This window comes from Bacteroidota bacterium (genome assembly GCA_025059945.1).
GTDB lineage: Bacteria > Bacteroidota > Rhodothermia > JANXDC01 > JANXDC01 > JANXDC01.
The window spans coordinates 1-114,569 of sequence record JANXDC010000011.1 but is presented as its reverse complement, the minus strand read 5'-3'; the positions used below and the strand labels follow the sequence as shown (position 1 = coordinate 114,569).

Genomic DNA, 114,569 nt, shown 5'->3' with positions numbered 1-114,569 from the left:
CCTATCGGGTCCTACGTTCGGACGACGAGGCCGTGCTCTCCGGAACGGTGCTAGCGGCCCCGGAACAACCCGTGGAGCTTTGGCTCTTTGCGGCCGGGATTCCGGAGCCCGTTCGGCGAATACGCTTGGTGGGCTCGGCCGTGTTCCATTTTGCGGGTTTGCGGCCGGACCGATACCGGATCTTCGCCTTTGCGGACCGAAACGGCAACGGGCGCTGGGACGGGGGCCAACCGTGGGATAACCTCCCTGAGCCCGCCTGGTGGAGCGAACCCATTCGGCTGCGCCCCCGCTGGGAGGTCGCCGGGATACGCGTAGAGCTGCGTTAGCCGAAGCGCAGCGCCTCAACAGGGTGCAGCCGGGCCGCTATGCGGGCCGGAAACCACGTGCTGGCCCAGCAGAGCAGCAAGGCTACAGCGGAAACGAGCACCAAGTCCGTAGCGGCCATGTACACAGGCGCCCGCTCTACGTAGTACACCTCTACCGGAAGCGGTAAAATCCCATAACGCAGCTGCAAGAAGCCCAACAGCAGGGCCAGCGCATTTCCGAGCCCCACCCCGATCGTCCCCAGCAACAGCCCTTCGCATACAAACAACCGGGCGATGGATCGATCCGTGGCCCCAAGCGTCTTGAGGATCCCGATGTGCGCGGTTTTCTCTAGCACCATCATAAGCAGGGTGCCCACCAGGTTAAAGGCCGCCACGATGACCAGGATGCCCAACACAAGCGGGATCGTGCTCTGCTGAAGTTCGATCCAGGCGAAGAGGTTTCGATAAAGGCGGAAAATCGAGCGGGCCATCACGGGAAACCCGAGCCGGGCTTCGATTTCGTCCGCCACGCGTTCGGCCTGATGGGGGTCGCTCAGTTGTACGTCGATGCGGCTCACCGCATCTGGGGCGTAGCCCAGCAGGCTACGGGCCTGGTCGATGTGCACGAACACGAAAGCCTCGTCGAAGTCGACTAACCCCGTCTCGTACAGACCGGCCACGCGCAGCCTAGTTGCGCGCGGTAGGATAAGGGAGGAGGGGTCCCCGTTCGCCCAGTAGAGCCAAAATTCCCCCCCTAGCCCGACCCCCAGACGGCGGGCCAAGGTCCGAGAAAGCATCGCCGTGGGCCTCTCGGAGGCCTCTAGCCCGTAGCGGCCCTCCACAAGACGGGTGCGGATAAAGGAAACGTCCCGCTCGGGGTCCACCCCCTGCACGATCACCCCGTCCACGTCCCGAGGCCCCTGGGCGATGACTTGTCCGTATACAACGGGGGCGGCGCGTAGGATCTGCGGGTCCAGCTGTTCTAGTACATGCAGGAGGCTATCGGCCCCATACAGGGGTCCCTCGGTGTAGCGCATCACCTGCACGTGCGCACCGAAACCCATGATTTTGGTTGTGATCTCTCGACTAAACCCTCGAGACAGGAAAAGCGCCAGTTCCAGGGCGGCCACGCCCACAGCCACCCCCGCTATGGCGAGAAGGGTGATAAAGCGCAAAAAGGTGCGTCCGCCTTGTCTGCGCAAAAGGGCCCAGGCCAGCCAGCGTTCCCAAAGTCGCCTCATGAACCTTCCCTTTTGGGCCTGGACTCTAGCTCCGCTTTCTGGCGCTGAAATTCCTCCTCCGAAAGCAGCCCCTGAGCCCAAAGCCCGACCAGGGTCTGCAGTCGGTCGCCCACGTCGGTGCCGCGGTAGGGGTATAACGCCTGCTCGGATTCTAGGGGGGCGGCCGACTCGGGCTCCGGAAGCAGCACCTGGCGCAGGCGCTCGGCCCACCGCTCCGGATCGCGCAGATCCCGCAGCCGCAGGCTTCGGCCGTCGCGCAATTCCAAGACCAGATCCGCTAAGCCCAGCCGGCGCTGCCCTGAGGTGCGCTCCAGACGCAGGTGCGCCAACTCGCCGCGCCGTACCTCTACGGAAGCAGCCCACAGCCAACTCGGACGCACACGCAGCCGATCTTTTTCCAGTTCATAGAGCGCTCCCCAGCGGGCCACCCACCCGCCAAGCCCCAGCAGAAGGCCTAGCAAGCTGAAGAACCCGAACAGGGGCGGTGCGAGCACAGCCAGGATGACGCAAGCTCCCACGGCCGTCCACAGCCACAGTTGCCCCAGAGGATCAGGCCGAAAACGCATTCGGAAAATCCTCCTCCGCCGTACAGGCGGCAAGCCATACGGTGCTGAGCAGAAGTCGAGGAGGCTTGGCCCGCTCCAGCGCTGGATCGGCGCTAAGCAGGCTGAGCCGCTGCCCCTGGGTGTCCACGATTAGGTGATAAAACGGATGTCCGGTGACGGGGTTGTGCAACAGGCGGAGGCTGCGCAGGTATCCCCCCACCAGGGCGATGGGCTGCGGGGTGGCTTCTCCCTCTACTTCCGGAAACAGCCCCACGGGGAGAAAGCTTTTAGGGGCTATGTCTAAGAGGGCCGCTCCGAGCCCTTGGGTGTAGCTACGCAGATCCTCAAGCCGATCAAAGAACGCCAGATCTCCGCAGAAGCCGACGACCTGAAGCCGCAAGAGTCTAGAGCGCTCCAAAGCCTCCAGAGCGCACTGGAAATCCACCGCCTGCACGCAGATGGGGTAATCACCGGTGTGCACCCCTTCTACGTCAAGAAGGGCGTTCGCATCTCCGATCAAAAAGCCACACAAGGGGTATTCGGGGTCTTCGACGACCTGCGTAACGCGTACCCGTAGCGACGCCCCCGGGGATCGGAAAAACGGGATCACAGCGCCAGTAAAGGTGTGATCATGTAAGAACCCATACCAAAGTTCTATGCCCGCCTCCGACCAGCGGACGTAAAATCCTTTCTGGCATGGCACGCGCCGGCCCCCCTCCAAGAGTTCCCCTAGGGTGTCGACGAAGTCGTCCTCGCCAGTGAAGTGAAACCCCAGGGCTTCGAACGGCACCATGAGGTAGCCTCCTTCAGGGACGCGTCCCGATCTCAGCGCGCACCATGAAGCGGCCTTCAAAGACGGTGACGGCCTGTCCGCCGATCCAAAGGCGAGCCAACTCACCGTTTGGATAGGACTCTAGGCGCACGGCTACGCGCCCCCTCCGGGCCATCAGATCACCCTGCTCGCCCCTGTAGAAAAGTTTAGGTCTTTGCCCTTGCTCCTGGGCCACTCGGTACCAATACGCGCCCAAAGGGCCCTGCGCGGTGCCCGTTACGGGGTCCTCTAGGACCCCCCAACCGGGAGCGAAAAAGCGCAAGAACCAGTCGTCTTCTTCGTGAAAGACCTCCTGGGTGAACACGGCGAAGCCATGCACGTCAAAACGCCGCCCCAGCCTCTCCAGAAGCAGGGCATTCGGCTGCATGGTGCGCAGGCTCTCCAGGCGCACAACCGGCACGTAAACGTATCCATGCTGGGTGATCCAGATCGGCCGCTGCCAGTCAACCTCCACCTCAGCCAGGCCCAGGGCCCCACACAGATCTTCATAGTCCCCCGGATACGGAAAGAAACTCGGCAGCGGCAGCTCCATCCATACCAGAGGCTGATCTTCGACCCACTGGACCTCCACCTCCAGCTGACCCACTAGCGTCTGCACCCGGAACCGGGCTGTTGAACCCCGCTTCAGATCCATGCGGCCTTCCTCGGCCATGGCGTGAAAGGCCGCAATGGTGGCATGTCCGCACAGAGGGACCTCGGTGGTGGGGGTAAACCAACGCAGCCGAAGATCCGCTCCGGGCTCCGTAGGCGATAGCACGAAAACGGTCTCTGAGGCGTTTACCTCGCGCGCGATAAGTTGCAAAGCCCGATCCGGTAGCCCGTCTGCGTCCAATACGACGCCGGCCGGATTTCCGGCAAAGGGCATGCGCGTAAAGGCGTCGACTTGCTTGAAGGCGACCGCCATAGACCCTTTTGCTTTTCGATGAAAGTAGGGTCCCTCAGCGCTCCCGAGCAAGCCGGCATCCGGCTGTTACAGGCGCGGATCGGCGCGCTCCCCGAATAGGCAGAGCAGCTCGGCCACAAGGTACGTGGAACCACACGCCAGGATAAGGTCTTCGCTTTCCGCTTGATCCCGAAGGGCCGCCCAGGCTTCCTGGACCGTCTTATGGCATGCCGTAGGTCTTCCCAGAGCCTCGAAAGCCTCCCTTAAGCGCTCCGCAGCAAGGGCCCGCTTGCTTGGCGGTTCGGTCACGATCACGGCATCGGCCCAGGCGGCCAGGGCCGGAACCATGCGGGCGTAATCCTTGTCGGCCAGCACGCCAAATAGCAGCCAGCGGCGCCCGACGACCGGAAGCCGCCGGATTGTCTGCAGTAGTGCCCTCACCCCCTCCGGGTTGTGCGCCACGTCCAAGATCAGACGGGGGCGCTCAAGCAAGCGCTCCATGCGAGCCCGAAGGCCGCTGAGCTGCCGCACGCGCGCTAAACCCGTTCGTATAGCCTCCGGATTGAGGCGGCTGAAGCGCTCAGAAAGCCGCTCCGCCGCCCGCACGGCCAAGGCGGCGTTCTCCAGTTGATGCAGGCCGAGCAGACCCAGCTCCAACTCCGGATACGAGCCCGCGGGCGTGTAGAGGTCCCCTGAGAGCGCCTCCCAGCTCAGGCGCAGCCGCTCCCAGCGCACGCGCCCCGGAACGTACTCCAGCGAGCATCCCACCTCGCGCGCCACTTGCTCCAGCACACAACGGGCCTCTTTATGACGAGCCGCCGTAAGGGCGGGCCGTCCGGGTTTGAAAATGCCAGCCTTCTCGCGCGCGATCTCCACCGGAGTCGGCCCCAGGATCTCCGCATGGTCTGTGCCCACGTTGGTGACTATGGCGAGCTCAGGCAGCAAAACGTTCGTCGCATCCCATCGGCCTCCGAGCCCCACTTCAACTACGGCTAGGTCCACCTCCTGGTGGGCGAAATAGGCCAGACTCATGGCCACGGTGAACTCGAAGTAGCTGGGCTCAATACGGGCGATCCAGGGGCGTGCGCGGCCGACGAAGTCCGCGATCCATTCCCGCGAAGCGGGCTTCCCGTTTACGCGCATGCGCTCTCCGAGCTCAAGCAGGTGCGGCGAAGTGTGCAGACCAACCCGATAGCCGGCCGCCTGCCAGATGGCGGCCAGGAAAGCGCAGGTGGAGCCCTTCCCGTTTGTACCCCCCACGTGTATGACGGGGTAGGCCCGCTCCGGATGCCCTAAAGCCTCCAGAAGCGCCGCGATGCGCTCTAGCCCCCGTTTTAGCCCCCGCGCGGCCTGCCGCTCAAAGCTCGGCAGGCGCGCCAGCTCAGCCAACGCCGCTTCGTAAGTCATGACCTTTCTCCGGATCAGGCGAGCTATCGAACCCCGCCAGCCCCAAAACACCCCCAGGTTCAGGGGTCTTACGTGAGGATTTCCGGATTTAGACGATTCATGTTATATTCCGTCGAAGTTGCCCCCAAACCGGAAATATTCCGAGCGGATATGGACCAGCTGCCCTTGGATGCGATCGATCGCCGCATTCTAAACCTGCTTCAGGAAAACGGTCGGCTTACGAACGCCGATCTGGCCGAACGCGTGGGCCTCAGTCCGCCTCCTACGCTTCGGCGCGTGCGCAAGCTCGAACAAGAGGGCTATATCCGCAAGTATGTAGCGCTGCTAGATCCATATAAAATCGGTCGGGGCACGCTGGCCTTCGTCTTCGTGTCGCTGCGCGAGCACACGCTGGAGGCCATTGCGCAGCTGCGCCAGGCCGTAGAGCATATGCCCGAAGTCCTGGAGTGCTACCATATCGCCGGACAGACGGATTTCCTGCTCAAGGTCGCCGTGCGGGATATAGCGGAATACGAAGACTTCGTGCTGCACAAGCTCACTCCGGCCGCCCCGATCCGGCAAATCGAAACCCGCTTTGTCCTGCGCGCGCTCAAGCAGGAGACCAAGCTGCCGCTCTCGGAGGACCCCCCGCTTAAGTCGAAAAGATAAGAGGAGGACGGACCATGTCGCACGAGATCCTCTCCACGCCCAGCCAGCAGGCCCCTGAGGTGGACTTTCTCCCCATTAACGGCACAGACTACATCGAATTCTATGTGGGCAACGCCAAGCAGGCGGCTTACTTTTATCAGACCGCCTTCGGCTTTGAGCTCATCGCGTACCGGGGTCTAGAGACGGGCTCTCGCGAGATCACCTCTTACTGCCTGCAGCAGGGCAAGGTGCGCCTGGTGCTCAGCTCGGCTTACCATCCGGATCACCCCATCTGGGATCATGTGCGCAAGCACGGTGATGGGGTTCGGGATATCGCCTTGTGGGTTGACGACGCCGCAAGCGCTTTCGAGGAGACTGTGCGGCGCGGAGCCGAGCCCGTGCGCCCGCCCGAGGTGCTGGAGGATGAATTCGGCCAGGTGCGGCTTGCCTCGATTCGCACCTACGGAGACACGATCCACACCTTCGTGGAGCGCAAAGCCTATCACGGCCCCTTTCTGCCCGGCTACAAGCCCGTATCGACATCCTACCGTCCGGCGCCGGTGGGAATCGAATATGTCGATCACTGCGTGGGCAACGTGGAGCTGGGCAAGATGCTGCACTGGGTGGCCTTTTACCGAGACGTAATGGGCTTCCGGCAGCTGATTTCCTTTGACGACAAGGACATCTCCACCGAGTACTCCGCCCTCATGTCCAAGGTTATGGCAAACGGCAACGGCCGCATCAAGTTCCCCATCAACGAGCCGGCCTCAGGCAAGCGCAAATCCCAGATCGAGGAGTACTTGGAGTACTATCACGGTCCGGGCGTGCAGCATGTGGCGCTACACACCTCAAACATTTTGGAGACCGTGCGCGCGCTGCGAGAGCGCGGCGTCGCATTCCTATACGTCCCTACGACATACTACGACGATTTGCAGGCGCGGGTGGGCAAGATCGACGAACCCCTAGAGGAGTTGCGCGAGCTGGGCATTCTGGTCGACCGAGACGACGAGGGCTACCTGCTGCAGATCTTCACCAAGCCCGTACAAGATCGGCCGACCCTCTTTTACGAGATCATCCAGCGCAAGGGAGCTAAATCCTTCGGCAAGGGCAACTTTAAGGCGCTCTTTGAGGCCATAGAACGCGAGCAGGCCCTGCGGGGCAACCTATAGCCGGATGCGCTTGGTCAGCTTCCTGCATCCCCGATACGGGGAACAGGCCGGGCTTTGGGTTTCGGAGGAGCACGTGCTGAGCCTCTGCGTCCCGGCTTGGGCCGCGTATCGAAACGGCCAGATCAGCCGCAGCCGCTGGCACGCTCAGCTTAGGCGAAACCGTATGAGCTGTTGGCTGCAGGATGCGGATCGGCTTCTGGAGGCCGCCCATCAGAGCCTAGCGCTGTGGGGGGTTGACCCGGAGCTTGTGGCTCCGTTCCTTTTTCCCATGAGCGCCATCCGGATGCTCGCCCCGGTTCCGAGGCCGAGCGCGTTTCGGGACTTCTACGCCTTCCCCGAACACGTTCGGCGAAGCCGGGCCCGCAGAGGGCTGGAGGTGCCGCCGGAGTGGTATGAGATGCCCGTGTTCTATTTTTCCAACCCCGAAACCATCAAAGGCCCGGATGAGCCCATTCGGCGGCCTCCCTACACGCGGGCCCTGGACTACGAGCTGGAGCTCGGGGCCGTGTTGGGCTGGCCCGTTGAGGATGCCTCGCCTGAGGAGGCCGAACAGGCCATCTTGGGCTTTGTGATCCTGAACGACTGGAGCGCGCGCGACCTACAACGCCGGGAGATGGCTGTGGGCTTGGGGCCGGCCAAAAGCAAGGACTTCGCCACGAGCATAGGGCCTTGCCTGCTCACCGCGGACGAAGTTCGGGATCGCCGCTTGGACGGGGGCCGCTACGAGCTGACCATGCGGGCTTACGTCAACGGCCGTCTGATGAGCCAGGGCAACGCGCGCGACATGCACTATGGCTTTGGCGCCCTGCTAGCCTGGGCCAGTCAGGCCGTGCGCCTCAGCCCCGGAACGCTCATCGGCTCCGGAACCGTGGGCTCGGGCTGTCTGCTGGAGCTGGGCGCGCCCGAGGCGGTGCCCTGGCTTGAGCCCGGAGACGAAGTGGTGCTAGAAATCGAGCGTATCGGCCGCCTGCGCAATCGAATCGTCGACAGTACGACCCCCGTATAAGGAGAACCGGTCATGCCGTACTACGTACGTTTGGGCCAGCTGCCGCACAAGCGGCATACGCAATTTCGCAAGCCGGACGGATCCCTGTACGCTGAGGAGGTCTTCGGCACGGAGGGCTTTTCGGGCGTCTCGGCCATCTTGTACCATCTCTATCCGCCCACACGCATTGCGCGCATCCTTGAGCCCATTCCCTGGCAGCCGGAGGTGGTGCCCACGGATCTGCGTCCCCGCCATCTGCGCACCTGGCCTGCGCCCGAAGGCGGAGACTTTTTGTCTGCGCGCATACCGCTTCTGACCAACCCCGACGTCACGATTTCGATCGCCCGGCCCACGGAGGCCCACACGGGGTTTTTCTACAAAAACGCCGAGGGCGATGAGCTCATCTTCGTCCATCAAGGCCAAGGTGTGCTGGAGACGATCTTCGGCGATGTGCCCTTCGGCCCCGGAGATTACCTCATTATCCCGCGCGGCACAATACATCGGTATCGTTTCGAGGATTTCCCGGTGCGCCTGTTCATCGCCGACATGCGCGGGGCCATCCAGATCCCCAAAAAATACCGCAACGCTTATGGGCAGATGGAGGAACACGCCCCGTATTGTGAACGCGACATGCGCCCGCCTGTGGAGCTGCGCACCTACGACGAGACGGGCGACTTTGAGGTGCGGGTCAAAAAGCAAGGTTTTCTGTACCGCTTTATATATCCGCATCACCCGTTTGACGTGGTAGGCTGGGACGGCTACAACTACCCTTGGGCTATTTCTATACACGATTTTGAGCCCATCACGGGCCGCATACATCAGCCTCCGCCGGTGCATCAGATGTTCGCTGGGCCCAACTTGGTCGTATGCTCCTTTGTGCCGCGGCTCTTCGACTATCACCCCTTGGCCATCCCGGCCCCCTACAACCACTCCAACATCGACTCCGATGAGGTCCTCTACTACGTAGACGGCAACTTCATGAGCCGAAGGGGAATCGAGGTGGGCTCCCTTACGTTACATCCAGGCGGCATCCCCCATGGGCCGCATCCCGGAACCGTAGAGGCGAGCATCGGGGCCAAGGAGACCCGCGAGCTGGCCGTGATGCTCGATACGTTCCGTCCCCTTTCGCTCACCCGTCAAGCGTTGGCGCTTGAAGATCCGCAGTACGCCTACTCCTGGTTAGAGAAACCCGTAACGGCATAAGCTATGCGCGAAACTGCATACCGGTATCTAGATCTGGCCGTGCTGGGGCCCCAAGAGCGTTATAAGCTGCTCATCGGCGCCATTGTGCCTCGGCCGATCGCTTTTGTTTCGAGCGTAAACGCCAAGGGCCAGGCCAACCTGGCCCCCTTTAGCTTCTTTATGGGCGTCGGAGCCGATCCCCCCGCCCTGGCCATCTCTCCGATGCGGCGGGGGGATGGCTCCCCCAAAGACACCCTGCGCAACCTGGAGGAGACGGGGGAGTTCGTGGTGAACTTCGTTTCTTACGCGCTGCGAGAGGCCATGAACTGGGCTTCGGCCGATTGGCCTCCGGACGTGGACGAATTCGCCGTCTCGGGCCTTACCCCCCTGCCGAGTGTGCGCGTGCGGCCGCCTCGTGTGGCCGAATCCCCCCTGCACTTTGAATGCCGCGTCCTGCACATCCTGCCCATCGGCAAGGGCCCGCTAAGCGGCACGCTCGTAGTCGGCGAGGTGCTTGCGGCCCACGTGCATCCGGCCCTCTACGAAGAAGGTCGAATTCGTCTAGAGGCCTACGACCCGATTGGACGTCTAGGCGGATCGGCCTATGTGCGGGTCCGAACGGACGTCTTCGAACTGCCGCGACCGGATCCGGAGGCGATCGCGACCTATTTGCAGAGGAATCGCTAGCAAGGAGGCCCTATGCCAGGGAGGAGACGCTATCAGGTGCCCAGCCAGCTTATTCACGGCAAGTTCCATTCGAAGGCCTGGGACTATAGTCACCACGTCGTGCCCCCGATATCGACCTCCACTACTTTTCGGCTCGACTCCACTTATCGGGGGGCCGAGGGCTTCCAGCACTTCGCCCGAGAGGAATACTTAAGGGAAAAGCCCATCTACATCTACGATCGGCTCGGCGAACCCAACAAGGAGCTGCTGGAAGAACACCTGGCCATCGCCGAGGGCGGCGAGACGGCCATCACCTTTGCTACGGGTATGGCGGCCATATCGGCCATCCTGGGCGTGCTTTTGCGCCAGGGCCAACACATCGTAGCCCACAAGACGCTCTACGGCTGCACGCACAGCCTGCTTTACAACTGGCTGCCCCGCTACGGGATCCATACGACGCCCGTAGATCTTACCCACCCGGAGGCCTTGGAGCCGAATCTGCGCCCGGAGACGCGCGTGGTGTACTTCGAAACCCCCGTAAACCCCACGCTGGAGCTTATCGACATCCAGGCTGTGGCCAAGATCGTAAGCCACTCGAACGCCCACCGGAGCCCCCAAGAGCGCATCTACGTCGTGGTAGACAATACCTTCGCCACTCCTTATTGTCAGCGGCCCTTGGAGCTGGGAGCCGACTTCGTCGTGCACAGCCTGACGAAAAACATCGGGGGCTTCGGCACGGACATGGGCGGGGCTGTGATATGTCCGTGGTCGTTTCGGGACGATTTGCTCTTGTACCGCAAGGATTTCGGCGGCGCGCTCTCGCCACGCTCAGCCTGGAGCATCCTGGCCTACGGGCTGCCGAGCCTGGCCGTGCGCGTGGAGCGGGAACAGCAGACGGCCCAGATCGTGGCCGAATACCTGAGCCAACATCCCCGGGTGGCGCGGGTCGTCTATCCCGGCCTGCCCTCTTTTCCCCAGTACGAGTTGGCCCAGCGGCAAATGCGCGATTACCGGGGCCGTTTTGCGCCCGGCACGATCTTGTTTTTCGAACTGGCCGGGGCCACGGCGGCGGAACGGCAGCTGTTGGCGAGCGCCTTCATGAACTACATCGCCAAGCACGCCTACACGATCACGCTAGCCGTGAGCCTGGGCAACGTGCGCACGCTCATCGAGCACCCCAGCTCGATGACGCACGCCGCAATCCCCCCTGAGGTGCAGGAATCGATCGGCATTCCCGCTGGCGGCATTCGGCTTTCCATCGGACTGGAGGAGCCCGAGGATTTGATTCGTGATCTGGAAGCGGCCCTGAGCGCGATCCCGGAGACCGTCCCCTCTTAAATGACGCCCTCTATGCCCCCTTGAAGCGGATTACGGGCCGGTGCCGTAACTTTGCGCCGTGAAAACGGTTCTGCGCAAAGTCCATCCCGAAAAACCCGAGCGGCGCATTATCGCCGAGGCCGCTCAGGTGATTCGACGCGGGGGGTTGGTGGCGTTTCCCACGGAGACCGTCTACGGATTAGGGGCCAACGCGCTTGACGAGGCGGCGGTGCGGCGCGTCTTCGAAGTCAAAGGTCGCCCTCCTGAGGATCCCCTCATCGTGCATGTTCCCAATCTGGCCATGGTCTCCTACGTAGCCGCCTACGTGCCAGATGCCGTCTATCAGCTAGCCCAGCGCTTTTGGCCCGGCCCCTTGACGGTAGTGCTGCCACGTCTGCATTTGCTCTCCCCCCTGGTGACGGGCGGTGGAGATACGGTGGCGGTGCGGATCCCCGCTCATCCGGTGGCATTGGGCCTGCTGCGGGCCGCTGATACCCCCCTGGTGGCCCCCAGCGCGAACCTGTTTGGCCACACCAGCCCCACGACGGCAGAGCACGTGCTGGCGGATCTGGAGGGACGCATCGAGATGATCTTGGATGCGGGCCCCACGCCGATCGGAGTCGAATCCACGGTACTGGACTTAACCCGCACACCGCCCGTCATTTTGCGACCCGGCGGGATCACGCCCGAGGCGCTTCAGGCCGTCCTGGGAACGGTGGAGCTGCTGGAGCGATCGCCCAAAGGGCCCCTGCGCTCTCCGGGCTTGCTGGAGCGCCACTACGCCCCCCGCAAACCCCTGGAGCTGCTCATCGGATCCCAGGAGCGCATCCTTGAACACTTAAGGCAGCAGCTTCGCACCAGCCCTCTTCGACTGGGTCTGCTATTGGCCTCCGAGGACGTAGCCCACTTGCCCCAATGGGAGCCACATGTTGTAGAGGTGGTGGGATCTGTGAGCGATCTGTCCGAGGTGGCGCGCAACCTGTATGCCGCTCTGCGACGCCTGGATCGATCTCCGGCGGAGCGCCTCATTGCGCGGGATTTCGGATGCAAGGGGCTTGGTTTGGCTATCCGAGATCGGCTGCGTCGAGCGGCCGATCGGGTGATCCGGCTTGACTGAGCCTAAGTTCGCACCGAACTCGGCAGTGCGCTATAGGCTTGTTCTTGATAGGCCAGAAGCATCCGGTGTGTGTTAAAAACCGGAAGCAGGCTCTTCCAGGCCTCCCGAATCCGGGCCAGCCACCGACGAGGCAAACCCAGGGCGTCGCGTTCAAAGAAAGCGGGAATGATCTCGGTTTCCAGAAGCTCATAGAGCGCCTCGGCGTCGCGCTCGTCCTGCTGCTGCGGATCCCGCTCCTCGGGCCCGTCTCCGATCGCCCATCCGTTTCGGCCGTTGAAACCCTCGCACCACCAACCATCCAGCACGCTGGCTTGAAGACCGGCATGCAGAACGACCTTCATGCCGCTGGTGCCGCTGGCCTCAAAAGGGCGGCGCGGGGTGTTCAGCCACAGATCGCAGCCTGAAACGAGCATGCGCGCCACATACAGGTCGTAGTTCTCCAGGAGCACGATTTTGCCCGCAAACTCCGGGCGCTGGGCCATGTGGTAGATCTCCTGCAGGAGCCGCTTGCCCCAATCGTCCCGGGGATGCGCTTTTCCGGCAAACAGAATCTGAACGGGCCGATCCGGATCGCCCAGCAGACGGGCCAGACGATCCGGATAACGGAACAAAAGCGTGGCGCGTTTATACGGAGCAAACCGACGGGCAAAGCCGATCGTGAGCGCCTCAGCATTGAGCAGGAGCGGCGGAAACGGCAAAGACTGCGCCCGCACGTATTCGCGCACGAAGGCCAGAAGCCGCAAACGCAACCGGTTGCGATACGCCCAAAGGGCCTCATCGGAGATCTCGTCGATCCGAGACCAGAAGGCCGGATCAACCTGATGGGCCTCCCAGTCGGGGCCCAAGTGCCGAGATAGAAACGCCTGCGCCTCCGACGCAGCCCATGTGGCCAAGTGCACGCCGTTGGTGATGTATCCGATGGGCACCTCCTGCACCGGACGCCCAGGATAGAGCGATTGCCACATGTGGCGCGAAACCTCCCCATGCAGACGGCTTACGCCGTTGGCCCATCGAGAGCCCTTAAGAGCAAGCACGGTCATGCAGAGGGGCTCGTGCGAATCCCCGGTGTTGACGCGGCCCAGCGCCAGAAGCTGATCTTGGCTCAGGCCCAGTTCGATGCGATACCCACCCAGTACGCGTTCCACCAGTTCTGCCGGGAACCGGTCATGACCGGCGTCCACAGGCGTGTGGGTAGTGAAGACGCATCGGGCTCGCACCTGGTCCCAGGCTTCCTCCAGCTCCAGCCCCTGGGCCCGAGCTTCACGCAAAAGCTCCAACGTGAGGAAAGCGCAGTGCCCCTCGTTGAGATGAAACACCTCAGGCTTTAGGCCCAGCGCCCGCAGCAGCCGCACCCCGCCAATCCCTAGCAGGGCCTCCTGGCGGATGCGCAGCTCCGGTCCGTCGGCGTACAGCCGGCGCGTGAGGGCTCGGTCGGATTCTGCGTTGCTGTCGAAATCCGCATCGAGCAAGTACAAAGGCACCCGCCCCACTTGCACCTTCCAGGCCCTCAGCCACACCCGGCGGCCGTCAAGCGGCACCGAAACGATTACGGGGGGGCCATCGGGATGCGTAAGCGGCACAAGAGGCCCCCGATAGGGGTCGATCCGCTCGTAGAACTCCTGCTGCCATCCGTCAGGGGAGAAGCGCTGCGTAAAATACCCCTCCCGCCAGAAGATCCCCACCCCCACCAGGGGAAGGCCTAGGTCGCTAGCTGACTTTAGGTGATCTCCGGCCAACACCCCCAGACCGCCCGCGTATTGTGGCAAACTCTCATGCAGGGCGAATTCCATGCAGAAGTAGGCTACAAGACCCTGATTGTGACCGTTACGGGACGGCTCCTCCATGTAGGAACGAAAGCGCTCGTAGACGGTCCGCAAATGCTCCCGAAAGGCCTCGCTTGCCAAGCGTTCTCGCAGGAGCGACTCATCTAAGGCCCGCCATACGGCCACCGGGTTGTGGCCGCTGGACTCCCACAGGACAGGATGCAGGGCTTCAAAGAGGGCCTGGGCCTCTGGATGCCAACTCCACCAGAGGTTGTAGGCTAGCTCGCGCAACCGGGCGCGCGTTTGCTCTACCGTCCAGCTCATGCCAGGCCTCGCTATCCCCAGTGTGGACCGCTTGCCGCTTCACCACAGCGGGACGGGCTCAAAGACCCGTCTTTCCCCATGGTGCGGGCAACTCTTGTACCGCCTTATCCAGAATGGAACCCGGCTTAATCCGATAGCCGCGCAGGAAAGCCTCCGCCGAAAGGCGTTTCCGATTGGGACGTTGCAGTTCCAAAATCTCCACAGCCCCCTCCCCGCAGGCGATGATGAGCCTTCGATCGGCCGCGATCACCTCTCCTGGCCGGCCACTTCCTTGCGCAAGCCGAGAGCGATACAAGGTCAGCTCCACTGCGCCATGGCGCGTCCAGGCCCCGGGGTGAGGAGAAAGCCCCCGGATCCAGTTGTGCACAACCTGGGCCGGCTCATGCCAGGGGACCTGCGCCATCTGACGGTTCACTTTCGGTGCGTAGCTCGCCTCCTCCTGGGGCTGCGGCCGGGGACGCAGGGTGCCGGCCTCCAGGCCCTCGATCGTCTCCAAAACGAGCCGAGCCCCCAGGTGCATGAGCCGCTCCTGCAGCTCACCGGCCGTCTCCTCTGGGCCAATCGGACAGCGCCTCTGCAGCAGAATCGGCCCCGTATCAACGCCCTCTTCAAGCAGAAACGTCGTCACCCCTGTCTCGACCTCCCCGCGCAGAATGGCCCAGTGAACCGGAGCTGGACCCCGGTAGCGAGGCAGTAGGGAGGCGTGCAGGTTAATGCTGCCATAACGGGGAAGGCGAAACACCTCGGGGGGCAGGATGCGAAAACCCACGACCACGGCCAGATCAGGACGCCAGGCCCGTAGGGTGGCCAAGAAGACCGGGTCTTTCAGAGATTCGGGCTCCAGCACGGCTATTCCGGCCTGCAGAGCAACCTGCTTTACGGGCGTAGGCAGCGGCCTCTGGCCCCGGCCTCGAGGCTTATCTGGGCTTGTGACCACGCCTACGAGCTCATGGGCTGAGGCGAGTAAGACTTCCAGCGTGGGAACGGCGAACTCCGGCGTCCCCAGAAATACGATGCGCAAGGCCATCAGCGGACCGCCTCACGAGGCAAAAAAGGGGGAGCTAACAGGTAATCGACCTGCACCTGACCCTGGGCGATCTCGTTTAGACGCCGGCGCAACAGGCGGCGTCGAAAGGCGCTGATGCGGTCGATGAGCAGAATGCCCTCCAGATGGTCGTGCTCGTGCTGAAAGACGCGCGCCCGAAGCCCCGTGATCTCCTCCTCGTGCCAGCGAAAATAACGGTCTTGATAGCGCACCCGGATGGTCTCCGGCCGCCAAATCGGCTCCCGGACCTCTGGTATGCTCAGACACCCCTCCTCATATTCAACCTCTACTTCGGAACTGGCGATAAGCTGCGGGTTGAGCAGCACTTCGGGCCTGCCGGGACGGCGGATCCGGCCACCTTCTTCTTCTTCCTCCTGGGGTTGCGCCAGATCCATTACGAAGAGCCGTAAGCTGTGGCCCACCTGGGGCGCAGCAAGCCCGATGCCGGAGGCCTGGTACATGGTCTCCAGCATATCGTCGATGAGCCGCTGTAGCTCGGGGCTATCCTCTTCTACGGGCCGTGCGGGCGCTCGCAGCACCGGATGTCCATACAGATAAATCGGCAGGATGGCCATCTGGCAACACCTTGTGGACCCGTCTTCAAACGACCGTCCAGGTTTCGCCGGAAAACAGGAGCGCGCGCAGATCGCCCGGACCCTTGGCTTCGATGGTGCGCTCCACCTGTTCGCGGAGGACCTCCTCGAAGGTAGGCCGACGCACGGCGTAGAGAACCCCGAAAGGCCGCGGCAGCTCCAAATGCTTGGGGTCGTCGAACATGCGCGTCAGAATAAACGCGATCGTCTCATCCGTCTCATCATGCACCAACAGATCATCGACGGACCATTGGCCGGTGCTCAGATCGACCACCACAGGCTTAAGGCCGTCGAGCCGGATCCCCTTATCTCGGTTGGCGCCGAAAACCATCGGCTTACCGTGCTCCACGAACAGGGCGGCCTGGGGCTTGGTGTCCTTTTCCGTAAACACGAAAAAGGCCCCGTCGTTGAAGACGTTGCAGTTCTGGTAGATCTCTACAAAAGCCGCACCCCGATGTTCGTAGGCCCGTCGGATGACGCCCACCAGATGATTGGGATCCCGATCCATGCCCCGCGCGATAAAGCTCGCCCCGGCGCCCAGGGCGAAAGCAGCCGGATTCACGGGCCAGTCGGCCGAACCATAGGGGCTTGATTTGGTGATCTTGCCGAACTCCGAGGTCGGGGAAAACTGCCCTTTGGTGAGCCCGTAGATCTGATTGTTGAAAAGCAGAATCTGCACGTCTACGTTGCGGCGCAGGATGTGCAGCATGTGGTTGCCGCCAATCGAAAGCCCATCGCCATCGCCCGTGATGACCCAGACGGCCAGCTCAGGCCGCATCACCTTTAGCCCCGTGGCCACGGCCGTGGCCCGGCCGTGGATGGTGTGCAGGCCGTAGGTGCTCACGTAATAGGGAAAACGGCTTGAGCATCCGATGCCGGATACGAAAACGTGCTCATGTGGCGGGCGGCCGATCTCAGCCAGCGCGCGCTGCACGGCCTTCAGAATGGCGTAATCCCCGCAACCGGGGCACCAGCGCACGTCTTGGTCGCTTTGGAAGTCCTTCCACGTATAGCTCGGGCTCGCCTGCTCCGGTTTAGCAGTCGGCGGGGTGACGGCCTTAGATAAAGCCGGCTTAAAGGAGGGCCGTGTGGCCTTTAGTTCCTCAGCCATGGATGTTCCTTCCTCCTGGGCTTCCGTTGCCCTGTGTGAGCGCCTCTAGCAATTTCGCCTCCAGCTCAGAGGCCGTAAAGGGCAGCCCGCGCACCCGGTTGTAGCCCTCAGCGGGCACTAGATAACGATCCCGGATCAAGCGCACAAGCTGCCCTAGGTTGATTTCGGGCACGATGATGCGCCCGAAGCGCTGCAGAATCTCCCCGAGGTTTTGAGGGAAGGGGTTGAGGTAGCGCAGATGCACCTGGGCGAGCTTATAGCCCCGCTGGCGCAACCGCTCCACAGCCGTTTTGATGGCCCCATATGTGGAGCCCCATCCCAGTACGAGGAGCGACGCATCGGGATCTCCCTCCAGCTCCGCGGGCGGAATGCTCTCGGCGATGCGTTCGATCTTCTCGGCCCGCAACCGGACCATGAAGTCATGGTTGTCCGGGTCGTAGGAGACATTGCCCGTCTCGTGTTGCTTCTCCAGCCCGCCAATCCGGTGCATCAGGCCCGGCGTGCCAGGAAGCGCCCAGGGACGGGCCAGGGTCTTCGGATCTCGCACATACGGCAAAAAGCGGCCGTCTCGGTTGGGCTCCTGGGCGAAGCGCGGGCGCAGATCCGGCAGCTCCTCCGGCTCAGGTATGCGCCATGGCTCGGACCCATTGGCCAGGTAACCGTCGGAGAGATACAACACCGGCGTCATGTACGTGAGCGCGATCCGGCAGGCCTCTAGGACCATCCAGAAGCACTCCCCCGGCGTGGCGGGAGCCACGATGGGGACTGGCGCCTCACCGTTGCGGCCGAACATGGCTTGCAGCAGGTCGGCCTGTTCGGTCTTGGTGGGCATGCCCGTTGAGGGCCCGGCTCGCTGGATATCCAAGACCACAAAGGGCAGCTCCAGCATTACACCTAGCCCAATGGCCTCGGTTTTGAGCGCTAAGCCCGGACCCGAGGTGCCCGTAACGGCTAGCTTACCCCCGTAAGCGGCACCGATTACGGCCGTAACCGCCGCGATTTCGTCTTCGGCTTGGAAGGTGAAGATTCGGAAGTTTTTGTATCGGGCCAGCTCGTGCAGAATGTCCGAGGCCGGTGTGATGGGATAGCTGCCGTAAAAGAGCTCCAATCCCGCCCGGTAGGAGGCGGCTACCAACCCGAGGGCTGTGGCCTGATTGCCCGTGATGTTCCGGTATGTACCCGGAGGAAGTTTGGCGGGGCCTATGCGAAAGCGCGTGGTGAAGGCCTCCACCGTATCCCCATAGTGATAGCCGGCGCGCAAAGCCCGGAGATTGGCCTCCAGCACGTCGGGCTGCTTGGCGAAGCGCTGCTCCAGCCAGCGCACCGTGTGGTCCATAGGCCGATCATAAAGCCACAGCAGCAGCCCGAGGGCGAACATGTTCTTAGAGCGCTCTACGATCTTAAAGGGCAGGTTGAGCTCCTTTAGGGCCTCCTCCGTGAGCCGGGTCACGGGCACGCGGTAGAGCTCGTACTCCGCTAGGCTACCGTCCTCCAGGGGGTTGGACCGGTAGCCGGCCAGCTGCAGATCGCGCTCGGAGAAGGCATCCTCGTTTACGATCAGAATCCCGCCCTTGCGCAACCGAGCTAGATTCGTCTTCAGCGCGGCGGGGTTCATGGCGACGAGAGCGTCGCTTTCGTCTCCGGGCGTCAGGATATCGGAGCTGGCAAACCGAATCTGGAAGGCCGATACGCCGTAGGTCGTGCCGGCTGGGGCGCGGATCTCGGCTGGGAAGTCCGGCAGCGTCGAAAGATCGTTGCCCACCAGAGCGGTGGTAGAGGTAAATTGGCTGCCCGTCAGCTGCATGCCGTCTCCAGAATCCCCGGCGATACGCACCGTGACCTCGGGCAGCTCTACGATGCGAATGTCGCGTTTGCTCATGGTTGTCGGTTCCGCGTTTTACCCAAAGATAAACACAACGGCGAGCTATTCTACGCGGGCGATCCCGCCGTTATCGGATCTGCCCCCCTCGGAGAGCTGACGGGCCAAGTTCAAGCCGCGATCCAAGAAGGCGACGAACTCCTCCACGGAGGCCATCCCGCTGTGCACGGCTAGCACGCGCCGGTCCGCGGTCATCACCACGTATGTGGGCAAGGCCACGGTGCCGGTAAGCTCAAATTGCAGGCGCTGCCATTCCGGGCCGCGCGTGACCTCATCGGTGTAGAGGCGCAACAACACGAAATCGCGCCCCATGCGCTCGGCCACCGGCGCTTTGGGGAACACGTTGGCCTCCATGTCCCGGCAGTTGGTGCACGTATAACCCGTGAAGTCAATAAAGATAGGCTTGCCCGTGCGCCGAGCCTCGGCTATGGCCGATTCGGGCTCATGATGCCACTCGAAGGGATCCAAGTTTGTCCGTTGGCCTGAGCTACCAGCCGGAGACGAGGCGGCTAGTAGGCCCACGTCCGTGCCCTGCCGCGGGGGTAGCCAGGCGTCCAGCCTGCCCAAGGGGGCGCCCAGCAGCCCGGGGATCAGGTACAGGGAGAAGGCGATGGCGCCTACCCCGAAGAGCAAGCGCAGCGGCCCCACATGCGCCAACGGCTCCTCCTGCGGCAGGCGGATCTTGCCCAGCAAGTACAAACCCGTGACCGCAAAAAGAGCGATCCACAGGGCAATGGCTAGCGGCCGGGAGATCAAACCCCATCCCCAGACGAGATCCGCGTTGGAGAGAAACTTGATGGCCGCGGCCAACTCCACAAATCCCAGCACCACCTTGAGCGTGTTCATCCACTGCCCGCTGCGGGGTAGGCGCTGCAGGGCGTGCGGAAAGAGGGCGAAAAGCACAAAGGGGGCCGCAAAGGTGGCGCTAAAGGCGAGCATGCCCAGAATAGGCCAGAACCACTGCCCAAGAGCCGTGGCGGCCAGTAGCGCCCCCACAAAAGGCACCGTGCAGCTAAAGGAGACCAGCGTAAGCGTAAGGCCCATAAACCAGATGCCGATCCAGTCCGTGCGCGTCGAGCCCAGGCGGTTGACAGCGTTTAGCAGTCGGACCGGAACGCGGAACTCATACAGGCCTAGCAGGCTCAGCCCAAAGGCGACGAAGACAAGCCCGATGAACAGGTTCACCCACGGGTTTGCGGCCACGCGCGCCGCACCGGCCGCCCCGAGCAAAAGAGCCATGAGCACCCCCAGCCCCGTAAAGGTGGCCACGATCGCAAGCCCATAATGCAAGGCCATGGCCACAGACCGGCTGCGATGACCCCCACTCTGCTTGGAGAAGAAGCTCACCGTAAGCGGGATCATGGGGAACACGCAGGGCGTAAGCAGCGCGGCCAGCCCGGCTAGAACAGCTAGCCATAGGAAAGCCCAAAAGCCCGCTCCCAGCGGGCCATCCGGGACGATCTGGGGGGACGCAACGGAGGCGCCGGCGGAAACGACCTGCTTAAGCGGTGGCACCACGCGAAACACAACGGGCACGGTTGTCTGCGCCGGAGGCAGGCACATCCGGTCGTTGCAGACCATAAAGCGCAGCCCCAGGGTGAGCGTCTGCTCCCCGGCCGTGAGATCGTTTGGAATCCGCACACGCCCCCACAGTTCGGCGCGATCCGAAAAAAGACGAACGCGCGCCTGGAAGTTAGAATCGTATGCCTCCACAGCCCCCTGCTCCTGCCAAGTTCCCAGGAGCGCGTAAGAGGCGGGCAGGGTAATTTCAAGCGGAAGCCCCGCCCCCCGGGGGCTACTTGCCGCGTACAGGCGCCAGCCCGGTTCGATGGTGGCCCGCAAGCGCAACCGGACCTCTTGTCCCGGAAGGACCGAGTCAGACTCCAACTGAGCGCTCCAGCGCACCTTGGCCAGGGATCCGTAGAGGGGTTGGGCCTCCTCCTCTGCAATCGGCGCCGTAACCTGCGTACCGGCTAAAGTGCGCGCATCCAGGACCGGTTCCTTTTGCACCGGCCGCACCGCAAGTGGGGCCTCTAGCGTCTCGGTGGTAGGCGGCAAGCACTGCCGATCGCTACAGACCATGTAGCGCACGCGCACGCGCAGCGTGTAGACTCCCGCCTTCAGGTCCGCGCGCACCCGAAGCGGAATGCGAAAGGCGACCGTGCCGGTATGCCAGCCCACCTCCATCTTGAAATTCGGATCGTAGACCCGTTTCGGAGGCGGTTCCTCTACAGGTCCGGCGGGCTCCAGGCCTCCCCCTTCCACAGTAAAGCTAGTGGGCACTGGCCCCCCAGGGGGTAGCTGAGTGCTGTACAGATGCCAGGGCGCCGAGACACGAGCCGTGGCTATGGCCTGCAGCGCTTGGCCCGGTTGGGCCTGCGCAGGCTCCAAGCGCAGACTCCACTGCACCGGGCTCGTAAAACCAGGGCGGGACTGAGCCCAGAGCGTGGGGAGCAACCCCATACAAAACAGGGATGCCGCGCTCCATGCGCGCACCCCCATGCGGTATCGCGTGCCCGCGCGATTCATGGCGCCCCCATCCTGCCGCTTTTGTCGACAGGTAAACGCCGGGCAGGGGGTTTGGTTTCAGAGACTAGGAGGCCTCCTCCTCAGCCCGCACCACCCACACGGTGACCGTGGCCGTGATATCCTGATAAAGCCGAATGACGGCCTGATACTGCCCCAGAGCGCGAATGTCGTCCGGCAGCTCGATCTTGCGCCGATCGATTTGAAAGCCCCTTTCGGCCAAAGCTTCGGCCACTTGTTGATTGGTAACGGTGCCGAAGATGCGATTCTCCTCCCCCACCTTGGCCGGGATCGTGACGGCCACTTCGGCCAGCCGAGCGGCTAGCTCCAAAGCCTCCTGGCGGCTACGCGCCTCGCGCCGGAGCTGCCGCTGCCGAATCTGTTCGGCCCGCCTCAGGTTGCCCGGCGTAGCCACTAGCGCTAAGCCTCGCGGAATGAGGTAATTGCGCCCGTAGCCACCTCGAACCTCCACGACGTCCCCGGCCCGACCCAGCTTCTCGACGTCCTGCGTTAGGATCACACGCATCATGCCCATGTGCTTCGGCCTCCCCCTTATTTGATCACCTCTGCTACGAAGGGCAGGAGCGCCACGTGCCGGGCGCGCTTGATCGCGCGCGTCAGCTGGCGCTGATGCAGGGCGCAAGTGCCTGTGATCCGACGTGGGATGATCTTACCCTGCTCGTTGATAAAGCGCTGCAATAGCCGCACATCGCGGTAGTCGATGTATTCCAGTCCCGTCTCACAGAACTTGCAGGTGCGAATGCGCTTAGGTTTGCGGGTTGCCATCACCCCTTCCCCTTCCCCTATGCGTTGCCGTTGTCCAGGTTTTCCTCACCGCGGAGCAAGCGAGCTTCCTCCTCGGACAAAAACCGCTCCTCGAAGGAGGCCTCCTCGTGCGCCTCATCGAGGCTGAGCGCGGGAGCGGCTGCGCGCCCGTTTGGGGAGCGAAGTTTATTCAAGAACTGAATGCGATGCGCCTTGATCTCCACGATCGTGCGCAGGGAACCATCCTCCATGCGCAATGTGCGGCTCTGCAGCTCTCCATCGACCAGTACCGCGCTGCCCTTGCGCAGGTTGTTGCGACAATCGTCGGCTAACCGATTCCAGGCCACCACGCCGACATAGCAGACATCCTCCTGCCATTGACCCTGGGCGTCCCGATAGCGGCGGTTGGAGGCGATATAAAAGTTCACCACGGGCGTCCCATTGCTCGTGGTCCGATAAATAGGATCCTTGGTTAGGTTGCCCGCAATCAAGACCGTGTTGATTTCGGGCATCTTCAGGTCGGCCATACCCTATCCTCCTAAACGATTTAAGCCGCGGTGCTGCCGGACTCGGCCTGCTTCTGGGCCTTGGCTTTTTCTCGGTGCCGCAAGGCCTTGGCGTCCAGCTTCATGAGCAGAAACCGCATGACGTTGTCGGTCAGCAGGAACTGCCGCTCTAGTTTGGGCACCAGCGTGCTGGGGGCCTTGAAGAAGAAGTTCACGTAAAATCCGCTGCGTTTCTTCTGAATCGGATAAGCCAGCCGCCGAACCCCCCATTCATCCCATTCCTCGATCTCGGCGCCGTTTTCCAGAAGAAAAACCCGGATTCTGTCGATTTCCTCCCGAAGAGGCTTCTCCTCAAGCATGGGATTGAGAATGAAAAGACCTTCGTAAGTGAAGACGCGCGCTGTCATGGTAAATCCCCTTTGGTTGTGTTGGGCGAGATCCCAAACAGCCCTTCCCAGTCCAGGAAGAGCAGGGCGTAGGTATGCAGTGCGCGCAAAGATACGGCTCAAGCGCCCGAAGCACAACGGGGCGCACATACTTGCACGGTGCGGGGGAGCGTTTTAGTTTAGTTTGCGAAGCCGTCTGTCGCACCGAGGAAGGAGCGCCTATGGAGGCGGGCCTGATCGCGATGGCCCTCCTGTACGCTTTTGCCCTGGCCGTGCTGGGCATAGGGCTGCACCGCATACCCCGATCCGGCCGCTGCAATGGAGCAGAGCTGCCCACCGTGTCGGTGCTTGTGGCGGCGCGCAACGAGGAACGGCGCCTTGGCCCCTTGCTGCGCTCTATCGTGCGGCTGGATTACCCTACGGAGCGCTTGGACATATGGCTGATTGACGACCGCTCCACGGATCGAACCCCAGAGCTATGCCAGGAATTAGCTCGCCGTCATGGGCATGTGCATTATCTTCGGATCACCGAGATCTGGGCCGGACTAAAGGGGAAGGTCAACGCCTTGGCCCAGGCCGCTCATCGGGCCCGAGGCGAATGGCTGTTCTTTACGGACGCCGACTGCGAAGTGCCTCCTAACTGGATTCGGGGGGCGCTCAGCCACGTCCGAGAAAGAACGGGCTTGTTATGTGGCCTAACCGTGATCGCCCCGGAAACTGCGGTAGGACGCTTGGAACGCGTCGTCTGGGCCTTCCTGGCTCCCTTCACGGCCGGCCTAGCAGGCTGGGGGTTTCGCTTCACCGCCCTCGGCAACAACCTGGCTGTGCGACGCACGGCCTACTGGGAAACGGGCGGGTATGAACGCATCCCGTTTAGCGTGACCGAGGATTATGCGCTTTTGCGCGCGGTGCGCGACCGGGGCTGGGAGATCGCCTGGTTCGTGGATCCGGAGACCACCGTATCGGCCCGTCCCGTTGAGTCCCTGCGAGCCCTGCTCGATCAGCTCCGACGCTGGCAAAAAGGAGGCCTAGAGGCCCCCCGGCCGGAGCGCATGCGCTTGTTGCTGGTGCTGGCCTTGGGCTGGATGTTGCATCTGGGGCTGGTTGTGGGTTGGTTTTGGAGCCCCTCGGCGACCACCGTGGCCTGGGGCCTGAAACTTGGGGCCGACGCGCAGCTGCTCTGGCAGCTGCGGCGACGGCTGCGGCTGCGGAGGGTGATGCGCTATTTGCCCCTGCTAGAGCTCTTTATGCTTCCCACCCTACTCCTGTTGCCCTTCAGTTGGCTCATCTCCAAACGGGTGCACTGGAAAGGGCAGCGCTTTTAAACTTTCCCTTCACACCCTGTATCTTTGTTTAGACCGGCTTTGGGCGCAAAGCGCATGGACCGCCCCCAAGAACACTGCGGCATCTTTGGTGTTTTTCACCATCCCGACGCGGCCCGCTTGACTTACTACGGGCTGCACGCTCTGCAGCACCGGGGTCAGGAGTCAGCCGGCATCGTAACGCTGGCCTACGACGAACGAAAAGGCCGTAAGGTCCTGCTCCAGCACAAGGGCCTAGGCCTGGTTACGGACGTCTTCCCAAGCCCGGAGCTTTTCGAGACCGTCCTGCACGGCGATGTGGCTATCGGCCATAACCGTTACTCCACTGCGGGGGCTTCGGCCAATCCGGCCAACGTACAACCTTTCGCCGTGCACTATCGAAACGGCAACCTGGCTTTGGCGCACAACGGCAACCTCTCGAACGCCCGGCAGCTGCGCCAACGGCTCACCCAAGAGGGGGTGCTTTTCATGAGCACCTCAGACTCCGAGCTCATCCTGCATCTGATCGCCCGCAGCCCTCAAGCGAGCACGCTTGAGCAGGTCCTGGATGCGCTGCGGCGGGTGCAAGGCGCCTACTCTTTGCTCATCCTGACGGACGAAGCCCTGCTGGCCGTGCGCGATCCGCATGGGTTCCGACCCTTGGTCTTGGGCCGCATCGGAGAAGGCTACTGCGTGGCAAGCGAAACGTGCGCCTTTGATCTGATCGGGGCCGAGTTCATTCGGGACATCGAGCCGGGCGAAGTGCTTGTGATCGATCGAGAGGCCTGTCGCACGGGCAAACTTCGAAGCTACAGCCTGCGGACCGAACCGGATGAGCCGATCGCGCAGTGTATCTTTGAGTTCATCTACTTCGCGCGCCCCGACAGTCGGATCTTCGGCGAACAGGTCGACAAGGTGCGTCGGCGCCTGGGCAAGGCCCTGGCGCACGAACACCCTGTGCCCCGCGTACCCCCCGGCGAACGGGTGCCGCTCGTGATCAGCGTGCCGGACTCCTCAAACACGGCCACGATCGGCTACGCCTCCGAATGCAACAAGCTGGGCTATCCCTGTAAGCTCGACATCGGGCTCATCCGCAACCATTACGTGGGGCGCACCTTCATCCAGCCGGGTCAGGGGGCGCGAGAGCTTAAGGTGAAGCTCAAGTTCAACCCGGTCCGCGGCTTGCTCAAAGACCGCATCGTGGTCCTGGTGGACGACTCCATCGTGCGGGGTACCACGTCGCGCTATCTGGTGCAGATGATCCGCGAGGCCGGGGCCCGAGAGGTGCACTTTCGCGTAAGTTCCCCTCCGATCATCGCCCCTTGCTTTTACGGTATGGATTTTCCGAGCTGGCAAGAGCTCGTGGCCAACCGCTGCGACCGGGACGTGGAGCGCATCCGGGAGTTTTTGGAGGTCGATAGCCTCGGATACCTGTCTGTGGAGGGCTTGATGCGCGCCGTGCGCTCGGCCACGAACGGCCCAGATGGCTTCTGCAACGCCTGCTTTACGGAGCGCTATCCGGTTCCGATCGAGCTGGGCGTCCTGAAAGAGGAAAACGACTAGCCATGCCCTTGGGCCGGTTTTGGACCCCTTCGAACGCGCTCAGCCTGCTTCGGCTCATCTTGGCCCTCCCGATCGGGATCGCGCTCTGGCATCGGGCGCCCGTGATCGGAACGGTTACCCTCATGCTGGCCGCGGCCGTAACAGACGCCTTCGACGGGCATCTGGCGCGGCGCCGGGGGGAGACCACAGAATGGGGCAAGATCTTAGATCCCTTGGCCGACAAGGTCTGCATAGGGGTTGCGGCCGTGATCTTAACCTGGCAGGGGCATCTACCCATCTGGTTTGCGACCGTGATCTTGGGCCGGGATGTGCTTATTGTGCTGGGGGCATTGGGCCTACGGGGCCGCCTGGGGCGCATACCGAGTTCCGAACTGCCGGGCAAAATCGCGGCTGCGGCCGCAGCCGGCGTGCTCATCTTAGCCACCCTAGAAACGGAACCCTCCTGGGCCCACTTGCACCTTAGCAAGACCCTCCTTCCCTTCGTGGCCCTCCTACTCGGGGCAGCGTTTCTGGACTATTTGCGTCGAGCCTGGACCCTCCTGAAACACGGCATTACGGCAGGATGAAGTGGTTTCGTCGTCATCTACCTGAGAGCACCTCGCCCTCAGAGCTTCATAGCGGGCTGGAGAAAACGCGGCTTAACCTCTGGGCCCGCGTCGAGCGGCTGCTGCGCAGCCGGGACCGCGTCGATGAGGCGGTGCTCGATGAGCTGGAGGAGACGCTCATCGAAAGCGACGTGGGCGTTGCGACCACGCTTGCGCTTATCGATCGACTGCAGGCGCGTGCGCGGCGTGACCGCTACGCAAGCCCAGAGGAGCTCTGGCGCCTTCTGCGCGAGGAGACCCTGGCCCTGCTCGGGGCCGAGGGACAGCAAGCGGCGCCTCGGCGCTTCGAGGAACCGCTTCCTCACCGGCCGTACGTGATCATGGTCGTTGGGGTCAACGGCGTGGGCAAGACGACCACCATCGGCAAGCTGGCCTGGGCGTATCGCAAGGCCGGACGGTCCGTGCTCTTGGGGGCGGCCGATACATTCCGAGCGGCCGCCATAGAGCAGTTGGAGGTTTGGGCCCAACGGGCCGGCGTGCCGGTCATCAAACACCATCCCGGCGCCGATCCCGGTGCTGTGGCCTTTGATGCGGTCTCCGCCGCTCGGGCCCGCGGCGCGGAGGTGGCCATCATCGATACGGCCGGCCGCCTGCACACAAAAGGTGGACTCATGGAGGAGCTGGCCAAGGTCCGGCGCGCCATGGCCAAGGCCCTTCCCACGGCCCCCAATGAGGTGCTGCTCGTATTGGACGCCACCACGGGGCAGAACGGGCTCCGGCAGGCCGAGGAGTTCGCGCGCGCCGTACAGGTCACAGGACTGGTATTGACCAAACTTGACGGCACCGCTAAGGGCGGCGTGGTGCTGGGCATCGCACACAGCTTCGGCATACCGGTCCGGTACCTAGGCGTAGGGGAGCGACTCGATGACCTGCTGGTCTTCGATCCCCAGGCCTTTGTGGAGGCGCTGTTCGCAGACCTATCCCTAAGAAGCGCTCAGTAAGAAAATGCACACGAAACGCTTCCGCCCTCCCACGGTGAGCGTCGTCAGCTTAGGATGCGCCAAAAACCTTGTGGACTCGGAGGTGTTGCTCGGCCAGCTGGCCGGAAACCAATACCGCATCAGCTCTGATCCGGAGCGGGCCGACGTCTTAATCATCAACACCTGCGGCTTTATCGAGGCGGCCAAGACCGAGTCCATTCAGGCCATCCTGGAGGCGCTGGAGCTCAAAGCAGCCGGACGGGTGCAGCGCGTCTATGTGGCCGGATGCCTAACGGAGCGCTACCGGCAGGAGCTGCATCAGGAGCTGCCCGAGGTGGACGGCTTTTTCGGCACCTCGGAATTACGGGAACTTCTGGCCGCCCTGGGGGCCGACTACAAAGCGAACCTGCTCGGGGAACGCCTGCTGCTAAGCCCTCCCCACTACGCCTACCTCAAGATCTCCGAGGGCTGCAATCACCCCTGTTCTTTTTGCGCCATCCCCCTTATGCGGGGTCGGCATCGGTCCCGACCTATGGAGGAGATCATCCACGAGGCCCAGCGACTGACGCAGCGGGGCGTGCGGGAGCTTATTTTGATCGCCCAGGATCTTACGTACTACGGACTGGACCTGTACGGCAGACGGCAACTGGCCCCGCTTCTGCGCCGCCTCTCCGAGATCGATGACCTGCAGTGGATCCGGCTCATGTACGCCTATCCGGCCAAGTTCCCGTATGAAGTGCTCGACGTCATGGCCGAGCGGCCTAATATCTGCAAATACCTGGACATCCCCGTCCAACACCTATCCGATCCCGTGCTGGCCTCCATGCGACGCGGCATCACGGGGGCCGAGATCGAGGAGCTTGTGCAAAGCATTCGGGACCGCGTGCCCGGCGTAGCCCTGCGCACCACGCTTATCGTGGGTTATCCCACAGAAACGGAGGACGACTTTGCCCGTCTGCTAGAGGGAATGGCGCGGATTCGCTTCGATCGACTCGGCGTCTTCACGTACTCCCAGGAGGAAAACACAGCCGCCTACGCGCTGGGCGACCCCATAGCGCCAGAAGAGAAAGAGGCGCGCGCCCTTGCGGTCATGAACCTGCAACAGAGGATCAGCCTAGAGCGCAACCAGGCTCTCGTAGGCAAGCGGCTTAAGGTGCTCATCGACCGCATCGAGGGACGCTTTGCGGTCGGCCGAACGGAGTACGACGCGCCTGAGGTGGATAACGAGGTCTACGTGTCCGACCCCAACCTGCGCGTAGGGCATTTTTACTGGGTTGACATTCGCGACGCCGAGGCGTATGATCTTTTTGGAGACGCAGAAGCCCCCGCTTAAGGTGAGGCATGGGCTGCAGGAGCGCACCCTTCCGGAGTTGCCTATTGCTGTGGGCTCTGGCATGTATCGGTCTTGATCTGCCGGCTCGCGCACAAGACGGAGAGCTGGAGGCAGAGACCCTCGTGGTGCGACACACGGACGGCCGCCCCCGGCTGGACGTTTTTTTGCGTCTGTCGTACTCCAAACTAACCTTCTTCCGGCAGGGAACGGGCTTTCAGGCCCGTTACGAGGCCACAGTGGAGCTATACCGGCTTAACGGGCGCGGCCAACCGCAAGGGCTTGCCGAGAGCCGCACCCAGGAGCGGCTGGTTTCGGCCTTCTCGTATGCGCAAACCCAACAAGAAAACGCCTACGATTACCTGCAGCTTGTGCTCTTTCCGGCCCCCGGCCGGTACCTGGTGCAAGCGCGTGTAGAGGACCGCCATACAGGTCGACAGTATGCCCGGCGCGTCGAGGTCTTGGTGCGGGACTTCGGCGCCGAGGCTTTCGCGATGAGCGATCTGCTAATCCTGGATCGCTTCGACGAAGCCCGACAGGTGCTGTATCCCAACGTAGCCAATGAGGTCGGCCAGGACCAGAGCGAATGCCTGCTTTTCTTTGAACTCTACACGCGCTGGCCCCGGCGGGTGCAGGTCTCCTACGAGGTCCATCGGCCTCGGCCGCTCCTTCGACCCACGGTGCGCAGCTTTCTGGGCCGCTCCCCTTCGACCGGCCCCGAAGTGGTCTTTCAGAGCTCGGAGAGCCGCCTTCTTGGCCCGATCCGCAACCAGTTCGTGGTGCGCATTCCCCTGGACGCCCTGAAGCCGGAGCGCTACACGGTTCGCCTGCTCGTGCGGGATGAAGAGGGCCGGGAGCTGGGCCGGGCGGAAAAGACGCTTCGGGTGCGCTGGACCGGTCTTGAGGCCTTCATCGCCGACCTGGACCAGGCCATCGCGCAGTTGGTTTATCTGGCCAAACCGGCTGAGATCCGGGCTATTCAAGAAGCGCCCACGCGCGCTGAGCGCTACGAGCGCTTTCGCGCCTTCTGGAAAAAGCGCGACCCCACGCCGGGCACGGAGCGCAACGAGCTCATGGAGGAATACTACCAGCGCGTCTGGTATGCCAACCGGCAGTTCTCGGGCCTGGAGCCAGGCTGGAAGACCGACCGCGGCATGGTCTTCATCCTCTTCGGAGAGCCGGACGCGATCGATCATCACCCCTTCGCCTACAACGCCAAGCCCTATCAGATTTGGTACTACTACAGCCTAGGACGCCGATTTATCTTCGTCGATCAGAGCGGCTTTGGAGACTATAGGCTCCTGATCCCGATTTGGGATGAGCGAAACCGCATGTAAGGGGCTCGCCTGCAGGGCTGGAACCCGACGCTCCAGCCAGGCCCATCCGCCGAAGAGCAAGGCGACGAAAAACAGATCCCCCGCTATTGTGTTGCCGAAAAACGGAATAGCCGCTACGTAGCAGGCCAGAAGCCCTTCAAGCGTCTTCGGATACCAAGAGCCCAGGGCCCAGACGCCGAAGTTCGTAATCAGGTAAAAAAGCGTCGAAGCCAACAGGGCCGCCCCACCCAGGCGCCAAGGACTGCGCCGCGTGCGCAGCACGGCCCAACCCAGCACGGTGATCAGGGCGAAGCTCCCGTAGACGACGGGCATAAGCATATGCAGGCCTATCAAGAGGTCGCTTACCAACATAGCCAACAAGGGAACGGCGAAGGCCGCGGGCCGCAGCCCCATGTGCGCGCCCGTAAAGAGGGCCATAGCGCCTATGGGGGTGAAATTCGGCGGATGGGGAAGAAGGCGGCTAAAGGCCGCCAGCACGACGAGCAACGCCCAAGCCGCCCAGCGAGTCCCGTTGGGCTTCATGATCTCTCCTCCTGGCTAGGATCCATAACCGGAAAACGGGTTTGGCCGGTCTGTAGCATCCGCACCACATACGGATGGCAGAGCCGGCACCGGTAGCCAAAAGCCACATGCCGCTGCAGCTCCGCAATCGATCGGGCCCCATAAGTTTGGACGATCTGCCAGAGCTCGGCAAACGTGCGATCATGGCAGACGCAACGGTCGACTTCCGGTGCCGGCATGGATGTTACTCCCGCACCACGTCCACCACCACAGCTCCCGGGATGATACCGGCTTGAAAGCTTGTGCGACGCACCCCGGCGGAGGTGTAGACGGCCACCTCACCGGCCTGCACAAAGTCTTTTACGTCCGTAAGATAGAGCTCGTCCCGGACCGGATCGTATCCCACAGCCCCGAAGCGGCCCTGGATGAGGGATGCGTTCTCCAGGGTGTTCGTGCGCGTATTTAGGCGCATCAGCCCAGCCCCGTGCAACACGAAGGCCACTCCGCGGCCCACGGCCACGTCCCCTCCAAAGGCCGCCCCACCCAGCCGGGTGTTGGCCGGAATGCGCTCTAGGATCGCGTCGGTCTGCGGATCAATCACGACAAAGCCCCCATTGGTGCTGTTGGCCGGGTTTTGATAATCGGTGCGGCCGGAGCAAACGACCCAGACCTGACCGTCGTCGTCGACAAAGACGTGGCTAGGTCCGTCAAAGGGCATCTCCAGAGTGCGCACGACCTGGTCTGTGCTCACGTCGATGACGCTGACCGTGCGACTTGCTCCGAAGCCCGAGTTGGCCACGTAGGCCTTGTTGCGGGCCACGGCGATCCCGTTTGGGTTGCGGCCCACGGGGATGGTCTTGATCTCGCGGTTTTGGTTCAGGTCGATCACGGAGACGCTGTTGCCGAACATGTTCGTGACGTAGGCTCGCGTAGGACCAACCTGGACCAGATAGCGGGGGCTAGCGTTGTTGGCGATCGCGATCGTAGCCAGGGCGCGCAGCCCATCCCGCAGGTCGACTACCTCGATCTTGTGCGAGTTGTTGACGACGATATAGCCCTTGTCCTCGATGATGCTCATGCTTTGGGCGATGTCGCCTAGGGGTCGGCCGTTTCGGACCTGAAAGACGTTCTGCTGAACGGAACCGGTTTTCGGATCGTAGACGGTGATCTCGGCGTTGCCGCGCTGAAAGTTGCCCTGATTGAGCACGTATACGCCGCGCGTAACCAGGGTCGCCTCTTGCTCTTTGGGCGCGCATGCAAGCCCAAGAAACAGAAGCGCCGCCCAGAGGGCGAGATAACGGATGCGATCCCGCATCATACCGCGGATCCTCCTGCTTTAGGGTTTTAGGAACCAGCTCAAGGTGAGCCCGAAGGTCAAGCTTCGGCCCGGCATCGGGTAGTAGGGGATCACCTGATAGCCCGCATTGAGCAAGTTTTCTATAGCGAGCCGAGCGTGCAGGGCCGCGGCGCGCCATCGGGCTCGGTAGCCCAGAGTCAGATCCAGTTGGCCGTAACTGGGCAGCCAGCTGGAGTTATCGGCGCTCGTATACCGCCAGCTCGAATACAGCCCGCGTAGCTCCGCTTCCAGCGCGCCCCTGCGCAGGCGCCCCCCGACGCGGGCCAGATGCGGCGGAAGGTAGATGAGGAACTTCCGATACGTTTGATCGGCTGGACCGCTGCGATCCAGCTTGCGCGCCTCCAGGCCCGTATAGGCGGCCCAAAATAGCAAGGAGGTCGAAGGATGCCAGTGGGCCGATACCTCAAGGCCGCCGATCCTTACGTGTCCCTGGTTCTGCGCCCGCCAGCGGCCATCTGGGTCCGGAAGCCAGGTGATGCGCTGCCGGATGTCGTAGCCCGAAAGCGTAAGCTCGGCCTGCAGGGTCTGCCCCTCATAGCGGACCCCCCAATCCAAGCCCCAGCTGCGCTCCGGCTTAAGCTCCGGATTGCCCCCGCCGATCCAGTACAGGTCGTTGAACGTGGGCACGCGATAGCTGTGGCCCAACTGGGCCTTTAGAGCCCAACCGGGAGCTAAGGCTACGTTTAAACCCAGACGGGGGCTTACGACGTCCTGCGCGTCGCTGTAGAGATCGGCTCGCAGGGCGGGATACACCAGCCATCCGGGGCGCGGGCGGATCGCGCCGGAAACGTACAGGGAACCCGCGCGTCGGTCGCCGGACGTCTGCAGGTTGGCGCTCCGCACCCCTTGCTGCCGGTACAAAAGCCCCCAAGCAAAATGAGCCCCCGCTCCCAGCAGGCGGGCTCCCTCATACCAGGCCGTCCATCCCGTGTTGCGATGCCGGGAGGTGATGCCGACATCCGGATCCGTGTACCGGAGCACATCCTCCTGATGCGCCAGAAGCAGCCGATGCTGCAGGCCAGGGTGTTCGTAAAGCAGCTCCCCCCAGCCGTAGGCGAGGTGGTCCCTCTGACGAGCGCGCCCCGTTCCGGCCACAATAGGACCCGGAACGCCCCGATCGCTTCCGGCGGACCAATGGGCTAGCTGCAGCCGCCAGCGGCCCCGGCCGTATCCGGCGCGCATCCACAGACCGGCGCGCTCGTAATCGGCGTTTTGCCGACGGCGCCAGACAGGGGGATAGACGGTGTTATCTTGATAGGGAAAGCGATTCGGATTCTGCACCCCATAGCCGGCCAACTCCCCCCAAAGGCCCCTGTAGCGACCGCCCAGGCGCAGCGCCCCCTCGCGAAGCCCATAACTATTGAGGCGGCTCTGCAGATGCACTTCACCGGAGCCCTCTGGCGGCATAGGCGGCTGCAGGCGCAAGACGCCTCCCAGAGCAGCAGAACCGTATACGGCCGAGCCGGGACCGGCGGCTAGCTCGACGGCCTGCCACAGAAAAGCCGGGAGCAGCTCCAAATCCACGGTCGCATTCTGGCCGTTTCCGAGCGGCAGCCCGTCTAACAAGACGAGCGTATGCGCCCCGTCGGTGCCGCGCCAACCCAACGTAGCCAAGGCGCCCGGCCCATAGGTGCGCACATGAAGCGTCGTATAGGCCCGCAGAAGCTCCCCGACAGAGCCCGTAGGAGCCCAGAGTGAATCCCGCCGCAGCCGCTCCAGCCGACCTGGCGCCGTCTGGGGCTCTACGGGCGTGCGGGTGGCGAGGACCGTGAGCTCCGGAAGCCGAAACCGCAGCGTATCCCGCTCCCAAGCAGATGAGTCCCTAGAAGGCTCCTGAAGAGCAAGCGGGATCAACACGAAAAGCAGCATAAAAAAACCCCGAACCTTAGAACGCCACGTTCCGAGGTCCGGGGTCGACGAAAGGCCTATACGAGGTATGTACTACCCCTACGTGAAAGGCATCCGCGTCGCCACCGGACCTCAACCCCCGAAGGTCGGCAGCTAACGCGCGGCCGGCAGGTCTCCTGGCTCGCCACAGCGCCTGCTAGCGGAAAGCCTTCCCAGTTCGACAGCCCCGAGGACCCATCCAACCAGTGACTTTCCGGCGCGTCGATCTCGGGCCTTGGATCCCGAGCGTGGCTCACAGTTGCGGGGACAGCTCCGGATTTTCACCGGATTCCCTTTTCATCCGCCCCAAGGCGGAACCGGCCGCGCAAGGCCGTACAAAGAACGCAGACCTAAGATACAACGTCGGGAAGTCGGCATGCAAAGGGCAGGTTTTAGCCTTCGGGCTCCCTTTTGTCAAGCGGGCATCGGCTTCTATCTTTGTAGGACCCGTCCCTCAGGGGGCGTCGGTCACCTCCCCAACCTAAACCCCATATGGATCTCTACCGATGGCGGCCAAGTACGTATTTGTGACCGGAGGCGTGAGCTCCTCGCTTGGCAAGGGCATTATCTGCGCCTCCTTAGGCAAACTGCTCGCCTCTCGGGGCCTTCGCGTCACCATCCAGAAGTTCGACCCTTACATCAACGTCGATCCTGGCACGATGAACCCCTACGAGCACGGGGAGGTTTACGTGACCGACGACGGGGCGGAGACCGACCTGGACTTGGGGCATTACGAACGCTTTCTGGGCGTTCCCACCTCGCAAGCCAACAATGTCACGACAGGTCGGATTTACTACTCCGTGATCATGAAGGAGCGAGCTGGCGAGTATTTGGGCAAAACCGTTCAGGTCGTACCCCATATCACAGACGAAATCAAATCCTGGACGCGCCGGCTGGGCGATACGGGACAATACGACGTGGTGATCACGGAGATCGGAGGTACGGTTGGCGACATCGAAAGCCAACCTTTTCTGGAGGCCATCCGACAGCTGCGCCTGGAGCTCGGACCGCAGCAGACGGTCTTCATCCACCTTACGCTCATCCCCTACCTGCGCGCGGCCGGAGAGCTCAAGACCAAGCCCACGCAGCATTCGGTGAAGATGCTGCTGGAAAACGGCATCCAGCCAGACATCCTGGTCTGCCGCACCGAGGTGCCTTTGGATAGCGCCATCCGACGCAAAATCGCGCTTTTCTGCAACGTAGAGGAGCGGGCCGTCATCGCGGCCCTGGATGCGCCCTCGATCTACGAAGTGCCCCTCATGATGCAGGCTGAGGGCCTAGATCAGATCGTGCTCGAGAAGCTTGGGGTGCCGATCCGAGAATCGAACCTAACGCAATGGGTCGCCTTTCTGGAGCGCCTGCAGCATCCGCAAGGGCGCATTCCGATTGCGCTCGTGGGCAAATACGTCGAGCACCGGGATGCTTATAAGAGCATCACGGAGGCTTTCGTACACGCCGGTGTAGTGCACGGGGTAGAGGTGCACATTCGTTGGGTGCAATCGGAGTACCTGAACGCGGATAACGCAGAAGAGCTCTTAGAAGGCGTGGCCGGTATGCTGATCGCCCCTGGCTTCGGGCAACGGGGTATCGAGGGCAAAATCACCGCCATCCAGCTGGCCAGGGAAAGGCGCATCCCCCTTTTCGGGATCTGCCTGGGCATGCAATGCGCCGTAATCGAGTTCGCCCGAAACGTCTGCGGCCTAAAGGGGGCCAACAGCACGGAGTTCGACCGGCATACCCCACATCCGGTCATCGACCTGCTGCCTGAGCAGCGGCGGGTGCGTCAAAAAGGGGGCACGATGCGGCTTGGGGCTTACTTGTGCGAACTCAAAGCCGGCACGCTGGCCCATCGGGCTTACGACGGGCAAGATCGCATCTACGAACGCCATCGACATCGATATGAATTCAACAACGCTTACCGGGAACTCCTCGAGGCTCATGGGCTTGTCTTTAGCGGAATCCATCCGGGCCGAGACCTGGTCGAGATCATAGAGTTGCCCGATCATCCCTGGTTTTTAGGCTGTCAATTTCACCCTGAGCTCAAGAGCACTGTCGAAAGGCCTCATCCGCTTTTCGTCTCTTTCGTGGAAGCGGCGCTGCGTTACGCGCAGGCTAATGGGCTTCTGGAACCGACTCAAGAGGCCGTGGGGCGGCCGTGAGTGCGTCTTTTTGGGCCTCGGCCTATCAGGCCTACGCGGGGCGCACGCGGGTGCGCGTCAACGCCCTGATCCTGCAGGAGGAAATGGTGCTGCTCGTAGAGCACCGCAGCTTCCGGGATCCCGGCTCCACGTACTGGATTCCGCCCGGCGGAGGGGTGCAGTTCGGCGAGACCCTGCCGGAGGCCCTTCAGCGCGAGGTGCGCGAGGAGACGGGCCTTGAGGTGGCGATGGGGCCTTTGGTGTACGTATCGGATTTCGTGCGCGAGGCGCTGCACGCCGTGGAGCTGTATTTTTTGGCCAAAGTCACCGGGGGTGTTCTGCGCACGGGAACGGATCCGGAGCTGGGCTCAGAGCAGATGATCCGTCAAGTGGCCTGGGTGCCGCTGCGGGAGCTCAGTACCCGCACGGTGTATCCGGTTTTTCTGGCCGAGGTCCTGCCCCAAGACGCCCTAGAAGGGTTTCGCCGCGGGGCGCGCTATATCGGTCCGATTCGATAAAATGCGGATTCTTTTCATCTCCCATATCCATCCTCCGGCAGGCGATCTTATGCGGAGCACAGGAGGCATGCAGCGGGTGAGCTGGGAGCTGCTTGAGGCGCTGCGCAGGGAGCCGGATGTGGCGACCTTCCCGGTGCTCTTACAGGTGCCCTGGCGATTCATCGGACCCGCCACAGCGGCCTTTCTGCTCTGGCTCCGCGGGAACTTGCCCCGCCTTCTAAGGCGCCTGCAGCCGGATCTGGTGCTTTTCACCTCCATGGTCACGGCCGTGCTCGTGCCCCTGTTGCGAGATCGCATCGCGGTGCCTTGTGTGGCGATCGCACACGGCCTAGACGTGATCGCGCCTTTCGGGCCCTATCAGCGCTGGCTCAGGCGGGTGCTGAAGGAACTGGATGCCGTCTGCACCCCCAGCCGGGCCACGCTTGCGGCATGCCAAGCCCGGGGGCTCACCCCGGAAAAAGGCTTCGTGGTGCCCAACGGAATCGATCCGGCGCGCCTCCGTACGGTCCCGGATCGGACCCAAGCCCGGGCCCTGTTGCGCGCGCATGGCTGGGAGGCACTCGACCCGGAAGCCCCGCTTCTGGTGAGCGTGGGCCGGTGGGTGCGGCGAAAGGGCTTCGGCTGGTTTTTGCGCGAAGTCATGCCCGCGCTGCCCGTTGAAACGCAATACGCCCTTATCGGCGACGGACCGGAGCGGGGAACGATTCGAGAAGCCATTCGGATGCTTGAACGTCCGGAGCGCATCTGGACCCCCGGAAGAGTGCCCGAGGAGCTTTTGCACACCGTGTATGCGGCCGCCGATCTGTTCGTAATGCCCAACGTGCCCGTGCCTGGGGACATAGAGGGATTTGGCGTGGTGATCCTGGAGGCTGCCTTGTGCGGCACACCGGTGCTGGCGGCGCATCTAGAGGGCATCCAAGATGCCGTGCGCCAGCCCGAAATGGGGTGGCTTTTGCCCGCCCAAGACGCCCCGCGCTGGCGCGCGCACCTGCAAACCATCCTAAGCACACGAACGGCCCTACACGAACTGGGCCGGCAAGCTAGGCTGGCGGTGCAGGAGCATTACAGCTGGCGCAGCCTCCTCCGCCAACACCTCAGCATCTGGAATCGGCTACTGGAGAAAAGCGCGGCTACGGGTGCGAAAGAAAACGCTCCAGCACGCTAAGCAGCTCATGACGGTATATGGGCTTGTTCATGTAATAAGAGCAGCCAGCGGCAAGCACCTGCTGTTCATCGAAAAGCGCGGCATAGGCCGTCTGGGCGATAATGGGCACATGCGCCATGCCAGGCAGAGCCCGGATGGCGCGCGCCGCATCCAGCCCGCTCCAATCCCCGGGCAGATTGATGTCCATAAGGATCGCATCCACCGGCCGCTCTTGGACGATCCGAAAGGCCTCCTCGCCCGTTGCGGCTTCGACCACCTCGTAACGGCCGCGCAAATACAAAACGAGCAGCCGCCGTACGTCGGGGTTATCCTCCACGACGAGCACGACCGGCAGACGTGCCGGCTCCCGCCAGGATGCTCGCCGCGAGCGGACTCCTTCTCCCCCCTCATCTGCGATCTCGGAAAGGTCAAAAAAAACACAGGAGAACGTGCAAAGAAATGATTCTCCCTGCTGCACACCTAGGTCTCCTTCCCTGGGTAAGTCGCCTGTACGTGAGGCCCTGCGCTCCAGGGCCCCCTGATGAGCCTCGCGAAAGTAAACATAGGTAGGCCAAAAAGCAATCGAAAAAAGCGATCTTTCATTAGAAAAGCTTATACGATGAAGACGCGCCTTCTGCTGTTGCTGCCCCTGGCCATGATAGCCTTTGCCGCAAGCCCTATTCTGGTGCGGCTGGCCATGGCGGAGGCGCCGCAGGCTCCACCGCTTGCGATCGCCTTCTGGCGGGCGCTTTGGGCGATCGCTCTGCTCGCGCTTCCCGTGGGGATATGGCGGAGAGAGGAACTGAAGCGGATTCGAGCCCGGGATGGGCTTTGGATCGCCCTGGCCGGCGCGTTTTTGGCGTTGCACTTTGCCCTATGGGTCTATGCCCTGCGGTATACTTCCGTGGCCAGCGCCTCGGTGCTCGTCTCGATTCATCCGATCTTTATTGCCATTTTGGGCTATTGGTGGCTCCGGGAGCGGCTGAGCTTTGCCGGCGGGCTTGGCGTTGCGCTGGCCACCCTGGGCGGAGCCCTTATCGGCTGGGGAGATGCGCGACAGGCTTCCGCATCCTTCCCCCAAGCCCCTCTGGGCAATGCTTTGGCGGTGAGCTCAGCGCTTTGCTTTGCGGGTTATTTGCTCGTGGGGCGCCTTATGCGCCAGCGCATATCTTGGCTTCTCTACGTGGGACTTCTATACGGCGTGGTGGCCCTTCTGCTGGGTGTGCTCCTGCTCGCAATGGGGCTTGCTGCAACAGGCTATACGCGAACCTTCTATGGCCTGTGCGCCTTTATGGCGCTCGGTCCGCAGCTCATCGGACACGGAACGCTCAACTACCTCGTGCGCTTTCTTACGCCCGCTCTAGTGGCGCTTGTGGTATTCTCCGAGCCCCTCTTGGCTTCGCTTATGGCCTACGCGCTTTGGGGTGAGGTTCCAGGTCTTGTGAGCGGCCTGGGTATGGTGCTCACGTTAGGCGGGCTGCTGCTAGCTTGGTGGCCGCGTCCTAGCGCAGCAGCGAGGCCAAGAGCAGAATAAGGCCCTTTGTGGCGGTAAAGGCGCTGGGGATGTGGGCCGCCTCCTGCAGGGTGTGCTGATCGCGACCGAAGCAGCGCCCATAGGCGATGGCCGGGATGCCTCGGACAACGGCCATGTTGGCGTCCGTAGAACCCGTCGCTACAGGTCGCACAGGACGCCCCAGTTGCCTGCCCACTTCGAGGTAATTCAGCACGTGCACAGCCGTCTGCACTAGCGGGTGTTCGCGCCGGTCGGCTAGCTCCGCCTCCGTGCCGCCAGCTGGGGCGTCGTTGAGCACCTCAAGCTCAAAGCGCACCCGCTCTTGCTCAGCCGCCCGGCGGGCGCGCGCCAAGATGGAGTCGGCGTACTCCTGCAACAAGCGCGCACTCGGAGAGCGCAGGTCCACGGTGAAGTAGGAGTGCTGGGAGACGGCGTTGGGCACCGTGCCCCCGCCGATCAGGCCGACGTTGTAGATCACAAACGCGCCCGAGGGATGCGGCAAGGGCAGCCGGTAAATGTCCTGAATCGCCCGCGCCACGGCTCGGTTGGGGTTGGGCTGACCCAGGCTCTGCATGGTGTGCGCCCCATAGGCGCGATAGTGAAACCGAAACCACTTGATGCCAAGCGCTCCATAGGGCACATCCCCCAGGTTGCCGTCCACGGCGATGACCATGTCGGCCCGTCGAGGGTTTTGGTTGAGCCAATACTCCATGCCCTTTAGCCCCACCTCCTCCTGCACCGTGGCGATCAAGATCACATCCCCGCTTAAAGGGACCCGGCTGGCCCGAAGCGCCCGAGCCGTCTGGAGCATCACCACAAGCCCGGCCGTATCGTCCAGCACCCCCGGCGCATAGAGGGTGTCCCCCTCTCGGCGCACCCGGATCTCCTCCAGCGGATGCACCGTGTCCATGTGCGCGGCCACGGCAATAGCCGGATGGCGGGATCGGCCGCGCAAAATACCCACGACGTTGCCCTTGGCGTCGATGTGCACGGAGTCCAGCCCCATGCGCTCCATCTCCGCTCGAATATAGGCCGCTCGGCGCGCCTCGCGCCCAGAGGGCGCCGGGATCTCCGTAAGCCGGATCCACTCCTGCACGTGCGCCTCCCGATGCGCCTCAACCCACTGAAGCGCCGCTTGAATGGCGCGCTCTTGCAGCATGCGGGGATCGAACCGAGAACCGCTCGGGCGATCGGGCTGTGCCCCCAGAGTCGGCACCCAAAAGAACAGCAATAGGCCTGAGGCTACCCAACGCATCTTCACCTCCTTGCTTACGCCGCGCAATCTCGCGCTACCCGACAGGGAGGCGCAAGAACTGCGGGCACTTGTAACAAAATCGTTTCGGCCTCTTGACATTCCCCCGCGCATTCCGTACACTTGCACCCGCCTATGGCGAAGCACACCGCCCACATCGCCCGCGTCCGACGATCCCGACGAGGGGGAGCCCCCCGACGGGTGAACGGGCGTTGCGTGGCACGGAAAGCTGTATAAAATCATCCTAGCTCGTATACGCAGACGCCGGTTCACTCGAACCGGCGTTTTTGTTTTCAGCACTAAACCGGAGGCACGGCCACAAGATGGCAATTGTGTTGGCCTTTAGCGGAGGGCTGGATACGTCCTTCTGCGTGCTCTACCTCAGAGAGCACTACGGAGATCCCGTCTACACGGTAACCGTCAACACAGGGGGTATCGACGAAGCCGAGGCCGAACGGCTAGCCGGGTGGGCGAAGGCCTTGGGTTCAGCCGGGCATTGGACCGTAGACGGCCGCCGTGAGCTGTTTGTCGCGCACCTAAGCTACCTCATCAAGGGCAATGTGCTGCGAGGCGGGGTCTATCCGCTCTGCGTGGGCCCGGAACGGGTGGTGCAGGCCCGCAAGGTCGTGGAGATGGCCCGCCAGCTGGGGGCGTGGGCCGTCGCGCACGGCTCTACGGGGGCGGGCAACGACCAGATCCGCTTTGATGTGGCCCTGCGGGTGCTGGCCGACGATCTAGCCATCCTGACCCCGATTCGGGATCTGGGCTGGACGCGCGAGCAGACGGCCGCTTATTTGCGGGCGCGCGGTTTTCCCATCTCGGAGGCCAAGGCCAGCTACTCGATTAACCGCGGCCTGTGGGGCACGACGATCGGCGGTCGGGAGACGCTCACCCCCTCTGAGCCTCTGCCCCCGGAGGCCTGGGTGGAGACGCAGGACCCTGCGCTCGCCTCCCAGGAGGGGGTGGAGCTGCGCATCGATTTCGAAAAGGGCTTGCCCACCGCTCTAGACGGGGAGCCCATGGACCCCGTCGCGCTTATTGAGGCCCTGAACCGCATCGGGGCCGCCCACGGGGTAGGGCGCGGCACGCACGTCGGGGATACAATCTTGGGCATCAAGGGCCGGATAGGCTTTGAGGCCCCCGCCGCGCTTGTGCTCATTACCGCGCACCGGGAGCTGGAGAAGCTCGTGCTCACCAAGTGGCAGCGTTTCCAGAAGGATCATCTGGCCGACTTCTACGGCATGCTGCTGCACGAGGGCCAGTACTTTGACCCCGTGATGCGGGATATCGAGGCGTTTTTGGACTCTTCCCAACAGTTCGTAACGGGCACCGTGCGCCTCCGGCTTCAGCAGGGCCGAATCGAGGTGCTGGGGGCCGAGAGCCCGTATGCGCTCTTCGCCCCGGATCTGGCCACCTACGGGGAGGTCAACAAGCTCTGGAGCGGCCGCGACGCCGAAGGCTTCGCCCGCATCTGGGGCGTGCCCGCCTTGCTTGCGCACCGCGTGCGGTCTGCGTTCGCCACCCAGCCTCAGAAGGAGTAGCCATGCGCCTGCGCGTCGATCTGATCGCCTCCAGCACGGCCCCCTGCAACCTGGGCCCCGAGTTGGAAATCAGCCCCTACATCGTAGCCGAAGAGGGCTACTGTGTGGCCGTGCGGGTGCTTGAAGAAAAAGATCGCTACAACCAAGTGGAGACCTGCGACGGGAGCTTTCAGGTCCTGCGCCGCGGGCAGATCCTGGTCGGGGCCCTGGGCGAACGACAGGCCTTGAAGGGTTATAGCGGCCGCATCCCGCGCCGGATTCAAGTCGGCGACGTGCTGCACGTGCTCAACATGGGCGGGATTCTGGGGCAGTGCACCTCAGACCATCCCGAGCTGGGTCCGGCGCTGCGGGTCGAGGTGCTGGGGGCCGTGGTCTACGAGCTAAACGGGATCAAACGGCACGCCCGCATCCAAGATCACGCCCTGGAACCTGTCTATAGCCTGCCCCAGGCGGCCCCTCTGATCATGGTCAGCGGCACAGCCATGAATACGGGCAAAACGTATGCGGCGGCGCAGATCGTACGGGGCCTGCGCGCGCACGGGCTGCGCGTAGCGGCGGCAAAACTGACAGGCGCGGCCCTATTGCGTGACGTGCGGGCCATGCGCGAGGCCGGCGCCGTAGCGTGTCTGACGTTCGTCGACGCCGGCGTGGTCTCCTCCGTGAACAAAAACATGGTGCCCATCGCCAAAGGCCTTATTGCGGCCTTGAACGCTTATCGCCCCGATGTACTGGTGCTGGAGCTTGGCGATGGGTTTATCGGCTACTATGGGGTCGATGAGCTGCTGATGGACAAAGAGCTCGAGGCCCTTACGGCCGCCCACGTGGTGGCGGCCGCGGACCTGGCCGGCGCATGGGCCGCCGATTATCTCTTCAGGACCCGTTACCGGAGCCCGATTACGGTCATGGTCGGACCTGTAACGGACAACGCCGTGGGCAAACAGTACATCCAAAACGCCCTGGGCATCCCGGCCCTCAACGCGCAACGCGAACCCGAGGCGCTAGCCGAACGCGTGCTGGAGGCGCTCGCTGTGCGCGAGCGATGGGGCGCAAACGGACGCGCTCACGTAGGGGTGGTGGGATGAAGCGCGTCGCCCTGCTGCACGGATCTGGCTACGCGGGCCGGGAGCTCATCCGGCTTTTGCTCGGCCATCCCCGCGTTCAACTGGTCGCGGTCACCAGCCGGCATCACGCCGGATCTCCCCTTTGGGCCGCGCATCCGGAACTGCGGGGGCTTTCGGAGCTGCGCTTCGTCGAGCGGCTGGACTTGAACGGCTCTCCGGATGCGGTCTTTGTGGCGGCCGAGCACGGAAAGGGAGCGGAAACGGTCCGCGAGCTCCTGCAACGGGGCTACGGCGGCGCGATCATAGATCTGAGCGCCGACTTCCGCCTGCCCCGGGCTGAGCTTTATCCCCACTGGTTCGGGTTCACCCATCCGGCCCCGGAACTTGTGGGGCGTTTTCAATATGGGCTTCCCGAGCTCGGTCCGTATCCGGAGGATGTCCGCTGGATCGCCAATCCGGGCTGTTTCGCCACGGGGATCCTGCTCGCGCTCTGGCCCTTGGACCGAGCCGGAGTTCGGGGACATGCCCACGTAACGGCGCTCACGGGAGCCTCCGGATCCGGTGTGCGACCCTCGGAGACGACGCACTTCCCCACGCGCCAGGGCAACGTGCGGGCCTACAAGGTCTTGGCTCATCAGCACCTGCCGGAAATCGAGGCCCGGCTGCAAGGCGACTGGCAGCTGGCCTTCGTGCCCGCCTCCGGGCCGTGGACGCGCGGCATCTGGGGGGTGATCCACCTACTGCCGCAAAGGCCTCTTTCAGCCTCTTTCGTGGAGGCCTGTTTTCAGGAGGCCTACCTCGAGGGCGGCTGCGTGCGGCTCTGGCCCGGCTTGCTTCCTGAGCTGCGCTGGAGCGTGGGCACGCCTTATGCCGACATCGGTTGGGTTCTGCGCGATGGGCGGCTCGTCATCGGCTTTGCCCTGGATAACCTGCTCAAAGGCGCGGCCAGCCAGGCGGTGCAGAACCTCAACCGGCTCTTCACTTGGCCCGAGACCCTGGGCCTGATTCCCGGTTCCGTTGCGGAGGACGTAACCCATGAGCTTTGAGCACACTCGCCTTCTGGAGGAGACCTACGAACTGCCCACCTACCAGAAATGGCCCTTGGCGCTGGTGCGGGGCGAAGGCGCCTACGTGTGGGACGTGGAGGGCCGGCGTTATCTGGATCTTTACGGAGGCCACTGCGTCACCTTGCTGGGGCATAATCCGCCGCCCGTGGTGGAGGCTATCTGCCGACAGACGCAGCATCTTGTGTTTTACTCCAACGTGGTCTACAGCCCTGTGCGCGCCGAGGCCGCCCGCGAACTGGCCGAACTGGCTCCGGAGGGGCTCAAGAAAGTTTTCTTCTGCAACTCCGGCACAGAGGCCGTGGAGACGGCCCTTAAGCTGGCGCGGGCCTACACGGGCCGCAGCGGCGTGGTGGCCATGCGAGGGGATTTTCACGGCCGCACGCTGGGCAGCCTGGCCGTGACCTGGGGGCAGGCCTATCGAAGGCCCTACAGGGCCGTGTTGCCCGAGACGTACTTTGTGCCCTTCGGCGAACTGGTCCCTCTTAAAGAACTTCTGCGGCGGCGCCGCGACATAGCGGCCGTTATCCTGGAGCCCATCCAAAGCATGGCGGGGGTCTACGAGGCCCCCTCGGGGTACTATCGGGAGCTGCGCAGGCTATGCGATGCGCACGAAGTGCTGCTCATCTTCGATGAAGTGCAGACCGGCGTGGGCCGAACCGGCACGTTCTCCGTCTCGGAGGCCTACGGCATGCGGCCCGATCTGATCGCGCTCGCCAAAAGCCTGGGCTCGGGCGTGCCCGTGGGAGCCGTGCTCGTCTCCGAGCGCATAGCCGAGACCGTGCGACCTGGCGATCAGGGCACGACCTTCGGGGGCGGGATGCTCGCCATGGCCGCGGTTGCGGCTACGCTCCGGATGCTGCGACAGGGCAACTGGATGGCCCGCGCCCCCGAGATCTTCACCCGCATCCGCGATGGGCTTGCTGGGCGCGTGCGCGCCGTGCGCGGCCGAGGCTGCTTGATCGGCGTCGAGCTTCCGGGCCCCGCCGGGCCCGTGATCGCTGCCCTGCGGCAGGAGGGGGTGCTCGTGGGCGGCTCGGAACATCCCAACACCATCCGCCTGCTTCCCCCGCTTGTGCTTTCGGAAGCGGACATCGAGCTGTTCCTGGAGGCTTTCGAGCGGGCCTTAGCCCGGATCGCCCGAACGGAGCCAGCCTATGCCTCCTGAGAGCTTGCGCCACCTTATCGATTGGCACCTGCTCGATGAGGCCCTCTGGTGGGACCGCCTGGAGGCGGCGCGCCGCTTCGCGCGCGAGCGGCGCTGGACGGACCGAGCCCGAGGCCGCGCGATCGCTCTGCTTTTCTTCAACCCTTCCCTGCGCACGCGCACCTCTATGGAGTTAGCGGCCGCGCAACTGGGCGCGCACGTCTCGGTGCTCGTGCCCGGTCAAGGAACCTGGGGCTTTGAGTGGCGCGATGGGGTCGTGATGGAGGGCCCGGAGGCGGAGCACATCCAGGAGGCCATCGGGGTTCTATCGCGCTACTACGACGCCATAGGCGTGCGCGCCTTCGCCTCCTTGCGGGATTACGAACAGGACCGCTCTGAGGCCTTCTTGCGCCGGATCGTGCGCGCCGCGAGCGTGCCCATCATCAACCTCGAGTCCGCCTTCTGGCACCCGTGTCAGGCCCTGGGGGATGCGGCCACCTTGATGGACCTGTTTCGAGAACGCCTTGCGGGCCGTTCTTTTCTGCTCACCTGGGCCTACCATCCCAAGGCGCTTCCCATGGCGGTGCCCAACTCGGCCCTGCTTATGGCCACTCGCCTGAGCATGCGCGTCACCATAGCCCGCCCCGCCGGCTACGAGCTGGACCCCGAGGTGATGGCCCTAGCGCGCCAATACGCGGCCCAACATGGGCTAGAGGTGCGCGAAACCGACGCGTTGGATGAGGCTTTTGAGGGCGCCGAGGTGGTCTACGCCAAGGCGTGGGGCGGCAGGCTCGCCTACACCGACCCAGAGGCCGAGTCCCAGCTTCGGCTTTCGCTGCGGGACTGGCGCGTAACAGAGGCCCGCATGCGCCGGACTCGAGAGGCCGTTTTCATGCACTGCTTGCCCGTGCGGCGCAATGTCGTGGTAGACGACGCCGTGCTCGATGGGCCCTGGGCGCGCCATCTGGTGCAGGCCGAATACCGCCTGCATGCGCAGAAGGCTATCTTGGAGTGGGTATGGAACCTGTCGTGATCAAAGTCGGCGGCGAGGTGCTGGAGGCCGAAGAGCGGCTTCAGGCCCTGTGGAAGGGCGTTGGCTTCTGGTGGGCTCGCGCCCCGGTCGTGCTCGTGCACGGAGGCGGCAAACAAGCCACGGACCTGGCGCACGCCATCGGCCACGGGCCGCGCTTCGTCGAGGGCCGCCGCCTGACCACCGACCTGGACCTGCGCATTCTGTTGTGGACCGTATGCGGTGAGCTCAATCGACGGCTTGTGGCCCAGGCTCAGTCCGTCGGGCTGCCCGCCGTCGGGCTTTCCGGAGCCGATGGCGGCCTGTTGCAGGTCAGGCGCCGACCGCCCCAACAGACGGCAAGCGGCTTAGTGGACTTCGGCTACGTGGGCGACGTATGGGGCGTTCGTCCGGGGCTTCTGTACACCCTGCTTCGGGCCGGCTATCTGCCCGTGGTTGCGCCGCTCGGAATAGACGCCGAAGGCCAGCTATACAACGTCAACGCCGACACCGTGGCCGTGGAGGTGGCTCTTGCGCTGAGGTCCCAAGCCTTGCTCTGGCTTGCGGCCTCTGAGGGCGTATGGGACGAAGTAGGACGTCCGATCCAGAGGCTCTCGACCCACAGAGCCCAAGAGGGGCTTAAGGCGGGCTGGATCCGCGACGGCATGCGCCCCAAGATCGAAGCCGCCCTGCGGGCGGCAACAGAGGGCCTGCGGGTCTGGATCGGACCCGTGGAGGCCCTAGCCTCCCTGGAAAAGGGCACCCGGCTTGAAAGCCCCGACTCAAAGGGGCCACAAGGCCCAGAGGGCGTCGCAGCCCCGCCGTTTAGGCGATCAGAGGCGCGATAACAAGAGAGATAACGGAGATAAGCTTGATCAGGATGTTCAGCGAGGGCCCGGAGGTGTCCTTGAGCGGATCCCCCACGGTGTCCCCCACAACCGTGGCCTTGTGCGTCTCCGTGCCCTTTTTGTAGAGGACCCCCTCTAGTTCGATGCCTTCCTCGACGCGTTTTTTGGCGTTGTCCCAGGCCCCGCCGGCGTTGGCCTGAAAGATGGCCAGCAGCACCCCGCTTACCACCACGCCCGCCAGCAGGCCAGCGAGCATGTTCTTGTCGATGAACCCGATCGCAGTGGGCACCAGGATAGCCATGAGGCCGGGCGGAATCATCTCTTTGATGGCCGCGCGCGTGGAGATGTCCACGCACCGGGCGTATTCGGGGCGCGCCTTGCCCTCGCGCAGGCCCGGGATCTCCCGAAACTGCCGGCCCACCTCGAGGATCATCTGTTTGGCTGCGCGGCCCACGGCTCCTATCGCAAAGGAGCTAAACAGAAACGGCAGGACGGCGCCGATAAAAAGCCCGGCCATCACATGGGCCTCGGTAAGGTTGATCACAGGGATCTGCGCCTGCTGTTGGAAGGCAGCAAACAGGGCCAAGGCCGTGAGCGCAGCCGATCCGATGGCGAAACCCTTTCCAATAGCGGCCGTCGTGTTGCCCACCGCGTCGAGCTTATCTGTGCGGCCGCGCACCTCCGGGGGTTGGTGGCTCATCTCCGCAATCCCCCCCGCGTTGTCCGCTATAGGTCCGTATGCGTCTGTGGCGAGCTGAATGCCCGTAACGGAAAGCATTCCCAGGGCGGCTAAGGCGATGCCGTATAACCCCGCCAGCGTGTAGGCGCCCAAGATCCCGAAGCCGATCAGCACCAGGGGAATGGCTGTCGACTCCATCCCCACGCCCAGACCGGCGATGATGTTGGTGGCTGGACCCGTAACGCTCTGGCGCACGATCGAAAGCACAGGCCGTCGGTATGGTGAGCAGTAGTACTCCGTCGAAAGACCGATCAGGACGCCCACGGCGAGCCCGATCAGCGTGGCCCCGAAGACTCCGTTGGCCGTGTACAGGCGGTCTTCAAAGTACCATTCAGCGGGCAGCAGGGCCCAGACGATCGCGTAGGTGGTCGGCACCATAAGGACGGCGGCCCCGAAAATGCCCCAGTTGAGGCCCTTTTGGGGGTTATCGCCCTCGCGGACGCGAACAAAGGCCGTGCCCAGGAGTGAAATCACGATTCCGGCCCCGGCTAGCACCAAGGGCAGCAGCACAGCGTTAAGCTGGCTAGCCCCGCTGAATTCGGGCAGCCCCACAAAAAGTGCCCCCAACACCATAGCGCTTACGATCGACCCCACGTAGGATTCGAACAGGTCCGCCCCCATGCCCGCCACGTCTCCGACGTTGTCGCCCACGTTGTCCGCGATCACGGCCGGATTTCGGGGGTCATCCTCGGGAATGCCCTCGTAAACCTTTCCGGCTAGGTCCGCGCCCACATCAGCGGCCTTCGTGTAGATGCCCCCGCCAACGCGGGCGAAGAGCGCAATCGAGGAGGCGCCGAGCGAAAAGCCCGAAATCACGTTGATGACCCGCTCGATCGACCAATCCAGGCGGGTGTAGAACAAAAAAAGCAGGCCCAGGCCCAGCACACCCAGACCCACTACGCTCATGCCCATAACGGATCCGCCGGAGAAGGCCATGCGCAGGGCCTGATTTAAACTGGTACGCGCAGCCTGTGTGGTGCGCACGTTCGCCAGCGTGGCCACGCGCATACCTAGGAACCCCGCCAAGCCCGAACAGAAGGCCCCCGTTACGAAGGAGAGCGCGATAAGTGGAGAGGTGCCGGGGTTGTCTCGGTTGGCCAACACCAGAAGCACAGCTAGAACGAGCACAAACCAGAAAAGCACCCGATATTCGCGCCTCAAGAAAGCGCGTGCACCCTCTGCGATGGCCCCGGCAATAGCCTGCATCTCCGGCGTGCCTGCATCTTGTCGGGCTACCCACGCGGAGCGCCATAAGGCATAACCCAGGGCGATAAGCCCCGTCAGCGGGATCAGGTAATGGATCCACTCCATGGAACGCAGACTCCCTTCTGTGCGCGATCTTCGCTCAGCGCGCCACCGATCCGTTGTATCGGTTCATGGCCGCCTGCAGCCCCTCGGTGGCCCAACACCGTACGGCGTCGGCCGCCACCTGAATCATGCGTTCAGCCAGCGGAACCTCGGCTGGGTCAAATGGAGAGAGCACGAAAGCCGCTTGCTGGCCTTCGAGGGGAGGCGCCCCGATACCCAACCGCAGCCGCGGAAAGGCCTCTGTGCGAAGGTGTGCGATGATGTCGGCCAGGCCGTTGTGGCCGCCGGCGGAGCCCTTGGGGCGCATCCGCAGCGTGCCCAAAGGCAAGTGCAGATCGTCCACAACGACCAGCAGCCGCTCTAGCGGCTCCGAATAGCGACCGAGAGCCTGGACGACGGCCCGGCCGCTTCGGTTCATGTACGTGGTGGGCTTGATGAGCCAGACAGGCTGATCACCAAGCCTGACCTTTGCTTCCCAATAATCCCCGGCTCCAGCCCGAAAGCGTGCCCCTTCTTGGCGGGCGAGCTCATCGAGGACCCGAAAGCCCACGTTATGTCGCGTCGCCGCATAGGCAGATCCGGGATTGCCCAATCCGACCACCAACGCCATGCGTTAAGCGAGGGATTGCTCGGATTGGGATTCGGTCTCTTCAGATGCCTTGCCCTGTACGGTGACCACGACGGCCTCGGGGTCAGCCTCAACCTCGATGTAGGCGGGCAGATCTAGCTCCCGCACGTGCAGCGCCTGGCCGATCCGAAGCCCGGAGACGTCCACGTCGATATGATCGGGGATTTGGCTGGGCAGCACCCGGATGCGCAGCGTGTGCATCGGCTGTACGAGCTTACCCCCCTCCAAGACCCCGCGGGCTGAGCCCACAAGCCGCACGGGCACCTCCAGGCTGACCTTTTCATCCGGGTGCAGCACCTGAAAGTCCACGTGCATGGGCTCATCGGTGACCGGATGAAACTGGATCGCCTTGGAGACGCACAGCAGCGCCGGGGCATCGGGAAGCTGCAGCCGAACCAAATAGGCCGCGCGGCCGCGCATTAAAGGCCGAAGAGCCAGAGGCCGAACGGCTATGTGACGCGTAGGTTCGCCGTGCCCGTAGACCACGGCGGGTACCCATCCTTGTTTGCGCAACCGACGAGCCTCGTTTTTGCGCACTTGACGCGGCCTGGCCTCTACTTGCAAAACCTCCATCGGATCGTGCTCCTGCGACTATTCCTCAACGGCGAAGAGCGTACTGACGGACTCATGTAGGTAAATTCGCCGGATGGCGTCGGCGAAAACCTCGGCCACGCTGAGGACTTCGATCTTGGGTGAAGGCCGACGTAAGGGCACCGTATCCGTGACCGTTACGGAGAGCAGCTCCTCGGTCTCCTCGATGCGCTCGTAAGCCCGGCCCGAAAAAATCGGATGCGTGGCCGCAGCCCGGATCGCCAGGGCCCCCGCCGCCTTTAGGGCCCGGGCGGCGTTAACCAGCGTGCCAGCGGTGTCGATGAGATCATCAACGATCAAGACGTTGCGCCCTTTGACCTGGCCGATAATGTTAAGCACTTCGGCCTCATTGGGTTGTGGCCGGCGCTTGTCGATAAAGGCCAACTCCGCATTGAGCCTTTTGGCATAAGAACGGGCCATCTTCAGGCTGCCCACATCCGGGGCTACCACGGTTAGATCGGGGATCGCCATGCGGCGAAAATGCTCCACAAGCACCGCGCTTCCATAAAGGTGATCGACGGGGATGTTGAAGAAGCCCTGGATCTGGGGTGCGTGCAGATCCATGGTCAACACCCGGTTCACCCCGGCTGTGGTCAGCAGATCCGCCATGAGCTTGCTGGCGATCGATACCCGCGGTTGATCCTTGCGGTCCTGACGGGCATAGCCAAAGTAGGGGATCACGGCCGTGATGCGATCGGCCGAGGCCCGCCGGGCCGCGTCGATCATGAGCAGCAATTCCAGCCAGTTCTCCGCCCCCGGATGGGTGGACTGAATCAAATAGATGTCCATACCGCGGATGGACTCCTCAAAGCGCACGTAGATCTCCCCATCCGAGAAGTTGCGGATCGTGATCTGCCCCAGAGGTTGCCCGAAACAGGCGGCAATGCGCTCAGCTAGGGCTACATTAGAACGTCCGGCGAAAATCCCTATGGGGCGCTCCACAACGGTGGATATCATGGCGGTCGGGACGCTATAGGGAAACACGCGAAAAAACTGGAACGCGGTGGGCCTTTAGCGCGCCCTCCGCCCCAGGCTCGGCTGCCCGGGGAGGACTCGAACCTCCACATACGGCTCCAAAGGCCGCTGTCCTGCCATTAGACGACCGGGCAAGCTGTGGAAAAACAAAGTTAGAAGACCTGGCCAGCCGAGTCAACCGAGTCTGCGCGCACCTCAAGCACACGCCGGGCTATCCAGTAACGTTTGGCCCAGTAGGGCTCGCTTAGGCGGGATACGATAACCCCCTGGGAGCGCGAGGCATGGGCGAATTCGTCCTGACCCAGGTAGATGCCGACGTGCCGGGTGCGCCGGCCGATATGGAAGAACACCAGATCTCCAGGACGCAGGGCATCCCGCTGCACGGTACGCCCGAAACGGGCTTGTTGGGCCGTATTGCGCGGCAGATACAGGCCAAAGAGCCCAACGAAGACGTTCTGCACGAACGCCGAGCAGTCCACCCCCTGCATATGCAACCCCCCCAACCGATAGGGCACGCCCTGCCATTGGGCTACCTCCTGTCGCAAGCGGGCCTCTAGGTTGGCGTAGATGAGCGCGGGCTTAGGAGTATCTGATGGGGTGGCCCCGGATCGGCGCACCGAGGAGATGTAACATCCCGTTATAAGGACGCCAAGGCCGATCCAGCGCAGCACCCGGCGGGCGGCACAAGCCTCCATGCGACCGACCTCCGATTGGGTGCGAGTTTTTTCGGGATCGGCCCCCGCTGGCGGACGCATCCGCCTGCGGGAACCGAAGCGCGCCGAAAATACAGCGCAGCGGCCTTGGAAAGCAAGCTATCAACGGAATCGGGGGAGGTCGCGATTATTCCTCGTGCAGAAGGCGCAATCGGAAATTGACCAGGCGGGGCGTGAGGCGCGTGGGCACGCGCTGCCAGGCCCCTTGCGCGTCCACGTACCAGGCGTAGGCTATCGTGTTGACCATGTCGAAGAGGTTCAAAACCTCCGCCGACGCGTACGCCCGCCACCCGGGCGCAAGCGCGACCTGGCGCGTTAAGCCCACGTCCACGCGCTTATATTCCGGAAAACGCGCGGCGTTGCGAGGCCCTGGCCTGGGTTGGCCGGAGAGCACGTCGGGGTTGGGAGGCGTATAAGGCACGCCCGTGCCGAAGAGCAGCTTCACGTGCACCTGCCAGCGGACGTCCCCGGGCACGTAATCCTGAAACAGCACGGCCACTGTGTGGCGCTGGTCCGTGGGCCGGGGAACCCAGACCGCCTCCCCTTGCAGGCGCTCCCGGGTTACCAGGTAACTATAGCTTACGTAGCTCTCCAGCCCCGGCACCCACTCACCCCGCAGGTGCACATCCAGCCCGTAGGCGTATCCATGGGCGCTATTGGACCCCTCGTAAAGCAGGCGCAGGTTGCGCACCTGAAAGGGGATCAACTCGCGCAGAACCTTGTAGTAAGCCTCCACCTGAAGCGACCAGCGGTTGCGCTCAAAAAAACGCTGCAAGCCGATCACGTAGTGCCAGGCGCGCTGCGCCCGGAGCTCCGAAGCGGGCCGCCCCTCCAGGTCGCGCCACTCCGCGTACAATGGGGGTTGAGCGTATAGCCCCCAAGCCGCGTATGCGCTGGTGCGTTCATCGTGTCGGTAGGTCGCCCGTATTCGGGGCGACCAAACGCCCTCGGCCGTGCGGCCGTCCCAGGTGTAGCGCAGACCAAGCTGCAGCACGGCCAAGGCCCGCGACCACAGGAGGTTTCCGTATAGCTCCCATCGAGGCCAGGTGGCGCTAAGCGCCCCCTCGATGCGTTGCAGCGTATACAGGGAATCGGCCCGCCGCACCTGCACGATCTCTTGCAGGTGATCGGCCGCATGGAGCATCCGGTAGGTGGCCTTGGCCTCCCCAAGCCAAGAGCGGGTGCTGTAGCGCGCGCCCAGGGCCCAACGCCCTTCGCGGAGGCGCACCCAGCTATTGGCCGTCTCCCGCTGCCAGGCGTAGCCGATGGGCACGTGCTCCGCCCTGGAGGGATCGTCCTGCTCCGGTCTGAGGATGCGATACAAGGTGGCCTGCCCGTTTAAGAGGTAGCGTTCTTGTTCGCGGGTCGCGTACCCGGCTGCCTCCAGCTCCGCATCCCAGCGCGAGCCCAACCGATAGCGCAGCCTTAGCCCAAGCAGGCCGCTTTGGTAGCTATCCGATTCCCGGCCGTCATAGGAAAGCCACAGGCTGCGCAGGTCTCGATACGTGCCGTAATAGGTGCGGCGCTGTGAGGGGACAAGCTCGAATCGGTTTTGCGCCCACAGCCCCAAAAACTCCACCCTCAGGGGCCCGCGCTCTAAGCCGGACCAAAGCTGCAGGTCCCAGAAGCGGGGGTTATAGCGGCCTTTAAGCTCCTGGCTTCCGAACAGGTATCCGGCCTGCGCGTAGCGCGTTCCCGCAAGCACGAAGGCCCCCCTGTGGCCCGCGCCCACGTAGCCGCCGGCCTCCAACAGCCCGGCGTAGGCGCCCAGTTCGAGCCGCTCCGGGCGTCGATAGCGCACCTCCAAGGCGGAGCTCATCCGATCCCCGTAGGCGGCCGAAAAGCCTCCGCTATAGAAACGCATGCTTTCCAGTAGGTTCGGGTTCGGCAGGGCTAGCCCCTCCTGCTCCCCTTGGCGGATGCGCAGGGGCTTGTAGACTTCGAAGCCCTCGATGTAGACGAGGTTCTCGTCGAAGTTCCCCCCTCGGACCCGGTATTGATAGGACAGCTCGTTGTTCGTGGCCACCCCAGGCAGGATCTGAAGGGCCCGCAGCGGATCCTGAAAGGGGCCCGGTAGGACCTCCAGCGTCCGCTTGGGTAAGGACCAGCTTCCGGCCTCTTGTTCGCTCCGAGGCCGTTCGATCGTGACGGGCCCTAGCTCGTAGGATTGTAGTAGAAGCCCCACCTCTAGTGTCGTCACCCGGCCGGCGCGCACCCAGAGGGAGTCCTCCCAGGGTCGGTATCCTAGGGCCTGCACGCGCACCCGGTAGCGGCCCTCCGGAACCGGCAGACGAAAACGCCCCTCGGCATCGGCCGCCGTGCCGTAGTTTGTGCCCACGATCAAGACGGTCGCGGCCGGAATGGGCCGGCCGGCGGCGCGGTCGTAAATGCGCCCTTCCACTACTCCCCAGGTCTGCGCCCAGGCCTGAACGGCCCAGGCGATCCAGCAAACCCCCATAAACCCGATTCGGCTCATAGCAAGGCAGGCTCCGCCTCCAATAGAACCCCTGAGCGGACCAGCTCCAGCGCCTGGGCGATGCTTGGGCTCAGAAGGTGATCGGCCTCGGCGTGCGGTATATGCTGTCGTACGATCTCATGCGCCAGGCGCACGCCCCGACCCGGCATCAAGGGGAGCCGATAATCAAGCGCCTGCGCGGCGGCCAGCAGCTCCAACGCTAGCACGGTCTCCGTGTTCTCCAGGACCTGCAGCAGCTTTAGGGCCGCTATGCTGCCCATGCTCACGTGATCTTCTTGGCCCAAAGAGGTGGGAATGGAATCGACCGAGGCGGGATGGCAGAGGACCTTGTTTTCGGAGACCAGGGCGGCGGCCGTATACTGAAGCAGCATGAGCCCAGAGTTAAGCCCCGTGTTGCGCACAAGCAACCTGGGCAGCCCGTCGCGCCCCTCCAGCAATAGATACAATCGCCGCTCCGAAATGCTGGCCAGCTCGGCCAAGGCGATCGCGGCCAGATCTAGAGCCAGAGCCAAGGGCTGGCCGTGGAAGTTGCCTCCGCTTAAGATCGTGCCGTCCTCAAATACAAGCGGGTTGTCCGTGGCCGCGTTGATTTCCGTCTCCACCACACGCTCCAGATACGCCAGCGCGTCGCGGCTGGCCCCGTGCACCTGGGGCGCGCAGCGCAGCGAGTAAGGGTCCTGGACCTTGTCGCAGAGCCGGTGAGATGCCAGAATTTCGCTTTCCTGCAGAAGCCGACGCACGTTTTCGGCCACGATGGCCGCACCCGGATGAGGCCGCACCGCATGCAGGCGGGCGTCAAACGGCCTGAGGCTTCCCTGCAGGGCCTCCAAGGACATGCTCAAGATCAGGTCCGCTGTGGGCAGGAGCCGACGCGCCCGCAGAAGCACCCAGGTCCCGCAAGCGCTCATCAGTTGCGTGCCGTTGATTAGGGCCAACCCCTCCTTGGGGCCCAACTCCAGGGGTGCCCAGCCGCGCTCCAGCAGCACTGCGCGCGCCGGACGCAAGCGCCCCCCCTCTTTGAGCTCCCCCTCGCCGATAAGGGGCAACACAAGATGAGCCAGGGGGGCCAGATCCCCGCTCGCCCCCAGCGAACCCCGAGACGGGACCCAGGGTAGTAGGTCCGCATTGTAGAGTGCAATCAGCCGCTCCAGCGTCTGGGGCCGCACCCCGGAGTATCCCAGGGCCAGGGAGTTGATCTTCAGCAGCAGCATAAGCCGAACCACCTCATCCGGAAGCGGCTCCCCTACGCCCACGGCGTGCGAAAGGAGTAGGTTGCGCTGCAGTTGGCTTCGCGCTTGCACCGGGATGCGCTCCTGCGCCAGGGCGCCAAAGCCGGTGTTTACGCCATAGACGGGAACCTCCTCCTGGGCGGCAAGCTCGATCCAGCGCCAGGCGCGATGGACCCGCTCCCAGGCCACCGGAGATAGCCCGATAGGCTCCCGGCGCGCCAGCAGCTCGGCTATGCGCGCTATCGTAAGATCTCCGCCCTCTAGGATCACCATGCGCTTCGGCGTCTTTCGATTTGGAAGCTCTCAAGGGGGCATTCGGCCTACCCCGAGACTGCGTTCCGGTTTCGGCAAACGCCCTAGACGGCCGGAGCGGTCCGGGTGTAGGCGTACCCTTGCCGGGCTATTTCCGCTGCCTCCTCCAACCAAGCCCCCAGATCGCCCCCTCGGTCAAGAAGCCGCACCGGAGCGATGCCCAGAGCCGGGGCCTCGAAGTACGTGTCGGCCTCCGTGGAGCCGACGTAAAGCCACACGTAGCCGGAGGAAGGCTCTGAGCGCCGCCACTCGATCTCCAGGCCCACCTTCCACTCCGATGGGCGCAGCAGCTGTCGACCCCGCAAGCGCCCCTCCCCGCGCAACCGGCGCAGCAGGCGCAGTAGCTGCATCCAGCGCGTTTGGCGGTCCATGTTACCTTGGGATCACCTCTCCGATTACCCAGGCCTGTTCACCGACTTGATCAAGCCAAAGCAGGGCTTGCTGGGCGTGCTCCGGCGGGACAACGGCCACAAGCCCGATGCCGAGGTTGAATACGCGGCGCATCTCCTCTTCCGAGACGGGGCCCAGTCGTTGCATCAGGGTGAACAAGGCCGGACGAGGCCATGCGTTCCAGTCGATCCGCAGCCCCAAGTTGGGCGCAAGCAGGCGGCGCGTGTTGCCCTCTATACCCCCACCGGTGATGTGGCTAAAAGCCCGAACCGGAACGGCCTGCCGCAGCCCGCGGATCAAACCCAGATACGATCGATGCACGGCCAGGAGGGCTTCGGCGAGCGTAGCGCCCAACTCCTCGACATAGCTCTCCAGCCTATAGTGAGCCAAAAGCACGCGACGCGCCAAGCTGTAGCCGTTTGTGTGCAGGCCCGTGGAGGGAAGCCCGATCAAGACGTCTCCGGCCTGAATTGCGGACCCATCCAAAATCCGCTCGCGCTCGACGATGCCCACAATGGCACCGGCCAGATCATAATCACCGGGCGCGTATAGATCGGGCATCTCGGCCGTCTCGCCGCCGATGAGGGCGCATCCGTTCTCGCGGCAGGCTTCGGCTATTCCCTTAATGACGTGCTCGGCCACCTCCGGCTCAAGTTTTCCCGTAGCGAAATAGTCCAGAAAGAAAAGGGGCTCGGCGCCGCATACGGCGATATCGTTTACGCAATGATTGACGAGATCGCGGCCGATCGTGTCATGCCGCGCGGCCGCGATGGCGATCTTGAGCTTGGTACCTACCCCGTCGATGCTGGACACGAGCACGGGATCTCGGTAGCCCAGCTCCGCGATTCGAAATAGACCCCCAAAGCCGCCGATATCGCCCAGCACCCCAGTCCGAAAGGTGTGACGGGCCCAGGTCCGGATGCGCGCCACCAGACGCTCGCCGGCCTCGATGTCCACTCCGGCCTCTTGATAGGTGATGGGCTTCATAGAACCTGCCTCGATCCGGCACAAAGGTAGGCAAAACGGGACCATCGGCGCACCTCTTCCTAAAGCCGCTTGGTCGCTTGCGGCGAGCGGACCTAAATTCGGGCGCGCAGAGCAGGTTCTGGCGCCCATGAGCGCTCTGTCCGCCCCCCGACTGCGGTGGATCCCTTTACTGTGGGGCCTTCTACTGAGCTCACCCGTTGTGAGCCCGGCGCAGCCGGACTGGGGGGTGACGTATTGGCCCCCTGAGGACACGCTTACGGCGATTCGGGACCTGCACGCCATCCGAGAGGCCGGTTTCAGGTGGGTGGAACTGTTGCGCCCGGTTGAGCCCACTCTGCTGCGTTGGTGCGAACGGTTGGGTTTGCGGGTCCTTTATCGGCTTGTGGAAACAGACCGGCCGGGCCCCCAACTAAGGCGCGCGCTAGAACGCTTAAGGACCGAGCTGATTCAAAACCTAGAGCGCGCCCGCCCGTACTCCTGCATAGCCGCCTGGGGCTTGGGGGGACCGGATGCGGTCTGGGATCCGGATGCGCGCTGGGTGCAGACAGCGCTAGCCGAGGAGGTGACGCGACGCGACAGCAGGCCCATCTACCGTCTGGCCGACCCCAGCCTCGGCGCCCTGCCCGGCGGATGGGTGATCTGGGACCTTACGGACTCCGGCCTCGGCGATCTGAAGGAGCCTCCTAGCCCGGCAGGCATGGTGCGCATTGGGCGTCCAGCCCAGGGGCTAGAGCGCTGGCCTCATGTTCGGGCAACCCCCGAGAGAGCCTGGATGGGCCTGTGGACCGATCTTCGGGGTATCGATTCCCTGCAACGACCTCCGCAGATCGTCTGGATTCATACCTGGCGGGACTATCGAGATCTTCGCCCCCGAGTGCGCCTTACTGGGGTCGATCCTTGGTGGCGCCCCTATGGGCTTGTGGCCGCCAACGGAACGCCCCGACCCGCTCTAGAGGGGGTTTTGGCGCGCCTTCGAGGCGAACCGCTCCCGGATCCCTCACCGGACGATTCGCCTCCGCTTAACCCCTGGCTTCCGGTTCTGTGGGGGGTTCTTGTGGCCCTGGGTCTGTACTACCACTACAGCCCGCGTTTTCGGCGCATGCTGGGGCGCTACGTGCGGGCACACCGTTTTTTTATAGAAGACCTGGTGCGCCTTAGAGAGCGCCCAGAATACTGGGCTTGGAGGGGCATGCCGGTGCTGGCCATAAGTGCGGGCCTTTTCGCGCTTCTGGGATATACCCAACTACAAGAGCAAACGGCCTTGCACCGGCTGCTAGGGTTTCTGGAGGAGGCCCCTCTGGGCCATGCCCTGTTATCGGCTATCGGCCGGCGCCCTGAGCTAGTGGCCGCAGCGGGATCGGTCGTATACCTACTTGATCACGGCCTCTGGCTTGCGCTGCTGCGTTGGGGACTACAACGGGAATGGCGCCCTCCGGTGCAAGTGCTTGGGGCTTTGCTTGCGCTGGCACACTGGCCGCTTGCGGCGCTGGCCCTGTTGGGTCTGTTAGCCGCCACTCTTGGATGGCATGCGGAGACTCTATGGGCCGGACTTGGGGGGCTGTGGATGCTGCTGTTCGCTGCCGGACGCATGCAGGCCGTCGTTGATGCTGCGCTGCCCACCCGGCTGCCTTTGCCAATCGTGCTGCTGGCGAGTTTGGGGCTTCCCCTGGCCTTATACGGGCTGCTGGGCGGGCTGCTGTGGAACGTGTTTGATCTGGGCTCGCATCTGGTCTATTTTTGGCGCTCCTTGTAGACGATCGGCCCATGTATCTGGCCCGACTTGAGCTGCACGGCTTCAAAAGCTTCGCCCAACGAACCGTTCTTACGTTCAACAGCGGGCTAACGGCCCTCGTGGGCCCCAACGGATGCGGCAAATCGAATATCGTCGACGCGATCCGCTGGGTGTTGGGCGAGCAAAGGGCGCGCCTGCTGCGGGCCGACCGCATGGAGCAGGTCATCTTTAACGGCTCCAAAACACGCAAACCCCTCGGCATGGCCGAGGTCAGCCTGACCTTTCACAACGACCGAGGTCTGCTACCGGCTCCCTATACGGAGATCCGCATCACCCGGCGCTTGTACCGAGACGGCTATAGCGAATACCTGCTTAACGGGGTCCTGTGCCGGCTGCGGGATATACAAGAGCTGCTATGGGATACCGGCATGGGAACGGACGCCTACTCGGTGATCGAACTTGGCATGGTCGAGGGCCTTCTGAGCGAGGGCGCCGAGGGGCGACGCCGGCTTCTGGAGGAAGCGGCGGGGATAACGCGTTTTCGCCAGCACCGCCAGCTGGCTTTGCGCAAGCTCGACAATACGGCGGCCGATCTGGCTCGCGTCTATGACCTTATAGCCGAAGTCGAGCGCCAAGTGCGCGCCCTGGAGCGTCAAGCCCGCAAGGCGCAGGAGCGGCAACGTTTGGAGGCGCGCATCTGGGCCTTGGAGCGACGTCTGCTGGAACATGAACAGGAGACGCTAAACCGGAAGTGGGAGGAACTCCAAGAGCGCCTGCGCGCCGTGGAGGCCGAATCCAGTCTGGCGCAAACCGAGCGGGCACAACGAGCAGCCGAGCTGGGCAGCTTGGAGGAGCGGCTCTCGGCTCTGGAAGAGCACCTGGGCCAAGATCAAGCCGAGCGCGACCGCCAGGCGGAGGCGCTCCAAAGGCTGCAGGCGGAGCGCCTGCGTAAGGAGCTCTCACTTAAACACATCGAGGAGCGCACGCGACAGCTTGCCGAGCGCATCGAGGCGCTCGAAACCCGAGAAGGCGCCCTCACGGAACGGCAAAGGCAGATCGCAGCGGAGCTAGCGCAGCTGCAAGGGGAGCTTGGCGAGCTACAAACAGCCTGGCAAGAAGCCGAAACCGCGCTCCTGGAGCGCAAATCCGCCCTGGAGGCCGCGCGAAAGAGCTGGGAACAAGTGCGAGCCGAACGCGACAGGCTAACTCGGCAGCTTTACGAGATACGCCTGGAAATCGAACGCCGCTCCAGCGACCGGGCTCAGCGCGCCGCGCGTCTTGAGACGCTCGAAGGGGCGCGCGCAACCCTGCAGACCGAGCTGCTTAGACGTCAAGAGCGCCTGCAGACCTTGGCCGAGCAGAATGAGCGCTTGCAGGCCGCATGGGAGGTGCACGTCCGCAAACAGACCGAGCTTGAGGCCGAACAGGCACATCGGGAAAGGAGGCTTCAGAGCCTGAAGACGGAACAGGAGGCCACGCAAGCCCGCCTGGCGCACCTAGAGGCCGAGGAGCGTTGGCTGGAGGAGTTCCTGTCGGCCCACGAGGGCTTTGGAGCCCCTGTGCGGTTTCTTTTAAGCCGGCCCAATGCGGGGATTCGTCCATGGCCGGTCTTGGATCTTCTGGAGGTCGATCCGGCTGATGAGGCGGCGCTCTCGGCCGCGCTCGGTCCGCTAGCGGAGGCCTTAGTGGTGGAAACCTGGCAAGAAGCGCTGGAGGGCGCGCGCTTGCTGCGGGAGTCCGGACAAGGCAAAGCCCTCTTCATCGTGCTTGAGGGCCTACCCGAGTCTGCTCCCTGGCCCGAAATTCCTCCGGGCGCGGTTCGGCTGGCTGAGCGCGTTCGCCCTCGGGATCCGCGGTGGAAGGGCTTGCGCGATCAGCTTCTGGGCGCCGTGGCATGGGTGCCAGACTGGGAAAACATAAGTAGCCTGACGGCCCGATATCCGGATTTGCTCTGGGTTAGTCCCAACGGGGACCGCCTGGAAGGACCTGCGTATTGGCGCACCGGAGGCGATGAGGCCTCTTTTGTATTGAATGTGTTCAGCGCGCGCAGGCGCCTAAAGGAACTAAAACGACTCCGCCGGGCGCTCATGGCCCGATCCGCGGAGCTGGAGACAAGCCTCTCCGAAGAGGCCCGCGCCCTTGAGGTCCTCAAGGAGGCCCTCAAGGAGCACGCCAGAGCGCTTCGGGATCTGGAGCGCGGCCGCGAACGCATAAGCCAAGAGCAGGCGCGCCTAGAAGCCGAACACCGCCTGCTCAAAAAGGAAGATGAAGCCTTAGAGCGCGAGCGGCAGGCCTTAGAGCAAAGTCGCCCGGAGTGGGAGACGAAGCAACTGGAGCAATCTGCATCCGAGATCAGCTATGCGCTGGCCCGCCAAGAGGCGCTTTATACGCATTGGGAAGGCCGAGTTCGGGAACTAGAGACAGCCTGGACGGAGGCACTCACCGCTGAACAGGCGGCGCGCCTGGCGTATGCCGAGGCGCACAACCGGATCGAGGCCCTCAGCCGAGAGGCCGAACCCCTCGCCCGAGAGTTGCTTCAGCTGGAGCGGGAACGCGACGAGGCGTATAGGAGGCGGATGAGCGCGCTAGAGGAACTCGAAAACCTGCGTACGGAGCTCAGAGGCCTTGAGGCCGAGCTACAAGGCCATCAAGTCGCCTTGAAGGCGCTTCAGAGGCGCTGCCTCGAACGCGAAGCCATGATCCGGGAGCTTCGGGCGCAGCTTCGACGACATGAGGCCTCGTTGCGCGACACGGAGCGCCGGCTCTCGGTCTTGGGGGAGCTTCGCCAAGAGCTTTTGGTCGCCTGCGCCCGACTTGAGACGGAGCGCGCACACCTGGAAGCGCGTCGGGCTGAGCTAGAAGCTAGGCCCAGCACCGAAGAGATACAGGCGGATCTATTCGACCCACAAGCGGCGGCTGCGGAGCTAGAGCATGCCCGGACGCGCCTAGCCGAAATCGGCCCCACGAACGCGCTCGCTCTAGAGGCCTATCAAGAGGAGCGGGAGCGCTTGAGGTTCTTGTATGCCCAGCGCGACGATATCGAGGCCGCCATGCGGGATGTGCGCCGCACCCTAGAAGAGGCTACAGAGGAGGCCCACCGGCGTTTTCGACAAACTTTCGAGGCGATCCGAGAACACTTTCGGACCGTCCTTGGGCTTCTTTTCGAGGAGGTCGAAGAGGCGGATCTGCGCTTAAGCGATCCCTCCAATCCGCTGGAGTCCGACGTGCTGCCCTACCTTCGGCCTCGCGGAAAACGCCCCAGCTCGATCCAACAGCTGTCCGGCGGGGAGAAGGCGCTAACGGCCCTCGCGCTGCTGTTTGCGCTCTACCTGGTCAAGCCCTCCCCGTTCTGCATTCTGGACGAGGTTGATGCCCCCCTGGATGATGCCAACACGATGCGCTTTCTGCGCCTGCTGGAAGGCTTCCGCGACCGCACGCAATTCATCGTCGTTACACACAACAAGCGCACGATGGAAGCGGCCGAGACCCTATACGGGATCACCATGGAGGAGCCTGGGGTCTCCAAAGTCGTGGCCGCGCGCCTGCTCGAGGTGCCGAGCTAGCCTACATGTTGCGCCGGTACTGCCCGCCGACCTCAAAGAAGGCCCGCGTGATCTGCCCTAACGAGCAGACCGTAACCGTATGCATGAGCTCTTCGAAAAGATTCCCCCCGGCCCGGGCCACGGCCTTTAGGCGCTCCAAGGCCTGAGGGGCGCGGTCGGCGTGGCGCCGCCAAAAGGCGCGCAGGTTGCGCAGCTGCTGTTGCTTCTCCTGCTCCGTGGAGCGAACCAGTTCGATTTCGTACTCGTGCTCGCTGGCCCCGGCCCGTACAAAGGTGTTCACCCCCACAATAGGGAGCTGACCGGAGTGCTTGAGCTGCTCGTAGTAGAGGGACTCCTCTTGAATCTTGTTGCGCTGGTACATGGTCTCCATGGCCCCTAGGACCCCCCCGCGCTCGGAGAGCCGGTCGAATTCCAGCAACACGGCCTCCTCAACCAGATCCGTGAGCTCCTCTATGAGAAAGGAGCCCTGCCAGGGGTTTTCGTTCTTGGCCACCCCGAACTCCTTGTTGATGATGAGCTGGATGGCCATCGCGCGGCGCACGGACTCCTCTGTGGGCGTCGTGATCGCCTCATCGTAGGCGTTGGTGTGCAGGGAATTGCAGTTGTCGAAGATCGCCAGCAGAGCCTGCAGCGTGGTGCGGATGTCGTTGAAGGCGATCTCCATAGCGTGTAGGCTGCGCCCTGAGGTCTGGATGTGATACTTGAGCATTTGGCTGCGCTCCGAGGCCCCGTAACGATCCCGCATCGCGATGGCCCAAATGCGCCGGGCCACGCGGCCGATAACCGTGTACTCCGGATCCATGCCGTTGGAGAAGAAAAACGATAAGTTCGGGGCGAACTCGTCGATCTTCATACCCCGGGCCAGGTAGTATTCCACGTACGTGAAGGCGTTGGCCAGCGTGAAGGCTAGCTGCGTGATCGGATTGGCACCCGCCTCGGCGATGTGATAGCCGGAGATGGAGACCGAATAGAAGTTGCGAACCTTATTGCGGATGAAGAATTCTTGTATGTCGCCCATCAAGCGCAGGGCGAACTCGGTGGAGAAAATGCAGGTGTTTTGCGCTTGATCCTCCTTAAGAATATCCGCTTGCACGGTGCCGCGCACCACCTGCAGGGCGTGGGCGCGCAAGCGCTCATAGACTTCAGGCGGAACCACCCCCCACTCGACCAGTTCCCAGCCCGTAACCCCTAGCAGAGCCAATCCGAAGCCATCATGGCCCTCGGGCAGCGGCCCCTCGTAGCGCGGACGGGGCAGACCCAACTGGGCGTAGTGGGCCTCGATGGCCCGCTCGGCCTCCTCAAGCTTGCCCTCCTGATGCAGCCAGCGCTCAAGCTGCTGATCAATGGCCGTGTTCAAGAACATGGCCAAGATCATGGGGGCCGGGCCGTTGATCGTCATCGAGACGGACGTTTTCGGATCGCATAGATCAAAGCCCGAGTAGAGCTTTTTCATGTCATCCAGGGTGCAGATCGAAACGCCCGAATTGCCCACCTTGCCGTAGATATCGGGGCGCTCATCCGGATCGTGACCGTATAACGTAACGGAGTCGAAGGCGGTCGAAAGACGCTTGGCGGGCTGATCGTAGGAGAGATAGTGAAAGCGCCGGTTAGTCCGCTCCGGCGTGCCCTCGCCGGCGAACATGCGCGTGGGGTCCTCTTCTTCGCGCTTAAAAGGATAGACCCCGGCCGTGTAAGGAAAGTAGCCCGGCAAGTTCTCCTTGAGCGCAAAGCGCAGGCGCTCACCCCAGTCTTCGTACTTGGGCAGGGCCACGCGCGGGACCCGCAGGCCGCTTAAGGTCTCGCGATAAAGCTTCGTGCGCACCTGGCGGTCGCGAACCGTGTAGATGAACTCCTCCTGTCGGTAGCGCTCAGCCCACGCATCCCATTGCTCCAAGATGGCCTTGCAGCGGGCGTCGAGCCGGTCGGCCCAATGCTGCTCCATCCTCTGCAAGCGCTCCAGAAGCAGCTCTCGGTCCTCAGGGTTCCAACGCTGCACCTGCTGGATCACCCCGCGCACTTGGCCCCATTTGCGGGCGATCTGGATTTGCTCTTCGGCCCACCGGTGATAACGCCGCACCGTGTCGGCGATCTCCGACAGATATCGCTCCCGCTGGGGGGGGATCAGAGGTCGTTTCTCGGGTATAACGGCGCCAGCCTCCTCGCCATAAGTACGGGAACGCCAATCCAGGCCAAAACGCTCCCGGATGCGCTCCAAGAGGGCTACGTAGAGCCGGTTAGTGCCCGGATCATCGAAGCGGCTGGCGATCGTCGCGTAGACGGGCAACTGCTCATCGGGCACGTTGAACAACCCCCGATTGCGGCGCACTTGCTTGCGCACGTCGCGCAGCGCGTCCAGGCCTCCCCGTTTCTCGAATTTGTTCAGCACAACTAGGTCGGCCAAGTCGAGCATGTTGATTTTCTCTAACTGCGTCGGGGCCCCGTATTCGGGGGTCATCACGTAGAGCGTGATGTCGGCTATGTCCACGATTTCCGTGTCGGCTTGGCCGATGCCGCTGGTCTCCAAAATGAGGAGATCAAAAGCGGCCAGCTTGAGGATCTCGATCGCCTCCCGGGCGGCCTGGCTGACGGCGCGCTCCGAGGCGCGCGTGGCCAAGGAACGCATATACACGCGGGAATTGCTGGCCGAGTTCATCCGGATGCGATCACCCAGAAGCGCCCCCCCAGTGCGGCGCTGAGAGGGGTCAACCGAGACGATGCCGATCGTGAGCTCGGGGAAATCGTTCAAAAACCGGCGCACCAGCTCATCGACCAAGCTCGACTTACCCGAGCCGCCGGTTCCCGTTATCCCTACGACAGGGATGGGCTTGTCGATGGAGGACGCCCACATCCCCTCCTCGGAGTCGGCCCCCACGGCCACGGGCAACCGCTTGCGGGCCTCTGCGGGATGCAGCTCGGCGTACGTGATGAGCTCCGCGATGGCCTTCGTGTCGCGTCTTCGCAGCGCCTCCCATTGGCCGTTTAGCTGGCGAACCGTGGGAAAGTCGCATTGTCGGAGCATGTAATTGATCATACCCTGCAGCCCCATGGACCGACCGTCTTCGGGGGAGAAGATCTTACAGACTCCATAGGCCTCTAACTCCTGGATTTCCTGAGGCACGATCACCCCGCCCCCTCCTCCGAAGACCCGAACGTGCGAGGCCCCTCGCTGGCGCAGCAGGTCAATCATGTACTTGAAGAACTCCATATGCCCGCCTTGATAGCTCGAGACGGCGATCCCCTGCACGTCCTCCTGAATGGCCGCCTCGACAATCTCCTGCACGCTGCGATTATGACCCAGATGAATGACCTCGGCTCCGCTGGCTTGCAGCAGACGGCGGATGATGTTGATGGCCGCATCGTGGCCGTCAAACAGGCTTGCGGCCGTAACAAAGCGGATCTTGTGCTTGGGTCGGTACACGTCGGTCTGCATCGCCTACTCCCGCGATCGCGTGATGTCTTTGTGTAGGGGCTGTTTACATTTATGACCTAGCCTTAACTCAGAATCAGGTGCAAAATACGTTTTTTCTTCGCACTGAGCTACCATGGGCAGCTTCAGGGGTTTTAACGCCATGAAGGGGGTTTTGCTTCTGTGCGGGCTGTTGTTTGGCGCATCCAGCTACGGGCAAAAGCCCGGCCCGGACGGGCGGCCGTTGCGGGGTGACCCCGCAGAGCATGTCCCCCTATACCGTCCGGGTGCGCTGCAGATCCCATCGGCCACCTTTGTCAGTCCGTCGCTCTTTGAGCTGGGCTTGCCCGTAGGGCGCGCCGAGCTTGATCCTCTCCCGGCCCGGTTTTGGGGCTCACTGGGCGCTTCCGTGGCAAGCCCCGGTCGCGCAGGGCGCACCATACAGCTAGCCGCCCCCGCAAGCCCGGGGATCACGCTGTATCGGGCCGAAAACGGCGTGCCTTACTGGATCTCCCTTTCCACCCCGCTTTTTGTAGGCAGTGTCCAGAGCGTAACGCAGGCGGCCGATCGGGCCCAGCAGGCCCTCATGGAGCTGCGCGCGCTGCTCGGGGTGGAGAATCCGGATCAAGAATTCGAGCTGGAGTCCGTACAAGAGGACCCAAGCGGCCGCTGGCATGTGCGCTTTCGCCAAGTGTACCAACGGGTGCCCGTGTGGGGCCGAGACCTGTATGTGCACATAGGGCCGGACGGGGTCTACGCGATAAACGGCCGCTATGAACCCACCCCAAGGGGCGTCTCCACATCCCCCACGCTGCGGCCGGAGGACGCCCTGGAGCTGGCTATAAGGGACCTGCGCCAACGCGGGCAGTGGGCGCCGCCGGATGCGGCCACGATGCGGTGGTTGGGTCTGGAGCCTCCGCAGGTGCAGCTTGTGCTCTATCCGGATCCGCTTCGGGTGCGCTTGGCCTACTCGGTGCGCCTGCACGCGCATTTGATCGGGTATTACGAGTACATCATCAGCGCTCACACGGGGGGAATACTTAACCGCATCGAGCGGCACTGCAGCTTCACAGGCGCCCCCACGCCCACGGTGCGCGCCCGATGGGCGGCGACAGATCGGGGGGACGGAGATCGGCATCCGGCTACGCAGTTTGCCGACGCCCGGGCCATAGACCTAAACGGACGCGAACGAGCCCTGCGCACCTATCGCCACAGCAACGGCGTCTACTACATGATTTGGGATCTTCCCAACCTCAACCCACAAGCTTCCCAGCTGCCGGACAATCCCCGAGGCGGAGCCCTAACGATCGATGCTCGCAACCAGGACCTCAAAGAAGGCGTGCAGCTTTATCACGTCACCTCGCCTAACAACACCTGGACGGACGCCTCGGCGGTTTCAGCCCACTCCAACATGAAGGTTTGCTACGACTACTACCGCAACACCTTCAACCGCCGCGCGATCGACGACAAAGACCAGACCATGATCTCGATCATCCACATCACCCAAAACGGCCAGCCCATGGACAACGCCTTCTGGAACGGTCGGATAATGGGCTACGGGGATGGGGCGCAGGTCTTTAAGCCCTTAGCCGGTGGTCTAGATGTCGCGGGACACGAGATGACGCACGGCGTCATCCAACACACGGCCGATCTGGTCTATCAGTTTCAGCCTGGGGCCCTGAATGAATCTTTTGCCGACGTCTTCGGCGTCATGATCGACCGGGATGATTTCCTGCTGGGTGAGGACATCATGCGACCCGGCCGAGGCCCGGCGCTTCGCGATTTCGCTAATCCCAGCAACCCGGCTCTTCTCAAACCGCAGCCCAGCCACATGAGCCAATACGTGCAGCTGCCCATTGAACAAGATAACGGCGGCGTGCACATCAACAGCGGCATTCCCAACCGGGCGGCCTACCTGGTCATACAAGCCATCGGTCGCGAAAAGGCCGAGCGCATTTACTACCAGGCGCTTAGCCGGTATCTGACCCGAAACAGCCAATTCGTGGACTGCAGGCTGGCCTTAGAGCGCGCCGCACAGGATCTGTACGGGTCGGGGGCTGAGCTCAACGCCGTCCGACAAGCCTTCGATGCCGTGGGTATTGCGGCCTCCGCTGGCGGCGGTGGGGGAAGTCCGACTGTGCCGCCTATATCCGGAGGACGGCAGCTTATTCTCTTTATGGTGGAGGATGGCCGCATCGGATACTGGGACCTAGCCCAAAACCGCGGGGCTGTTTTCAACCATCCGCAGGCCCGAGCCCGGGTCTCGCAAGGCGGCGCGGACCGGGCCCAGCTCAGCGCGGCCGTACATCCTCAGACGGGGCGGCTGTATGTGTTTTACATCACCCCAGAACGACAGCTGGCCGCCATAGAGGTGGCAACGGGTCAGGTACAGGTGTTCCCGCTACAGCTACGCCAACCCGGTGACCTGTGGAACGCCTCCGTAGCTCCGGATGGAAGCCTTGTGGCGCTCATCTCGGCCTACGAAAAAGACCCTAACCTGTACCTAACCGACGGACGCCAGGTTGTGCGCGTCCCCCTTAGGCCTGAGAGCACCGTTGAGGGCCTACAGGACGCCTCGATCCAATACGCGGACGTAGTGGCCTGGTCTCCGGACAAGCGCAAGATCGGCTTTGATGCCTACCACGAATACAAACTGGGCCTAAGCCGAGTCGCCTATTGGGGTATGTACGAGCTCGACTTGAGCAGCGGCAAAATCTATAACCTCGTCCCTGGCCAGTCGGCCGACGTGAACATCGGCAACATCACCTACGGCAACACGAACCCAAACTTGATCGCCTTTAACTACGTGGACGAATTCGGAGATTGGGACATCGTCATAGCCGATCTGGCCCAGCGTCGAGGGGGTTTGCTGAACATCCCCAACCGAAACATCGGAGGCTTTTTCCTGGAAGACGCCATGCGGCCCACGTTCGCCCCAGATGACCGGGCCCTGGCCTTTGTAAGCCCATCGAATAGGCTGCTGCTGTTTTATGAGCTCCCAACCGATCGCTTTGGCGGCCTGCAGCTGGACGTGCCCGTCTACAATCCTAAATGGGCCGTAGACGGCGGGCGCGTAAGAACCGCGCAAGAGCCTGTCGAAGCTCCGCATCTTGAAGCCCTGGAGGTCTATCCCAACCCCGCCTCTGCGGTGGTGCGCATCCGCTTTAGCGGAACGGGGCTTGAGCCGATCCAGTTGGCCGTATACGACCTCTTAGGGCGCCGCGTGCGCCTGTTGTATGAGGGCCTATCGGCGGGGGTATCGGAGTATTGCTGGGACGGTCGCGATGAGGCGGGTCGGCCCGTTGCCTCGGGCTTGTACCTGATACGCCTGCAGCGATCGGCAGCACCCGAAGAGATCCAACAACGATGGGTGTTGTTTAAACGTTAAACCTGGCCTTACGCCTTGGAGGGGTGAGGCCTTTTGCCTAATTTTCGGACAACCGAACCGTCCTAAACAAGGAGGTGCCATATGCATCGCGCGTCTTCTCTCATGCTAGTGCTTCTTGTGTTCCTTACCGCCAGCGGCTGCTACACCATGCAATACGTCATCCCGCCGGAACGCGACCCAGCCGAGTACGAAATTGTGCGCTCGTTTCAGTATCAGCGCAAAGCGCACTTTTTAGTCTTTGGGCTAGTCCCCATCGGCCCGCCGCAAGCAGAGACCATCATCCGGGATGAAGTGCGCCGCTACAACGGCGTAGCCGCGACCAATATCATGATTATGTCTCAGCTTTCGGTTGTGGACTGGTTGATCAGCGCCATAACAGGGGGCTTGTACTTTCCCTGGACCTATGAGGTCCGCGGAGACGTGGTGCGCTTTCGGGCTGCTGCGCCTCAGCGCCGAGACGACGATGCGGCCTCAGCCGGGCCTGAACTCATCGGACCGGTGCGCTATACGGTGCCTAAGCGCTAAGCCGCCACTTGGCTGGCCGCCTCTGTAGGGAAAGAGCCGGGCTCAGGAGGAGGGAGCCCGGCTTTTTTATAGCCAACCCCAGCGCTCATAAGCGCGCAGCGCAAGCGCCAGGGCGCTTATCTGGGGATGCCGAACGGGTACATAGGCCCCTTCGATCCATACGAGAGATCCGGCGCGCAGGGGGCGCAGGTCCGCGTTCTCTACGATACCTATGCCGGCTTCAAGCAAAATCCGATGCACAGGCAACTCCCTCGAATCGGCCACATCAACGGAGAGCACATCCACCACTACGGTCTTGATGCGCAACCGAAGAAGACGCTCGGCCGCCTGCGGGGTCAGGGTGGGGAAATCGGAAACCGGCTTGCGCGCAGGGCCCCCGCGCGGGGTGCGCACCAGCAGCAACGCCGCCTCCGGAGGGATCTCCGCGATCCGCTCCGGCCCCACAGGCTGTCCGGCTTCCAGCACATAGCCCGCCCCGACGTAGTGGGTCTGCGGGATGATCCAGGCTGCTAGCTCCGAGTATAAATGGTAGGGTAAGTCCGCATGGGTGCCCGCATGATCGCTGTGCGCGATGCGGGATACGTTAACGGAAGAGCCCGCCTCCAAGGTCCAGACCCGCTCAAGACCGAAGGGCGGATCTCCCGGAAAAAGCGCTCCCGGCTCATCGAGCGCCCGGCTAAGCGGGATGACCGAGAGGGGATCAAGCCAGATGCGCCGCCCCAGTCCCCAGCGCGTGCGCGCCCGAAAGCGCCTGCGCATTTGCCCGGCATGCGCCGGAGGCGCTACTCGAGCTCCTTCCATCCCTCTGTCTTTAGGCGCTGCTTCGTCTGCACGGCTTCACTCAGGGTGTGCTTAACCAGCAGACGGTTAAGCCCGATCAGGGCGAGCGCGACGATCAGCCACTGGAACACGCAAGTGCCCACCGTGTAGGGGCTTAAGGGGTTCCACCAATTCGGATCCACGCGCCAGGTGCGCACGTCCAGGCTGCTGGGAAAGCCAAAGACGGCCATCAGAATCCACCAGCTGATTAGCACAAGAGCCTGCAGGGGCACCGCATAACGCATGACGAAAGTCCACCACCGGCCCAAGGGCAGGTCATAAGCCCGGCTGGCCTCGAGCAGCTCAGACCGAAAGCGCTCGGTTCCGTACCGGTTAACGGCCAGGGCTATCAGGAGACCGGAAAGCATGAGCGCAACACCCCAGACGAAGTCCTGGTTTCCCAGGAACTCAGGGCTGCGCGCCGAGGGCAGCCCGGCGATAAAACCCAACAGGGCGATCGAGGAGATCGCCCGCGGACGCGGCAACCCCATATCGACCAGCACGCGCGTTGCGAGCTCGATCATGGAGATCAAGGAGGTGAAGGCGGCAAACGAAAGGCCCAGGAAAAAGAGCACGGCCATGAGCTCACCCAAGGGCATGCGCGCAAACAGCTGGGGCATCCAGATGAAGGTAAGCCCCGTCGAAGCCGGGCCCGAGTCGCGCATAATGGCTAGGATTTGGGCTTGATCGTACTGTGTGTGCAGCACGCCGAATACCGTGCCAAAAACGGCTATCGCGGCCAGCAGCGAGACGGAGTTGTTCCCGAACCCCGTAAGGAAGGCGTTAAGCGTTACCCCGTGCCGGGCCCGCATGTATGTGGCGTACACCAGGATCAACCCCCAGCCGGCTCCCGTGTCCCAGGCGTTCTGGGTAAGCGCCTCCAACCACACCTGGGGATCGGCCAGTTTCGGCCAGTCGGGTGTAAAGAGGAACCGGATCCCCTCCAGACTCCCCGGCAGCGTTACGGCCCGCACAGCGGCCAAAAGCACGATCCCGAGCAAAGTGGGCACAAGCACCATGCTGACGCGCTCAATCGAGGCCACGCCGCGGGCGATCACCCAGGCCCCAACCCCCATCATGAGGGCATGAAAAACAACAGGCCAGGGACCGGACTGAAAGCCGTTCCACATGCCCCAAGCCGACTCCACGGAAAGCGGCAGGGGGCGTACGAGCATCTGCACGAAGTAATACAGACACCAGCCGGCCACTACGGAGTAGTAAAACATAATCGCCGTAGCCACAAAGGCGATAAAGGCCCCCATCCAACCGTAGCGGGGGCCCATGAGCAGGGCCATGGAGCCGACCGGATTGAGGCGCGTGCGCCGCCCGATAGCGTATTCCGCTATGATGAGCGGAACGGACCAAAGGAGCAAAAACACGACCCAGGCGAGCAAGAAGGCGCCGGCGCCTTCATCTCCGGCCGTTTTGGCCGCGATTCTCGGGAAACGCCAAATATTGCCCGTACCCACGGCGATACCGAGGACACTGAGGATCAACCCCCAGCGGGAGGAGAAAAAGCGATCCGATTCGCGCATAACGGGATATCCTCCTCTATCGGGGCCTTTTCCGGGGGCTTAGGAGCTTTCCACGATCCAGATCCCCTCTTGGCCGTCGACCTCCTCCAAGCGCACCTGTACGCGCTCGCGGGCCTTGGTGGGCAAAACACGGCCGACAAAATCCGGCTGAATAGGGAACTCGCGCAATCCGCGGTCGATGAGCACAGCCAGACGCACGGTCCGGGGTCTACCGTAGCGAATGAGTCCGTCTAGGGCGGCGCGAATCGTGCGTCCGGTCATCAGCACATCGTCGACGAGCACCACGTCGCGCCCGTCGATCCGCTCGGGCAGCAGAGAAGCATCCGCCACCTCCCCCTTAGCGCCCCTCCGATCATCCCGGTACGGCCGGGGATCGAGTATTCCGGTCGGCACCGGCCTGTTGCAGATGCGCTCCAGCTCCTGGGCCACTCGGCGTGCTAGCACAACCCCGCGCGTTGGGATGCCCACTAGCAGTAGATTGGCGACCTCAGGGTGGTGCTCGTGGATCTGAAAGGCCATTCGCCGCAGCATGCGCCGAAGCGCCTGCGCGGGGAACAGAGGCCACCGCTGTGAGACGTCACCGGACATGAACGGGGGAGGCGGCCCTACTGGAACATGGCCTTGATGCTGCCCCAGGTGCGACGCACGGCTGTGGTGGTGTAGTTGGCGTCGATTTGTTTTAGGAGGAGCCGGCCCTCAGCCCCCTCTACCAGCAGCTGATATTTGACTAGGCCGTCGAGGCCGGATCGCGCCAGGCTTTCGTCGACGAACTCGTAAGTCCCTGTCGGGTTAGGGGGAGTCTGAAAGATTTCTCGAAACTGCTCTTCACCGGCCGCCTTACGTTCCAAAATAAACCGACGCACGCCGGCCTGCTCCGTCACGCGCCAGGTAACGCGCATCTTCCCGGATACGGTGGCAGCTCTGAACTCGGCCAGTTTGACTACCAGGCCCCCAACGTCAGCTAGCACGGCGCTGGCTGCAAGCAGAAGTGCTCCGGTGATCGTCCACAGCCTCCGCACGGCACAGAAAGTATAGACCCAAAGCGCACAAAGTCAAGCCGCGGAAACGGATCTTGCAGCCGTCTCCCCGTTACGGAAAACCTCCAGGCCCTCAGCGGCAGCCCTCTGTAAGGAGCCGCCCGTTGATGATCACGCCGCAGACGCGCGTTGTGTACTCAAACGGATCCCCGTCGAAGAGCACCATATCCGCGTCCTTTCCGGGCTCAAGCGAACCCACCCGTCGGTCGATCCCCAAAATGCGGGCGGCTTGGATCGTAATCGCCCCCAGGGCAGCCTCAAAAGGCAGCCCGTGGGCTGCGGCTACGGCGGCTTCAAAGAGCACGACGCGGGTTTTAGGTACGTAGGATTCGTATCCGCTCTGCAGGGCGAACGGGATCCCCGCCCGATGCAGCAAGGCGGCCGTCTCCATAGAGGCGTTGCGCGTCTCTCCGGCGGTGCGCACCATAGTCGGGTGCAGGATTACGGGCACGCCCGCTTGCTTGATCTCCTCCAGCACCAGATAAGCCTCCGCCGCGCCATCGAGCACAAGCTTAAAGCCAAACTCCCGTTGCAGCCGCAGCGCGGCCAAAATATCAGGCGCCGTTTGGGCTGTTATGAGCAAGGGGATCTTGCCCTCCAGCACGTCGGCTAGGACTTCGAGCCTTAAGTCTCGTGCAGGACGCTTGCTGGGATCCGGATCGCGGCGTTTGCGGCCGTATTCCTGGGCCTTGAGCAGCTCAGCCCGCAGCATGGCCACGGCCTTGGCGCGCGTTCCAGGGGAGCTGAAATTCTGCCCCACGCTGCGGCCCAAAGTGGCCGCCACCGCGGCCACAGAGTCTACGAGGGCCTCCTCCACGGTACGGCCAGCGGACTTTACGATCATAGTTTGCCCGCTGATGAGCGCTCCGGGTCCGTGGCCCGTATGCAGCGTAGTCACACCCAGGTTGCGCACCCACTCCACCAGGGCTTCCTCCGGATTGTAGGCGTCGATGGCGCGGAGCTCAGGCTGGATAGGTGCGGATCGCTCCAGCTGCATCTGATCGTGCGGCACGTTGTAGATACCCGATAGCCCCACGACCGTGCGCGCGTCGATCAGCCCCGGCGTTACGACCTTGGCCTCCAAGACCCGATATCCCGAGGGGATGCGCACGCTGGTGGCTGGGCCCACGCGCTCGATCCGTCCGTCCCGAATCAACACCACCCCGCCTCGAATCGGGGGGCCAGCCATCGTATAAAGCAGCTCCGCACGCACAGCAAGCTGCGCCCGGCTTAGGCCGCTAAAGACAAGCACGAAAAGACAAGCCCCCAAACCCACACGGTAGCTGGCGCGCATGGCTATTCCTCTCCCTCATCGTGTCCGTATGCGTCCCCCCGATAGGCCCCGTAGCCGCCCACGGCGTACTTGCGGTGCTCGGGGTTAGAGCGATCGAAAACCTTCTGGCCGTCGATCCAGGTCTGCTCCACATGCGTGTACACGCTAAAGGGATCACCCGAGAGCACCACGAAATCGGCGTCCTTGCCCGGATCAAGCGAGCCGATGCGTTGCTCCAGTCCCAGCATGCGGGCCCCGGCCAAGGTAAGCGCCTCCAAGGCCTTCTGGCGGCTCATACCGGCCCGAACCCCCATAGCGGCGGAGCGCAAAAACAGGCGAGAATCCGTAACGGCATCGTCGGTATGAAAGGCCACCTCGGCGCCGGCCTTCTCAAGGGCCGCCCCGTTCTCCCATCGGATGTCGACGGCCTCGTGCTTGCCCCCCGGAGAGTCGAGCACGATGATCGAGCAGGGCACCCGAGCCCGGGCGATCTCGTCGGCCACCTTCCAAGCCTCGCTTACGTGATGCAACACGGGCCGAAAGCCGAATTCCTGCCCCAAGCGGATGGCCGTTAGGATGTCGTCGTGCCGGTGGGTGTGAAAGTGCACGATGCGTTTGCCCTCCAGGATTTCCACCAGGGCCTCCATCTGCAGGTCTCGAGATGGCATCTTGGCCGGATCGCCCTGGGCCTGCCGGATTTTTTCGCGGTACTCGACGGCCTTTAGGAAAAGCTGTCGCACCAGAGCTGCCGACTTGGCGCGCGTACCGGGCGCAGGGGGATTACCCAGGGAGTTCGTACCATTGGCCATCTTCATGCCCCCGCACACTTCTCGCAGAGGATCTTGGCAGAAGAGCATCTCCTGGATCGTGCGGGCTGGCCGGGGCTTAACGTATACGGTCTGGCCGCTCATGAGATGACCGGATCCGGGCATGATGTTCATCGTCGTGATCCCCCCCGCACGGGCCTTCCAAAAGGTGTCATGCTGCGGATCGATCGCATCTAAAATCCGCACCTCGGGGTGCAGGGTGGCGGATCGATCCCCGCCGTCCCCCCCACCGATGTGCGAATGCGTATCGACCATGCCCGGGATGATGACCTTGCCTCGCAGGTCGAACTCCACCGCGCCGCCGGGGATCGCAACGCGCCCAGCCGGCCCCACGGCGAGAATCTTGCCGCCCTGGATCACCAGCACACCGTTCTCTATGGGCGGCCCCGAGACGGGGTAGATCGTGGCGCCCCGGAAGACGTGTGGCCGCTCTTGGGCTTGCACGGCGCCAGCCCCCCACAAAAGCACCACCAGGATCACCGCTTGCGCCCCTATTCGCATTCCCCTGCCTCCTTGGCTGTGAGTGCACGCGCGGGAATTTACGAATCCCGCCTATTCCCGGAAGGCTGTTTCAAGATTGTTACGTTTGGGGTTTGCTCACGGCCGCAAGGAGGGTTATCGTTCGGGAAACGCAGAAGGAGGACCCAACATGCGAACGCTAGGGTATCTGCCCTGGATATTGGGCTTGGGGGTCGCAGCGCAGGCTCAGACGCTTTCTGTAGCCGATTTTCTGCGCTTTCCGTTTACAAGCAATCTCACGGCCTCGCCCCGAAACGATCGGATCGCCTGGGTAAGCTACGAAGAGGGTCGGCGGGCGATCTGGACGGCCTCGGCGCCCGATTTTCGGCCCGTTCGCCTGCTGGCCTACGAACGAGACGACGGCCAGGAACTCGGGGGGCTCACCTTTAGCCCCGACGGGGAGATCCTGCTTTTCGTGCGGGGCGGCGGACCCAACCGCGCTGGAGAATATCCTAACCCCACAAGCGACCCCGAAGGAGCCGAACAGGCCGTGTGGGCTGTGCCCGTCCGGGGCGGAGAGCCCTGGAAGCTAGGCCTCGGGTCTGGTCCCGTAGTGGCCCCCCACGGCCGCGAGGCGCTCCTGGTGCGGGGAGGCCAGATCTACCGAGTGCGCCTAGACTCCCTGGACCGACAGCCGCGAGCCGAGCTCCTGTTTCGGGCGCGAGGCAACAACGGCTCCCCGCGTTACGCCCCAGACGGCCGGCGCATCGCGTTTGTGAGCAACCGCAACACGCACAGCTTCATCGGCATCTTCGACCCAGCTCAGCGCGTGATCCGCTGGATCGCCCCTGACGTGCACCGGGACACGGACCCCGTTTGGTCGCCCGATGGCCGGCAGATCGCCTTCATCCGTCGGCCGGGCGCGCTGCGGGGCGAGCGGCCCAATCTATTGGGCGGCACGCCGTTTTCCCTCTGGGTCGCAGACGTGGAAACCGGACGCGCTCGTATGCTCTGGCGCTCGCCCGCCGACGACGGGGGCTTCGCGCAAAGCTATCCGGCCGAACCCCTGCGCTGGGCAGGCGATCGCATCCTGTTTACCTCTGAACACGAGGGATGGCTGCACCTGTACAGCCTGCCGGCTTCAGGCGGGGAGCCCGTCTGCCTCACTCCTGGCAAAGCGGAGGCGGAATGGACGAGCCTAAGCCCGGATGGCCGCCTGGTTGTCTTCTCCGGCAACCACGAGGACCCCGATCGCCGCCACCTGTGGCGGGTTCCCACCAGCGGCGGCCAGGCTGAGGCGCTTACGCGCGGCTCCGGCATCGAGACCGACCCCGTGTTCCTGGCCAGCGGGCGCTATGTGGCCTTCCGACAGGCCGACGCCCGGCGCCCCCCCGCGATCGCGGTGCTGGATCTCTACACGCGGCAGAGCCGCCTTATCTGGCCCACCGCCTTGCCTGCGGCCTTTCCGATCCAGGCCCTCGTCGAACCCGAACCCGTGGTGCTGCTGACCCCGGACTCGTTTCGCATCCACGCTCAGCTGTTTCGCCCCCGAAACCTGCGGCCCGGCGAGCGCCGAGCCGCGGTGATATATCTGCATGGCGGCCCCATCCGGCAGATGCTTCTAGGCTGGCATTACTCGAGCTACTACGCCTTCTGCTACGCCTTCAACCAATACTTGGCCAGTCGCGGCTACCTGGTGCTCTCCGTTAACTTCCGGGCCGGTATCGGCTATGGGCGGGACTTCCGCCGGGCGCCTCGAACCGGACCCCGAGGGGCCTCGGAGTACCAGGACGTTCGCGCCGCCGCGCTTTATCTGCGCACGCGGCCCGACGTGGACCCCGAGCGCATCGGCCTCTGGGGAGGCTCCTACGGCGGGTATCTGACGGCCCTGGGGCTTGCGCGCAACTCCGATCTATTCCGGGCCGGCGTGGACCTGCACGGGGTGCACGACTGGGTCCTGCGCGCCACGGAATTCTCCCCCGGGGGCGGATGGGGGCTGCAGCCCGAAGAATTCGACCTGGCATACCGCTCCTCGCCCGTGGCTGAGCTGGACAGCTGGCGCTCACCCGTGCTGCTGGTGCACGGCGACGACGACCGAAACGTGCTTTTCCTGGAGACCACCGATCTGGCGCGTCGGCTCCTGGAGCGCGGCGTGCACGTGGAAACGCTCATCCTGCCCGATGAGGTGCATAGCTTTCTGCTGCATGCGAGCTGGCGGCGCGTTTTTGAGGCCGCATCCGATTTCCTGGATCGCTTCCTGGGGCGGGCGTCCGCGTCCTCGGATGGCCGCTAAAGGCGCGGGGGCGGTGCGCTTTGCAGCTCGCACCGACTCGGTCGTAATTTGCTCGAAAAAAGAATCCGGCCCATGAAGGTGTTCTTGGAAGACGTCCCCGTGGCCACAGGCACGATCTTCTGCATCGGCCGCAACTACGCCGAACACGCCCGGGAGATGCGGGCCGAAGTGCCCGAGGCGCCGATCGTGTTCCTGAAGCCCGTTACGGCCCTGTGTACAGATGGCCAGGTCTGGTATCCCCCCCAGACGCAGGAGCTGCATCACGAGGTGGAGCTCGTGGTTTTACTTGGCCGATCCGGTCAGGACATCCCGGAGCAGGAGGCGCTCGCCTACGTGGCCGGATACGGCGTGGGCATCGACTTTACGGCCCGCGATCTGCAAGAAAAAGCCAAAAGCAAAGGCCATCCCTGGGCCCTCGCTAAGGGCTTCGATAGCTTCGCCCCGGTCTCTCGATTCGTACGCGCCGAGCGGGTGCCTGACCCGCATGCGCTGCGGCTGCAGCTGTGGGTAAACGGCGAGCTGCGGCAGTCCGGTTATACGGGGGATATGCTTTACTCCATCCCCCGGCTGATCGCGTATCTGTCGAGCATCTTCACCCTGCAGGCGGGGGATTTGCTTTTCACGGGGACGCCGGCCGGAGTGGGGCCTGTGCGGCCAGGCGATGAACTGTGGGCCGTTCTGGAGGGGCTTGCCGAGCTTCGGGTGCAGGTGGGGCGCAAACGACCCGCCGTGCCGTTATGAGGACTTTTGCGGGCTTTGGGGGGATCGTACTCTTAGGTTGGGCTCTTAAGGCGCCGGCGCAGCCTCCTTTGGAGGCCGTTTTGCGCTTTGAGCAGCGACAGCCCGTCTGGTGTCAGGGCCGGTTTTCGGAGCGCCTGCTGCGACTTGAGGCCCGCTATCGGCTCGAACCCCCTAATGCCGAGGCGCCCTTCGTCTGGCTGCGCGCCACGGGCTCCGGACGGGTCAGCCTGGACTGGGCGGAGCCCAACAGCCCCTGCGCCCCGCTTTGGCACCTGGAACAAGCGACCTTCGAGGCCGAATCCCTGCCTTTGCTGCTACTGGCCCCCGAGGCAGAGCCGGATACAGTGTACTTGTACCTGTACGCCTCCCCTGAGCCGGAGCTGGGCCGCGTGCCCCTGCTGCGTCCGCAACAAGGGCCCCCTATTTTAGCCTTGCGCGAGATCCTAGAGGCCTATCGGGGGCGGGACTATCGGAGCCATCCCGGCACGGCGCGCATTTACGGGCTACCCCTTGCGCGAAGGGCGCTTCTGGAGGGCCCGGTGTGGCTGGAGCTGCGCGATTCGATTCCGGAATCCGGCTCACGCGTGCGGTTGCGCTTGGGCATCGGCCCCCCGGGCCGGCTGGAGGGCCCAATGGTGCGCCTGCTCGAAGCACCACGCTTTCTTACGGTCGGCCAGCTTGGGCGCATCCGGGTGCAGACGGATCCCCCAGGCGGGGAGCTGCGCTTTTGGGCCTCGGATACGCTCCGTACGGAGCTAATCGGCGCAGCCGACGGCCTGCAGATCATGGTCTGGGAGCCTGGCCCGGTGCGGGTGCGGATCCTGTACACGGCCCCCGACGGAGCCCGAGCCGAAACGGAGTACGCGCTCGTCGCCTATCGCACAACACTCCGATCCCCGGATGCGAGGCCTCCTTCTCTGATACTGGGCGCGCAATATCCGGATCTGCCGCCCGCACAATGGGCCTTATCGTTTCGGATCGAGCCGGAGTCGCTCCTTCCTCTGCTGCGGGTCAGTAGCTCCGAGCCCCATTCGCTGCGGGCGCGCCTGCAAAACGGCGCGCTCTGGCTTGAGGGGCTCCGGCCAGGGCGCAGTCAAGTCACCCTGCAACTGGCCGAAGGGCCCGTGCTGTGGCAAGACAGCGTGCGCGTGGGCCCGATCACGGTCCGCCCCCCCAACTGGGCCGAGCCTGTGCTAAGTCGCCCCAGCGGGGTCACGGTTCAGCTTCAGACCGGCAACCGACTCTCCTGGGAGATGCCCGTTGCCCGAGCGCCGACGACTGTCCTCTTTAGCCTGAGCGGAGAGACCGCGCTGAAGGCCCCCGGAAGGGATTCGTTGGACGTCTTCGGCCGACTGCGTTGGCCCGTCTCTGTTGTTGTACGGGCACGGTTGCCCAACTGGGCGTTGCGGGTTGATGGGCTCTTGGAGGGACGGCGGGCGCAACTAGGCCAGGTCTTAGAGGCGTACTGGCGTTACGCCGCCGGGCGTAAAACCGGCACCGCGCTCGATAGCCTCGGCCGGTGGCTTTCGGTGCGCGCCCTGCGGGATCGGTTGTGGGCCGAGCTGCGCCCCGTTGTGCGTGCCCACGCCCGCCTAGAGGGGGAACTGGTGGCCCTCTGGCGCGGAGTTTCGTCTACAGCGGCAGACACCTTGCGCCTGCTCCTAGAGGCTCCGGAGCAAACGGCCTCGTACCGCGGCTCGCTTCAGGTTCTTGAGGCCACTGCCCTTAGCCGCGACACCCTCTGGACCCCTGCCTATACGGGGCCTACTCCGACGGAAGCCCCCGTTTCCCTGATCCTGCAAGGACGGGTGCGCCTTGTTTACGCCGAGCAGGTGGAAACGGCTCGGCTGCGCACACGCCTGCCCCCGGATTTAGAACGGTCTGTGCTGGATCAGTTCTCCCCTGCCATGCTGGAGCGCGATCTAGCCCCCTATCGGGAGGCGCTGGGGGCGCTCCTGCGCACAGGCTTTGCGCGTCTGGAGGTGAACCTATCGCCTCCGAGCCTGGAGCCCGCCGAGGGGGCCCGCTGGCTGCTGCTCTTTCCGCAAAACCCGCAAAACGCCCCGAAGTAGCCTAAGCAAGGAACTTCACCCATGAAGCGCAAAACGTATGAGTTCAAGCTCATCCGGTACAAGGAGGCCGGCCCCCTGCTGGAGGCGGAGCTCAACCGCCTGGGCCAAGAGGGATGGAAGCTGCACACCGTGACGTTCAACCAGGAGGGGCGTCCGGATTACTTCATCTTCGAGCGCAAGCAGCAGGCCGAAGACGAGGACTAACGGCGCGCTCTACGGCGTAAACTCGTGCAGCCGCTCCAGGGTTCGGGCTAGCAGGCGGATGCTGGCCTGTATATCGGCTACGTGCGCCATCTCCGTTACGCTGTGCACGTAGCGCGTCGGCGTGGACAGACAACCCGCGATCACCCCGTCGCCGCTCAAGTACTGGATCCCCGCCGTGTCCGTGCCGCCGGCCGGGGAGACGTCGAGCTGATACGGAATCTGGTGTACTTCGGCCACCGCGATCAAGAACTCGATCAGCCGGGCGTCGGCGATGGCGCTGGCGTCCATGACCTTGATCGCCGTCCCTTTGCCGAGCCGGCACTGCTGTTCAGGCTCCGCAATGCCTGGGATGTCGTTGGCCAGCGTAATATCGAGCGCGATGCCCACGTGAGGCTGCACTTGACGTACCACCACGCGAGAGCCGCGCAATCCGACCTCCTCCTGCACGGTGAAGACCGCGTAAATGTCCACCTCGTGCTCTCCAAGTTCTCGAAGGGCTTCGAGAAGCACGAAAACGCTCAGCCGGTTGTCCAGGGATTTGCCCGTGATCGTATCGCCTACGCGTACGAGCTCGCGCTCCCGCGTGATCACGTCGCCTACCCGAACCAGCTCGCGCACACGCTCAGCCGGTAACCCCAGGTCGACGAAAAACTCCTTGAGCTCCGGCACCTTCTTGCGCTCTTCCTGCGTCATCACGTGCACGGGCTTGGTGCCCAAAACCCCTAATAGCGTCTGACGGCCATGCACGAGCACGCGCTGCGCCACGAGTGTCTTGGGATCAAACCCCCCCAGGGGCACAAACCGGATGAAGCCGCGGTCGTCGATATGGTTTACCATGAAGGCGATCTCATCCATGTGCGCGGCCAAGAGCACGCGCCGGTCCCGGCGGCCCCGCTTGCGCGCGATCACGTTGCCCAAGGCATCTACGCGGACCTCATCAACCAGGGGCTGCACGGTTTCCAAAACGACCTCCCGGATCGGCGCCTCGCGGCCGGGGGCGCCGGGGGTCTCCACAATGCGTTTGAGCAGCGCAAAGCGCTCCATTTTCGGCCTCCTCAACTACAAGAGCGGCCAAACCTACGTTCGGGCCCTCGCAAAGTGCAATACAAAAAAAGAACGGAGCGCCAAGGAGCGCTCCGTCGCGAATCGTTATGATAGGGGGTATTTAACTCTTCAACCGGAAGCGCACAGGCAAGGTCATCTGCACGCGCACGGGCCGACCCCGCTGCTTGCCTGGCTTGAATTTGGACTCCTGCACAGCGCGCAGGGCTTCCTCATCGCAGCCCGCCCCGATGCCTTTGATTACCTGAGCATTCGTGACGTTGCCGTTTTCGTCCACCACAAACTGCACCATCACCGTCCCCTCCACGCCGGCCTTGCGGGCGATCTCCGGATAGCGGATCCGCCGCTGCAGTCCCTCTAGGCCCCCGATCAGCTCGGGCATCTCCTCGACGATCACGAACACCTCGGGCTCCGGCTCCGGCTCCTTCTGCTGCGGGGCCGCGGGCGGAGGTGGCGGGGGAGGCGGTAAGTTCGCGGCCTGCTGGTTGAGCTCGGATTCAAAGCGCACGTCCTCCTCTTCCAGCAGCTTATCGTCCGGCACCTCTACCGGCACCGGCGGAGGCGGCGGTGGAGGCGGCCGATCGACCTGTTTGGTCTGCTCGATCTCCTCCATCTTTACGGTCTCTTGCGGCTTCTCCACGATCACAAACTCAGATCTGGGCCGCAGGTCCAGCCGGAACGCCACCACCAGCAACAGCAGCGCCACCACCAAACCGATCTCCATGAACAGCGTATACCGCCGCCGGAGATCAGCCTCGGGCGCCTTGCGACGTAACCGCATGATGCCTCGCTCCTCTATTATCGATTCGGCATGATGGTTTTCGACCGCTTACCCATTCGGGAGGCTCTTAAACCTACGCACAGCCCCAGCGAAAGTCAACTCCATCGCTCCGTTTCGACGCCCTTACGATCGTTCGTTTCTTACGTTTTAGACTCTCCCGGCCACAAAGAGTTTCCCCAGAAGAGCCCGCAAGCATTCGAAGCGGTGATAGCTCCACAGCCCCAGTCCAAAACCCACCAGATCGGCCAGGACATCGGCCCACTCGGCCTCACGGCCCGGGACGTAGACGGCCTGCAGCGCTTCGGTGCCAGAGGCCCAGAGCGCGGCCAGAGCTATGGTCACACCATAGCGGGCTTTGCTCATGGGCTCCCAGGCCCAGGCCCACAGCCAGGCCCAGATCAGAAACAGCCCCAAATGCCCAATTTTGTCAAGCGAAAACCACGACAAATCCGGAAGCCGACCGCCCGGAATGGCCAGCAAGACGGTGATAAGAGCCCCCCAAAGCAGGGCCGGAAGCCAACGCGGCAGACGCATCAGGGGATCCCCGCCTCGAGATTGGCTAGGATGTCCCCGGCGAGCAGATTTCGGGGACCCGCCTCCGCCGCTAAGCCCCCCACGAACAGGGCGGCCACCGCGGCCCGCTCCGGATCCAGACCCTGGGCAAGCAGGCCGGCGATCAGGCCGGCCAGAACATCCCCTGAGCCAGCCGTAGCCAGCCGTTCATCCCCGGTTGGGTTGATCCAGAGCCGGCCTTCGGGCGTGCCCACCACAGAGGGCATACCCTTGAGCACGAGCACCACGCCCCAGGAGCGAGCCCAGTGGCGGGCGAGCTCCGCTCGGGCGCGTCGGACCTGTTCGGGGTCCACGCCTGCAAGCCGAGCAAACTCTCCCGCGTGCGGAGTAAGCACCCAGGGTTTGGGGGAACCGTCGAGCAGCTCGCGTCGCTCGGACAGCGCAAACAGCCCGTCGGCGTCGACCACAATCGGCAGGCTTCGGTGTTCGGAAAGCAATTGGGCTACCAGGGCTGTGGTCTGGGGGTGCCGGCCTAGGCCTGGCCCGATGAGCCCCGCTCGGCTCCGGGCGAGCTCCTGACGCGCAGAGGCGAGCGCGGCCATGGACAGGGTTCCGGTCTCCGTCTCGGACAGCGCGCGCGTCATGACCTCCTGGGTTTTGGCGGCCAATAGGGGGGCCACGGAGACCGGAGCGCCTATCACCACGGCCCCTGCGCCGATGCGCGCTGCGGCCTGGGCCGCCAACACGGGAGCGCCGGTAAGGCCCGGGCTTCCGGCCAGCACAAAGAGACGCCCAACCTGATACTTGTGCGCCCCAGGCCTTCGACGAGGCCAATGCGCGGCCACCCAAGGACCGGTGGCCGCGAAGGTCTGCACCTCCGCAAGGAGCGCGTCCGGAATGCCGATATCGGCCACCCAGATGCGGCCGGAAAGGTGCCGGCCCTCGTCCAAAAGCAGCCCGCGTTTCAAACAGGCCATTGCGACCGTATCCCAGGCCCGCACGGCCTGGCCCTGCTCGGCCCCTGTGTCACTGGAAAGGCCGCTGGGCACGTCCACAGCCACCACGGGGCGCCCGGAGCGGTTCATCCACGCGATCATATGCTTGAGCGCCCCCTCTACGGGCCGCTTCACTCCGGTGCCCAATAGAGCGTCCACGAGGATCATGGAGGGCTCCACGGGGCCCGCATCGGGCCAAAGGCTCCAACTCCAGCGCGATCGGCAGCTGAAGCCGATCTCAAGCAGCCGCTCCCAGGCCGCGCGGGGTTCGCCGGAGAGCTCCTCTGGAGGCACAGCCAGGATCACGTGCACCCGGCGGCCGGCCTCAAGCAGGTACCTGGCGGTCACCAGCCCGTCGCCCCCGTTGTGCCCTTTTCCGCATAGGACCCAGACGGGCCTCATAGGGTAGCGGCGCTCTAGCAGCTGAGCCACGGATCGGCCGGCTAACTCCATAAGAATGCACACAGCGAGCCCCAATCGTTCGGCAGCGGCCGTATCAGCCCGGCGCATCTCCTCGGCCGTCAGCACGCGCCATGGGCGTTCGGGCACCCGGCCCTCGAGCGTATAGAGCTTCATCTGGCGTATAGCTTCCAACCCCAACACAACAGGCCATATGTCGCCCCGAAGCCGTATAGGGCCCCGATAGCGGTCTGCGCCCAGCTATGAGCGCGCAGGGTCAGACGCGCCCACATGAGCGCCGGCACCAGTCCCAAAAGCCCCCAAATGAGCGGATCCCAGCTGAGCCGGTGCCCATATCCGGGCAGGGGATGACGCAGAAAGAAGACCAACACGGCCAGCGCTCCCGATAAACCCATCAGGTGCACGCTGATCTTCCACCATAGGTTGATGACCATCGCCACGATCGTATTTACGAGGTATGCTCCCATAATCCAAGCCGTGGGCTCCCAACCCGGGGGTCGCCACCAGAGCACCATCAGCAACGCCAGCGCATACGAAACAACCCCCCACGCGAACGGTCTGGTGCGCTTCAGGCGCTGCGGCACATCCAGACTTTCGATCCAGCCTTGGCGCAACAGGTAGACTAGGTACAGAAGGGGTAGTACGGTGAAATGGAGCGTGACCAGCCCCAGCACAAGCCAGCGCTCATGCCCTGAGATGCCCCAATGCCACAGCAATAGCGCAAAAACGAGCGGCGGAAAAACGAAGGGGTTTAAGCTGTTCGACAGCGCTGTCGCGATCCGCCATGCCACGGAGGCCCCTGACGGATCCTCGGAAACCGTAGGTGGGCGTGGTGCGCTAGCCATGGCCGTAAGATAGCGCACACGCCTCGGAGAGGCCAAAAAAATCCGCCCCCTTCTAGATTGAGAAAAGGGAGCGGATCGGTAAAAGGCGCTTGGAGGTCCGGGATCAAGCCTCCCAGGTCAGGATGTCCGCTTCGCTCTTGGGGCGCGTCTTCCACGCCTCCGCTTCCGGAAGCGGATCCTTTTTGGAGGTGATGTTCATGCCCAGAGCCTTCCACTCTTCAGCCAGCTGGGCGTTGATGTCTTTGTAGTGGGCCCACTTCTCGGGCAGCTCGTCTTCCGGATGGATCGCGCTTGTGGGGCAGACCGGCACACAGGCCCCGCAGTCGATGCACTCATCCGGATGGATGACAAGCATATTCGGCCCCTCATAGAAGCAGTCCACGGGGCAAACCTCGACACAATCTGTGAATTTGCAGTTGATGCAGGGCTCGGCGACGACGTGTGGCATGATGACGGTCTCCTGTTAGCCGGTTAGCCGTATGTGCCGCATGGCGTCCGTAAGAAAACACGCCGCCTGAGCAGGCGCAAGACGCACAAGAAATTTATACTCGGTCCAGATTCAAGCCGAATGCGCCTCACCGGGCCTGATCGGGCGTGGGGAAGGCGAAATCCGCGTAGCTCCGCTCGGCCGTGCCGAACCATCGGTAGGCCAATTCACGAAATCGCCTCCAAGCATCGTAGAGCTTTCGGTATGTGGGCTCGCGCGCGGCTTGTTCTTCGTACAAGCCGAAGGCGATGCGTTGGGCCGCTTGCAGGATATCCTCAGGAAAACGCCGCAGCTGCACGCCGGCCTGCCGCAGCCGCTCCAGAGCTAGCGGGTTTTGCTGATCATAATGGGCCAACATAGCCAGGTTGGCCTCATAGGAGGCCACCTCAATGGCCTGCTGATAGGCCCGGGGCAGCCGGTCCCAGGCCGAGCGGTTGACGTAAAACGACAGACAGGCGCTGGGCTCCCACCAGCCCGGGTAGTAGTAAAAACGGGCCACTTTATGAAAACCCAGTTTCTCATCATCATACGGCCCCACCCATTCGGCCGCATCGATGGCCCCGCGTTCCAGCGCCGGATAAATGTCCCCGCCAGCCAGCACCTGCACGGTCGCGCCCAGACGGCTCATGACCTCACCCCCTAAGCCGGGGATGCGCATCTTAAGCCCCCGCAGGTCGGTTGCGGAGCGGATCTCCCGGCGAAACCAACCGCCCATCTGGGCCCCCGTGTTGCCCCCCGGAAACGTGAGGATGTTGAAGTCCGCAAACACCGCACGCAGTAGCTCCAACCCCCCTCCGTAATACAGCCAGGCGTTGTGCTGACGCGCCGTAAGCCCGAAAGGCAGCGTGGTGTCGAAGGCCAAGGCGGGGTTTTTGCCCGTAAAATAGTAGCTGGCCGTATGGCCTATCTGGACCGTACCCTGTTGCACGGCGTCGAGCACCTGCAGGCCGGGCACCAGCTCTCCGGCCGGGTAGACGCGGATCCGAAACCGCCCTTCGGTAAGCGCCTCCACGCGTCGAGCCAGGATTTCGGCCGCGCCGAAGATCGTGTCCAGACCTCGCGGGAAACTGGAAGCCAACCGCCAGCTGATGCGCGGCTGCGTGATCACAGCCGGGCCTGTCTGCTCAGACCGAGATCGACAGCCCGCCAACCAAGCCGCTCCACCGGAGGCGGCCAGCGCTAAAAACGCCCGTCGTTTCATCGCCATAAACCCCCCTCTTTGGCCGAAAACCTTGCCATGATACGCGGGGAGCGCAAGCCAGAGCAAGCTTTTTTAAGCCCTCTTGACCCGCCATCGGCCCCCGAGCCGTATTTTAGCGTCCGAACCGAAGGAGGCATCATCATGTCCCGCTGGGTTTCCGCAGAAGAGGCTGTCTCGATAGTGCGCTCCGGACATCGGGTCTATATCCACAGCGCGGCTGCTGCACCCCGGGTGCTCATCGAAGCCCTGGTGGCGCGAGCCTCTGAGTTGCGCGACGTCGAAATCGTGCACCTGCACACGGAAGGGCCCGCGCCGTATGCCGATCCGGCCTATGCGAGAAGTTTCCGCGTCAACGCCTTGTTCGTGGGGGCCAACGTCCGGCAAGCCATCAACGAGGGCCGAGGCGACTACGTGCCGATCTTTTTAAGCGAAGTCCCTAGCCTGTTTCGGCGAGGGATTTTACCGCTGGACGTGGCGCTCATCCACGTCTCCCCGCCGGATCGACATGGATTCTGCTCCTTGGGGGTCTCTGTAGACGCTACGCGCGCAGCCGTTCAGTCCGCCCGCTACGTCATCGCACAAGTCAACCCCCAGATGCCGCGCACACATGGCGACGGGCTCATCCACGTAAGTCAGCTATATGCCATGGTGGAGGTCGATGAGCCCCTTCCGGAGGTGCATCCCTCACCCCCGACGGAGATCGAGACCCGGATCGGCCGCTACGTGGCGGAGCTCGTCGAAGACGGAGCCACGCTGCAAATAGGCATCGGCGCCATCCCTAACGCCGTGCTTGCGGCCTTGAAGCAGCATCGGGACCTGGGCGTGCATACGGAGATGTTCTCCGACGGCGTGATCGATCTTGTGGAAAGGGGCGTGATCACAAACGCGCAAAAACGCGTACATCCCGGTAAGATCGTGGCCGGCTTCGTCCTGGGCAGCCGCCGGCTTTACGATTTCGTCGACGACAACCCCATGGTGGCCTTGTTGGATATCGCCTACGTAAACGACACGGCCGTCATCCGCCGCAACCCCAAGGTAACGGCCATCAACAGCGCCATCGAGGTCGATCTCACGGGCCAGGTCTGCGCCGATTCGATCGGCACCTATCAGTACTCCGGCGTGGGTGGACAGATGGACTTCATCCGGGGTGCTTCCCTATCGGAGGGGGGAAAACCTATCATCGCGCTGCCCTCCGTGACGAGCAGGGGAGAATCCCGGATCGTGCCCTACCTGAAAACGGGAGCCGGGGTGGTGACCACGCGCGCACATGTACACTACGTGGTCACGGAATACGGCATCGCCAACCTGTACGGGAAAAACCTGCGCCAGCGAGCTCAAGCGCTGATCCAGGTCGCCCATCCCATGCACCGAGATTGGCTCTGGAAGGCCATGCAGGAACGCTTTAAGGGCACAGGCTTGTAACGAAGACGCATTACGCCTTGCTTTTCTTGGGGCGCTGTCCTAAACTCCGGCCGCCTGTTCTTTGTGAGGAGGAGCGCATGCGGAGACTAGCGCGCCTCTGGGCCGGAATCGACAAGCTGAGCGAAATCGCGGGCCGGATCGCCTATTGGGCGATTCTTCTCATGGTGCTCGTGGGCACCTATAACGCCGCGGCCCGCTACGCGGGACGGGCTCTAGGAAGGAGCCTGACCTCCAACGCCTACCTGGAGCTGCAGTGGTACTTGTTTAGCGTGCTCTTTCTGCTGGGCGCCTCTTATGCGCTGCGGCACGGAGCGCATGTGCGGGTGGACGTCTTCTACGGCCGCTTCTCCCCCCGGACCCGAGCCTGGATGGAACTCCTCGGCATGCTGCTCTTTGTGCTGCCCTTCTGCGCGAGCGTGCTCTACTTCTCCTGGCCTTCGGTGCTGAGCTCCTGGCGGCTGCGCGAGATGTCCCCGGATCCCGGCGGGCTGCCCCGGTACCCCATTAAAACGGTCATCTTGGTCGGGTTTCTGCTGCTGGGCCTGCAGGCGATCGCAGAGGCGATCAAACGCTGGGCCTGGCTGCGGGGGCGCGCTACGCCGTGGACCCCGCCTCGGGCCGGAGAGGGCCTATGAACGGGGACTGGCTAGCCCCCCTTATGTTTCTAGCGGCGCTGGGGCTCATCTTCGCCGGCTTCCCTGTGGCCTTCGCGTTGGGGGGCGTAGCCCTGCTGTTCGCTTTTCTGGGGGTGGAACTGGGCTACTTCGATTGGCATCTGCTGCTGGCCATACCGGAGCGCATCTTCGGCGTGATGGCCAACTATACGCTTCTGGCCGTGCCGTTTTTCATTTTCATGGGCTCCGTCCTGGAGCGCTCCGGGTTGGCCGAGGACCTGCTGGAGACGATCGGCCGGCTCTTCGGCCCCCTGCGGGGCGGCCTGGCCCTGGCTGTGGTGTTCGTGGGCACCCTGCTGGCCGCCGCTACCGGAGTGGTGGGGGCCTCGGTGGTGGCCATGGGCTTGATCTCGCTGCCCGTTATGCTCCGCTACCGCTACGATCCGCGCCTGGCTACGGGCGTCATCACGGCTTCTGGCACCCTGGGGCAAATCATCCCTCCGAGCGTGGTGCTGATCGTGCTAGGCGATCAGATGGGCATCTCGGTGGGCGATCTCTTCCTGGGCGCGCTTGTACCCGGTCTCATCTTAGCCGGCCTATACGCCCTGTACGTGGCCGCGGTGGCCTTGCTGCGCCCCTCCAGGGCCCCGGCCTTGCCGCCAGAGGCGCGCACGCTCGACGGAAGAGCGCTCCTACTGCGCGCCCTTCAGGTCATGGCCCCTCCGCTTGCGCTCATCCTAGTTGTGCTGGGCGGCATCTTCGTGGGCTTGGCCACGCCAACGGAGGCCGGCGCTCTGGGCGCAACGGGCGCCTTGGGGCTAGCCTTGCTGCGGGGTCGACTCTCCCGGCGGGCCCTGCGCGAAAGCCTGGATCAGACGGCTCGGTTAGTGGCCATGGTCATGATGCTCCTTATCGGTTCGACGGTCTTCGCGCTCGTCTTTCGGGGCCTGTACGGAGACGTCTGGATCGAAAACCTGCTCACGGGCCTGCCGGGAGGCCGAGTGGGCCTGCTCGTGGTCGTGAACGCGGCCGTTTTCCTGTTGGGGTTCTTCCTGGATTTCTTCGAGATCGCCTTCATCATTTTGCCCCTGATCGTGCCCGCGGCCCAGGCCCTGGGCATCGATTTGGTCTGGTTTGGGGTCATGCTGGGCATGAACCTGCAAACGTCTTTCCTTACACCCCCGTTTGGTTTTGCGCTCTTCTACCTGCGCGGGGTGACCCCGCCGGAGGTGCAGACGCTGGACATGTATCGGGGTGTTGTGCCCTTTATCGGGCTGCAACTGGTGGCCCTTCTGCTTGTGATCTTGTTTCCGGAACTGGTCTTGGGGCTTCGCCGATGAAGCGCTGGGCGGTCGTTCTGCTCTGGTCTGTGATCGCGGCCGCCTTTGTGGGGCCGGGCACGGTGACGACGGCCGCGGCCGCCGGGGCCCGGTATGGACTTGCGCTGCTTTGGACGCTAGGCTTTTCGCTGGTGGCCTGCTGGGTGCTGCAAGAGGCCGCCGCGCGGCTTGCGATTCAATCCGGCCTCCCCTTGGGTGAGGCCCTGCGTGCGCGTTTCAGCGGGCCTTCCGGTTGGCTTGTGCGCGGCCTCGCCTTAGGTGCCATCGTGTTGGGCTGCGCCGCCTTTCAAGTGGGCAACATCCTGGGCGCCGTGGCCGGCCTAGAGCTCGCCTTAGCCGTTTCGGGCCTTCCGCTTGCGATCGCTGTAGCCCTCTGCTCGGGGCTTCTGTTGTGGATCGGAACGATCGCCACGCTCACGCGCCTGCTCGGGGCCCTAGTGGCCTTCATGGGGGTGGCATTTTTCCTGACGGCCTGGCGCGTACACCCGCCGGATTGGACCTGGCTAAAGGGGCTGCTTTGGCCCGCCCTACCCTCTGGAGCCGAGGCCCTGGCCGTGGGGCTTGTGGGCACCACGGTTGTGCCCTACAACCTGTTTCTGGGCTCGCGCCTGGCGCGGGGTCAGGACCTGGGGCTTACGCGCCTGGGGCTGGCCGTGTCCATCGCGGTCGGCGTGTTCATCTCCATGGCGATCCTGGTGACGGGTTCGGCCATCTCGGGGGCCTTCTCGTATCGGGCCCTTGCGGAGGCGCTCGCCTCCCAACTTGGCCCCTGGGCCCGGACCTTGTTCGCCTTGGGGCTTTTTGCGGCGGGCTTTAGCTCCGCCCTTACCGCGCCCACGGCCGCCGCCATCACCGCACGCGGGATTTTGGCCCGAAATCCGGCCAGATGGACCGAGCGCAGCGCACCCTACCGGGCCGTGCTCTTCGGCGTATGGGCCGTGGGGGTGCTGTTCGGCCTTCTGGGAGTGCGCCCCATACCGGCCATTCTGGCGGCCCAGGCCTTAAATGGGGTGCTACTGCCTATCGCGGCCGTCTTTCTGTGGCTGTCCGCCAACGATCCTGCGCTTATGGGCCCGGCCCGCAACGGGCTGTGGGCGAACGCGCTCACGGCCCTAATCGTGTCCGTGGCCACGATGCTGGGCCTACAGCATGTGCTGAGCGCCGCGCGCACGGCCGGGCTCTGGGCCCTTTCTGAGGCCGCCTCCGTGCGCATAGCCGGCCTGATGGCGCTTCTCGTAACGGCCCTGGCTTGCTGGAAGCTCCTTAGCCGGCGCAACCGCCCATGAGCTACCGCATCGGCATCGACATCGGGGGCACGTTTACGGATTTCGTAGTCTACGAACCCGAAACGGGTCGGCTTTGGACGTTTAAGCGGTTTTCAACGCCCTCGAACCCCGCCCAGGCCGTGCTAGAGGGCCTGCGCGCGATCGGCCCGGGGGCGCATGCGATTGTGCACGGCTCGACCGTGGCCACAAACGCCCTGCTGGAGCGCAAGGGTGCTCGAACGGCCTTCGTCACCACCGAGGGCTTTCGGGACCTGCTGCACATCGGTCGGCAGAACCGGGAAGCCCTGTACGATCTGGCCGCCCGGCGGACAGAACCCCTTGTACCCCGAGCCTGGTGCTTTGAGGTGCCCGAGCGCGTCGGAGCCGACGGGAGCATCCTGCGGGCGCTTGAGGATTCCGCCTTGCCGGGCCTGGTTGAGGCGCTGCGCCGGATCCGCGCCGAATCCGTGGCCGTCTGCCTGCTGTTTTCGTTTCTGCGCCCCGAACACGAACGCCGCATAGGCGAAGCCCTCCGCGCGGCGGGGCTGCGGGTGACGCTTTCGGTCGAGGTGTTGCCGGAGTTTCGGGAATACGAACGCGCCAGCACCACGGTGGCGAGCGCCTACGTGGCCCCGATCTTGGATCGGTATCTAAGCGGCCTAGAGCGGGCCCTGGGGGCCCACTCCTTTCGTGTGATGCAATCCAACGGGGGCCTGATGCGCTCCGAGGAGGCGCGAGCGCAGGCGGTGCGCTGCGCGCTTTCGGGCCCGGCTGGCGGCGTAATCGGGGCCCAATACGTGGCGGCCCTGTGCGGACAAACGCAACTTATCACCCTCGACATGGGGGGCACCTCCACGGACGTGTCCCTGTTGCCGGGAGAGCTGCCCCTTACGACCGAGGGCGCGATCGGCGGCTTGCCCATTCGCGTGCCCATATTGGACATCCACACAATCGGCGCGGGGGGTGGCTCCATAGCCTCGGTCGATCCCGGGGGCGCTCTGCGCGTGGGCCCTCAGAGCGCAGGGGCCGATCCGGGTCCGGCTTGCTACGGGCGGGGCGGCACATGGGCCACGGTCACAGACGCGCACGTGGTGCTGGGGCGCCTAGTGCCCGAGCGCTTCCTGGGCGGCGCCTTTCGGCTTCAGCAAGAGGCGGCGGCCGAGGCGCTGGCGCGTCTGGCGCGCGCGCTGCGACTTGAGACGCCCGCTGGCCTCAGCTCCGCTCAGGCCGCCGCCTGGGGGGTGCTTCAGGTGGCCCATGCGCACATGGAGCGCGCCCTGCGCGTGATCTCGGTCGAACGCGGCTACGATCCGCGCGACTTTGTGCTCGTCTCCTTCGGGGGGGCTGGCCCTCTGCACGCGGTCGAACTAGCCCAGAGCCTGGGCATCCGGCGCGTGCTTGTGCCTGCCTACGCCTCGGTGCTTTCGGCCTTGGGGATGCTCGCGGCCGACGTGCGACGCGACTACGTGCAAACGGTGATGCTGCCGGAGCAAACCGCTTACGGAGAGCTTGCGCGTCGCTTCGGCCCCCTGTTGCGAAGGGCCCGCCAGGAGCTGCGTCGGGAGGGTTTCTTTGGATCCCGGATGCTGCTGGAGCGCTACCTGGAGGTGCGCTATGTGGGGCAAAGCTACGAGCTGCGCATCCCGTTTAGCCGATCCTGGCGCAAAGCCTTCGATGGAGCCCACAGGCGCGCCTACGGACACGCCGATCCGACGGCCCCGGTGGAGATCACCAACCTGCGCCTGCATGCGGTGGGCCTCACAACCCCTCCTAAATTGCCGGAGCTGGAGTCCGCAGGACCGGAGCCCGAGCCCGGGGCCTTGCTGGAGGAGCGTCCGGTCGTGGTGGAGCGCTCCCTTCGGGTGATCCCCGTTTACAATGGATCGGCCCTGCGGCCCGGAAACCGGCTCAAGGGCCCCGCCCTGTGCGTGCGCCCCGACACCACGGTATACCTACCGCCTCGGAGCGCAGCCTACGTGGACCGCTTCGGCAACCTGCTGGTGGAGCTACCGTGATGGACGCCGTGCGGCTGGAGATCTTCCGGCATCTTCTGGCCTCCGTGGCCGAGGAAATGGGGGCTGTGCTGCGTCGATCCGCCTTCTCGCCCAACATTAAGGAGCGTCGCGATTTCTCCTGCGCGCTCTTTACGCCTAGGGGAGAACTGCTGGCGCAGGCCGCGCATATCCCCGTACACCTGGGCGCCATGCCCCTCTCCGTGCAGGCTTGCCTGGAGGCCTTTCCAGAGCTTGAGCCGGGCGATGCGGTGCTGCTCAACGACCCCTTCCGAGGGGGCACGCACCTGCCGGATCTCACGCTTGTACATCCCGTCTTCGTAGCAGGTCGGCTCTGGGGCTTTGTGGCAAGCCGGGCCCATCATGCCGACATCGGGGGCATGCAGCCGGGTTCGATGCCGCTGGCGCGCGAGATCTACCAGGAGGGCTTGGTGATCCCGCCGGTCAAGCTGCTGCAAGCCGGCCGCCCCAACCCGGCGGTTTGGGAGCTGATCCTGGCAAACGTGCGTACCCCGGAGGAGCGCCGCGGGGACCTGCGGGCCCAGCTGGCCGCAGGCGAGCGCGGCGTGGCCCGCTTCGAGGAGCTTGTGCGCAAATACGGCCCCGAACTCGAAGCCGCCATGGAGGCGCTGCTGGATTACGCCGAGCGCCTTATGCGCCGGTTTCTGTCCGAACTGCCCGACGGCACCTATCGCTTTGAAGACGCCCTAGATGACGACGGCTTCTCCCGAGAGCCGCTGCCGATTCGGGTGGCCGTCACGATATCCGGATCCGAGGCCACGGTTGATTTCTCCGGCACCGCCCCGCAATGCGCAGGCCCCCTGAACGCGGTGCGGGCCATCACGGTATCGGCCGTCTATTACGTCTTTCGGGCGCTCATCGGCCAGGATGTGCCCACAAACGCGGGCTGCCTGCGTCCGATTCGGATCCTAACCGAGCCCGGATCGCTTCTGGACGCCCGACCCCCCGCGGCCGTGGCCGGCGGCAACGTGGAGACCTCGCAGCGGATCGTAGACGTGGTTTTGGGGGCCCTGGCGCAGGCGCTTCCGGATCGCATACCGGCCGCCTCGCAGGGCACGATGAACAACTGGAGTATCGGAGGCTGGGATCCGTTTCGCCAGCGCCCCTACGCCTACTACGAAACCCTAGCTGGCGGGGCCGGGGCCATGCCGGATCGGGACGGCAGCTCGGCCGTGCACACGCACATGACCAACACGCTCAACACCCCGGTTGAAGCGCTCGAGTACGCTTATCCGTTTCGCATCACCCGCTACGGGATCCGAGATGGCTCCGGGGGCCGAGGCCTGCGCCACGGAGGCGATGGCCTGGTGCGGGAGCTTGAGCTGCTGGCCCCGGCTCAGATCACGATCCTGGCCGAACGAAGGCGCCGGCCCCCCTACGGGCTCGCAGGCGGGGAGCCGGGCGCGCCCGGAAAGGCGATCTGGATACATCAGGGCCGGCGACGCCGGCTTTCCGGCAAAGTCAGCTTCTGGGCCCAGGCGGGAGATCGGATTCGGATCGAAACCCCGGGCGGCGGCGGATGGGGCGCTCCCGCAAAAAGCCGCTACGGCTCCGGGGCGAGCGTAAAGTAAAACGTCGCCCCCTCTCCGGGCCGGCCCTCGGCCCAGATGCGGCCGCCGTGCCGGCGCACGATCCGTTCAACCGTGGCCAGCCCAACGCCCGTGCCCTCGTAGTCGGGTTCCAGACGCGTAAAGGGCTGAAAGATGCGCTCCGCCTGAGCCGGATCAAAGCCTATCCCGTTGTCCCGTACGTAGTAGATCGGCGATCCAGACCCCCGTAAAACCCCCAGTTCTATATAGGCCTGGGGGCGCGTTCGGGTGTACTTCCAGGCGTTCTCCAGCAGATTCTGCAACAGCAGGCGCAGCAGGCCGGCATCGCCCTCGACGAAGAGATCATCGGCGATCTTCCAGAGCACGGCCCGCTGGGGATCGGACTGCTGTAGCAGCTCGGCGATCTCGCGCGCAAGAGCAGACAGATGCACCCGCTCCCGGACGAGCTCGACCCGGCTGATGCGGGAAAGCCGCAACAGGTCGTCGATAAGCAGCCCCATGCGCTGCGCGCCGGCCCGAATACGGTCCAGATAATACCGAGCCTCTGGATCGAACCGATCCCCGTAGTCTTCCAACAAGGCTTGACTGAAGCCGTCGATGGCCCGCAGCGGAGCGCGCAGGTCATGCGATACGGAGTAGCTAAAGGCCTCTAACTCTCTTAAAGCCGCCTCCAGCGCCGCGGTGCGCTCGCGCACACGGCGCTCTAGCTCCCGGTTAAGTTGGGCAAGCTCCGCCTCGACCCGCTTGCGATCCGTTATATCCAGCGCCGTAAAGATCAGAGCCGGCTTGCCTTGCCAGGATATGGGCCCGACAGTGAGATCAACCCACCGAAGCTGACCGTTGGCGTCCCTTACGCGCAGTTCAGCGTGCCGCAGGCGAAGCTCGTCTCCGCGGGCTAGCTTCCGCAGGGGCAGGAGCTTTCGCTCTTCGGGAGGCAGGATTTGCCAAAAACGCAGCCTCGGCAGATGCTCCAGCCGATATCCCAAGACGTGCTCACAGGCCGGATTGGCATAAGCGATGCGCCCCCCTTGGTAGACCAACACGGCCGCCGCTGTTTGCTCCGCTAGCGTACGAAAGCGCTCCTCCGACTCTTGAAGCGCCTCCTTAAGCGCTTTTATAGCCGTCACATCCACGGCCACCACGAGCCGGGCCTCTCGACCCTCCCAGTTTATGGGATGGGAGGTGAGGTCAACCCACAGCAGAGAGCCGTCCTTGCGTAGATGCCGCCAAAGCCCGGAAAACTCCGTGCCCGGCAAGTTGCGCGCAAGCGAGCTGCGCAACCGCTCCCAGTCCTCTCGGGGTCGGATGTCGAAGAGCGTAAGCTCCAGAAACTCTTCGCGGCTGTAGCCGTACCGCCGCAGCGCCGTTTCGTTGACGGCCAAAAAGCGATGCGTCTGCACATCGTATATCCACATCGCATGCGGGTTGTGCTCAAACATATACCGATACAGAGCCTCGGAGCGGCGCAGGCGCTCCTCTAGCTCCTTTTGCTCGGATACGTCTAGGACCACCTTGAGGATTTGCGCAGAGCTCTGCGGGTCGACGCTTCGTGTCAGTCGGCAAGCCACAAGCGCCCAGAAAAAGCCGCCATCGGCTCGCAGGAAGCGCTTCTCGTAGCGGAGCGTCTCGGTCTGTTCGGAGCACAGCCGTAGCAGCATCTGCTCTGTATGAGCCCGATCGTCCGGATAGGTCAGCTGTAGGATCTCCTGTCCTAAGAGCTCCTCCGGCTGGCGGCCCCATAGCTCCGCCAGGCAGCGGTTAACGAACCGAATCCGCCCTTCTAGGTCTAAAAGGGCGATCCCCACATGGGGCACCTCGAGCAGATCCCGAAGCCGAGGCTCGCCCTCTTGAGCCCGCTCGTAAGCCCTCTGGACCTGGCGCAGCAAAACGTACAAGATTAGACCGCTTGCCAACACAAAGGCCATATCTTTTACGATCTGAAACCTCCAAAACCGCTGACCGAGCAGAAAATCCGAAGCGCCGATCCAAATCACCCCCCCTAAGATGTAGGCCAAAGGCAGACGCCGGATGATGCGACCGAACCGGAGGGCTTCCCCTTTCATATGGACTCGTCCGGGGGAGGCTCGTTGAGAAGAAGCCAATAAAGCCCGATATGCGCCACCGCCTCTGCAAAGGCCTCAAAGTCGACGGGCTTGCGGATGTAACTGTTGACCCCGAGCTGATAAGATTCGATTAGATCGCGCTCTTCGGTCGATGAGGTAAGCATCACAACTGGCTGCAAGCGGGTGTGTTCGTTTGCGCGAATCCGACGCAGCACCTCGATGCCGTCCAATCGAGGCAGCTTCAAATCTAGCAGGATCACCAACGGCGGCGGCTCCGGCCTCCGGTCCGCATACCGGCCGGTACGGAACAAGTACTCCAGCGCTTCCTCCCCGTCTCGCAGCACGATGATCGGATTCAGAATCCGATGGCGCCGAAAGGCGCGCAGCGTAAGCGCTACGTCATCGGGGTTGTCCTCCACCAGGAGGAGGGCTCGGCGTCTACGCTCTTCGGCGGAGAGCATGCGGGGAACCCCTTTCAAGAAAGAAACCTAGTGCCTAGGCGCCTTTCGCGCAAACTCGGCCCTTCTTAGGAGGCGGCGCGCCAAACAGGGTAGAAAACGGCTCCCTCCAAGAGGGCGTCCAGGAAGTTCCAGTTCACCAGCCCGTCGTCGCTTGCGGGCTCAAGGAGGTAGAAGGCAAGCCGCGCCAGGGGCTGATCCATAGGGATGCGCCAACTGCCGGCCGGGACCTCCTGCTCGAAGCGCTCCCAGCGGCCCTCAAGCCTGCGCTGCCGGTGCCCCTGAAAGGGCTGCTCGTCTTGTCGGTTTTCCGTGATCCGGAAGCGCTCCAACACCAAGCGAACCGGCCGCTCCAGGCGCTCCAAGCGCACGCCATGCGCCCGTAGAAGGGGCAAAATGCGCGCGGCGACCTCCGGGGGTGCATAATAGGCCGAGGGGACCCGCTCTCGGCGCGTGGGGGCGAAGGCCTGATACTCCGGCATCCAGACCGTACGCACCGAGTCCTCGAGCAGCCGATACATGGGCCTGCCCGAATACGGGTTGGTCTCCACGCTCACGGCGGCCTTTAGGATCGGGACCCGTTCCTGGGATTGGACCATCTGAAAGCGCACCCCCAGGGAGTCGCGACCCGAGCGGCCGAGCGCGACCGCCCGCCGGTCCGCCGCCCGTACCAGCTGCACGACAGCCTCGGCGCGTTCGGACAGATACGTCAGCAGCGTGCGCACAAAGGCGCGCGTTACGGCGATCCGGTCTCGAAACGGCAAGTAAGCGTAGGCCTCGCTCAGCACGGAGATCCGGTTGCGCAGCCCCACATAGTTGTTGTTAAAGCGCGGCTCATGACTAAAGGTGGCCCAGACCTCGCGCCCTTCTCGGGTCATGAAGTTGCCGTAGTAGTACGTCCGAAACCCCTCCGCTGCCATCCGGCGCGTAAGCTCCGGAAAGAGCTCCCGACGCTGCCAGCTTGAAAGCTCCGGATCCGTGTTCGGGTTAAGGGGCCCGCTATAGGTGAGGTGATAGCCGTGAACGGAGCCGTTTGTGGTGTGCAGGTCGACCACCACAGCCGGGTCATAGCGTCGCAGGATGGACACAAAGGCCCGGATTTCGGGGGATTCTAGCTTCATGTGGTCTCGGTTGAGGTCCAGCCCTTGCGCGTTGGGCCGCTGCCCCATGCCGCGCACGGGGCCATGCTGAAAGGGCCGGTTCGTGGGGCTTATGCGCTCGTTGCCGTCGGCGTTCAATAGGGGCAGCCACAGGATCACCATCCGCTCCAGCCACAAGGCGTGCTCCCCGCGGCGCAGCTCCCGCAGAATTTCCAAAATAGCCTCCTTGCCCTCCACCTCGCCTGCGTGGATGTTCCCTTGCACGTAGACCACAAGCCGGCCGCTCTGTCGGATGCTGGCGGAATCCGGGCCTACCCCCCGGGCCGCGACCACAAGCGGCAGGCGTCGACCCTCAAAGGTGGAATCCAGCCATAGTAGCTTGAGTTCCGGGCTATCCCGGCTAAGGGCCTCCAGAAACCGCACCACCTCCTCATAGCGCGAGGTGGCCTCGTAATTTGTCTGCTCCGGCACCGTGCGCAGCTCCTGCGCCTGTGCCCCTAGGGCCCAGCAGCCCAGCGCGAGGACGAAGGCCGTTTGCCTCATAGGCGGATCCTCCCGTTCGGCCCAGAAAAGAACGCAGGAACCTCCCGATTCGCACAAGGGGAACCCCTCCGATCCGCAGACGGTTCAGCTGCCAAGAACGGTCTTCCGACATGAAGCCGGCTGCCTTTTGGCTTTGGGGGCTTCTGTTGGGGTGCGCCTCCGGCTCCGGGGAGCCCAGCGGGGCTGCGGAGGTGGACCTGCCGGCGGTGCACAAGCATCCCTGGTACACGCGGGTCCATCACGCCCCCCAAGGGGGCGGGCCCTTTCGGAATCTGGATCCGCCCCTGAAACGGCCCTTCTGGCGAAGCGCAAGCTGGATCCTTCGGCGCATCTTCGCGCACCGCGCGCATCCGCCCACGCCTTTTCGAGCCCTGCGGCCGGAGGCGCTGCGCGTGCCCGACGGCACTCCGGCCCTGTTCTGGCTAGGGCACAGCACGGTGTTGGTTCGGCTTGATACGCTCTGGGTGATCACGGACCCCGTCTTCAGTCGTCGCGTAGGGCCGGTCTCCTTTGCGGGCCCTGTGCGGCAGGTTGCGCCGCCGATATCTCCGGAGGCGCTTCCGCGTGTGCACGTGGTGCTGATTTCGCACAACCACTACGACCACCTCGACAAGGCCTCGGTGCGGGAGCTGGAACGCCGCTTTCGCCCCCTTTTTCTCGTCCCCTTGGGCGTGGGCCGGCACCTGCGGGCCTGGGGCCTGCGGCGCGTATTGGAGCTCGATTGGTGGGAGTACGTCGACTACGGCCCCCTGCGGCTGCACTGCACCCCGGCTCGACACTTTTCCAACCGCTGGATCACGGACCGAAACCGGGACCTGTGGGCGAGCTGGTACCTGGAGGATCGAAGCGGGTTTCGGCTGTATTTCGGGGGCGATACGGGCTATGGATCGCACTTCCGCCAGATCGGCCAGCTTCTGGGCGCGCCGGAAGTGGCCGTGCTGCCGATCGGAGCCTATGAGCCGCGCTGGTTTATGCAAGAAATCCACGTAAACCCCGAGGAAGCCGTGCGGGCGCTCCAGGACCTGGGGGCCCGATACCTAGTGCCCGTCCACTGGGGCACCTTCGATCAGGCAGACGAGCCGCTTTTAGAGCCCCCAGAGCGGCTCCTTGCGGCGGCTCGGAACGCGGGCATACCCGAGACGCAGCTGCATCTACTGCCCGTAGGCGGGTCTGTGCTGTGGACGGCCCGCACCCCCTAACCAGAGGGCCCAGACTCCGAGGCCGGGAGCCCGAACCTGCGATGCGCCTGCACGCCTCAGCGCCGCCCCGTTCCGTTTTCCCCAATCGAGGCCTCCTCGGCGACCTGCAGCTGAGATACAGCCCGCCGCAGGTCCTCAGCCATGCGGCTTAAGTGGTGCACGCCCTGAGCCGTCTGCAGCACGCCGGCGGCCGTCTGTTGCGCCACCTGCGCGATGGCCTCTACGTTGCGCGCTATCTGCGTCGTGGTGGCCGAATGCTGCTCGGCTCCGGCGGCGATGGACTCAATGCGCGATCGCACGTGCGCCGCGATGGATTCGATCCGCTCCAGCACCCGACCAGCTGTGTCGACGAGCTTGCGACCCTGCTCGGCCTGCTCGGCGCCGCTCTGCATGGCCTCGACCGCCGCATGGGTTTCGCGCTGCACCTGCTCGATCATGGCCTCGATCTCGCGCGTGGCCTGCTGGGTGCGCTCCGCAAGTTTGCGGACCTCGTCGGCCACCACGGCGAAACCGCGCCCCTGCTCGCCGGCCCGAGCCGCCTCAATGGCGGCGTTGAGGGCCAAAAGGTTCGTCTGATCCGCGATCTCGTCGATGACGCGCACGATTTTGCCGATCTCGCGGCCCGACTGACCTAGCGCCTTTACGATCGATGCGGCCCGGTCGATGACCTCCACAAGCTCGTGGATTTCGCGTACCACCTCGTCGACCACTTGCCGCCCATGGCCGGCGGCCTCGGCCGCCTCCTGCCCGGCCTGGGCCGCCTCTCGGGCCAGACGAGCGCTGTCGACTACGGTGCGGCTTAGCTCCTCTACGGCCGCCGCCACCTCGGCCGCTTGAGTGGACTGCTCCTGGGCACCGGCGCTCATCTGCTCCGTGGAGGCCGAGATCTCCACAGCCGTTGAGGCCACAGAGTCGGCCGCCTCCCGAACTTGCTCCACAAGCCCGACCAGGCCCTGACGCATCCGCTCTATGGTCTGGCCGAGCCGATAAAGATCGCTTTTCGGGTCAAGCACGACGGGCTGCGTCAGATCTCCGGCTGCGATGGCGTTCAAGACGGCCTCCAGGGGCTGAATCTGAGCCTCTAGATAGGCCCGCTGCTGCGCGATCTCCAAACGCAAATCGGCCACCGTGGCGAAGGCGCCGATAATGCGCCCTGAAGCGTCTCGAACGCTCGCCCCCATCACGCGGGCCGGGAAGGATTCCCCTTGACGGGTGCGCAGCGTAAACTGCTGACCCGGATTGGGCGCTCCGGTGCGCAGGATCTCGCCCAACCCCAAGTCGTGCCCAAAGAGCCACTCCACCGGCCTGCCCAGCGCCTCCGCCTGAGAGGAGCCGGCAAGCTCCCAAGCGAGGTGGTTGACGAACTGCACCCGAGCCTGCGCATCGACGAGCACAAAGGGAAGCGGCACATTCTCCTGCACGCTGCGCGCCTTGGCGATCTCATCTTGCACAGCCCGGGCCATCTCCAGGAAAGCTCGGCCTAGCTGCGCAAATTCGTTTCGCCCTTCGGTCTCTAGCTCCTCTTGAATCTCCTGCTGCCGTCTGAGGTTTTCGATGGCTCTGTGCAGCCGAGCGACAGGACGTATTATGGAGTAGGCGACGTGCAACAGCAACCATAGGCCCAGCCCGATCACAGCTAGTCCTCCCCAGAGGAACATCCGCTGTGTGCCCCTGAGCTCCTTTGAGAGCCCAGTTAGCCGTTCCTCAGCTAAACGCGCCTCCTCCTCTACGAGCGCTTGCGTAAGTCGGCGTATCTCGGCTAGCCCTCCTCGGGCCTGCAGGGCGAGCGCAGATAGGCTATCCTGAGCTTCCAGTTGCGCGCGCGCCTTCTGCCGATACGCATAATAACGCCAGTCTTGGCCCTGGGCGGCTAGCGCGGCGCGCTCTTTCTCCAAAGCGGCTATGCGTTCGCGCAGGGCAATTTGGGGTCCCGCTATGTCGCGCTCGTAGCGCCCAACGTGCTCAAGGATCCGCCGCACCCGCTCCTGCTGTGTGGGGTTGTCGCCGATGAGCTCCAGCAGCTTTTGCCCTGTACGCTCTAGGCTGGCGCGGCTTTCCGCTATGGGCTTGCGATCATCGGGATGGCCGGTAATGAGGTAGCGGCGCACATTCGCCTGAAAGCCCAATACCTCCGCCCAGAACTGATCTGCCAGACGCTGGACCCTTTGGCTGTGCTCCACCCAGGTGAGGGTGTTTCCCACGCGCTGATATTGGGCGTAGACCCAGGCCAGAAAGCCCAAAAAGAATAGCGGCACAAGCCCTGCAAGGGCGATGCGGGCTTTTATAGAAAGGTTTCGCATAGCATGCTTAGCGCTTATGAGCATGGCTATAGCCCTGTGTAATGTTTTGGCTCCCCTTTGAGCGAGCAAACGGCATTCCCAAGAGGGGTTTGGGGGAAGACGCAAGCGGTAGATGGGAAAACCGAAAAAGGTCGAGAAAATAGGAAACCTCAGAGGGGAAATTTTTTCACCCTCTAGGGCGGCCTGGACGCCCCAGGCCCTCCAGCGGGCGGCGGTCCAAGGTTCCGCGCCGCATGCGCTCGAGCAGCTCGGGAACGGGCATGCCGCCTCGGATATGGCGGGTGGCCATTTGCGCGATCGCCTCCGAAGGCAGGCGCATCTGCTGCTGGGCCATACGCAGCGCCCCGGGCAGTTGGCCGAGCTCGGGGGTACGCCCGCCGGCCTCAAGCAGAGCGGCGATGAGCTCAGCGGCCTGGACTGGGGGCGTGGGCATCTCGGGCAACAGGCGTACCGCAGCCGCCAGATCGCGCCAATCGGGCCTTCGCCGCAGCCGCACCCAACGGTCCATCGCCTGCGCGATCGCCTCTAGCCCCGTTCCCTGCATTTGGCTCAGCGTGATCTCCCGCATGAGTTGGCGGCGCGCCTCTCGCTCGGCCAGGCTCGGCATCCGCTCCAGCCACTGGGCCTCGCGCTGCCGAAACATCTCCTGGGTGCGGGCCACGGTGCGCTCTAGCGAACCGATCACGCGCAGCACCTGCTCTTGGGGCACCTGTTTGGCTAGCCCCTCGAGGGCCTTTTGCAGAAGCAGCTCCCCCGGAGCCCCTTGCCGCTCCAAGGCGAGGCTGGTCTCGATGAGCTCCTCCAACGGCGCCGCCGACCAGCCCTGAGCCGTAGCGCGCGTCCAAAGCGAGACAACGAGCTCCGGATCGAGCCCGGCGGCCCGGGCGGGCTCCCGCCAGCGTTCTGGGCCCGTCTGCGCCCCAGAGCGCGGGATCCCCAATAGCAGGCTCAGCACGATACTCAGCCAAACCCTCATGGCCTATACTCCCACCACCCACAGGCGGGCGTTTTCCCCTCCGAAGCCATCGGGAATGCGCTCAATGTCCTCCGGGAGGGGGAGCCAACGGTAGCGCGGATCTCCCTCGCAGCGCACCTTAAAAGCATACGCGCCCGGGGAAAGGGGCAGGCAGATGCGCCACCAACCCGAGCGATCCGGCTCAAGAGGATGGGCGTTGGGCTGCCAGCCGTTGAAATCCCCGACCAGGTACAGCCGGCCAGGCCCCTTGTAGTAGACCTCCACGCAGACCCCTTGGGCTGTTCTGCTGTAGCGAATCGCGCCCGTGGGCGTAGGGCTCCACAGAAGGCCCGAGGCCCGAAGGCCCACCCCCAGCAGAGCGTCGGTGCGCTGCGCCCGGTGACCTTGATAGCGGGAAGCCCCCAGCTGCAACGAAAGCTGCCAGCCGGAGCTCAAGGGGCGAGCCAGCTCCACTTGCGCGCCGCTCCAACGCTCCACCTCCCGGGTGGGCGCTAACAGCAGGCGTCGGCCCCAGCGGCGAACCTGAGGCACCGAAACAGGCCAACGCTGATGCTCCAAGGCGAGCCGGATCGCGGCCAGCTTTGGGCTTGCGGCCAAGGTGAGCTCCACAAGGGTTGCGGGCTCGGTTTGCTGCGCGCCCCAGCCGTGCCAGCCCGCCGACAGGCCCAAACGCGGATGGGGCTGAACGAGCAACCGGATCCCGTAGCGCAACGCCGTCTGGGGCGCGGCCACCGTAGGCAGGTATCCCCAGCCAGCGCTGCCCTCTAGCCCCCAATTCCAGGCCGGCGTCCAAAGAAGCCCGACCTCCAAGGCGCTAAAATGCCGAAAGGCGGGCGCGTTCGTCCAGTTTTGGCTGGCCGAGGCCCAGGCTCCCAGCTGCGCGCTTACGCTATAGCGCAACTCCGCAAAGGCCCGCAGGGCCCACTCCCGGTAAGACGGACGCCAAAGCCCCACAAGCTCCGATCCGGCCCGCAACTGCCCCCGCCGAAACGGCCGCAGGCCGGCTAACCCCAGCCGGGATGCCCCGGCCGCGGCACGCTGTGGATCCCACTGGGGCACCCCATAGGCGAGCAGAAAGCGGTTGCTGGCGTAGCCGGCCCAGAACTCGGCGCTCGCCTCCAGACGATACTGCGCCTGCGCCATCCGCGCAAGGCCCAACACGCCACAGGCCAGGATCCAGGCCCTAAAGCACCAAGAGGGCATTGCGCCTGCCAAATCCGTCCTCGACAAAAGCCGGGGCCGCCGGATCGGGCATCCAGCGTTCGCCGTCGACCACGATCATGTACTCGTAGCGCCCCGGAGGCAGCAGGATCTCCCCTGTCCAGATCCCGTCCCCATCGGGGTCCTCTAAGAGCCAAGCTTCCGTTGACCAGTTGTTGAACGTGCCGGCCACGGCCACGCGCTCAGCCGGCCCCACAGGCACAGCCAGCCGGACCCGGTGCAGCACTTCAGGCCGGGCTTCGGGGCGCTCCGCAGACCTCCATGGCCAGAAGGCGCCAACGAACAACGCAAGCCCTATAGCCAAGATGCCGGCCGCAGCCCAGGCCGGGCGCCACAAAACGGGCCTGGGAAGCCACGCCTCCTCCCACCATCGGCGCAGACGCGCCCCGATCCCCTCGGGAGAGGCTTTGGGGGACTTAAGGGGGAGCCGAGCCATGACGCGTTCGGTGAAGTCGGCCGGCGCCTGAGGGCGCTCGCGCAGGATGCGGTGCGCCCATAGGGCGCTTCGGAACCGAGCCCGCAGCCGAGCGTCGCGAGCTAGCTCCGCAAACAGCGTCGCCTCCTCGGCTTCGGAGAGCATCCCCTCCAGGAGGGCGCAAATGCGATCTTCTCGCATCAGGTCCACCTGCGCAGCATGCGTTGCAATTTCTGACGCGCCCGAAAAACGCGCACCTTGAGCACCTCAGGGGCGACCGCAAGGCGGGCGGCCATCTCTTCGTAGCTGAGCTCTTCGCTGTAGCGCATGAGAAAGGGAATCGCATAGGCCTCAGGCAGCCGGGCCAAAGCCCGCTGCAGGGCCCGGCGAAACTCGGCCCGTTCCAGTTCCCGATCCGGATCTGCACGCTCAGAGGCGACCTCTAGGGCCACCTCCAAAGACTCGGTCGCGCGCAGGCGGCGCCGGCGAAGGTAATCCCGGCCCAGGTTGAGGGCGATCCGGTAAAGCCACGTGGCGAAACTGGACTGAAAGCGAAAGCGCCCGATCCCCTCATAGGCTCGCACAAAGGCCTCTTGGGCCAGATCTTGGGCTGTTTCGAGGTCGGGCGCGAACTGCAGGGCCACGTGAAAGACCATGTCCTTATAGCGGTCGACCAGGAGGCGATAGGCCTCCCGGTCGCCGTCCTGCACCCGCCGAATGATCCCGTATTCCTCTGCCCCCGTCATAGCACGCTAGCCCCTCTAGCGACCCCGGCCGCCTGTCCCGAATCCAGTGGCCTTGGCGCGTACCGGACGGATGACAGGGGAAAACAGGAACTCACGAATCGAACCCGTAGCGGGGTCGCGCACAGCCACAAAGGAGCGCGAGATATCGAATTCGATCGTGATCTGGATCGTCTGGCCCTGCTGAACAACCAGCGGAGGATGGAACAGCACGAGCAACCGACCATTTGTACCGGGCACCCGCAGGCTGAACTTGCGGCCGTCTTTGAGCGTGATCTCCCCTTGATCGACCGTGAGCTCCAGGGCGCGAATCGTATCCGGCCGAATCTGGGCCTGCCCTAGCAGTACACCCAGCTCGTTTTTGATGTCCAGCAGGTTTATGGGCTTGCTAGAGCTCAGCACGGTCGTGCCCCGCTGCTGGCGGCCGTAGACCTTGACCTCCCGCACAACGATCGCGGCCGCAGCGATAGAATCATACGGGAAGCGCCCGAACCGGGGACCGCGGCGGCCGTCGTCGTGCGCTACTGTTGGCCCCGTGTCCTGCACGGAAAGCGAGGGCAACTGACCGGTCTGCTGCTCGGTGGTCAAGTACACCTCCAAGGCAGAGCCCGACTGCTCCTGCGAGAGCCAATCGCATCCCCCCATCCACAGGGCCAGGGCACCTAGGAGCAAGGCAACGCGTCTCATATGCGGCCTCCCTTCTTCGCTTGTGCAAGCCACCTTATTAGACGCGGCACGCGCGAGGCCGGTAACCAGCAGGCCCCGAATCCGCGACAAGATCCGGGGCCCGTTGCGCGACGCGACTCTGGGTTTGGGTCAGAGGAGCTCAAAACTCACCTGCACCTGGGCGCGAATCAACAGTTCACCCGGCGCAAACGAGTCCCCGGAGCCCTGCGCTAGGGCCGTGGCCCGGGCAAGCCCCAGGGGAACGGGCTCCGGCAGCTGCAGTCCGGTCTCCACGACCTGCCAGACCCCGCGGATCGAGACGCCCAGGGTGCGCGCCACCAACTCAGCGCGCCGGCGGGCGTCCTCTACGGCCCTGCGCAGGGCCTCATCGCGCACGGCGCGGTTTTCGTCCAAAAACACGTACTGCACCTGCTCCAGGCGGTTGGCTCCGGAGCCCAAGATCGCGCGCAGCAGCGATCCTAGCTCCTCGGGCCGGCGCCAAAGCAGGACAATCAGCCGTCGGGCCTCGTAGCCCCGAAGCTCGGCGCGCCCGGATCGGGGGTTGTACTCCTCTACGGGGCTGACCGTGGCGCTGCGCACCTGGAGGTCGCGCTCCTCAGCCCCCATGCGGCGTACGGCCTGCAAGGTCGCGGCCGCCGCCTGTTCGTTTTGCTGATAAGCCTCCGTCGGCGTGGCGGCCCGATGCACCACGGCCCACTGCACCCATACGGCATCCGGCGCCACGCGCACTTCGGCCTGGCCGCTAACCGTGATGAGCCGCACCGACGGCTGCGCCCAGGCCGCAGCGCCCAGCAAAAGCCCTAAAAGGCCCACCAAAACCCGCATATTCGCCTCACCGGGTTTATACCTAGTAGGACGAGATAAAGGCAAGCCGTATGCCAAGAGGAGGGCTATGGGAAGAGCCGGCCCATCATGCGCGGAAACGGGATAGTCTCCCGCACATGCCGCAGGCCGCAGATCCAGGCCAGTGTGCGCTCCAGTCCCAATCCGAATCCCGCATGCGGCACCGAGCCGTATCGACGCAGATCCAGATACCACGCGTAGGCCTCCAGGGGCAGGCGGTGCTCTCGGATACGCTCGATGAGATGATCCAAAACGTCCTCGCGCTGGCCGCCGCCAATGATTTCGCCATAGCCCTCTGGGGCGAGCATGTCCATGCCCAAGGCCAGACGTTTGTCTTCGGGATCTCGCTTCATGTAAAAGGCCTTCACGGCGGCCGGGTAGCGGTGCACCAGCACGGGCCGATCGAAGTGCCGCGACAGCAGCGTCTCATCGGAGCCGCCAAAATCCTCCCCCCAGCGGAAGTTGCGGGCCGATTCCCGCCAGAGCGGGATGTTCTTGAGCTCCTCTTCGATCTCCGAGAGCCGATGCGCGATCTCAGCCAACCGGTGCTCGCTCTCCCCGCGCCGCAAGGGCGCCGAGCCCTCCTGTTCGGCCCTCAGGGTTTCGGCCTCGGCCTCGAGGGCGGCCCGCTCGGAAAGCAGCGCCTCTTGATCGGCCTCTAGCAGGCGTTGCGTCTCGGGGCTGCGCAATAGCTCCACGGCCTCCGTGTACGTGATGCGGGGGAAAGGCCTGCGGACGCGCTCCAGAACCTCCGGATTGCGGCCCAGAAGCGAAAGCTCAAAGCGCCGGTTCCGGAGCACGTCCTGTACGATTCGCTCCACGAGCGCCTCGGCCAGATCCATGGCCATGTCCAGGTCGAAGAAGGCCATCTCAGGCTCGACCATCCAGAATTCGGCCAAGTGCCGGCGCGTTTTGGACTTCTCGGCCCGAAACGTGGGCCCGAACGTGTAGACCCGGCCGAAGGCCATGGCCATGGCCTCGGCGTAGAGCTGACCGGACTGCGACAAGTAGGCGGGCTGACCGAAAAAGTCCGTCTCGAAAAGCGTCGTGGTGCCTTCTACGGCGTTGCCCGTAAAGATGGGGGCGTCGAGCTTGAGAAAACCCTGCTCTTCGAAAAACGCGTGGATGCTGCTTGTTACCTGATGCCGGATGCGCATAATGGCCCACTGCCGACGCGAGCGCAACCATAGATGCCGCCGGTCCAGCAGGAAATCCACCCCGTGCGGCTTAGGGGTGATCGGGTAGCCTTCGGCTAGGTGCAGAATGCGCAGCTCGCGCACGCCCAGCTCGTAGCCGCCGATCTGGCGCTCGTCGCGGCGCACCAAGCCTCGGACCCACAGGGCGCTCTCCTGCGTTACGCGCTCAGCTTGAGCCCAAAGCTCCGGATCCACCTCCGGTTCATGGACGACACACTGGCAGAAACCGGATCCGTCGCGCACGATGAGGAACTGAACCCGTTTGCTGGAGCGCTTGTGCGCCAGCCAGCCCTTGAGCACGACCTCGCGCCCCTCGAAGTCCTTGAGCTGCTCGATGCGGGTCTCGACGGCCATCGCGTTCTGGTCTAGAGGGGGGCTTTTAGGAGCCGGAGGCCAAGGCGGCCGTAAGGCGCGCTACGTGCTGCTCGGCTTCGGAGGCTTGCGGGGTTTTGGGAAACTCCTTTTGCACCCGCTCATAGGCGCGGAGCGCCGCCCGCAAATCGCCGGCTTGCTCCAGACAGCGCGCAGCCCCAAAAAGATAGTCGGGTGTAAGGAGCTCGCTTTTGTACTGCGAGGCGGCCTTCAGATACAAGGAGGCGGCGCGCCGATACTGCCCCGCGTTCTCGTAAGCAGCCGCTTCGCCAGCGCGCGCAGCAGCCGCTAGCAGGGTGCCGTTATTTGGATAGCGGGCAAAGTACTGCCGGGCCTTCTCGTACTGGCCTAGCTCATAGTACGCCGAGGCCGCATAATATGCCGCTAGCTTGCCCGTCTGGGTCCAACGATAGCGATCGGCGATCTGGGCTAGGCCCGGAATACGCTGCGTTGTATCCCCCTCTAGGGCCTTCTGGTATTGGCCCGACTCAAACCAGAGCACCACGCGCCCCAGCGCCTCGTTGGCTTGCTGGTCCTGATGGTTCAGGTAGGCGATCGCGCCTGCGACTGCAAGCGCAAGCCCGAGCACGGCTCCGGCTAGGCTCAGAACGAGCCTGCGCCGGGCGTGATAGAAGGCGCTCCAGCAGGCATAGAGCTCTACGAGCCGATCCCGGCGGACCTCCTCCTTGGAGACTTTCTTTGCGCGCTTGGGGGCCATACCGAAAGTCCGTCGCTTCCGAAAGGGACGCGCAAAACTACAACGCGCCCTCGAGGATGCGCAACTTAAGAGCGCGGACCAAAGAGCAGCGTGCCCAGCCGGATCATGGTGGCGCCCTCGCGGACGGCCACCTCGAAGTCGTGGCTCATGCCCATGGAGAGCTCCCGCAGCGATACGTTCGGACCGAAGGCGTTTGCGTAACGCTCCCGAAGCTCCCGAAGCAGGGCGAACTGCGGGGCCACGGCCTCGGGCGGCTCCAGATAGGCGGCCACGGTCATGAGCCCTTCGACGCGCAGATGCGCCAGTTCGGAGACGACCTCCAACAGCCGGGGCAGCATCTCGGGCCTGACCCCGTACTTGCTCGGCTCCCCGGATACGTTCACCTCCACCAGGCAAGGCACGATCAGGTTTGCGGCGGCGGCTCGCTTTTCGATCTCCTGAGCCAGGGCCTCGGAGTCGAGGCTGTGCACCAAGACCACGCGGCCCAGGAGGTACTTGACCTTGTTGCGCTGCAGATGCCCCACCAGGTGCCAGCGGACCGGCGCGCGCACGACGGCCTGCTTGGCCAGGAGCTCCTGGACGCGGTTTTCACCGATCTCCTCTAGCCCGGCCGCGTAGGCGGCCTCGATCAGCTCGGGCCCATGCCCCTTGGTGACGCCGATGATGCGCACCTCCTCCGCGGAACGCCCCGCTAGCAGGCAGGCGCGCTCAATGCGCTCCCGAACCTTCAAGAGGCGCTCTTGAATCGCACAGGCAAGCTCGATCATGGCCTAACGCTTTATCCACAGCCGGCTTGCTCGGCGGGAGCCGGCCTGCAGGACCCAGACGTAAGCCCCGGCGGGCAGGTCCAAGAGGCTCACCGCTAACGTGTGCGGCCCCTCGGGGCGCCAGCCCAGGTTCCAGGTGCGTACGAGCCGACCCGTGGGGTCGTAAAGCAAAAGCCGCACTTCGGCCGGCTCGGCAAGCCGGTACAAGAGGGCAAGCCGCTCCGAGGCCGGATGCGGATAGAGGGCCTCGAGCGCAAACCGAAACGGGCTTTCGGAGCCGGCCTCAAGCGCAACCTGCGCTTCCTTGAGCACCCCCTCGCCGTCGTCCCAGATCAGCTCCACCGGGGCGCCGCGGACGAGGACCTGATACGCTTGCTCGGCGCGCTCGTTCCAGACGACAAACGCCGTGTCCCCAAGCGCGGTCCGGATGCGCACGCGCACGGGCATCCGGAAAACGCGCGGCTCGGTCTGCTGCGCGTTCTCCTGGCGCACCATCCAGCGCACAAGGTAGCGCAGCCCGCCAGCGGGCTCGGCCCTCCAGCTGATCGCGTAACGCGGATAGCCCGCGCCGTAGATCCACTGGGAGAAGAAAAACCCCAGGTCCTGTCCCGTTACGGCCTCGCAGACGCGGCGGAAGTCCTCCGTGCGCGCCACCCGGTAGGCCAGCTCGGGATCGGCCGTGTAAGCGCGCAGGATGCGGAAAAAAAGACTATCGCCCACCATGCGGCGCAGCATATGCAGCACCACGGCCCCCTTGGCGTAGGAGCGATTGGGGTCGAAGATCTCCTGGATCGCGTACGGGTTGCGCACATAGACGCTTCCCACGGCGCGGCGGGCCCGATCCATGCGGCTAGCCATGAAAGCCCGATAGGCCTCCGGTCCGTAGGCGGCCTCCTGCCAAAGGGCCTCCGCATAGGTGGCAAAGCCCTCATGCAGCCAGATGTCCGACCAGGAGGCGCAGGTGATCTGATCGCCGAACCACTGATGGGCCAGCTCGTGCGCGATGAGGCCCTCCGAAAAGTTCCCCATCGAGGAGAGGGTCTGATGCTCCATGCCGCCGGACCAGGTGAACTGGGCGTGCCCGTATTTTTCCCGGCGAAACGGATACGGGCCGAAGCGGGCCTCAAAGAGGCGCAGCATATCGAGCGTACGCCGCAGGTTCTCTCGGTAAGCGGCCAGCCGGCCTCGGTACAGGTAATGCACCACGGGCATGGAGTCCCGGGGCCCGAACCGGTACCAGTCGAGCTGCTCTTCGTAGTCGGCTATGGCCAGCGAGATCAGGTAATGCGCGATCGGGTAGCGGGTGCGCCAGTGAAAGGTCCAGGTGCCGTCCTCGTGCGTCTCGACGGAGACGAGCAGGCCGTTTGAGGCCACCTTGAAGGGCCGCTCGCAGCGCACGATCACGTCGGCCGAGTCCGGTTTCTGCGTAAGCGCGTTCGCGCAGGGAAACCAGTCTGAGGCCCCGAAGGGCTGACTGAGGGTCCAGAGCACGGGCTGTCCGTCCACCTGCGTGGCCACGTAGCTGCCCAAGCCGCTTGCCGTGGGCCGGCCCCGGTAGTAAACGGTAAAGCGCAGAAGCGAGCCCGTCGGGGCCGGCTCCCCGAGCCAAAGCTCAAGATGCCGATCTCGGCGGCGCACCGAAACGGGCCCCCAGGCGCTACGGGCCGAATCCACCGCTAGCGCGCCGGCCAGCTCCAGCGTCAGGCGCCGCATCGGACCCCGCAGGATGCGCACCTGAACGGTCGCGGCGCCCTCTAGATAGCCCTGCTCCCGCATCCGAATGCGCAGCCGAAGGCCGTAGTAGACGACGCGAAAGGAATCCGGCTCCTCTGCCGCACGTCCCCACATCGCAAGGCCTAGCTGGCGGGCCGCCGCGCAACCGGCTTCCGACGCATGAGGGGCAGGCTGCGCAAGCAAAGCCAAGGCCCAAAAGAGCCCCACCGTCGCGCCTAAAAGGGTTCTTACAAACAGCCGGTTCATGCTCCAAGCGGACAGGGATGAGCCCCCAAGAGCCCAAGGCTTTTCGTGTGAACACCGCAGGCGCTCTAAAGCGGCTCTTCTTTTAGGATCTGCGCTCCGATCTGCCGGAGCGTCTCCCGCACCTTGTGCTCAAGGGTCATCTGCTTAATCCCGTTTTGGCTTTGAGCCTCCATGTGGATCTGCAGGGTGATCTCGGCACCGTCTAGGCGCAGGGGCCTTATCACGCCGCTAACGAAGTCGGAGAGTCTGTCCCAAGGGACGACGACTTCCAGCCTGTACTCGCGAATTACTGGTGTGCTGGGGCCAGGCCTAGGGGAGCCATCTTCTTGAGTGCCCTGCGTTGGACGCTCCAGGGTGGTGGTTCCCCCTCCCGTTCCTGATGGCGGTTCAGGCGGGAGTTCCGGCTCACGCACGACGATCGCACCTGCTCCGAGCTGTGATAAGACGTTCTCTCCGAAGAAGGTGCGGTCACCGATCCGTACTCCAAAGACCTTCTCCCGCACGCCCTGCGCAATGGCGTGGAGCAGCACCTGCTTGCTCTCCAACATGGGCAGGTTCGAATACCGTAGAAACGCCTCGTAGAGCTCATCCACGGCTTTCTCCGGTTCGGTCCCCATCGCCTTTTCCAGAATGTACCGGGGCGAGATCTTGTTGAGCAGTAAGTCTTCGCTCCGCAAGTATTCGCGCACCCGATGAGAGAGCGACCGCTTCATCCCGACTGTGGGCAAGCCAAGGTCGAGCCATTGGACCCCTTGCTCACCGGCTTTAGCCAGGTGACGATAGGCACTCATCAGGCGATGGGCGATGCCGCCTTCTGTCTCCTTGAACTTGTTCTCCACTGCTTTTCGGTTCTCTTCTGAGAGCTGACGCCACAAGGCTTTGTCCTCGTGGATCGCGCGGTAGGCCAGAAGGCGCTTGACGTGTTGTCGAGTCGCAGCAAGTTCGCCCTCATCGGCCGCCAGCACCAGTACGGTGTTGCGATAGGTGCGGAATGTCTGCCCGCACTTTTCCAGAATCTCCCGGACAAC

The 114,569-nt window shown here is 63.9% G+C and carries 98 protein-coding genes, 1 tRNA gene and 1 riboswitch (1 of these 100 running past the window's edge); of the genes, 39 read left to right on the top strand and 60 right to left on the bottom strand.

The genetic code is table 11. The features are described from left to right. A protein-coding gene (locus NZ993_06295; protein MCS7155403.1) for an Ig-like domain-containing protein crosses the window boundary here: on the top strand, positions 1-326 show its end. Its footprint begins 1,294 nt before the window's first position; only the last 326 of its 1,620 coding nucleotides appear in the window; its start codon lies off the left edge, out of view; the stop codon is at positions 324-326. On the opposite strand, the gene NZ993_06290 is transcribed toward NZ993_06295, so the two are convergent. The 5 genes from NZ993_06290 to NZ993_06270 form a co-directional block, all read right to left on the bottom strand. Then, positions 323-1,546 carry an ABC transporter permease gene (locus NZ993_06290; protein MCS7155402.1) on the bottom strand — a complete coding sequence of 408 codons (1,224 nt, stop codon included), beginning with the start codon at positions 1,544-1,546 and terminating at the stop codon, positions 323-325. The genes NZ993_06295 and NZ993_06290 overlap by 4 nt on opposite strands. Then, positions 1,543-2,112: a PH domain-containing protein gene (locus NZ993_06285; protein MCS7155401.1), complete on the bottom strand. Its 570-nt coding sequence runs from the start codon at positions 2,110-2,112 to the stop codon at positions 1,543-1,545. The genes NZ993_06290 and NZ993_06285 overlap by 4 nt, the downstream gene beginning before the upstream one ends. Beyond that, positions 2,096-2,884 carry a hypothetical protein gene (locus tag NZ993_06280; protein MCS7155400.1) on the bottom strand — a complete coding sequence of 263 codons (789 nt, stop codon included), beginning with the start codon at positions 2,882-2,884 and terminating at the stop codon, positions 2,096-2,098. Before NZ993_06280 ends, NZ993_06285 begins: the two co-directional genes overlap by 17 nt. Before the next feature lie 13 nt (positions 2,885-2,897). Then, positions 2,898-3,827 (bottom strand): PhzF family phenazine biosynthesis protein, encoded by a 930-nt coding sequence (locus tag NZ993_06275; GenBank protein ID MCS7155399.1) that lies wholly within the window; start codon positions 3,825-3,827, stop codon positions 2,898-2,900. 66 nt (positions 3,828-3,893) lie between these two features. After that, complete coding sequence (locus tag NZ993_06270) at positions 3,894-5,213, bottom strand: bifunctional folylpolyglutamate synthase/dihydrofolate synthase (GenBank protein ID MCS7155398.1); 1,320 nt, start codon at positions 5,211-5,213, stop codon at positions 3,894-3,896. 150 nt (positions 5,214-5,363) lie between these two features. On the opposite strand from NZ993_06270, the gene NZ993_06265 reads away from it, so the two are divergent. From NZ993_06265 to NZ993_06235, 7 genes are read left to right on the top strand one after another with little or no spacing between them, the layout of a single operon-like run. After that, a complete protein-coding gene (locus tag NZ993_06265; protein MCS7155397.1) occupies positions 5,364-5,861 on the top strand; it encodes an Lrp/AsnC family transcriptional regulator in 498 nt (165 codons plus the stop codon). 14 nt (positions 5,862-5,875) lie between these two features. Next, complete coding sequence (gene hppD, locus NZ993_06260) at positions 5,876-7,009, top strand: 4-hydroxyphenylpyruvate dioxygenase (protein ID MCS7155396.1); 1,134 nt, start codon at positions 5,876-5,878, stop codon at positions 7,007-7,009. A 4-nt stretch (positions 7,010-7,013) separates the two neighbouring features. After that, entirely contained in the window at positions 7,014-8,015 is a 1,002-nt protein-coding gene (locus NZ993_06255) for a fumarylacetoacetate hydrolase family protein (protein MCS7155395.1), read from the top strand. Positions 8,016-8,027: 12 nt separating this feature from the next. After that, positions 8,028-9,197 carry a homogentisate 1,2-dioxygenase gene (locus NZ993_06250; protein ID MCS7155394.1) on the top strand — a complete coding sequence of 390 codons (1,170 nt, stop codon included), beginning with the start codon at positions 8,028-8,030 and terminating at the stop codon, positions 9,195-9,197. 3 nt (positions 9,198-9,200) lie between these two features. Beyond that, positions 9,201-9,863 (top strand): flavin reductase family protein, encoded by a 663-nt coding sequence (locus NZ993_06245; GenBank protein MCS7155393.1) that lies wholly within the window; start codon positions 9,201-9,203, stop codon positions 9,861-9,863. Between the two features lie 12 nt (positions 9,864-9,875). Beyond that, complete coding sequence (locus NZ993_06240) at positions 9,876-11,180, top strand: aminotransferase class I/II-fold pyridoxal phosphate-dependent enzyme (protein MCS7155392.1); 1,305 nt, start codon at positions 9,876-9,878, stop codon at positions 11,178-11,180. Positions 11,181-11,238: 58 nt separating this feature from the next. Next, complete coding sequence (locus tag NZ993_06235) at positions 11,239-12,276, top strand: L-threonylcarbamoyladenylate synthase (protein ID MCS7155391.1); 1,038 nt, start codon at positions 11,239-11,241, stop codon at positions 12,274-12,276. 2 nt (positions 12,277-12,278) lie between these two features. Here NZ993_06235 and glgP read toward each other — a convergent pair whose 3' ends face one another. The 10 genes from glgP to rpsF form a co-directional block, all read right to left on the bottom strand. Then, positions 12,279-14,363: an alpha-glucan family phosphorylase gene (gene glgP, locus NZ993_06230; protein MCS7155390.1), complete on the bottom strand. Its 2,085-nt coding sequence runs from the start codon at positions 14,361-14,363 to the stop codon at positions 12,279-12,281. A 58-nt stretch (positions 14,364-14,421) separates the two neighbouring features. After that, the gene (fmt, locus tag NZ993_06225) at positions 14,422-15,390 is read right to left on the bottom strand and encodes a methionyl-tRNA formyltransferase (GenBank protein MCS7155389.1); all 969 of its coding nucleotides are present in this window, start codon (positions 15,388-15,390) and stop codon (positions 14,422-14,424) included. Further along, a complete protein-coding gene (gene def, locus NZ993_06220) occupies positions 15,390-15,983 on the bottom strand; it encodes a peptide deformylase (GenBank protein ID MCS7155388.1) in 594 nt (197 codons plus the stop codon). The genes fmt and def overlap by 1 nt, the downstream gene beginning before the upstream one ends. Before the next feature lie 25 nt (positions 15,984-16,008). After that, positions 16,009-17,112 carry a 2-oxoacid:ferredoxin oxidoreductase subunit beta gene (locus tag NZ993_06215; protein ID MCS7155387.1) on the bottom strand — a complete coding sequence of 368 codons (1,104 nt, stop codon included), beginning with the start codon at positions 17,110-17,112 and terminating at the stop codon, positions 16,009-16,011. Then, on the bottom strand, positions 17,105-18,991 hold the full coding sequence (locus NZ993_06210; GenBank protein MCS7155386.1) for a 2-oxoacid:acceptor oxidoreductase subunit alpha: 1,887 nt from the start codon (positions 18,989-18,991) through the stop codon (positions 17,105-17,107). The genes NZ993_06215 and NZ993_06210 overlap by 8 nt, the downstream gene beginning before the upstream one ends. Positions 18,992-19,036: 45 nt before the next feature. Further along, positions 19,037-21,520, bottom strand: a complete 2,484-nt coding sequence (locus NZ993_06205; protein ID MCS7155385.1) for a protein-disulfide reductase DsbD family protein — start codon at positions 21,518-21,520, stop codon at positions 19,037-19,039. A 64-nt stretch (positions 21,521-21,584) separates the two neighbouring features. After that, complete coding sequence (gene rplI, locus NZ993_06200; GenBank protein MCS7155384.1) at positions 21,585-22,052, bottom strand: 50S ribosomal protein L9; 468 nt, start codon at positions 22,050-22,052, stop codon at positions 21,585-21,587. A gap of 17 nt (positions 22,053-22,069) precedes the next feature. Next, entirely contained in the window at positions 22,070-22,303 is a 234-nt protein-coding gene (gene rpsR / locus NZ993_06195; GenBank protein MCS7155383.1) for a 30S ribosomal protein S18, read from the bottom strand. A gap of 17 nt (positions 22,304-22,320) precedes the next feature. Beyond that, on the bottom strand, positions 22,321-22,809 hold the full coding sequence (locus tag NZ993_06190) for a single-stranded DNA-binding protein (GenBank protein MCS7155382.1): 489 nt from the start codon (positions 22,807-22,809) through the stop codon (positions 22,321-22,323). Between the two features lie 20 nt (positions 22,810-22,829). Beyond that, on the bottom strand, positions 22,830-23,195 hold the full coding sequence (gene rpsF, locus NZ993_06185) for a 30S ribosomal protein S6 (GenBank protein ID MCS7155381.1): 366 nt from the start codon (positions 23,193-23,195) through the stop codon (positions 22,830-22,832). A gap of 200 nt (positions 23,196-23,395) precedes the next feature. On the opposite strand from rpsF, the gene NZ993_06180 reads away from it, so the two are divergent. Genes NZ993_06180 through NZ993_06155 form a run of 6 tightly spaced genes read left to right on the top strand, consistent with a single transcriptional unit; the run spans position 23,396 to position 30,230 of the window. Beyond that, positions 23,396-24,499, top strand: coding sequence for a glycosyltransferase (locus tag NZ993_06180; protein ID MCS7155380.1), 1,104 nt, complete (start codon positions 23,396-23,398; stop codon positions 24,497-24,499). 54 nt (positions 24,500-24,553) lie between these two features. Further along, entirely contained in the window at positions 24,554-26,038 is a 1,485-nt protein-coding gene (gene purF / locus NZ993_06175) for an amidophosphoribosyltransferase (protein ID MCS7155379.1), read from the top strand. A 2-nt stretch (positions 26,039-26,040) separates the two neighbouring features. Next, a complete protein-coding gene (locus NZ993_06170; protein MCS7155378.1) occupies positions 26,041-26,604 on the top strand; it encodes a CDP-alcohol phosphatidyltransferase family protein in 564 nt (187 codons plus the stop codon). Then, complete coding sequence (ftsY, locus tag NZ993_06165; protein MCS7155377.1) at positions 26,601-27,584, top strand: signal recognition particle-docking protein FtsY; 984 nt, start codon at positions 26,601-26,603, stop codon at positions 27,582-27,584. Before NZ993_06170 ends, ftsY begins: the two co-directional genes overlap by 4 nt. 4 nt (positions 27,585-27,588) lie before the next feature. Beyond that, positions 27,589-28,896 (top strand): 30S ribosomal protein S12 methylthiotransferase RimO, encoded by a 1,308-nt coding sequence (gene rimO, locus NZ993_06160; protein ID MCS7155376.1) that lies wholly within the window; start codon positions 27,589-27,591, stop codon positions 28,894-28,896. Between the two features lie 44 nt (positions 28,897-28,940). Then, positions 28,941-30,230: a GWxTD domain-containing protein gene (locus tag NZ993_06155; GenBank protein ID MCS7155375.1), complete on the top strand. Its 1,290-nt coding sequence runs from the start codon at positions 28,941-28,943 to the stop codon at positions 30,228-30,230. Here the strand turns inward: NZ993_06155 and NZ993_06150 are convergent. Genes NZ993_06150 through NZ993_06135 form a run of 4 tightly spaced genes read right to left on the bottom strand, consistent with a single transcriptional unit; the run spans position 30,141 to position 33,957 of the window. Then, entirely contained in the window at positions 30,141-30,752 is a 612-nt protein-coding gene (locus NZ993_06150) for a hypothetical protein (protein MCS7155374.1), read from the bottom strand. The genes NZ993_06155 and NZ993_06150 overlap by 90 nt on opposite strands. Next, a complete protein-coding gene (locus NZ993_06145; GenBank protein MCS7155373.1) occupies positions 30,749-30,970 on the bottom strand; it encodes a (2Fe-2S)-binding protein in 222 nt (73 codons plus the stop codon). The genes NZ993_06150 and NZ993_06145 overlap by 4 nt, the downstream gene beginning before the upstream one ends. 5 nt (positions 30,971-30,975) lie before the next feature. After that, positions 30,976-32,049, bottom strand: coding sequence for a hypothetical protein (locus NZ993_06140; protein ID MCS7155372.1), 1,074 nt, complete (start codon positions 32,047-32,049; stop codon positions 30,976-30,978). Positions 32,050-32,067: 18 nt separating this feature from the next. Beyond that, entirely contained in the window at positions 32,068-33,957 is a 1,890-nt protein-coding gene (locus NZ993_06135) for a TonB-dependent receptor (GenBank protein MCS7155371.1), read from the bottom strand. A gap of 127 nt (positions 33,958-34,084) precedes the next feature. After that, a riboswitch (cobalamin riboswitch) is annotated at positions 34,085-34,312 on the bottom strand. Positions 34,313-34,481: 169 nt separating this feature from the next. On the opposite strand from NZ993_06135, the gene NZ993_06130 reads away from it, so the two are divergent. Genes NZ993_06130 through NZ993_06120 form a run of 3 tightly spaced genes read left to right on the top strand, consistent with a single transcriptional unit; the run spans position 34,482 to position 37,796 of the window. Further along, complete coding sequence (locus NZ993_06130; GenBank protein MCS7155370.1) at positions 34,482-36,134, top strand: CTP synthase; 1,653 nt, start codon at positions 34,482-34,484, stop codon at positions 36,132-36,134. After that, the gene (locus NZ993_06125) at positions 36,131-36,631 is read left to right on the top strand and encodes an NUDIX domain-containing protein (GenBank protein ID MCS7155369.1); all 501 of its coding nucleotides are present in this window, start codon (positions 36,131-36,133) and stop codon (positions 36,629-36,631) included. Before NZ993_06130 ends, NZ993_06125 begins: the two co-directional genes overlap by 4 nt. A gap of 49 nt (positions 36,632-36,680) precedes the next feature. Continuing rightward, positions 36,681-37,796 carry a glycosyltransferase family 4 protein gene (locus tag NZ993_06120; GenBank protein ID MCS7155368.1) on the top strand — a complete coding sequence of 372 codons (1,116 nt, stop codon included), beginning with the start codon at positions 36,681-36,683 and terminating at the stop codon, positions 37,794-37,796. On the opposite strand, the gene NZ993_06115 is transcribed toward NZ993_06120, so the two are convergent. Further along, entirely contained in the window at positions 37,762-38,121 is a 360-nt protein-coding gene (locus NZ993_06115; protein ID MCS7155367.1) for a response regulator, read from the bottom strand. The genes NZ993_06120 and NZ993_06115 overlap by 35 nt on opposite strands. A 273-nt stretch (positions 38,122-38,394) precedes the next feature. Here NZ993_06115 and NZ993_06110 point away from each other — a divergent pair, with 273 nt between their 5' ends. Next, positions 38,395-39,309, top strand: a complete 915-nt coding sequence (locus NZ993_06110; GenBank protein MCS7155366.1) for a DMT family transporter — start codon at positions 38,395-38,397, stop codon at positions 39,307-39,309. Here the strand turns inward: NZ993_06110 and NZ993_06105 are convergent. Continuing rightward, on the bottom strand, positions 39,278-40,543 hold the full coding sequence (locus NZ993_06105; protein MCS7155365.1) for a M20/M25/M40 family metallo-hydrolase: 1,266 nt from the start codon (positions 40,541-40,543) through the stop codon (positions 39,278-39,280). The genes NZ993_06110 and NZ993_06105 overlap by 32 nt on opposite strands. A gap of 320 nt (positions 40,544-40,863) precedes the next feature. Between NZ993_06105 and argG the strand changes: the two genes are divergently transcribed. From argG to argB, 6 genes are read left to right on the top strand one after another with little or no spacing between them, the layout of a single operon-like run. Beyond that, positions 40,864-42,081 (top strand): argininosuccinate synthase, encoded by a 1,218-nt coding sequence (gene argG / locus NZ993_06100; GenBank protein ID MCS7155364.1) that lies wholly within the window; start codon positions 40,864-40,866, stop codon positions 42,079-42,081. 2 nt (positions 42,082-42,083) lie between these two features. After that, positions 42,084-43,163, top strand: a complete 1,080-nt coding sequence (locus NZ993_06095; protein ID MCS7155363.1) for a hypothetical protein — start codon at positions 42,084-42,086, stop codon at positions 43,161-43,163. After that, positions 43,160-44,188: an N-acetyl-gamma-glutamyl-phosphate reductase gene (gene argC / locus NZ993_06090; protein ID MCS7155362.1), complete on the top strand. Its 1,029-nt coding sequence runs from the start codon at positions 43,160-43,162 to the stop codon at positions 44,186-44,188. Before NZ993_06095 ends, argC begins: the two co-directional genes overlap by 4 nt. Continuing rightward, positions 44,178-45,374 carry an aspartate aminotransferase family protein gene (locus NZ993_06085; protein MCS7155361.1) on the top strand — a complete coding sequence of 399 codons (1,197 nt, stop codon included), beginning with the start codon at positions 44,178-44,180 and terminating at the stop codon, positions 45,372-45,374. Before argC ends, NZ993_06085 begins: the two co-directional genes overlap by 11 nt. Next, positions 45,364-46,386, top strand: a complete 1,023-nt coding sequence (locus NZ993_06080; GenBank protein ID MCS7155360.1) for an N-acetylornithine carbamoyltransferase — start codon at positions 45,364-45,366, stop codon at positions 46,384-46,386. The genes NZ993_06085 and NZ993_06080 overlap by 11 nt, the downstream gene beginning before the upstream one ends. Beyond that, positions 46,371-47,210 (top strand): acetylglutamate kinase, encoded by an 840-nt coding sequence (gene argB / locus NZ993_06075; protein MCS7155359.1) that lies wholly within the window; start codon positions 46,371-46,373, stop codon positions 47,208-47,210. Before NZ993_06080 ends, argB begins: the two co-directional genes overlap by 16 nt. On the opposite strand, the gene NZ993_06070 is transcribed toward argB, so the two are convergent. The 10 genes from NZ993_06070 to purM all read right to left on the bottom strand — a co-directional run bounded on the left by NZ993_06070 (position 47,188) and on the right by purM (position 57,558). Beyond that, entirely contained in the window at positions 47,188-49,260 is a 2,073-nt protein-coding gene (locus NZ993_06070; GenBank protein ID MCS7155358.1) for a sodium-translocating pyrophosphatase, read from the bottom strand. The genes argB and NZ993_06070 overlap by 23 nt on opposite strands. A 34-nt stretch (positions 49,261-49,294) precedes the next feature. Beyond that, positions 49,295-49,867, bottom strand: coding sequence for an aminoacyl-tRNA hydrolase (gene pth, locus NZ993_06065; GenBank protein MCS7155357.1), 573 nt, complete (start codon positions 49,865-49,867; stop codon positions 49,295-49,297). A 3-nt stretch (positions 49,868-49,870) separates the two neighbouring features. After that, positions 49,871-50,458, bottom strand: a complete 588-nt coding sequence (locus tag NZ993_06060; protein MCS7155356.1) for a 50S ribosomal protein L25 — start codon at positions 50,456-50,458, stop codon at positions 49,871-49,873. An 18-nt stretch (positions 50,459-50,476) separates the two neighbouring features. Next, positions 50,477-51,433 (bottom strand): ribose-phosphate pyrophosphokinase, encoded by a 957-nt coding sequence (locus NZ993_06055; protein ID MCS7155355.1) that lies wholly within the window; start codon positions 51,431-51,433, stop codon positions 50,477-50,479. A gap of 81 nt (positions 51,434-51,514) precedes the next feature. Next, positions 51,515-51,585, bottom strand: a tRNA-Gln gene (locus tag NZ993_06050). An 18-nt stretch (positions 51,586-51,603) separates the two neighbouring features. Next, positions 51,604-52,146 carry an NlpC/P60 family protein gene (locus tag NZ993_06045; protein MCS7155354.1) on the bottom strand — a complete coding sequence of 181 codons (543 nt, stop codon included), beginning with the start codon at positions 52,144-52,146 and terminating at the stop codon, positions 51,604-51,606. Between the two features lie 145 nt (positions 52,147-52,291). After that, a complete protein-coding gene (locus NZ993_06040; GenBank protein MCS7155353.1) occupies positions 52,292-54,640 on the bottom strand; it encodes a TonB-dependent receptor in 2,349 nt (782 codons plus the stop codon). Further along, positions 54,637-56,142: a histidine ammonia-lyase gene (gene hutH, locus NZ993_06035; GenBank protein MCS7155352.1), complete on the bottom strand. Its 1,506-nt coding sequence runs from the start codon at positions 56,140-56,142 to the stop codon at positions 54,637-54,639. Before hutH ends, NZ993_06040 begins: the two co-directional genes overlap by 4 nt. Positions 56,143-56,225: 83 nt before the next feature. After that, positions 56,226-56,552, bottom strand: a complete 327-nt coding sequence (locus NZ993_06030; GenBank protein MCS7155351.1) for a hypothetical protein — start codon at positions 56,550-56,552, stop codon at positions 56,226-56,228. A 1-nt stretch (position 56,553) separates the two neighbouring features. Further along, on the bottom strand, positions 56,554-57,558 hold the full coding sequence (gene purM / locus NZ993_06025) for a phosphoribosylformylglycinamidine cyclo-ligase (protein ID MCS7155350.1): 1,005 nt from the start codon (positions 57,556-57,558) through the stop codon (positions 56,554-56,556). A 127-nt stretch (positions 57,559-57,685) separates the two neighbouring features. Between purM and NZ993_06020 the strand changes: the two genes are divergently transcribed. Then, positions 57,686-59,311: a hypothetical protein gene (locus NZ993_06020; protein MCS7155349.1), complete on the top strand. Its 1,626-nt coding sequence runs from the start codon at positions 57,686-57,688 to the stop codon at positions 59,309-59,311. An 11-nt stretch (positions 59,312-59,322) separates the two neighbouring features. Next, positions 59,323-62,853, top strand: a complete 3,531-nt coding sequence (gene smc, locus NZ993_06015; GenBank protein MCS7155348.1) for a chromosome segregation protein SMC — start codon at positions 59,323-59,325, stop codon at positions 62,851-62,853. A gap of 1 nt (position 62,854) precedes the next feature. Here smc and NZ993_06010 read toward each other — a convergent pair whose 3' ends face one another. Further along, positions 62,855-66,283 (bottom strand): methylmalonyl-CoA mutase family protein, encoded by a 3,429-nt coding sequence (locus NZ993_06010; protein ID MCS7155347.1) that lies wholly within the window; start codon positions 66,281-66,283, stop codon positions 62,855-62,857. A gap of 139 nt (positions 66,284-66,422) precedes the next feature. Here NZ993_06010 and NZ993_06005 point away from each other — a divergent pair, with 139 nt between their 5' ends. Beyond that, the gene (locus NZ993_06005) at positions 66,423-69,647 is read left to right on the top strand and encodes a M4 family metallopeptidase (protein MCS7155346.1); all 3,225 of its coding nucleotides are present in this window, start codon (positions 66,423-66,425) and stop codon (positions 69,645-69,647) included. 81 nt (positions 69,648-69,728) lie between these two features. Continuing rightward, positions 69,729-70,172 carry a Bor family protein gene (locus tag NZ993_06000; protein MCS7155345.1) on the top strand — a complete coding sequence of 148 codons (444 nt, stop codon included), beginning with the start codon at positions 69,729-69,731 and terminating at the stop codon, positions 70,170-70,172. A gap of 66 nt (positions 70,173-70,238) precedes the next feature. Here NZ993_06000 and NZ993_05995 read toward each other — a convergent pair whose 3' ends face one another. The 6 genes from NZ993_05995 to NZ993_05970 all read right to left on the bottom strand — a co-directional run bounded on the left by NZ993_05995 (position 70,239) and on the right by NZ993_05970 (position 76,164). After that, on the bottom strand, positions 70,239-70,973 hold the full coding sequence (locus NZ993_05995; GenBank protein ID MCS7155344.1) for a cyclase family protein: 735 nt from the start codon (positions 70,971-70,973) through the stop codon (positions 70,239-70,241). Further along, positions 70,955-72,526: a sodium-dependent transporter gene (locus NZ993_05990; GenBank protein ID MCS7155343.1), complete on the bottom strand. Its 1,572-nt coding sequence runs from the start codon at positions 72,524-72,526 to the stop codon at positions 70,955-70,957. Before NZ993_05990 ends, NZ993_05995 begins: the two co-directional genes overlap by 19 nt. A gap of 39 nt (positions 72,527-72,565) precedes the next feature. Further along, positions 72,566-73,114, bottom strand: a complete 549-nt coding sequence (gene pyrR, locus NZ993_05985) for a bifunctional pyr operon transcriptional regulator/uracil phosphoribosyltransferase PyrR (protein ID MCS7155342.1) — start codon at positions 73,112-73,114, stop codon at positions 72,566-72,568. 17 nt (positions 73,115-73,131) lie between these two features. Continuing rightward, entirely contained in the window at positions 73,132-73,425 is a 294-nt protein-coding gene (locus NZ993_05980) for a hypothetical protein (GenBank protein MCS7155341.1), read from the bottom strand. A gap of 211 nt (positions 73,426-73,636) precedes the next feature. Beyond that, a complete protein-coding gene (locus NZ993_05975) occupies positions 73,637-74,857 on the bottom strand; it encodes an amidohydrolase family protein (GenBank protein MCS7155340.1) in 1,221 nt (406 codons plus the stop codon). Between the two features lie 2 nt (positions 74,858-74,859). After that, positions 74,860-76,164 carry an amidohydrolase family protein gene (locus NZ993_05970; protein MCS7155339.1) on the bottom strand — a complete coding sequence of 435 codons (1,305 nt, stop codon included), beginning with the start codon at positions 76,162-76,164 and terminating at the stop codon, positions 74,860-74,862. A 148-nt stretch (positions 76,165-76,312) separates the two neighbouring features. On the opposite strand from NZ993_05970, the gene NZ993_05965 reads away from it, so the two are divergent. The 4 genes from NZ993_05965 (at position 76,313) to NZ993_05950 (ending at position 81,432) form a co-directional block, all read left to right on the top strand. Next, the gene (locus NZ993_05965) at positions 76,313-78,415 is read left to right on the top strand and encodes a prolyl oligopeptidase family serine peptidase (protein ID MCS7155338.1); all 2,103 of its coding nucleotides are present in this window, start codon (positions 76,313-76,315) and stop codon (positions 78,413-78,415) included. Positions 78,416-78,487: 72 nt separating this feature from the next. Next, on the top strand, positions 78,488-79,156 hold the full coding sequence (locus tag NZ993_05960) for a fumarylacetoacetate hydrolase family protein (GenBank protein MCS7155337.1): 669 nt from the start codon (positions 78,488-78,490) through the stop codon (positions 79,154-79,156). Next, complete coding sequence (locus NZ993_05955; protein ID MCS7155336.1) at positions 79,153-81,228, top strand: hypothetical protein; 2,076 nt, start codon at positions 79,153-79,155, stop codon at positions 81,226-81,228. Before NZ993_05960 ends, NZ993_05955 begins: the two co-directional genes overlap by 4 nt. A 21-nt stretch (positions 81,229-81,249) precedes the next feature. Then, positions 81,250-81,432, top strand: a complete 183-nt coding sequence (locus NZ993_05950) for a hypothetical protein (protein ID MCS7155335.1) — start codon at positions 81,250-81,252, stop codon at positions 81,430-81,432. A 9-nt stretch (positions 81,433-81,441) separates the two neighbouring features. Here NZ993_05950 and NZ993_05945 read toward each other — a convergent pair whose 3' ends face one another. The 7 genes from NZ993_05945 to NZ993_05915 form a co-directional block, all read right to left on the bottom strand. Further along, the gene (locus tag NZ993_05945; protein MCS7155334.1) at positions 81,442-82,476 is read right to left on the bottom strand and encodes a M42 family metallopeptidase; all 1,035 of its coding nucleotides are present in this window, start codon (positions 82,474-82,476) and stop codon (positions 81,442-81,444) included. 121 nt (positions 82,477-82,597) lie between these two features. After that, a complete protein-coding gene (locus tag NZ993_05940) occupies positions 82,598-83,275 on the bottom strand; it encodes an energy transducer TonB (protein MCS7155333.1) in 678 nt (225 codons plus the stop codon). Between the two features lie 147 nt (positions 83,276-83,422). After that, complete coding sequence (locus NZ993_05935) at positions 83,423-83,809, bottom strand: VanZ family protein (protein ID MCS7155332.1); 387 nt, start codon at positions 83,807-83,809, stop codon at positions 83,423-83,425. After that, positions 83,809-85,359, bottom strand: coding sequence for an NAD(P)H-hydrate dehydratase (locus NZ993_05930; protein ID MCS7155331.1), 1,551 nt, complete (start codon positions 85,357-85,359; stop codon positions 83,809-83,811). Before NZ993_05930 ends, NZ993_05935 begins: the two co-directional genes overlap by 1 nt. After that, entirely contained in the window at positions 85,356-85,994 is a 639-nt protein-coding gene (locus NZ993_05925) for a hypothetical protein (protein MCS7155330.1), read from the bottom strand. The genes NZ993_05930 and NZ993_05925 overlap by 4 nt, the downstream gene beginning before the upstream one ends. A 157-nt stretch (positions 85,995-86,151) precedes the next feature. Continuing rightward, a complete protein-coding gene (locus NZ993_05920) occupies positions 86,152-86,496 on the bottom strand; it encodes a ferredoxin family protein (GenBank protein MCS7155329.1) in 345 nt (114 codons plus the stop codon). A gap of 127 nt (positions 86,497-86,623) precedes the next feature. After that, positions 86,624-87,736 carry a TRAP transporter substrate-binding protein gene (locus NZ993_05915; protein ID MCS7155328.1) on the bottom strand — a complete coding sequence of 371 codons (1,113 nt, stop codon included), beginning with the start codon at positions 87,734-87,736 and terminating at the stop codon, positions 86,624-86,626. 141 nt (positions 87,737-87,877) lie between these two features. Between NZ993_05915 and NZ993_05910 the strand changes: the two genes are divergently transcribed. From NZ993_05910 to NZ993_05885, 6 genes are all read left to right on the top strand, one after another. Further along, entirely contained in the window at positions 87,878-89,158 is a 1,281-nt protein-coding gene (locus NZ993_05910; GenBank protein MCS7155327.1) for a 4-hydroxybutyrate CoA-transferase, read from the top strand. A 77-nt stretch (positions 89,159-89,235) separates the two neighbouring features. Further along, positions 89,236-89,793, top strand: a complete 558-nt coding sequence (locus NZ993_05905; GenBank protein ID MCS7155326.1) for a TRAP transporter small permease subunit — start codon at positions 89,236-89,238, stop codon at positions 89,791-89,793. Then, positions 89,790-91,112, top strand: coding sequence for a TRAP transporter large permease subunit (locus tag NZ993_05900; protein ID MCS7155325.1), 1,323 nt, complete (start codon positions 89,790-89,792; stop codon positions 91,110-91,112). Before NZ993_05905 ends, NZ993_05900 begins: the two co-directional genes overlap by 4 nt. Continuing rightward, positions 91,109-92,398 (top strand): divalent metal cation transporter, encoded by a 1,290-nt coding sequence (locus NZ993_05895; protein ID MCS7155324.1) that lies wholly within the window; start codon positions 91,109-91,111, stop codon positions 92,396-92,398. The genes NZ993_05900 and NZ993_05895 overlap by 4 nt, the downstream gene beginning before the upstream one ends. After that, a complete protein-coding gene (locus NZ993_05890; protein MCS7155323.1) occupies positions 92,395-94,392 on the top strand; it encodes a hydantoinase/oxoprolinase family protein in 1,998 nt (665 codons plus the stop codon). Before NZ993_05895 ends, NZ993_05890 begins: the two co-directional genes overlap by 4 nt. Beyond that, positions 94,392-95,981 (top strand): hydantoinase B/oxoprolinase family protein, encoded by a 1,590-nt coding sequence (locus NZ993_05885; GenBank protein MCS7155322.1) that lies wholly within the window; start codon positions 94,392-94,394, stop codon positions 95,979-95,981. Before NZ993_05890 ends, NZ993_05885 begins: the two co-directional genes overlap by 1 nt. Here the strand turns inward: NZ993_05885 and NZ993_05880 are convergent. The 3 genes from NZ993_05880 to NZ993_05870 form a co-directional block, all read right to left on the bottom strand. Continuing rightward, complete coding sequence (locus tag NZ993_05880) at positions 95,954-98,023, bottom strand: PAS domain S-box protein (protein ID MCS7155321.1); 2,070 nt, start codon at positions 98,021-98,023, stop codon at positions 95,954-95,956. The two genes, NZ993_05885 and NZ993_05880, sit on opposite strands and share 28 nt — an antisense overlap. After that, a complete protein-coding gene (locus tag NZ993_05875; protein MCS7155320.1) occupies positions 98,020-98,484 on the bottom strand; it encodes a response regulator in 465 nt (154 codons plus the stop codon). Before NZ993_05875 ends, NZ993_05880 begins: the two co-directional genes overlap by 4 nt. A gap of 65 nt (positions 98,485-98,549) precedes the next feature. Next, positions 98,550-100,124 (bottom strand): M14 family metallopeptidase, encoded by a 1,575-nt coding sequence (locus NZ993_05870; GenBank protein MCS7155319.1) that lies wholly within the window; start codon positions 100,122-100,124, stop codon positions 98,550-98,552. Between the two features lie 110 nt (positions 100,125-100,234). On the opposite strand from NZ993_05870, the gene NZ993_05865 reads away from it, so the two are divergent. Beyond that, positions 100,235-101,323, top strand: coding sequence for an MBL fold metallo-hydrolase (locus tag NZ993_05865; GenBank protein MCS7155318.1), 1,089 nt, complete (start codon positions 100,235-100,237; stop codon positions 101,321-101,323). 56 nt (positions 101,324-101,379) lie between these two features. Here the strand turns inward: NZ993_05865 and NZ993_05860 are convergent, their stop codons facing one another. The 12 genes from NZ993_05860 to NZ993_05805 all read right to left on the bottom strand — a co-directional run. Further along, positions 101,380-103,623 (bottom strand): methyl-accepting chemotaxis protein, encoded by a 2,244-nt coding sequence (locus NZ993_05860; protein ID MCS7155317.1) that lies wholly within the window; start codon positions 103,621-103,623, stop codon positions 101,380-101,382. A 166-nt stretch (positions 103,624-103,789) separates the two neighbouring features. Continuing rightward, positions 103,790-104,599, bottom strand: a complete 810-nt coding sequence (locus NZ993_05855) for a hypothetical protein (GenBank protein MCS7155316.1) — start codon at positions 104,597-104,599, stop codon at positions 103,790-103,792. Positions 104,600-104,602: 3 nt separating this feature from the next. Further along, positions 104,603-105,802, bottom strand: a complete 1,200-nt coding sequence (locus NZ993_05850; GenBank protein MCS7155315.1) for a hypothetical protein — start codon at positions 105,800-105,802, stop codon at positions 104,603-104,605. After that, positions 105,783-106,436, bottom strand: coding sequence for a hypothetical protein (locus NZ993_05845; GenBank protein ID MCS7155314.1), 654 nt, complete (start codon positions 106,434-106,436; stop codon positions 105,783-105,785). The genes NZ993_05850 and NZ993_05845 overlap by 20 nt, the downstream gene beginning before the upstream one ends. After that, positions 106,436-106,981, bottom strand: a complete 546-nt coding sequence (locus NZ993_05840; GenBank protein ID MCS7155313.1) for a sigma-70 family RNA polymerase sigma factor — start codon at positions 106,979-106,981, stop codon at positions 106,436-106,438. The genes NZ993_05845 and NZ993_05840 overlap by 1 nt, the downstream gene beginning before the upstream one ends. Positions 106,982-106,996: 15 nt before the next feature. Further along, the gene (locus NZ993_05835; protein ID MCS7155312.1) at positions 106,997-107,665 is read right to left on the bottom strand and encodes a DUF4382 domain-containing protein; all 669 of its coding nucleotides are present in this window, start codon (positions 107,663-107,665) and stop codon (positions 106,997-106,999) included. Positions 107,666-107,794: 129 nt separating this feature from the next. Next, positions 107,795-108,490, bottom strand: coding sequence for an SIMPL domain-containing protein (locus NZ993_05830; GenBank protein MCS7155311.1), 696 nt, complete (start codon positions 108,488-108,490; stop codon positions 107,795-107,797). A 65-nt stretch (positions 108,491-108,555) separates the two neighbouring features. Further along, positions 108,556-110,058: an asparagine--tRNA ligase gene (locus NZ993_05825; protein MCS7155310.1), complete on the bottom strand. Its 1,503-nt coding sequence runs from the start codon at positions 110,056-110,058 to the stop codon at positions 108,556-108,558. Between the two features lie 25 nt (positions 110,059-110,083). Beyond that, positions 110,084-110,794 (bottom strand): tetratricopeptide repeat protein, encoded by a 711-nt coding sequence (locus NZ993_05820; GenBank protein ID MCS7155309.1) that lies wholly within the window; start codon positions 110,792-110,794, stop codon positions 110,084-110,086. Between the two features lie 65 nt (positions 110,795-110,859). Next, the gene (locus NZ993_05815; protein ID MCS7155308.1) at positions 110,860-111,561 is read right to left on the bottom strand and encodes a YggS family pyridoxal phosphate-dependent enzyme; all 702 of its coding nucleotides are present in this window, start codon (positions 111,559-111,561) and stop codon (positions 110,860-110,862) included. Positions 111,562-111,564: 3 nt separating this feature from the next. Continuing rightward, the gene (locus NZ993_05810; GenBank protein MCS7155307.1) at positions 111,565-113,541 is read right to left on the bottom strand and encodes a M1 family aminopeptidase; all 1,977 of its coding nucleotides are present in this window, start codon (positions 113,539-113,541) and stop codon (positions 111,565-111,567) included. 65 nt (positions 113,542-113,606) lie between these two features. Further along, positions 113,607-114,569: ATP-binding protein (locus tag NZ993_05805; GenBank protein MCS7155306.1), on the bottom strand; the 963-nt coding region annotated here is incomplete at its 5' end.

What these genes read in the sequence shown, in the direction of transcription:
- NZ993_05965 (MCS7155338.1), top strand. Translation starts at nt 76,313, where the DNA reads ATGCGAACGCTAGGGTATCTGCCCTGGATATTGGGCTTGGGGGTCGCA.
- fmt (MCS7155389.1), bottom strand. Translation starts at nt 15,390, where the DNA reads ATGGCCTTGCGCATCGTATTTCTGGGGACGCCGGAGTTCGCCGTTCCC.
- rplI (MCS7155384.1), bottom strand. Translation starts at nt 22,052, where the DNA reads ATGGGCATGATGCGTGTGATCCTAACGCAGGACGTCGAGAAGCTGGGT.
- NZ993_06120 (MCS7155368.1), top strand. Translation starts at nt 36,681, where the DNA reads ATGCGGAGCACAGGAGGCATGCAGCGGGTGAGCTGGGAGCTGCTTGAG.
- NZ993_05825 (MCS7155310.1), bottom strand. Translation starts at nt 110,058, where the DNA reads ATGGCCGTCGAGACCCGCATCGAGCAGCTCAAGGACTTCGAGGGGCGC.
- NZ993_06255 (MCS7155395.1), top strand. Translation starts at nt 7,014, where the DNA reads ATGCGCTTGGTCAGCTTCCTGCATCCCCGATACGGGGAACAGGCCGGG.
- def (MCS7155388.1), bottom strand. Translation starts at nt 15,983, where the DNA reads ATGGCCATCCTGCCGATTTATCTGTATGGACATCCGGTGCTGCGAGCG.
- NZ993_05860 (MCS7155317.1), bottom strand. Translation starts at nt 103,623, where the DNA reads ATGCGAAACCTTTCTATAAAAGCCCGCATCGCCCTTGCAGGGCTTGTG.
- NZ993_05915 (MCS7155328.1), bottom strand. Translation starts at nt 87,736, where the DNA reads ATGAAACGACGGGCGTTTTTAGCGCTGGCCGCCTCCGGTGGAGCGGCT.
- NZ993_06020 (MCS7155349.1), top strand. Translation starts at nt 57,686, where the DNA reads ATGAGCGCTCTGTCCGCCCCCCGACTGCGGTGGATCCCTTTACTGTGG.
- NZ993_06140 (MCS7155372.1), bottom strand. Translation starts at nt 32,049, where the DNA reads ATGATGCGGGATCGCATCCGTTATCTCGCCCTCTGGGCGGCGCTTCTG.
- NZ993_05870 (MCS7155319.1), bottom strand. Translation starts at nt 100,124, where the DNA reads ATGAGGCAAACGGCCTTCGTCCTCGCGCTGGGCTGCTGGGCCCTAGGG.
- NZ993_06210 (MCS7155386.1), bottom strand. Translation starts at nt 18,991, where the DNA reads ATGAGCAAACGCGACATTCGCATCGTAGAGCTGCCCGAGGTCACGGTG.
- NZ993_05905 (MCS7155326.1), top strand. Translation starts at nt 89,236, where the DNA reads ATGCGGAGACTAGCGCGCCTCTGGGCCGGAATCGACAAGCTGAGCGAA.
- rpsF (MCS7155381.1), bottom strand. Translation starts at nt 23,195, where the DNA reads ATGACAGCGCGCGTCTTCACTTACGAAGGTCTTTTCATTCTCAATCCC.
- NZ993_06285 (MCS7155401.1), bottom strand. Translation starts at nt 2,112, where the DNA reads ATGCGTTTTCGGCCTGATCCTCTGGGGCAACTGTGGCTGTGGACGGCC.
- NZ993_06205 (MCS7155385.1), bottom strand. Translation starts at nt 21,520, where the DNA reads ATGAATCGCGCGGGCACGCGATACCGCATGGGGGTGCGCGCATGGAGC.
- argC (MCS7155362.1), top strand. Translation starts at nt 43,160, where the DNA reads ATGAAGCGCGTCGCCCTGCTGCACGGATCTGGCTACGCGGGCCGGGAG.
- NZ993_05970 (MCS7155339.1), bottom strand. Translation starts at nt 76,164, where the DNA reads ATGCGAATAGGGGCGCAAGCGGTGATCCTGGTGGTGCTTTTGTGGGGG.
- rimO (MCS7155376.1), top strand. Translation starts at nt 27,589, where the DNA reads ATGCACACGAAACGCTTCCGCCCTCCCACGGTGAGCGTCGTCAGCTTA.
- NZ993_06145 (MCS7155373.1), bottom strand. Translation starts at nt 30,970, where the DNA reads ATGCCGGCACCGGAAGTCGACCGTTGCGTCTGCCATGATCGCACGTTT.
- NZ993_06080 (MCS7155360.1), top strand. Translation starts at nt 45,364, where the DNA reads ATGCCTCCTGAGAGCTTGCGCCACCTTATCGATTGGCACCTGCTCGAT.
- NZ993_06215 (MCS7155387.1), bottom strand. Translation starts at nt 17,112, where the DNA reads ATGGCTGAGGAACTAAAGGCCACACGGCCCTCCTTTAAGCCGGCTTTA.
- NZ993_05815 (MCS7155308.1), bottom strand. Translation starts at nt 111,561, where the DNA reads ATGATCGAGCTTGCCTGTGCGATTCAAGAGCGCCTCTTGAAGGTTCGG.
- NZ993_06010 (MCS7155347.1), bottom strand. Translation starts at nt 66,283, where the DNA reads ATGCAGACCGACGTGTACCGACCCAAGCACAAGATCCGCTTTGTTACG.
- NZ993_05910 (MCS7155327.1), top strand. Translation starts at nt 87,878, where the DNA reads ATGTCCCGCTGGGTTTCCGCAGAAGAGGCTGTCTCGATAGTGCGCTCC.
- NZ993_05980 (MCS7155341.1), bottom strand. Translation starts at nt 73,425, where the DNA reads ATGCGCGTTACCTGGCGCGTGACGGAGCAGGCCGGCGTGCGTCGGTTT.
- pth (MCS7155357.1), bottom strand. Translation starts at nt 49,867, where the DNA reads ATGGCGTTGGTGGTCGGATTGGGCAATCCCGGATCTGCCTATGCGGCG.
- NZ993_05920 (MCS7155329.1), bottom strand. Translation starts at nt 86,496, where the DNA reads ATGCCACACGTCGTCGCCGAGCCCTGCATCAACTGCAAATTCACAGAT.
- glgP (MCS7155390.1), bottom strand. Translation starts at nt 14,363, where the DNA reads ATGAGCTGGACGGTAGAGCAAACGCGCGCCCGGTTGCGCGAGCTAGCC.
- NZ993_06190 (MCS7155382.1), bottom strand. Translation starts at nt 22,809, where the DNA reads ATGGCCGACCTGAAGATGCCCGAAATCAACACGGTCTTGATTGCGGGC.
- NZ993_05945 (MCS7155334.1), bottom strand. Translation starts at nt 82,476, where the DNA reads ATGGAGCGCTTTGCGCTGCTCAAACGCATTGTGGAGACCCCCGGCGCC.
- NZ993_05865 (MCS7155318.1), top strand. Translation starts at nt 100,235, where the DNA reads ATGAAGCCGGCTGCCTTTTGGCTTTGGGGGCTTCTGTTGGGGTGCGCC.
- purM (MCS7155350.1), bottom strand. Translation starts at nt 57,558, where the DNA reads ATGAAGCCCATCACCTATCAAGAGGCCGGAGTGGACATCGAGGCCGGC.
- NZ993_06150 (MCS7155374.1), bottom strand. Translation starts at nt 30,752, where the DNA reads ATGAAGCCCAACGGGACTCGCTGGGCGGCTTGGGCGTTGCTCGTCGTG.
- NZ993_06265 (MCS7155397.1), top strand. Translation starts at nt 5,364, where the DNA reads ATGGACCAGCTGCCCTTGGATGCGATCGATCGCCGCATTCTAAACCTG.
- NZ993_06280 (MCS7155400.1), bottom strand. Translation starts at nt 2,884, where the DNA reads ATGGTGCCGTTCGAAGCCCTGGGGTTTCACTTCACTGGCGAGGACGAC.
- NZ993_06095 (MCS7155363.1), top strand. Translation starts at nt 42,084, where the DNA reads ATGCGCCTGCGCGTCGATCTGATCGCCTCCAGCACGGCCCCCTGCAAC.
- NZ993_05895 (MCS7155324.1), top strand. Translation starts at nt 91,109, where the DNA reads ATGAAGCGCTGGGCGGTCGTTCTGCTCTGGTCTGTGATCGCGGCCGCC.
- NZ993_05950 (MCS7155335.1), top strand. Translation starts at nt 81,250, where the DNA reads ATGAAGCGCAAAACGTATGAGTTCAAGCTCATCCGGTACAAGGAGGCC.
- argG (MCS7155364.1), top strand. Translation starts at nt 40,864, where the DNA reads ATGGCAATTGTGTTGGCCTTTAGCGGAGGGCTGGATACGTCCTTCTGC.
- NZ993_05820 (MCS7155309.1), bottom strand. Translation starts at nt 110,794, where the DNA reads ATGGCCCCCAAGCGCGCAAAGAAAGTCTCCAAGGAGGAGGTCCGCCGG.
- NZ993_05850 (MCS7155315.1), bottom strand. Translation starts at nt 105,802, where the DNA reads ATGCCCTCTTGGTGCTTTAGGGCCTGGATCCTGGCCTGTGGCGTGTTG.
- rpsR (MCS7155383.1), bottom strand. Translation starts at nt 22,303, where the DNA reads ATGGCAACCCGCAAACCTAAGCGCATTCGCACCTGCAAGTTCTGTGAG.
- NZ993_05955 (MCS7155336.1), top strand. Translation starts at nt 79,153, where the DNA reads ATGAGGACTTTTGCGGGCTTTGGGGGGATCGTACTCTTAGGTTGGGCT.
- NZ993_06170 (MCS7155378.1), top strand. Translation starts at nt 26,041, where the DNA reads ATGCCCTTGGGCCGGTTTTGGACCCCTTCGAACGCGCTCAGCCTGCTT.
- NZ993_05930 (MCS7155331.1), bottom strand. Translation starts at nt 85,359, where the DNA reads ATGAAGCTCTATACGCTCGAGGGCCGGGTGCCCGAACGCCCATGGCGC.
- NZ993_06245 (MCS7155393.1), top strand. Translation starts at nt 9,201, where the DNA reads ATGCGCGAAACTGCATACCGGTATCTAGATCTGGCCGTGCTGGGGCCC.
- NZ993_05940 (MCS7155333.1), bottom strand. Translation starts at nt 83,275, where the DNA reads ATGCGGTTACGTCGCAAGGCGCCCGAGGCTGATCTCCGGCGGCGGTAT.
- NZ993_06180 (MCS7155380.1), top strand. Translation starts at nt 23,396, where the DNA reads ATGGAGGCGGGCCTGATCGCGATGGCCCTCCTGTACGCTTTTGCCCTG.
- hppD (MCS7155396.1), top strand. Translation starts at nt 5,876, where the DNA reads ATGTCGCACGAGATCCTCTCCACGCCCAGCCAGCAGGCCCCTGAGGTG.
- smc (MCS7155348.1), top strand. Translation starts at nt 59,323, where the DNA reads ATGTATCTGGCCCGACTTGAGCTGCACGGCTTCAAAAGCTTCGCCCAA.
- argB (MCS7155359.1), top strand. Translation starts at nt 46,371, where the DNA reads ATGGAACCTGTCGTGATCAAAGTCGGCGGCGAGGTGCTGGAGGCCGAA.
- NZ993_05875 (MCS7155320.1), bottom strand. Translation starts at nt 98,484, where the DNA reads ATGCTCTCCGCCGAAGAGCGTAGACGCCGAGCCCTCCTCCTGGTGGAG.
- NZ993_06135 (MCS7155371.1), bottom strand. Translation starts at nt 33,957, where the DNA reads ATGCTGCTTTTCGTGTTGATCCCGCTTGCTCTTCAGGAGCCTTCTAGG.
- NZ993_06105 (MCS7155365.1), bottom strand. Translation starts at nt 40,543, where the DNA reads ATGCGTTGGGTAGCCTCAGGCCTATTGCTGTTCTTTTGGGTGCCGACT.
- NZ993_05840 (MCS7155313.1), bottom strand. Translation starts at nt 106,981, where the DNA reads ATGACGGGGGCAGAGGAATACGGGATCATTCGGCGGGTGCAGGACGGC.
- ftsY (MCS7155377.1), top strand. Translation starts at nt 26,601, where the DNA reads ATGAAGTGGTTTCGTCGTCATCTACCTGAGAGCACCTCGCCCTCAGAG.
- hutH (MCS7155352.1), bottom strand. Translation starts at nt 56,142, where the DNA reads ATGGTGATCCTAGAGGGCGGAGATCTTACGATAGCGCGCATAGCCGAG.
- pyrR (MCS7155342.1), bottom strand. Translation starts at nt 73,114, where the DNA reads ATGTCCGGTGACGTCTCACAGCGGTGGCCTCTGTTCCCCGCGCAGGCG.
- NZ993_05835 (MCS7155312.1), bottom strand. Translation starts at nt 107,665, where the DNA reads ATGAGACGCGTTGCCTTGCTCCTAGGTGCCCTGGCCCTGTGGATGGGG.
- NZ993_05890 (MCS7155323.1), top strand. Translation starts at nt 92,395, where the DNA reads ATGAGCTACCGCATCGGCATCGACATCGGGGGCACGTTTACGGATTTC.
- NZ993_06000 (MCS7155345.1), top strand. Translation starts at nt 69,729, where the DNA reads ATGCATCGCGCGTCTTCTCTCATGCTAGTGCTTCTTGTGTTCCTTACC.
- NZ993_05880 (MCS7155321.1), bottom strand. Translation starts at nt 98,023, where the DNA reads ATGAAAGGGGAAGCCCTCCGGTTCGGTCGCATCATCCGGCGTCTGCCT.
- NZ993_05845 (MCS7155314.1), bottom strand. Translation starts at nt 106,436, where the DNA reads ATGCGAGAAGATCGCATTTGCGCCCTCCTGGAGGGGATGCTCTCCGAA.
- NZ993_05990 (MCS7155343.1), bottom strand. Translation starts at nt 72,526, where the DNA reads ATGCGCGAATCGGATCGCTTTTTCTCCTCCCGCTGGGGGTTGATCCTC.
- NZ993_06005 (MCS7155346.1), top strand. Translation starts at nt 66,423, where the DNA reads ATGAAGGGGGTTTTGCTTCTGTGCGGGCTGTTGTTTGGCGCATCCAGC.
- NZ993_06110 (MCS7155366.1), top strand. Translation starts at nt 38,395, where the DNA reads ATGAAGACGCGCCTTCTGCTGTTGCTGCCCCTGGCCATGATAGCCTTT.
- NZ993_05885 (MCS7155322.1), top strand. Translation starts at nt 94,392, where the DNA reads ATGGACGCCGTGCGGCTGGAGATCTTCCGGCATCTTCTGGCCTCCGTG.
- NZ993_06270 (MCS7155398.1), bottom strand. Translation starts at nt 5,213, where the DNA reads ATGACTTACGAAGCGGCGTTGGCTGAGCTGGCGCGCCTGCCGAGCTTT.
- NZ993_05935 (MCS7155332.1), bottom strand. Translation starts at nt 83,809, where the DNA reads ATGCGTCTGCCGCGTTGGCTTCCGGCCCTGCTTTGGGGGGCTCTTATC.
- NZ993_05900 (MCS7155325.1), top strand. Translation starts at nt 89,790, where the DNA reads ATGAACGGGGACTGGCTAGCCCCCCTTATGTTTCTAGCGGCGCTGGGG.
- NZ993_06045 (MCS7155354.1), bottom strand. Translation starts at nt 52,146, where the DNA reads ATGGAGGCTTGTGCCGCCCGCCGGGTGCTGCGCTGGATCGGCCTTGGC.
- NZ993_05995 (MCS7155344.1), bottom strand. Translation starts at nt 70,973, where the DNA reads ATGGAAGGAGCTCGAGTAGCGCCTCCGGCGCATGCCGGGCAAATGCGC.
- NZ993_06250 (MCS7155394.1), top strand. Translation starts at nt 8,028, where the DNA reads ATGCCGTACTACGTACGTTTGGGCCAGCTGCCGCACAAGCGGCATACG.
- NZ993_06290 (MCS7155402.1), bottom strand. Translation starts at nt 1,546, where the DNA reads ATGAGGCGACTTTGGGAACGCTGGCTGGCCTGGGCCCTTTTGCGCAGA.
- NZ993_06040 (MCS7155353.1), bottom strand. Translation starts at nt 54,640, where the DNA reads ATGAGCCGAATCGGGTTTATGGGGGTTTGCTGGATCGCCTGGGCCGTT.
- NZ993_06240 (MCS7155392.1), top strand. Translation starts at nt 9,876, where the DNA reads ATGCCAGGGAGGAGACGCTATCAGGTGCCCAGCCAGCTTATTCACGGC.
- NZ993_05975 (MCS7155340.1), bottom strand. Translation starts at nt 74,857, where the DNA reads ATGCGCGCCAGCTACCGTGTGGGTTTGGGGGCTTGTCTTTTCGTGCTT.
- NZ993_05960 (MCS7155337.1), top strand. Translation starts at nt 78,488, where the DNA reads ATGAAGGTGTTCTTGGAAGACGTCCCCGTGGCCACAGGCACGATCTTC.
- NZ993_06085 (MCS7155361.1), top strand. Translation starts at nt 44,178, where the DNA reads ATGAGCTTTGAGCACACTCGCCTTCTGGAGGAGACCTACGAACTGCCC.
- NZ993_06030 (MCS7155351.1), bottom strand. Translation starts at nt 56,552, where the DNA reads ATGGACCGCCAAACGCGCTGGATGCAGCTACTGCGCCTGCTGCGCCGG.
- NZ993_06275 (MCS7155399.1), bottom strand. Translation starts at nt 3,827, where the DNA reads ATGGCGGTCGCCTTCAAGCAAGTCGACGCCTTTACGCGCATGCCCTTT.
- purF (MCS7155379.1), top strand. Translation starts at nt 24,554, where the DNA reads ATGGACCGCCCCCAAGAACACTGCGGCATCTTTGGTGTTTTTCACCAT.
- NZ993_05855 (MCS7155316.1), bottom strand. Translation starts at nt 104,599, where the DNA reads ATGAGGGTTTGGCTGAGTATCGTGCTGAGCCTGCTATTGGGGATCCCG.
- NZ993_05810 (MCS7155307.1), bottom strand. Translation starts at nt 113,541, where the DNA reads ATGAACCGGCTGTTTGTAAGAACCCTTTTAGGCGCGACGGTGGGGCTC.
- NZ993_05830 (MCS7155311.1), bottom strand. Translation starts at nt 108,490, where the DNA reads ATGCGGGTTTTGGTGGGCCTTTTAGGGCTTTTGCTGGGCGCTGCGGCC.
- NZ993_06055 (MCS7155355.1), bottom strand. Translation starts at nt 51,433, where the DNA reads ATGATATCCACCGTTGTGGAGCGCCCCATAGGGATTTTCGCCGGACGT.
- NZ993_06130 (MCS7155370.1), top strand. Translation starts at nt 34,482, where the DNA reads ATGGCGGCCAAGTACGTATTTGTGACCGGAGGCGTGAGCTCCTCGCTT.
- NZ993_06060 (MCS7155356.1), bottom strand. Translation starts at nt 50,458, where the DNA reads ATGGAGGTTTTGCAAGTAGAGGCCAGGCCGCGTCAAGTGCGCAAAAAC.
- NZ993_06070 (MCS7155358.1), bottom strand. Translation starts at nt 49,260, where the DNA reads ATGGAGTGGATCCATTACCTGATCCCGCTGACGGGGCTTATCGCCCTG.